The organism is Novipirellula caenicola (assembly GCF_039545035.1).
Lineage (GTDB): Bacteria > Planctomycetota > Planctomycetia > Pirellulales > Pirellulaceae > Novipirellula > Novipirellula caenicola.
On the sequence record NZ_BAABRO010000018.1, the window covers coordinates 57,672 to 139,194 of the forward strand.

Below are 81,523 nucleotides of genomic sequence, written 5' to 3' on the forward strand. Positions count from 1 at the left end.
GCCGAAGCGCTTCGCTCGATGAACTACCAATCGGTCGGCTTTGGCCCCGAGGATGTCCGACTTGGCGTCGGCGAGTTGCTTTCGGTTGCCAATCCCCCCAGCGATGCGGTCGATGACATCTTGTACGTCTCGGCAAACGTGGTGCTATTGGATGAGCCCTCGTTTACCGCTCAGCACAAGGTGTTTGAACGAGGCGGGATGAAGGTAGGAGTCACCACGATCCTGGATCCCGCATCGCTTGAAAGCGAACTTTCGGCAGACATCACTGTGAATCCGCCGGTACCGGCGTTGCAAGCCGCGTTAGCTGCGATCAATCAGCAATCACCCGACTTTCGCGTGTTGACGTTCTATGGTGAGGAAGCGGCAGCCGAACAATTGGTGCGCGACGTTCAAGGGTTTGATCTTGTTGTGGTCTCGGGCGGCTATGGCGAACCGACCTATCAAGCTCAAACGATCGAAGGCACGAAAACACGCATGTTGGTCACGGGCAACAAAGGCATGTACGTCGGGCTAGTGGGTTTGTACCGCAACGCACCGATGAAGTATTGCCGCGTTCCGCTAACGGACGAGTTCGAGGACGCCCCCGAAATGCGGAAGCTGATGGCAGAGTACCAAAACCAACTTCGCGACCTTGGGCTCGAAGGCCTGGGGCTGAAACCGATCCCCCATTCGACTCGCCGCACCTTTGTCGGAAGCGAAAAGTGTGGTGAATGTCATACCACCGCTTACGGGATCTGGGAAAACACGCCGCACGCCGAGGCGACCGAGTCGCTTGTCCATCCGGGTGAACGCAGCGACGTGGCGCGTCATTTCGACCCTGAATGTCTGAGTTGTCACGTCACGGGTTGGAATCCTCAGAACTACTATCCCTATGTGTCGGGCTACCTATCGCTGCAAGAATCGTCGCATTTGACCGGCAATGGTTGTGAGAACTGCCACGGCCCGGGTGCCGAACACGCTGCTGCCGAGGCCGAAGGCGCGTCGGTCAGCACCGAGCAGCGTGATTTGCTGCGAGATGCGATGAAATTGCCGCTCGCCAAGGCCAAAGAGAAGTGCATGGAGTGCCATGACTTGGATAACAGCCCTGATTTTCATATCGACGACGCGTTCGAGGACGAGTACTGGCCGCAAGTCGAACACGAAGGCAAAGACTAACACGGTCTGGACGTGCTGGAATCGCTCTATCCAATGATGCTTTTCGCCTGCCGTCTCGACGAATCAGCCTTCAGAGGTGAAAATGGCCTTTGACTGCATATTTTTCCTCTCATGTCTTAATTTAGGGTCGTAATGGCGAAGAAGGCCGCGAGTACCACTTTCGAGTACGTTGAACCGATCGGAGACCGTGTTTTAGTTCGCAAAGACGAGCCTAAGCGAGAAACTCGCGGTGGGATCGCATTGCCCGATGCTGCCGAAATCCCCACGATCACCGGCCGCATCGTCACGATCAGCGCCGTGGTGGAAAACGACGAAGAATTGCCGCTCCGCCAATACGACAAAATCCTGTTCCACCCCAAGAACATGATCCCGGTGGACCTCGAACACGACAATCAATTGTTTGTGATTCCAGTCGAAGACGTGGTCGCCGTGTTTCGCAAAGAGAAGCCGGAATCGCTTTAGTCCTGCGTCGCAGCAAGGCATTTGTGCTCGGGCGTAGCGGAAGTGACGGCAGCCGCCAACTTGACGGAGGCTATTTCGATGGCAAACCCGCTCGCGCCCCGAATTCGGTTGTTCCTTGGGGACATCACGACGCTGGATTGTGATGCCATCGTGACCGCGGCGAATGCTGCGCTTCGTGGTGGTGGCGGTGTGGATGGTGCGGTGCATCGTGCTGCGGGTCCCGACCTGGTTCGCGCATCGATGGCACAAGCCCCTTGTCCCGCTGGTGAAGCTCGCGTCACCCCAGGATTCCGTCTATCCGCACGCTTCGTGATTCATGCGGTCGGTCCCATTTTTCGAGACATGACCGAAGACAAAAAAACACTTGCCCAAACGTATGAGTCGTCGTTGTCGCTCGCCGCGCAACACAACGTCACTTCGATTGCCTTTCCCTGTATCTCGACCGGTGTCTATGGATTTCCAGCCGACGCGGCGTGCGAGATCGCGATCGACACCGTGCTCGATTGGCTGCGGTCCAACGACAAACCAGATGTCGTGACATTTTGCTGTTTCAGCCAGCAAGACCACACGCGGTACAAGAAGCGACTAGGCGAGCTGGGGCTCGCTGAATCCGAGTCCTGAAAAAAGGTAGACGCCCCGTCGGCATGAATAATGCGGAATTGACGAGCAACCATTCGCCGTTCGGCCAACGCGGTGACGCTGTCTTAAAACCCGACTGCGTACGTTTCGATGTTGCGTGTTTATCACACCCTGACGCGTCAGTGACGGAATCTTCATCTTGACTCGGTCGTTCGCTGACACGTTTGAAGGTGCGAGTTTGTATTTAGGGGCAAAGCCCTGGACGTTTACCTAGCCCAGCCCAACGGGCTGGGACCAAGAATACCAATGAATTGTAGGGCCAACGGTCCGGCCGTTTACCGGGACTTAATGAGGGCGGCTAGCAAATGGCCGGGCCTTTGGCCCTTAGGTTTCTTTGCATCGAAAACCTGGCCCGTTGGGCCAGGCTAGGCAAATCGCTGGGCCTTTGGCCCGAAGAACGTCTAAACGCGCAACTCCAAAACTGACGCGTCGCGTTGTGATTTGACGGACAAGACACCTGCCTACCCGTACAAATGTCGATGGTTCCGACCGCTGCTACTAGAGTGATTTGACGGCGTCGATCACCTTAGCGTCGTGACCGTCGACCTTGACGCGTTTCCAAACCTTCGCGACTTTGCCTTCGGAGTCAATCAGATAGGTCGATCGCTGGATCCCCATCGATTTTTTTCCGTACATGTTCTTTTCGCGCCACGCACCGTACTTTTCAGCGATCGCGTGGTTGGCATCGACCAGCAACGGAAACGGCAACGAATACTTTTCGCGAAATTGCGTGTGGCTCTCCGCGTCATCCGGGCTGATACCAAACAGCGCGACCCCCAATTTCTGCAGTTCGCTGTATTGATCGCGGAAATCACACGCCTCTTTCGTACAACCCGGCGTGTCATCGCGGGGGTAGAAGTAAAGCACCACCGGTTTGCCCTTCAAATCGGCCAATTTCACCTTGTTGCCAGCGTCGTCTTTGAGGGTAAACGCTGGCGCCTTGGTGCCGGGTTCAATCCAATCTGCCATCTTCACTTTGCTCCATGTTGCAAGTCGTCCACTTCATTCACCGCACACCATAATCGGTTTTGCCCGTCGTTTACAGAGTCCCGTTTATCGAGCTCTACGCTGCGCCGACGCCTTCGAAGGCGTTCGCTGAACTTGATGCCTCCGAGCGCCCAATGCCACCTGCCCTCGGCCCTATCCGAGTGGTCTTTACAGTGGAGCGCCGCGAGGCCCGCCCGCGCAAAATCGAACGTTTTACTCGCTGCAACCGGGCGACGCCTGTAATCGGCTCGGCCACCAAATGCAGATGCAGTCCCGCTGCCAACAACATGATAAAATCGACATAGAGACTCGCCAGACGTGATCTCCCTCGTTCGTCCCATCGACTTGAAACGGTTTGATCATTTCTAACTCATCCATCAATCCCTACGAACCACCTCACAGCGATCCGGCGGTTGAGAATCCGTTGGCTTTCGATGATCGCTGGCAAACCTTCGAGCGACTCGAGTTTCAGACCGAATTGACTCGTCGGGACATTCGCGATGGCATCGCTCGGACCAATATCCGCACCGATCTGGTCAGCATGCGGACGCTCGCTTCGATTGTCATCTTCTTTTGCTTTTACATCGGCTTTCTCAGCGTGGTGGCGTCTCCGAATTCAACCGTCGCGTTGCTGTTGTCGATCCCAATCGTCACCACGGCTGCCTTATTGGGACTCCGCTATCGAGCGCTGAACCGCGCAGTGAAATTGAATGCGCATCGATGTGGTGAAATCCACGGTTACATCGATCGCGACCAAATGATGATCGTTCATCCCGACCAAACGCGATGGCTGAAAATGGAACATTTGATCAGCGTGGGATACAACCGAAATGTCATCACGTTTTGTTTCGATGCGACGCAGATGCAATTCGACGTCCTGCCGCTACGGGCGTTTGCCGATCGAAACCGCGCGGTGATGCTAGCCACACAGTTAAGCGAACTGCGTCCACCCTGCCCCATCCAATTCATCGACCCGCGACGTCGTGCCTTGGCCGAGGACGATCCGGTTTGCAGCCCGGCTGAGAACGCGGTTTACTTTTCTGGTGGGATCTATGCGGATGACATCCAAAACACCGTACTGGGGCGACGATGGCGATGGGGGCTGCTTCGATTTTCGATCTTGTTTGGCTCGTTCGCCCTCAGCCTGATCTTCGGATGGTTCTACTTCGTTGGATTCACCTGGTTCGGAATCCTGGTCGGCATGGTGTTGCTGATCGTGCTCAGCAAGCCGGCTCGTTCGGTGATCAAGGCCCGCCGAACGACGCTCGATCGCACCGAACCGCTGTTGATGTCATCGGGGTGGTTCGATACCACGGGACAATTCACCATGACGACGACCGGCCAGTGCAAAGCGAACTGGACGTTGTTCGAGGCGGCCGAAATCACCGACCAAATGATTCAACTGAAAGTCAGAGGTAGCGACATGTACCACTTGGTCGCTAAACGCCAATTCAGCGACGAAGCGTCATGGAAAACCGCTTGTGATCTTGTCAATCAATACGGCCCCCATTCGGGGTCAAGGATGGGCTAGGTGGGCGGTCGGCGCAGCAACGTTCGTCCGTGCAACGAACTTGGGATGACTCGGCATCTTGGGACGACTCGCAATCAGGCCCTTCTAAATTACGGGTCTAGATAGACTTCGATTACCGCCAAGCCGTGCTCCGCGGGCGAATGTCAGGGCTGACGCGCGGCCACGGAACCCAGTACCATACAAGGGTCACCATTCGGGTCCGCGTTGGAAGTGTCATCGAAATGAACCAAATTGCATTGAGATCGCTGATTTTGCTCGTTTTGTCGTGGTCGTGGGCCCTTTCCTCGCCTGGCCAAACCGAACCTGCCACCGATCCAATCGCAAACGAGACAGCCTCACCCCCCGACACCGCGACCTCGGCGTCACCCGAATCAAAACCGCTTTCCTATTGGGTCGAGCAGCTCAGTAGTGATCAATTTCATCGCCGGAAACTCGCTACCCAAAAACTGATCGATGCAGGCGCTCGTTCGGTAACGCTGTTGGTCGAAGCGATGAAGGAAGGCGATCTGGAAACCGTCGATCGAGCCATGCACGCGCTTAGTGCGATCGCACTGAAGCAACCTCCGAACGAAGAGGACGGGGCGTTGGGCGAACTGCGAACGCTAAGCATTCATGCCGCCGGTAGCCAAGCGGCCTTGGCCAAAGCCGCGGTCGAAGAGATCCACGAAGTCCGAGCCACCCAGGCGCAAGAAGCACTTGGCCGTGCCGGTGTCATCATTGGCGTCGATCAATTCCTGGTCCGCGCCATTAGCACTCCGCAGATGGTCGTCCAGATCGACGAAAATTGGTCCGGCGATATCGACTCGCTGAAATGGCTGCGATGGGTCCGCGAGATCGAATTCGCACGTGTCAAAGGACCCGCAGTGCGACGCGATGTGCTCGAACAACTTGTCACGATGCCCGACCTAAACACGATCGCGGTGGTCGAAGGCCAAGTCGATGCGAAAACGCTGCGTCCGCTGCAAGAAATGAAACATGTCAGCTCGATGGAGTTTCGCTACGTCCCGCTAACGGAAGACCTCGGTGACGAAATTGCCAAGATCCCCATGCGAATCTCGTTGAACCTGATGGGCACCGGGATCAGCAAAGAAAAGGTCGAAGAGATGCGACAGCAACTTCCCGGTTTGACCATCGATCATCGCCAAGGTGGCTTTCTCGGGGTCAGCTGTATCAACGGATTTGATGTCTGCCGTATCAACGAAGTCATCCCCGGTTCCGCGGCCGAGACATCGGGACTGCAACGTGGTGACGAGATTGTTCAAATCGATAAAACAGAAATTGGAAAATTCGAGGACCTGCAAAACGCCATCAACCAAAAGGTTCCCGGCGACGAAGTGGAAGTGAAATTTCGTCGCGGCGATGCTCTCGAATCGGTCAAGCTAAAACTTGGAAAGTTGAATCAGCGGTGACATCCAAATCAAAATCAAAGCCAAAGCCAACCTCCAAGCCGAAGTCACCACGTCCCACCCCCGAACCGCCACCCCATGATCCGATCTGGCAACAATCGGCGTGGCGGAGCCGCATCCGTCAGCGATTGCTCGATTGGTTTGCGTCGAATCACCGGGTGCTTCCCTGGCGGTTGGATCCGAAGCCGTATCACGTGTGGGTCAGCGAAATCATGTTGCAACAAACTCAAGTTGCAACCGTCATCCCCTATTACGAGCGTTTCCTAAAACAGTTTCCTACGGTCGCAGCGCTTGCTGCCGCGGACGAATCGACACTGCTTTCTCATTGGGAAGGCCTCGGGTATTACCGCCGCGCTCGATCGATGCACGCGGCGGCCAAGCAGATTTGCGAACAACACAACGCCGTCTTTCCCAACACGTTTGACGACGTGATCAATTTGCCAGGCATCGGCCGCTATACCGCAGGCGCGATCTTATCGATTTCCCAAGGCCAAGCCTATCCGGTGCTCGAGGGTAACACACAGCGGGTCTACAGCCGCTGGGTTGCAATGCAGGGAGCGCTGTCTGAGAAACCGACGCTCGACCTGCTTTGGCAAATTGCCACCTCGATGCTGCCCAAACAAAACGGAGCCACAGATACCGCAGTAGCCGCTCGCGGTCCCGGCATCTTTAACCAAGCGGCAATGGAACTTGGCGCCCTGGTATGCACCCCGCGGGCTCCCAAATGTGATCAGTGCCCGGTGCGATCAGGATGTCGCGCACGAAAGCTGGGCATTCAAGAAACGATTCCCGGCAAAGTCAAAAAAATCGAGTACGAAGACCGTACCGAGTTCGCGTTTGTGATCGCCAACCGAGATCACTCGCAATTCCTCGTCCGTCCCATTCCGGCGGGCGAGCGGTGGGCGGGACTTTGGGATTTCCCTCGTTTGACCACCGGTGAAACAGAAAACGAATCCATCGCCGCAACGCAGCTGCACGACACGCTTTCAACCCCGATCTCGGTCGGTGATCCGTTGATGACGATGAAACATGCCGTGACCAAGTACCGCATTCAGTTGAACGTCTATCGTGCAACCGTTGGCACCGGAGCGTCGCGAGCATGGAAGCCACCTGCGCCGTGGAAGTTTGCATCGCTTTCCGAGCTGGACGAACTGCCGATGAGCATGACAGGCCGAAAGATCGTCAAAGAACTGAGCAAAAGTCGCTGACCGCACCGCGGTCATAGCGTTCCCGCGAGTGCTCGCCATTTAGCCTGGCACTAACCGAAGGATATTTGTAGCGGTGCGGCGCAAGCCGCCCGGTCAAAATCAAACGTTTCATTCGCCGCAACCGGACGCATTGCGCCGCGATCGCTGCCCAAAGTAGATGGCATCGGGCCGCACGTCTCTCACCCAATCTGCTTCATATAATCGGGGACGATCCCGATGAAGCATTGACAATGATTGCACACCGAAATCTCGGTACTGACGTTTTGGTTGCACCGTGGACAAGGTCGCTGAGGCGGTGGTTGTTTTGCCACCGTCGGCTCCGTTATCGGTGCCAAGTCGCCGAGAATCCGCATCACGCCCGTATCCGAAAGTGCATCTTTCGCTTGGGGGACCACCACCTCGGCACGACACTTTGGGCATGCCAATGCGCGGCCTCGTAGATGCATCCCCGCTTTTAAGCGATGTCCCGCCTGGCATTGAACGTGCACGAATTCCATTTCCGCGGCCCCTGTGTTGAAGTGTGATTTGGAGAACGTCACCGCAGCAAAACCTGCGGCGACCGTGATAGCTAGTACGATGTCCGCCGTAACATCGCTTCACCCGTAAAACCCCAAATCGCCGCAGAGGTTCCGAACAATTTTCATCAAACCACAATCAGCATCGTGGGGATCACGGAACAGAACGCTCTGACGGGATACCGCCGCCTGCCCCCCCTCGATCGGATCTGAACCGCACGGACCATTCGATCATTGTTGGCGCCGCTGATCACGATGCAGAACCTGCCGAGCCCCCGTGACTAAGATGCAAAGAATGCCGCCGCGTTCCGGTGCACGCCTATGCAACTCGCCACATAACGGTATCGCTACGACGCATGGAGTGGCGGCAAGTGACAACATTGGCGTTTCGCAGCGACGCTCGCCACAGCGTGAATTCCCGTCATCACTCATCTTCCGCATCACGCCTCAGACGCATGCTCTTGCGTTTCACGATTTGCTCCCGCAGCAAACATTGATCAAACATGCCGAACGCGTGCCATCACTTTTGAGACCGCGACCGTACCACTCAGTCGCCTTCCTGCTTCAATTTGCGATAGATTGTTTTTCGATCCAGTCCAAGGATCCGAGCGGCTTGCGTCTGGTTGCCGCCGACGGCGTCCATCACGTGATTGATATAGCGACGTTGGACCTCTTCCATCGACACCAATTCGGCCGGATCAAAACCGCCAAAGATCAAAGTACCGCCTTTGAAACTGCGAATCTTCTCGGGCAAATCCTCGACGGTAATCTTGTCGTATCGTGTTAATGCAATCGCTCGTTCGATCACGTTACGCAGCTCACGAACATTTCCCGGCCATGAATAGCTCAGCAATTTTTCGGCGACGCCGTCGGCCAACCCAACGACCGGCTTGTTTTCGCTCTTGGCAAATCGTTCGCGAAAATGCTCGGCCAATCGCAACACGTCGGCACCGCGTGCACGCAGCGGCGGCAGCTCGATTCCGATCACATTGATTCGGTAATACAAATCTTCGCGAAACCGCCCTTCGGCAACTGCGGTTTCCAAATCGCGGTTTGTCGCCGTCAACACCCGCACGTCAAAGTTCATTTCTTTGTCGCTACCGACAGGCCGCACTTTCCGTTCCTCGAGCGCTCGCAGCAACTTCACCTGCATCGACATCGGCATCTCGCCCATTTCGTCCAGCAGCAATGTTCCGCCGTCGGCTTCCAAAAACAATCCGCGTCGTTCGCCACGAGCATCGGTGAATGCACCTTTGACATGTCCGAACAATTCGCTTTCGAGCAGCGTTTCGCTCAGCGCCGCACAGTTGACCGCCACAAACGGTTTGTTCGCGCGTCGGCTATTGGCATGGATCGATCGGGCCACCAATTCCTTACCAGTCCCGCTTTCGCCGGTAATCAATACGGCAGCATCCGAATTCGCGACCTGATGCAAATGTTCGTACAACGATTGCATCGCGGGACTTTGTCCAAGCACTTCGCCAAACGCCGTTGCTTGGTTTTGCGATGACTCGAGCAGGCGGACTTGTTCCGATAACCGTCGATGCTCGATCGCGCGTTTGATCGACAGCGACAACAAATCCATCTCGATCGGTTTGGTGATAAAGTCGTACGCGCCGCTTCGCATCGCCGCAATCGCGGTTTCGAGCGTCCCAAACGCCGTCATCACGATCACCGGAATGTCCGGTCGAAGCTGAGTCAATTGTTCGCACAACTGCAACCCCGTGGTGCCAGGCATGCGAACGTCCGTCAACACGACGTCATAATCACGCTGGTGAATCGCTTGGATCGCTTCGCCCGCCGAAGTGAACCAGTCGCTTTGCATCCCCCGAATCCTCAGATCGGTATGGATCAATTCGCACATATTTCGCTCGTCATCGACGATCAAAACGCGAGACGAATCACTGGGGTCTGTCATCATTCCCTACTTAGTTCGAGTAACCAAACGTCATGTTCACCAATTCACGTGGTGTTTTTTACCAAAGATCGTTCATTCGGGATTTTTAACGGCGTGTCGAATTAGTCGTACGATGGACTTCCTAGTCCGTCGAATCCACCATTGACGGACTAGGAAGTCCATCCTACGCCCCTTGCCGCAGGAAGCTTCACTAAATCAACAAGCCGTCAAGAATTTCGGCTCTGAACGTGTGTGGACGAAAGTCTCGACGACTTCCGCTACCGCTACTGATGACGCGGAAAGCGGACACGAAACGTGGTGCCTTGGCCTGGTTGGCTGTCCACCGTGATGTCTCCACCGTGTTCACGCACAATACCATAGGCAATCGACAACCCAAGCCCCGTTCCTTCGCCAACGTCTTTGGTCGTAAAAAAAGGTTCAAAGACCTTATTTAAATTTTCGGATCCAATGCCCACCCCGGTGTCTCGCACATCGACCCACACCCGATCGGCTTCATCGTCGCTGCCGAGCGACACGGTCACGGTGCCGCCATCAGGCATCGCCGCGATCGCGTTGCTGATCAAATTGGTCAACACTTGTTGAACCTGGGACGCATCTCCATCGATTTCCATTGGCCGATCGGTTGATTCGAGCACCAGTTCGGCAGACGATTTGCGAGCAAGCGGACGCATCAGATCACACGTTCGCGAAACGATTTCGCCTAGCTCGATCTTGCCATGAGGTGACGGAGTTTGACGAGCAAAATCGAGCAACTGCCGAATGATCGCGGTCATTCGTTCCGATTCGCCCTTGATCGTCTGCGCACTCGAGATCACCTCCTCTGGCGATAACTTACCGCTGGCGATCAATCCCGCACGTCCCGACACTACATTAAGCGGCGTACCAAGCTCATGCGCCACTCCGGCCGCCAGCGTCCCGATTGTCCCCAGCCGATCTGTATGCCGGATCGTATCACGCTGTGCACTCAGCCGATGACTCATCTGGCTGATCGCGACCGCCAACCGTCCCAGTTCATCATGGCACGTCAATGCTGGCGGTTGATCAAGTTTGCCTTCGCCGATTCGGTTGACCTGTTCGATCAATTTGTCCAGCGGTTTACCGACCAACTGAACGCCGCCCCAATAGATCACCAGTGCGGATAACCCCGCGACTCCCAACAGCGATAGCAGCGAGGCGTACAGTGAATCCCGAATCAGCGAATCCGAAGCGGACACCGGATGCGCGACTTCGACCACCCCCGATTTTTCACCATCCACGTTCAGTGGAACGTAGGAATACGCAGTCCGCGTCCCCGTGGCATCGGTCACCGAAACGCTGGACATCGAACGGGCCACGGTCTTCTGCTCACCCGTCCTCTGATCACCCGACGGAACCTCTTGACCGTCGATCCAACGCATCCGTGGTCCACCGCGTTGTTCCATCGTCACTTCGACCGCTTGCCGAAACGTCACTCGTGAAGGGGTGCCGGCCACCGAATCGATTGCCGATTGATAGACATCAACCAACTGGTGCGCGTGAGCTTCACGCTGCTCTTGCTCCCATGCATGTTGACGCTGAATCGTTTGCCAAGCGAACAACGAAACGACGGCAAATACTCCGACTAGAAAAATCAGAATCAGCTTTGCTGCTAGTTTCATAAGAGTCTTCCGAAAAACAAAAGCGACCAACGTCGATTGTAGGTCAGACGTTGGTCGCCGTCAGTAGCACAGGCTTCCGCCCTGTATGTGGGATCGGCTGTTTGCCTGTCATCAGGCCGCAGTTACCACTGAAACAGTGTCGTTGATCGCTCCGCGATCAGAACGAAGCATCGTGGATCGTTCGACGATGCACGGTGTCCCGATCGATGCTTAGTTCTGCACCACGACAAAGCGTGAACCCTGCTCGCTTCGAACCAACAACAGCACCGATCCATCGGAATCTTCGGCAATCCGCCGCTCGAATTCGCCAGGATTCGACACGTCCTGTCGATTCACTTGCACAATCACCATTCCTGGTTCCAATCCCGATTCCGCCGCAGCGCTGCCTTCCTGCACACGCGTGATGACGACTCCCGATTGCGATTCCATTCCCAATTGCTTCGCGACGTCGGCCGACAACTCGCTTATCTCCAATCCCAGCGACTGCATTTTCACGCCGTCACTCTTTTCAGCTGACTTCGTGCTCGCCCCGAATTGATTCGGCGCCACCTCGGCTTCGTACGATAATTCGATCGACTTGCCATCACGCACGACATCCACCGTCAACGTTTTTCCGATCGGCGATCGTTCCACTGCCAATTGCAATTGCTGAGGCGTGGTGACATGGATACCACCAAAATTGACAATCACGTCACCTGTCTTTAGTCCCGACTTCGCCGCTGGCGTTTTCGGGAACACGTTCGTCACGACCACACCGCTTTTGGGAGCCACACCGAGCTGGGTGCTCAATTCGTAGTTGACCGGTTGGATGCTAACCCCGAGGTACGACCGTTTGACCAGCCCATGATCCACCAATTGATCACTGACCCAGTGTGCCAAATTCGATGGCACCGCAAAGCCCACCCCGTTATTACCGCCTCCGCGGGATGAGATCGCGGTATTGATTCCAATCACTTCGCCACGCAGATTCACCAGCGGTCCGCCGCTGTTACCAGGGTTGATCGCGGCGTCCGTTTGGATGAAGTTTTCGCGATCGGTGATCCCAATGCCACGATTCTTGGCACTGACGATCCCTGCGGTGACGGTGCTCTCCAGTCCAAAGGGCTGACCAAGTGCGACCACCCAATCGCCGACTTCCATCGCATCGCTGTCACCAATCTTCGCCGCCACTAGACTCGAGTCGCCGTCGAATTTGACCACCGCAATATCGGTTTGCGGGTCGGTCAAAACCTCCGTCGCAACAAACTCACGACCATCTTGAGTTTTGATGATCACCGTCCCGCCGCCTTCGACGACATGGTTGTTCGTCAACACGATCCCAGCCGAATCAATGATCACTCCCGAACCGATCCCCGCTTGCGAACGAGGCGATTGCCGCGGCGTCATCGGGCCAGGGGTTTGTCCTCCGCGTTGGCCGAACTCTTGATTTCGAAACATGTCTTCAAACGGAGTTCCCTTGAAGGGATTCTCTTGGCCGAGCGATTGACCGCTTTCGGGAATTGGCGGTTTGGCCGATTGCCAAGACATATCGGGGCGATTTTCAATTGCCACCACCGATGGCAAAACATGGGTGGCAACGTCTCGGAATGCGTCCGACAACGCGTTGGCGACGCCGATGGATTCACTGCGTAACACCGGAGCTGCAGCAGAGGCCGTTGCGGTTTCGGTTTCGACATGCGTCGCTGGTGCAGCGGCAATCAACGCCCCCGTTGCGGCGACGGTCAGCGGAGCGGCCAATAACGCGGCACGCAATTTAGAACGTTTTGAAACACGATGGTTCATAATGTAATCCTTTAGCGGAGGATGAGATCAATCTTGAGTGGTGTCACGAGCCCCGGGATCATTGCGGATAGAATCAGGCAGCTCGAAACGGCCGAGGTTCGTAAACAAACGACAACTCTCAGGCGATCTCCATCAAAAGCACGTGCCATGCCATCGGCGAAATCAGAGGCAAATAATCGAATCGAGTGCGTAAAACACGCGGTTTTCAGCGGACGCTTCGAGTATCGTCGTGAGGGATTCAAGGGACACAAGTCCGCAGCGGGGCAGAATGCCCCAAGCAATTTTCTAAGTAGCGAAACTCGCCAAGCGTTTGGGCCCCGCGAAGGCTCCTCGAAACTCTCCGCGAGTTTCGCTACGTCGCGACGATCCGGCCTTGTGACTTTACCGATCGCAACTTCATCAATCGCGACTCATTCCACCGCGACTTCTTCACCGCTCGAGAACCGGGCGGTGATCAGATACATCACCGGCGCTAGCACTAACACCAACACCGTACTGAGTGTCAATCCAAACGCCAAACTGGTCGCCATCGGCGAAACCACTTGCGCTTCCTTGGACCGTTCCAACAAGATCGGCAGCATGCCGGCGACCGTCGTCACGGAGGTCAACAACACCGCACGGAAACGACGTCGCCCTCCATCGACGATCGCCTCGCGAATCGGTAACCCCTCTTCGACTCGACGATTGATAAAGTCGACCAACACGATCGAATCATTCACGACCACGCCCGCTAACGCGACGATGCCAAAAATGCTGAACAAGGTCAATTCGATCCCCATCACGATATGCCCCAAGATGGCTCCGATAAAGCCGAACGGGATGATCGACAGGATCAAAATGGCTTGCCAACACGACCCGAACTGGATCGTCAGCAATAGGAACATCGCGCCGACCACCACGAAGAATCCGATCATTAAACTGTTGACCGTCTCGGTGGTCTGCTCTTGTTGCCCAGCCCACTCCAATCGAACCCCGGGAAATTCGGCTTCGAATTCAGGCACAAAGTTAGCTCGCAGATCCGCGACCACGTTAAACGCGTTGCCTTGCGTTTCATCCACGTCGGCCACGACGCCGATCGATCGCATCTGATTGACGCGGCGGATTTCTGAATACCCTCGAGCGACTTCGACATCCGCAACTTCGCTAAGCGGTCGCTCGATCCCATCTCCATTGCGAATGCGGATGCCATTAAAACTGACTAACGTATTGCGGTCTTCGCGTGGATAACGAACACGAAGCGGCACCTCGTGGCGTCCTCGTTGCAGCCGCATCACCTCTTCGCCATAATACGAGGCACGCACCGTCCCGGCAACGTCCGCCAACGAGATTCCCATCGCCTTGGCGTCGTCACGGACCTTCATTCGGTACTCCCATTTGCCTTGCCGTGTGTCCGTGGCGATGTCCGACACATAGGGATACTCCGCAAGCTTTGCTTTGCAGCGAGCGATCGCGGCGTCCATTTGGTCCATATTCTCGGCCGTTGCCATCAATCGCATTTCGATCGGCAGCGAGGCGGGACCACGCGGCGTGGCGCCATAAGCCACCGCCTCTGCACCAGGAAAACGCCCCGACTCTTCACGCCACATACGAACAATGTCGGCGCTCGACACGGTCCGCTCGCCAATATCGTTCAGTTGCACAAAGATGCCTCCGACGTGGCTTGCCGGAGCCGCACCGACCTCGTCGCCCGAAGATCCGACGGTCCGCTGCACCGCTTGAACAAAACCGCTGGGATCGGTCGTCAGCCCTTCGTCAATCGAACGTTGGTTGATTCGCCAAATGGCTTGCTCTAACCGTTTGGTCGCCGCATCGGTGACCGTCACCGGAGTACCATCCGGATAAGTGATCTGAACGGTGATGAACCCAAAGTCGATTTTAGGCAGCAGTAGAAACGGGACCATCCCCGATCGAACCACCCCGAACGACAAGATCAACAATCCCGCCGCAGCCGACATCACGACCGCTGGATTTCGCAGCGATACATTCAATAGCGGAGTGTAAACTCGCTCGATGAACCAGTTTAGAAAACGTGTCAGCCCTTGATTGCTGCGGTGCAATAACCATGCAATCGGCCGAAATGGAAACAGGATCCACGTCAACACATCAAGAAACCGGCTGCGTCGATGCGCCAAATGTGCCGGCAGGATCGTCAAGCTTTCGACCATCGAAATGAACAACATTGCTCCGACGCACAGCGGTAACACCACGGTCAACCGCTTGATGTTGCCTTCAAGGTACATGATCGGCACGAATGCAATCACGGTGGTCAAAATCGCCGTGATCACCGAAGGCATCACCTCGGCCGCCCCGTCGATCGCGGCGTCGCGATAACTTTTACCTTGTTCGCGATGAGCGTAAATATTCTCGCCCACCACGATCGCATCATCGACCACAATTCCCAACGCGATCAAAAACGCAAACATCGATGTCATGTTGAGCGTCTGCCCGCTTTGCAGCATGTAAATGCACGCACCCAACAACGATACCGGGATGCCAAGCGCGACCCACCACGCCAATCGCATCTCGAGAAATAGCGCCAACACCAAGAACACCAACAACAGTCCCATCCATCCGTTGGACGCCAACAAATTCAATCGGTTCTTGACACTAACGCTGCGATCTCGCATGTGCAGCATGCTGTACCCGTCCGGCAAACGAGCCTTCTCATTTTCCACATACTCACGCACCTCTTCCGAGACGGCGATCAAATCGTCGGCGCTGGTCGATTCGACCGACACCACGACCGCCGGCCGCCCGTTGACCTCGTTGATCGTCGCATCCACCGCAAATTCGTCACGCACGATTCCCAAATCGCCAACCGTCAACACCACCCCGCTGTTCTGGCTGACCAACGGAATCGACGCGATCTCCTCACCAATCTCACTCTTGTCACTGCCGCGTAGCAAGATTTCCTGAGACCGCCCCTTGAGCGTTCCGCCTGGCAATTCAACGTTGTTGGCACGCACGATTCCGGCGACTTCACTGAGCGACAAATTGTATTCGCGGAGCGTATGCTCAGGAATCTCGATGTCAATTTGATAGTCGGGAGCGCCCACCAAATCAGCGACCGACACATTCTGTAGCGCCAACAAATCGTTGCGAACACGCTCAGCAACGCGTCGTAATTCCAAGGCCGCTTCGGCAACCGCTTCGTCGTTGTTGCCATTGCCCGCGCCCGAGTTTTTGGGTCCCAACACCGCCACCCGAATCGCGGTGGTGAAATTGGTGTTCAAACGAACGTCCGGTTTTTCCGCCAACTCAGGAAAGCTGGGGATTTGATCGATCAACGTGGTGACTTCGGTCAACACTCGCTGCGCATCGGCTTGCTTGGAGTCGCTGTCCAATTCGAGCGTGACGCTGCCGATCCCCTCGCGAGCCGACGAGGTCATTTCGTCAATGCCGTCAACGGTGCGAATCGCCTCTTCGATCTTTTCTAAAATGCCCTGTTCGATTTCATCCGGACTGGCACCAGGATAGACCACCGAAATATTGACGACGTAAAGTTCAAAGTCGGGCCAAAACTCACGACGCAGCTGTGACAAACTCCATGCGCCCAGCAGCAGGGTGCCGAGCATAATGACATTCATGGCCTGCCAATTTTTGACCGACCAAGCGATAAGCGATTTCATCCTGCCGCCTTTTCTGAATCGAGCCCCGAAACGTCATCGGCAATTCGCGTGGGAGTACTTCCCGCCTGTCGCGCCGTCGGTCCCGATCCCATCACCGGCATGCCGTCTTTGGGATCGCTGACCGGGGAAACAATCACGGCGACCTGATCCGATTTCATCGTCGCTGTCGGCACCGCCGAATCGATATCGGCATCGACGATCACCCCATTGTTCATCCGGCTCACCACTTCAACGGGCACTACACGTAATTTTCCGTCAACGTCTAACCAAATCCGGTTTCCTGGACGAATCGCAATCTCATTGACCCGGTACAGCGTTCGACTTGGATGGACATTCATCGTGACCGAGACAAACATGCCACGCATCAAGCGTCTCGGGCCGTCCATCACAAGATTGGGGGCAAGCGGCGAGTCGTCCATGATGGGATCCCGACTTGCATCCGCGTCGACAGCCACGACGTCTGCGGGCGAATCGACACGCAGCAAACACGGGTAGGTGCGTGTGTCCAAGTCGATGCCCGCACCATCAATCCGCGTCAAAACCGCTTGCCACTGGTAGACGCGTTTTCCCAAGCGGTACTGGATGGTCGCGCTGACCGGAGGAACGCGGTCGCCATGATCCCCCGATTCAAATTGGTTCGCCATCGCGGCCGAATTCCAGACCCAATACATTTGATCCACCGTCAAATTCGATCGGACTTCGATCGCGGTCGTATCTTCGATCGTCACAAACGAGGTGCCTGCGGCAATAAACGACTGCTCTTCGACCCCGCTTTGCACCACCCGACCGCGGATCGGAGAACGGACCGTGGTGCGAGACAGGTCAAGCTTAGCCCGCTCGATCGCCACCTCGGTCAACGCTTGCTTTCTCAAGATCAAAGTGCGTTGGGCAACCAGCTCTCGCTCGCGATTTTGCAGTTCGACCAAAGCCGATTTCGCAGTCAACTCGGCTCGCTTGGCAATTTCGACTTCGCTGACCGACGCCGCTTGGCGAGCGACTAGTGCATCCGTACGCGCCCGTTCGCCGCTAGCGAGTTGCACTTGCTCTTCGGCCAAGCTAAGCAAATGGGCCGTGTTTTCGATGCTGACGTCCGCGGCAGCCAATTCCGCATCCTCCTGCGTCTTTTGGGCTGCCAACCGGCGAACTTCCATTTCGTATTCGGTGGGGTCCAACTGGATTAGTGTTTCCCCTTCGGACACCTCGCGACCAGGACGCAGATTCACCGATTGCTTGATCACGCGGCCGGCCACCTCGGTGGCAAGGCGAATTTCCCGCAAGGGCACCACCACGCCATTAGAGTTGATCGAAAGCGGACCTTGATGCCGCTGCAGTGTCTCGGTCGTCACCGCAGTCGCCGCCGGTTTGTTAGGCTTCGATCGCGCGGGGCGTTTACGTTCCCCGAGTAAGGTGTAGCCAAACAAACAGCCAGCTAAGATCGCGATCGAAACCACGATGTTCAAAACGAGGTGCTTGAGGGACCGCGGAGGCCCGGAAGTAGGGGTATTCATGAAGCGAGTCTAAATCGAGTCCGATGCGTGGTGTCGCGTTAGCATGTGCCGCTATAGTTTGCATCAAAAAATACGATTCCGCAGCAACCAGTTGGAATCAAGTTCGAGTTAACCCCTAGGGTCGCCACAAGTTCCGGCAAAAGCTTGTACCGTCGGATACGTTTCCAGCCCGTCCTCATCCGCGTAGCAAAGGCCGCCAGCCTGTGATTGCCACGCAAGCCCCCCAAACTCTCTCTCACCCTTTCGCATCACCGCGGCCAAACGCGAGTTCCCTCATGTAGTGCGAAGTTCGTCACCCCAAAGTGCCAAAAATTTCATGGCTTCCCTCAAAAAGTCTATCGACTTTCGGCGTTCCCGCTCGACTGCACCTCGAACGCCTCAAGGCCTGGCAAGGAGCGGCAAAGACAAAGTCAACCTCGGTAATCGACAGGCCCTGATCGGACGAATGGAACGCCTCTTCGGGTGGTTCAAAATTCAGCAGGTTGACCAAGCCACAACGACACACGCTCAAGTTGTTACACAACAAGTGATCGTCCCCCTGGGGGGAACGCTTAGCGGAGCGGCGCGAGCCGCCCGGTCAAAATCGAACATTTTTTCACCCCACAACCGGACGACTTGCGGCACGCCCCACCCCAAAGTAGATCCGACTGGGATGTCGCATTAGTCGAACACCATTCGCGACACCGCGCGCCCTCTTTGGGAACAGCACCAGCGAGGGGGGACGCGATTCCAGGCAAAATCGGATCTTGATTTTCGCGGTTGCCGATTTCTGGGTCACAAATCAAAGTTCGCTAGCAAAAATGGTGGAAAAATTTTGGCGTGACCCTCGACAGCGGCGATGGCTCAGTGCGGCCTGGAAAACAGAAAACTTTTCACGGCCAAGGCACGAACCCGATCTAGTTTTTCAGCGTCTTTTACGGGGTCATTGACGAACGGCGGGCCGCTAGAATTGCAGACGGCTAGCGGGTCGGAGCGTCAAAAAGTAGAGTTATTTTCGCGGGACATTAAAGCTCCACGGCAGAAACACCGATAGGATGCGTATCACCGACTGCAACATCCCGATTGTTCCAGTCAGAGGATCTTGACTAACCCGCAAACATCTCCTAACTTTGCGGCAAATCAACCAAGGCGACGTGGCCAAGTGGCTAAGGCGAAGGATTGCAAATCCTTTATTCGTGGGTTCGAATCCCACCGTCGCCTCTTTTGCTGAAATGCAACTTTTCTTTATAACCGAAACACGCTTTTGCGTGACCTTCCGATTGCGGTTGTGCGGTGAAATCTCGTGGTCGTATTAGAGTCAGTTGACTCGAATACGATGCACCTTAGGAGATCACCCTCTCATGCCGCGTCGTGAACAGTCTTTGCCGCCTTATCGGCATCACAAGGCCTCGGACCGTGCTTTGGTCTGCTTGAATGGCCAAGTCAACTATCTGGGCAAATACAATTCGCCCGAGTCACGCGAATTGTACGATCGCAAGATCGCTGAATGGTTGGCTGCCGGCCGGCGATTGGTTTCCGATGACCCGATCACCATCAATGAGTTGGCGGCTGATTTTATCACCCACGCCGAATCGTATTACGTTAAAGATGGCGAGCAGACAACGGAGGTGAATTCGTTTCGCCAAGTCGTTCGCACGCTGTGTCGGCTGTATGGTGACGATCCAGTCACCGAATTTGGACCGCTCGCACTAAAGGCATGTCGGCAGCAATGGATCGACAACGGATTGACGCGGCAATCGGTCAACAAGCAACAAGGGCGACTGGTTCGCATATTCAAGTGGGGCGTCGCTGAGGAGATGGTGCCCGAGTCGGTGTGGAACGCCTTGCGAGCCGTCGAAGGACTGAGGAAGGGACGCACCGATGCCCCCGAAATGATGGAGGTGCCGCCGGTCAATCTCGAAGACGTCCAAGCGGTGCTGCCCTTTCTGTCGCCCGTCGTCGCGGCAATGATCCGTTTGCAGTTGTTGACGGGAATGCGACCGGGCGAAGTGTGTAAGTTGCGGCCGTGCGACGTCGATCGCTCGGGCAAAGTTTGGGAATACCGCGTCGGTAGCCACAAGACCGAACACCACGGTCGCAAACGAGTCGCGTACATCGGCCCCGATGCCCAAGTCGTACTGACGCCGTTCCTATTGCGGCCGTCTGATGCCCCGTGCTTCTCGGCGGCTGAATCTCGCGAATGGTACCGAGAACAGGCGCACGCATCACGCACGACGCCCCAATCATGTGGTAACCGGCGGGGTCGCAAATACGGACGCACAAAGCCAGCGAAGCAACGTCGGTTGCCACGCCCCTTTTTCACCAGCAGCAGCTACGGAAAAGCGATCGCCGATGCTTGCAAGAAAGCATGGCCCGTGCCCGAGGAAATCTCGCATGACAACGCTGCGGCCAAGGCATGGCACGATTCGCATCGTTGGGCGCCGAACCAACTGCGTCACACCCGCGGCACCGAGATCCGGTCAAAGTTTGGGCTCGAAGCGGCCCAGGTTATCCTCGGCCACGCGAAAGCCGACGTGACGCAAATCTATGCGGAAGTGGACCGACAAAAAGCGATCGATGTCACGCTTCAAATTGGCTAGCCAGATCACCCCAACAACCGCATATCGTCGGCGATCACACGAATCTTGTCATACAAGTCCGGTTGTTCACGCAGCCATTTTTGCATCATCCGGACCATCAACCGCCGGTCGAACACATTCGGTTCGTATTGCCGACCGATCAAACGTCGCGGCGGATCCGCGTTATGGTCCTCGATCACGATTCGCAAACAGCCCGGCGATCGGAATTGAGCCGTCGATCCGAGATAGAACTGGCGAAACTCATCGATCCGTTCGTCCCATGCCGTCATCAACCAACGCGATCGAGCCACATAGGGACGGCGAAGAAATTCGGCGGGCGTCAGCGGATCGGCGACCAAGTCACGCATTCGATGGACAACGAGATGCCGCCGTTTGTAATGCGAACGCTCGATCAAACGGACGTGAGTGTGGGTGGGATATTCAAGTTCAATTCGCTGCGATGGTTCAAACACGGTGTCGCTCCGGTGGATAGGGTTGCGGAGCGGGTAGTGTTTGCTAGCAGCGTGACACGTCTGGTCACTCGTCAGAGAAAAGAATGTGAACTGACGTAATTTCGGTTCGCAGCTTGGCGGAGTCAGTCACCTTTGCATCCGGTGCCAACACTGCTTGAAACGATCGCACTTGCCCAGGTTCCAAGTCTCCGACAAAGATCGGCGTCACCCCAACCAACGAATCGCCTTCGAACCAATTGCAATGGAACGTGCCGAGAGTCAACTTTCGGTCTCTTTCGTTCCGAACTTTTCCGGTGATTTTGGGATACCTTTTATCAAATGCCAGTTTCACGATGTCGAAAAACGCAACCCCCTCGACAACTTGTCGAATCGAGACATCCTCGGCGGCAGCGTCACGGCGAAACCATTTCTGCGATCCGGCCCACTGCCGAAACAAGTCCTCGATCGTTTGAGTTTGGTCATCGACGGTCCTCGCCAATTTGTCAATCTCGTCGCGAGCGTATCGAACCACATCATTGAGCCGCTTCGGTGTCGCAACGCTTTCGACCAATTTGCCCGAAGCCTCAACCGATTGACTAGCAAGGTAAACCAAACCACCCACGAGCTCCGTTTGGTCACGCTCGGATAGTGTCCGCCACATCGCCGAATCACAATGATCGCGATCAAATAGCGGAATAAAATCGTCGGCCAGGGGTGCGACCGCCGGTTCATCAATTTTCTCATCATCGACCGCTGGCATTGATTCTTTTCCGCGGGCCATCGATTTCGCCAATGCAAGCGAATCGTCGTCCAACGCGGAAAGAGGAACGACACGTGGGATCAGAACCGTGATCGATTTTCCATCACCGTCGATTCCGCCGAACCCCCCTTCGATCACCCGGCCATCTTGTGATCGCCAAGTGTGGATCGTCGGTGATTCGGCATGAGTCCGAGATGCGAAAACCACAAGCAAGACCAGCCCAGCAACTCTCATCGCATCTATCCCGATTTCTTTCGTCGGGCTCCGGGGGTGGATTTCTTCTTGCTTGCTTGACGTGTTTTTTCTTGTCTCGAGACTCGCTCGATTTCCGCTTGATCGGATTCCATCGCCGCGATTTCTTCGGCGGAGTACTTGTTGGCCGCGGGCTCGACCCCGGGCACTTGATTGCGGATTGCCTCGGCATGCACTTCGGCCGCGATGTCGGCGAACGGATCCGCGTCCTCTTTCGGCCGGCCCCCTTTGGTTAACGGCAGCACCCAACCATCCGCGATGCACCTTTCTTCAAAGGCCTCGCGTTCCGCTTCCGGCATCGATTTGAGCCGACGTGAATAGCGGCGGTAATGCTTGTCACAAAGCCCCCGCGTCTTTACATCGGCCCCACACACTCGACAGCCGGTCGTTTTGGGTTTCGCTTCCGTCATCCCAAAGTTTGTACCTAGTTTTTTCCGAAGTTGCAAGTCTTTGCCAACTAAAGACTTAGGTGCAAACAAGGTGCGTTCGCTGGTCTATCGAACGACAAACTAGGGACAAACTAGGTTGACGCGTCGCTTCAACCACGCATAATTCCAAACGTCACCCAAGGACGGCCACCCTTTTCACCGGTTCGTCATTGGAGTTTCGAACATGCAATTAAGTCTTGCGAAGCATTACCTAATGCGGGCATTAGCCATGGACAGAGAGAACGAACAAACGATCAAAAGCCGCGTGCTCAAAGGCCGCTGCATCCTCGATGGATGCGAAAACCCGCTCGGAAGCCGAGGTCTATGTGACCATCATCGGCAAAAGTGGTACCGCACCTTGAAGGAGGAATCGACCGAAGACCGACGACTCGAATTCGAAGAACGCTCGGTCAAGCTCGGGTTGATTCTTCGCAGCGGCGAACAAGACGAGTGGATCCGCGAACAATCCAATCCGTTCCGCGCTGCAAAGGCCTCGTCATGACCACCACCCAAAACGCAGCCGAGCAAATGATCACATCGCGTGACATTCCCGCCGCGGTTGAGCAAATCACCGGATTGCGGCCGCATTACAACACCATTCGTCGCTGGCGAACCATTGGGATTTGCGGTGTCAAGTTGCAAACCCGACGTATCGGCGGACGCGTTGTCACCAGCCGCGATTGGCTCGAGCAGTTTTTTGATGACGTCACGTTCGCACGCCAATCCAATTCGATTACCGACGCCCCGCGTGATGGCGAATACTCGCCCGCCGCCAAACGGCGCAACGAACGAGCCAAAGCCAAGTTGAAAGCCAAAGGGCTTCTGTAAACCGCCCCATCACCCTGATCCCCCACGAAACATGGAGTCGTCGCGATGTGCAACGGCACACAACCTCAATCGTCCATTGCCAACGTGTTCAGCGCGATCCACATGATTGCGACCGGGCACACCTTTGCGGAAATCAGACCACGGCTGAGCATCGCCCACGGCGATCGCACGTGGCATCCCGCTTGCCTTGGTGCAATCACCGCGATGCGAATGACGGACAAATCAACCGTCGTCGCCGAATTGGAAAACTTGGCCAATTGGATCGAGGAACACAACGTTGGGTAAACCAATCACATTGGCCGACATGATGATGTCCATCGGCGATTACAAGTCACGTCCACGGAGAGTCATCGTCGCCGATGAGCCCGATTACGCCCGCCGCGTGATCGGGATCGAAAACGGCAAGTTGTTGTTAAAGCACTGCGACGGCAAATGCCGCGTGGTTTCGATCGATCAAGTGCTGAAAGTGATTTAGAACAGTTTTTGCGGGGGAGAAAAGTCGTCATGACAGCGGTCAATCCAATCTGGGGCGAATGCGAGCGAGCCGAAGAAACGCTTTGGCAACTGCGGTCGATCTATCGGCTGATTCGGAAGTTCAACATCGACTGCGTTTCTCAAATCGAGGTCGGCAACGAACCCTCGGTTCAATTCGCCGACAAGGATCAATTCCTTGCCTTGTTTGGTCACCTCGATCACACGCGGTACACGTCGTGGGGATCGGAATACTTTTCGGTCGTCATCGATGACGTGACATTCGTCACGGTCCAATCGCTCTACGAAACCGAATTAACCAACCGTGACAAACCGGAGGTGCATTGTGCAACGTCCTGATCAACAATTCCGCGACCAACCGACGCTATTTGGCCCCACGGTCGACGTGATCGACTATGGCAAACGCAATCGCGACGAAACGTACCGCGACGATTCCAGCCGTCGGCCCAGCCAACGCGGCCTGGTGCTCGCCCGCATTGCCAATCATGGCGGCGACGGCGTCACACGCGAACAATTGGCCGAGGAAATGAGTTTGCCCTTGGCATCGGTGTGCGGCCGCGTTCGCGAACTCAAAGATTGCGGCGAAGTCGTTGACACTCCCAACCGACGAGTCACTCGCAGCGGCAAATACGCCGCGGTTGTCGTATGTCGCGAATTCATTCATTCCGCAAACAAGTCATCTGCCAATTGCTCGGCCAGCCGATCGACGGGCCGCCCGAGTGACCGCCCCACCGGACGCCGACCAAGCATCGACACGATGACCGACGTCATGCCGGACCAAGTCACATGCCCGCAGACGCCGTGCGACCAACACGGCGAAATCATCCAAGCCGGCCGGCGATACATCATCACCCGTGGCAAGCGAACCGCCCGCGTGCAAGTCATCGAAGACATCGACACCGGCGAATTGCTTTACGTGTGCGGCCACGATCGGCCGTGCCCGGTCAGCGAAACCGATCCGCGTGCCACATGGGACTGGATCGACGGCGACGCGGAGGATGCGAATGGTTGATGCAAACCGAATCAACATCGAACGGTTGCACGAGATCCACGCCAAAGTGCATCAGTTACGCGAGATCCACGAAGCACTCGGCGAAGAGTGCGTCGAATTGTTGGGCGTCGGCGACGACAGCCAAAAGATCGACCTTGCGCGAAGCATCGTCGATCACCTGGAGAATCCGGAAGTCGTCATTTTGCAGCTACGAGGAATGCCATGACCACCGTCATCACCACCGCATTTGTTTTTTGTGTTTTCACCTTTTTGGCGTCCCGACGTGGAGACGTCGTTTCACGAGTCAAGGATCGATGGAGAACAAGCAATGTTAGTTTTAAGCAGGAAAGCGGGCGAGACCATTTGCATCGGCGATGCGATCGAAGTAACCGTGATGGAAATCCGGGGCGAGCGAGTTCGCATCGGGATCAAAGCACCACAACCGATCCCGGTACACCGGTCCGAGGTGATGGACCGGATCGTCAAAGCGGCAATCCATGGCGGTACCGAATGATCCCGTCGCCACACGAGCGGATGGCGATGCGATCGATGTCGTTGTTCGGTGTTGTCATCGAGATCGGTAATCGTCGTTGGTTCGGTCTGTATCCCGCGATCGATGGCCGGCAAGCGATCAACACGGCGATCTTGGCCGCGTCGACGTTCGAGAACATCGACGCACGCCCGGATCGATGTTGGCCAGTGAAGAATTTCGGCTGCTGTTTGTATCCGACCACCTGGGTGGATGCGGCCAAGTTTGGCGAGAACATGCAATTCGGCCACGGGGCAACCCATCTCGATCCGTCCAAATGGGCGGCGGATTTTTTGGAAATCGTAGAGTGAGTTTGTTTTTTCAAAGGAACGGGAAACCAGTAATGTCAATGTTAAACGAAGATACCGACGTCAAATTAAACATCGGCGGCGAGCTCCGGCAAATCCATCCGGGAACCGAAACGATCATCGACGTGATCAACGAAGTCGGTGACGACGGCATCCCCATCAAACGGATTGTCCACGGCAACCGCCGGTTGCAACCCGAACCGCCAACCGAACGCGAAGTCGCCCGAGCCAAAGCACGCGATCACGAATTCCACTCGATCGACGCGTTCTGCGGCTACTTGTCTCGCGAGTGCGAGGTGTTGTCGTCGTTGGTTTTGGCCGACGTCGATTCCGAACGGATGCGAGCGACGCTTGACGAATCGGCCGAATCGGATCGCGAGTTTGTCCAGTTCGCCGCCACCACGCATCCGCTGTTTCGCCCGTGGTTGGATCTAGTCGACACATCGACGCCCGTGTTGGATTTCGCACTCTTTGCGATGCGTTACCGATCGGCGATCGTCCAGCCCGACGGCCGCGAGTTGGCGTTGACGTTCAGCCAAATCAAATCGAGCAAGACGATCACCAAAAAGTCGGGCGTCGGCGCAAAAACACTTAACGGCGTGATGGTTGAAACCGTCATCGGCAGCGAACGTCACGAAGTCGCCGTCGAATTGCCCGAGCGAATGACGATTTGCGTCCCGTTATTTTTGGACACCGACCCGGTCGACGTTGATTTGGATTTGTTGGTCACCGACACCCCCAACGGCATCGTCGTATTCGTCGCCGCCCCGTCGCTGCAGGAAGCAAAGTTTCGAGCGTTCGGCCAATTTGTTGAAACCGTCCGCAAACAGACCGAATTGCTGGTCGGATTCGGTCGCGTCCGAGAACGCGATTGGAATCTGATTCGCTAACACCTACACCCCATGATGAAGTGGGCCAACGGTGATCCCAAGGGACGGCCCTTGCTGGCGACGAGACCGAATAAGCGCCAACTGCAGATCGATGCGGAACGTCGCGTATCGAAACAAAGACGTGTGTTTGCGGGGCACGCCTTGATTTCCCTTTTCGTGCGTGCATGAAAAGGACATCGAAGAGCGGAGACGTGACGGCCCGGAGAGACGGGCAATGATCGGGGGCGGTAGCTCAGTGGTAGAGCAGGCGATTCACCGGAGGATCGACAGCCAGGTCGCGGGTTCAAATCCTGCCCGCCTCGTTGAAGTGTTTTGATCTATCGTTCACACGCACAGGAAAGGGAATTTGCATGGCTTCCAAACAATTCGTACCGCTATCGACAAAGCTGATCGACGAAGGCGAATTTGTCGACGAGCTCGACGAAGCGATCACCGAAACGATGAAAGGCCTCGTCGCGTTTCGCCGGCGGCACGGCGACCGATCGCACAAAGCCAAAGCGACGATCACCGCCAAGATCGAAATGGTCGTCACCGACGTCGAAAACGGCGCCTACCAAATCAATTGGAAACTCGACCAATCGCTACCCAAGCGACCGGCGCAAAGTTCGTTCGCCGTCGAAGGCGGAACCGAAGACAATTCCGACGCATTGTTCGTCCGGACCAGCGGCAGCGATAACAGTCATCCCGACCAAATGAAGTTCGCCACCCGCGACGGCCGCACGATCGATCCGGAGACCGGCGAAGCCCATTAAGAAGTGGAATCATGGAAGATCACCATCGTCCATTAATCGCAATGGCCGAAGAATCGACGCGTGAAATCCACGCACGCATTTGCGCGGTCGAATCGGCCGTACGTGCGATCGGATTCCGTGCCGATTCCGGCCACGATCTGATTTGTCGTTTGATCGCACGAGTCGCCGGGCGTGAAACGCTCGTTCGTACCGTCGCCGAGATCGCCGCCGATTCCGCCGTCGGGATCTCGTACAGCTACGCGCTGCGTTGCATCGCCGAACTGCAAGCATACGACGTGATCCGCACACGTGAAGTTCAAACCAACCCGACACGGCGACGTGGCCGACCGGCCAAGACGTTGCAAGTGTGGTTGAATTGGGAATTGATCCACGAGACCAACGCGATCGAAAGCCGTCATGTTGCGATGCAAAAAACCGCACCGATCCCATCCGAAATGGTCGCAGATGAATTAGTGACGAAGTCGTGTCGAGACAATGACGGATCGATGACCAATTCACGACCAAGCGGTGACGAACCGATGACCAAGTCGTGTCGAAACGCGAAACACACTGTATCAGAAAACCCTATCCCCTCATCGCCGTCACCCGGTGCAAACCAGCCCACTAAACAACCATCGGCGACGGCGACGGAATCGGAGATCACATTTGAATCGATCGTCGATACAATTCGCGATGCTGGCGTCGAGCGAGTCCGCAATCTGATCGACGAAGCCAAACAAGTCGGCATGACGCCCGCCGAGCTGGCCGACGCCGCCTACATCGTACGCCACACCAACGCCCTCGGCGGCGGTGCCCTATTCGATCACGTTCGCTCCGGCGGATGGCCGATCAGCGGAGTCAAGCCAGCCGACGTGATCCGAGCCGAGCGAAAGCAACACGCCGACGGAATCCGCCAAGAGGTCGCCGCCAACGCCCCACGTGGCACCCCACTGCACGCGATCGCCGGCGTCACCGCCAAGCGATTGATCGCCGCCGGATTGCCCGACCACGTCCGCGACAACGAGCGAGCCGTTTACAACGCGATCCATCGGTCCCCATCATCCAACGCCCACGGAAAACAACCATGAACCGCATCAAGTCATCCCAACAAGCATCCAGCCGCAACCACGCAATTTCGCGTGTTCGGCAACAAGTCAGCAAGGCCATGCGAGATCCCGATAGCTGGGTCATCCGGATCACCTACTGCGACGCCGACGGCGTCGTCACCGAGCGACGCGTGAGCCCCACGCGATGGAAGAACGATTACTTGTTCCGAGCGTTATGCACTGGCCGCGGCGAACACCGCCAATTTGACCTCCGCCGGATCGAGTCGATCGAGCTCGACAACGCCGCCGACGTGTTGATGCCCGAGGGCGTCGTCAAAAAATAGGGAACCACGATGCCCCAACGAATAAATCCCTACGCCGCCCCGATCCGCACAGCACCAACACCCACCAAACGCACCTACGGCCGCTGGTTAATCGCATGCTTGATCGGCTGGTTTGTAACCCTGCTTGTGACGGCAAGCATCATCGATGAACTGGCGCAGATGAACGATCGCCAACAACGGATTATTTGGGATCTGTGTGATGAGTTGGATAGGAACAATTCCAATTGAAGCAACTTCATCTCTACGAAACACCGTCCGGCAATTCGAACAAGAGTAGTTTGGTCCCCAAAATTTGGTTCACCGGTTGGCTAACTCGATCACTCGACCCACCAAAACGTATGTGCCAACGACACACCACAAAAGATTTTCCGAATGGTGCAGAACTCCCATCGCCCACGACACTGGCGTGCCCGACGGCCTAACTCTCGCACCATGGATTACCCGTATGTAATAGTCTTCCCTGTCAGGATCTAGACGCACAAGTGCGTGGCGTATGCTGGACTCCATAATCCGATTTCTTCGTGTCGCGTCCAATGATACAATTAATAAGACAAACCCCATCAAAAAGCATGAGCAAATTGAGTAAACGCTCACGTTTGGAGTAATCGCTAAAGCGAGTAAAAGCGTAAACCATAACACCCGCGTCGAGGTAGTCAAAACGATGCGTTCAGTTTGAAGATTTCGATACTGCGCTAGCAATAACGTTATTACAGGTGAATGCTCCGACTTGTCACGGATCGTTATGGATTTGTCTACTTTGCTCATCGCGAAACTTGTTTTGCGACTTTTCGAATCAATGAATCCAACAGTTCGGAACCATCTCTACTTTGTACCGCAATTGTCGGCATTACTGGAATAGCTTTTGCTGACTGTTTACCTATCACATCGCCAAGCCCGTTTACCAAACATTTCTTTACGTGGCGTTGTCTAGCGTCGAAGTCAGTCGTCCGCCGAACAGCATCTCGTTTGTTGAGAGCGACGAACAGCCCGCGATTTTTTTTAAGAAGCCGACTGTCTTCACGATAAATGTGGTCCAATCGTTCGCAAAAGGGGCTGAGCCATCGGGACACAGTGTCGATTGGCTTACTACTGTCTAGCACGATTAGCACGCAATGAGGGCGACGTTCACGCACGAGATTCGCGTGTTCTACTGGGCCAGTCTGTCCAGGGACGTCAATAGTACGCCTGACACGGAGCTTCAGTGCTTCGTCTCGCCCAATCGAGATTTGAAATGTTTTTGAATTCTGTATTTCCAGCGTTTTTTCATGTTGCTGATAAGTTTCCAGCATACCAAATTGAAGGTAGTCTGAAATGCTTGTCTTGCCTACATCTCCGGGGCCGACGATCAGCATTTCGACACCGCGAGCATATGCTGAAAGCCATTTGAGTCCACTGGGGACAGTACGTCGAATTACTTCGACGCCAACACTTACTCCGATAGCGTTTGCTTCCATAGTCCTTCGTTTTTTATGCAATATGAAAAGTGAAGTCTGCAAACGGTCGGAGCGAAAACAATATCGAACGCGCTTCTGGTGGACGACTCTTGTCGAACGAGAGACAAAACGTGGTGCGTACAAAGAGGTGTCAAATACCTAATTCTTTAAATAAAATTTTACGCTCACCCGGATGGCGGAACCACGCAAACGCGTTCCCGCATATTTCTAGGTCACGAACAAGATGCGAGCTTCCCAAAATGGATTTAGATACCTTTTCGCGGATCCGGTTCCACAATGCGAACGATGTTTGTGCGTGTCGATCGCAGTAGGTTGATAAATAGCTGCCGTCACAATTCCTGTACCATCGTCAACCCCAGTACGACGTCCAAACACCTGTAGGTTTCGCGCGGGCGGTCTCGTCAATCCAGCTGAATAGATCAGATAATGCAACTTTGGCATCATCATCTGAAATTTTCCCATCACGGTACTCCCTCAGCAACCATTCAATTGCCTCAGGCACGACCGTAGGCGGGTAGATGAAATCATCTGACATGATGTTTAGCATAGGGTTTTCCACCCCTTCTGCATGCCCGGTCCATACGACTTCTCCGCACGGATCGAACTCACATTTCGCATGTTTTGTATTGAGGCTTACCTCAAAAGAGCTTTTCGTGAGACGCACGCTGTACGCATCTTCATGGCCCCAGCGTGGTGAAAATATTTGAAAGGAAGAACTAATCACTCGTGCACCAGTTGTAACACTCTGAAGGGTTTCAAAGATTATCTAGTTCAGCGGCGTCGTCCTATATTCAAGAACCACCTAAAATCGCTAACTCAAGATAATTTGGAAATCTTACCCGACGGGGGGCTCGTGTCAAGTTGTTTGTTACACGGGCGAGTTGCGTTGGTACGAGGGTCGACAATTTTGTCTATAGAATGGCCGCGGTGATGAAAATCATTCCACGGGGTGCGGGGCCAAGACAGCACAATACTCCGTTAGCGATCGCATAAAGAAAAGGTGTCAGCATAAAGAAAAGGTGTCAGTAAAGAAAAGGTGTCAGGACTCTTTTCTCAATGCAATGCGATGACGTAGTGGGAGTTCGGCATGCTAGAAACGGACGGAGATATTAGCGGCGGAACCAGAACGAAATCGATGACTTACCGCGATCACGACGTCAGCGTCAAGCTGAGTCACTAGTTCACCGAAAATCAGACTATGTTGACATCGCTTCTAATTCGTTTCCGTCTTCAATGCGCAGTCCGAATGGATCAGCATCGCGATGGTGCTTCTCAGATACAGCGACTTGGCCGATTGAAAGCTGCACACGGTCGTCGTATCGACGAACTCTTTTGTTGCTGAATATATCTCGCTTGCGATTCTCGGATGACGAGAGGCAGCACGGGATGCATCGGCGATCGCACGAATAAAGCCGCTTAACTCGACCGACTGTGATAGCCGATTCCCCAGCACAGCGTCACAAGTGGGAGTCGGCTGTTCGCAATACTCCGACGTACGCTGGCGAATGAATTCCATATACTCGTCACTACAATGACGAGCCGATCGAGCTTCATCTTCGCGAGCCGAAGCACATTCTCTGCACCACGAGCTCGCAATCAAAGATTGATGAAAATCGCTCATAGCGATTATCGCAACTGGAGAGTTGACGATGTCTCCACCGCATGAAGGATCGCTTTTGATGGCGAACGAGAAGCCAACAACGGTACGTAAAAATTGCCCTCGCATTGATCCTACCAGCAAGACTACTGAAACCGGTAGTGATCGAACGTTCAGGCGACTTCAGGGCGTTTATCTCTATCGGATCTACAAATCTCGGCAATCAGCGTAGCAAACCGCCAACAGAGGTTTGGCATGTCACCGGTCGAAATTGCGGCTTTCGAGAACGCTTTCGTAGCAGCAAGGATTTGCCTCGCAACATGTGGGTGCCGCCTTGCCGAAATAGCAGCACTTGAGATCGCCCCAACGAATCGGCTGAGCTGCAATAGTTCGGCCGCCCGCACTTCAAAATCCTCGTTCGTCCGCGGCGGGGACTGGTTGCAAAAATCAGCAACGCTTCGGCGGATAATATCTCCATACTCTTCACCGCACCGGCTTGAAGCCTTTGTTGCCACATCTTGCATCAGTTCACATTTTTCGCTCCATAGTTTGGAAAGTTTGTGATTGTGGATCTCGATGTCAGACATCGTCGTACTAGGCGTCCCAAGTTGCGTGAGGATGAATCCGTGTTAGATCCTACGATGACTCATCGCAATCGCAACTCCTTGCAACGAGTTCAATACATGCGAATGTTACATAATATTCGCCAACGCGCCACAAGAAAAAGCCAAATTAGACACATCTATGTGCACATTTCAAACAACTCGGGGGGGCAGACGCAAATTCGCTTAAATTGCATGACAGCTTGCTCCCATCGCTCCACAATTCATCATCTATCCCACAGTAGCAATCGCTAGCATTATTTGCCGCCCTGTGATCGGCGCCGCTCGACGCATTCTGACAACATTTGTTATCTGCGGCAGCAGATTACCGTGGATTGCAGCATTCGACATGTTGTAAACTAATCTGGTACCAACGCTTGAAACTGGAAATACTGCAGATGCACCGCGACCCACTGAATCTCTCTCACCGGATCAATGCTGGTCATTTAGCCACCGCCAAAAAGCTGATTCGAAAAGCACAGAAACTAGAAGATCATGCCGTGCGCGAACAATTGACCCAGGAAGCCATTGACACAATCGATGGCGAATTGATCGATATAAAGGTGGATCGATTAATCCTTCGACCGTTGGTTGGTTGCGAAAAAGACAAAGATTTGCACTTGGGACTCGAGAAAACGGTTGCTGGAATTCTGGGAGTTACTCATCAACACATGAAAATTTCGACACATGACGACACACTCTCTGTCTACGCTGTCTTTTTCGGAAGCTATGTGTTTAGGCGAAGCATCATCATCTGGCTCGCGCAGAGGGCAATGAAAAACAAATGGAGCCTGGTTGAGCACTGCGACGCGATCTGACCACAGCAAGCGTCCACGATGCCGCGAAAGACGCAATGCGCCCCTTCTGGTGGTTGTTATGAGGGATGGATCTAAACGTCTCGCGATTGGGCAGGCATTTGATTAGGACTGTCAATTGTTTCGCAAATTACAGAGGCAACACGCAGACTTGCATGATGCTCGGCCGGCGGTGGGGAATGCGGTGCTTCGCTTCTGCAAACGCTTTCTACGACTTCACCTCACCTCGATGACAATGCTTCGTCGAAAACGGTCAGGGATGTCGACCGCAATGGTTCCCAAGATTGCGTGTGTCTTTTCGGTGTAATCGTCAACACCGTTTCATCGTTTTGCACGGAACCGCTGCGGACCGTGAAGTTGACTCGGCATGCATCGCCGTGCCAAGTATGATTGAGAGCCCCACCGCTGATGATCCCTCCCTCAATGCTGATAACTGGAAAGCTAGAATGCAGCCGCACTACGACGATGCATCGAAGCGAATTAGCCGAGCCACAATCAGGGAATCTCAAATCTTGATTCAAGATGCAGCAAATGTGGTTGAGGAACCGCTACGCGAATCTTTGAGATTGAAAAAATTTGAGATACCCGAGGGCAAAATCGTCGATGGAAACGTAGTTCGACTATTACTTCGGCCTTTGGTCGGTTGTGAGGACGCGGTCGATCTTCAGTTAGGCCTAGTGGACACGGTGGCGGCAATTTTGCAGCTCAGTGATAGCCGGGCAAAAATGGTCAAGCGACATGACTCATGGGCCGTTTACGCCGTTTTGATCGGCAGCGACATGCTATGTCAAAGCATGATTACTTGGCTGGCACACAAGGCGGTTCGCAATAAATGGAGCCTGATTGAAGATGTTCTGCGGCCGTGACCTCAATTATCGGCACTCCATTTGCCAGCCGGGCAAATGTCAATGATGTTCAAGCACAAACAATTGCGATCACGAAATGGAAGTTGAGTTTTACGAGATTAACGCCGGCGAAGAGTTTGAACACGATTCCCGAAGGTTTCGCAAACTGGACGATCGACGGGCAATGTTGGTCGATCGTCAAACAGACGCACGACGCGTGATTCACTTTTATCCCGAGGATAGGGTAATTAAAGCCAAAAGGTGATCGCAAATGACATGGGCGATTGCACCTTCTCTACATTCCCCTTCTCGCTGAAGATTCGACATTGTTTGGACCCGATTGTTTTGTACCGACGAATCGAACAACATTCGCAATTGGATGCACGGTTAAATCTGTAAAAATCGCCTGATAGCGTGCCGACAGTACCGATTGTAGCAATTTACTCTTCGGAACTCGGAACATATCTCGAGAATTCGGTTCTGATTACAACCTCGGTGTTTTTCCCCAACCTAGGCTTTGGGGCTGCGTCATCCACGGACGCATCCGGTTGTCACCGTGGAGGTGAGATTCGATGGAACGCAGTCAAACGCAAATGGTTCTGGGGCGAAGAAACGTGTTGCAAAACGACTCAAATTCGGGGCGGCCGATCGGACATTACGGCTTCCCGATCCATCCAACCGCGGACGATCGGGAATTGGCGAAACGGTTGGTCCGCAATGTCAGATCCGAGGACACGGAAAGTCTAAGTTGTGACTTGAGCCAGCAAGTGAGTCTCGCGCGAAAGCGTCCATTCCATACCTTAGACATTCATCGCTTAGTGCTTCGACCGCTGGTAGGGCACGATTGTGATCCAGACATCAGGTCACGACTTGAAGAGATTGTCGCCACCATTGTCGCAGCATCAAATGGCCACACCAACATTACACAACACAGCGGATCGTACAGCGTGTTTGCCATCTTCTTCGGCACCCATGCCTTCGAACGATGTTTAATATCATGGCTAGCGCATCATGCATCAAAGAACCATTGGAGCCTAATGGAGGACAGCGACGACTCGGAGGTCGCCCCGATTACTCCGCAAGTTGAATTACCAAAGGACAACTTGATCGAAAATATCAGAAACTCTATCGACGAAGAAAAGAAAGACGAATTTGGAAGCCTCCGAATTGGCGAACAATTCGTTTACGGCGACACTCGGTATCGCAAAATCGATGCACGCAGAGCGACGCGGATCAGCACCAGATCAGGATTTGCCGAGACGGCCCTGATTTTTTATCCCGAGGACAAGATATGTCCACTTGCTTGATCGCGGGTGTCACGGACAACCTAGGGCTGGCGGCGAGCGAGAAATCGCTTGTGATGGGGATGCCGCGTGATGCTTAGCGGCATCCCCCGCCAGCCCTTGATGATTCAAGCAAAGTCAATCAATCGAGCGTCGTCGGATTCCCAAAAAATCGCCTAACATCTCCGTCACGCTACGGAAAAAGAGTCCTGACACCTTTTTACCCCCTGACACCTTTTTACCCCGGAAAAAGAGTCCTGACACCTTTTTACCCTCTTAACGGCATCCCCCGCCAGCCCTTGATGATTCAAGCAAAGTCAATCAACGAGCGTCGTCGGTTTCCAAAAAAAAACGCCTTACATCTCCGTCACGCTACGAAAAAAGAGTCCTGACACCTTTTATGCTCGACACCTTTTATGCTCCTCGATTCACCGTACTCACCCAATTAGGACGTCTTACGGGGAACGCTAGGATTCACGGGGTCGGGCCGTGATTAGTTTGATCTGCCAAAACGCGTGACGCCCGACTCCCGTGCAATCCATTGGTTATCCGCCGTTCTGCTTTCTGCGAGCAATGATCTGGCGAATTGTAGGGCGAATCATGAAAATCGCGAACGAAAGTAGCGATGGAATGACGAGTCCCCCAGCAATGAATAGTCTGGTGGTGGTTATTTGCAGAGTTGTCAAAGGGAAGGATCGACCGGATAGCAATCGATCCCAATAGGGCGTGTTACCGATGCCCGCGTAAACGCTCAGGAGCGAATAGACCGGACCGGCCATGATGCAGGCGAAGGATGCGACGCCAAGGCCGAGCAAGATTCTTATCGCGTGCAGTTGGACGCCACCATCTTCCAGGGTTAGCGACTTAGGGGGGTTGTAAGGATTCTCCATGATAGCGAGTGTGCCCAGTCGGATAACGGTTGCCGTAACCGGGAACGGACAGTTGACTCTCCATTTGCAAAACCTTGCAAGCCGTTCTCCGGGCGAGTAGACCGAGGTCTCTTCGGTTTAGGTTAAGCTTTGTGTTCCCTGTTGGCCACCGGTTTCCCTGGTGGTGTCACAAGATTTTAACCCTGCCTCATTGACCCTCGGCCCCTCTCAGATCCGGACGTGCGGGGCTACCGCATCCGGCTCCCAGATTTCACTTCTCACCGCCACACACCCCCTGCCGGTTCATCGCGATCAGGTCCGTTAAACGCTTCGGATTCGCCAAAGGATGAAGCTCCGTGAAGCGATTGAAATCATCCCAGTTCACATAGCTGTTTTGACTGCGGCGACTTAGGTGACGCTTTGCCATCCGACGAACCTTGCTGCGGTACGCCATCAGCATCGGCCAATTGTCATTGATCCCGTAATACTGATAGTGTCCGCGAAGTTTCGCGTTCAGGACTTGCCACATTTCGCCGACCGCAGTGGAGAGCTGATGATGAAACCAGAGTCGCATCTCTTTCAACTTCACGCGTAATTTCTTCCCGGACGTTTTCCTCTTCAGTTTGAACTTGCCCGCTCGTGAGCGACCGCAGTAGTGAGTGAATCCGAGGAAGTCGAAGGTCGCTGGGGCCCCTTCACCTCGCCGCTGGCTATCGCGACGCGCGAAACGTCCAAAACGAATCAACTTTGTTTTCTCCTCGGCGATTGATAACGAGAACCGGTCAAGTCGCTTGGGCAAAACCGCTTGGTATCTCCGCGCGTCCGATTCCAACTCGAAGCAGCAGATAAAATCGTCGGCAAAGCGTATCAAGTACGCTTCACCGCGAAGTCTCGGCCGCACCTCTTGTTCAAACCACTCGTCTAACACGTAATGCAAATACACGTTAGCCAACAACGGTGAGAGACTTGCTCCTTGTGGAACTCCGTCTTCGGTTGCCTGCAATTTGCCATTGACCATCACACCCGCTTTCAGGAAACGGCAGATCAGCCGAAGCATCTTGCGGTCGCTGATGCGTTTCCGCAAAAGCTCGACAAGACGTTCGTGAGACACGTTATCAAAGAAGCCTTTGATGTCGGCGTCGCTGACCCAGTTCACTTTCCGCGTCGCAATGATCCCGCCAAGATTCGCTAGTGTCCCGTGACACGATTTCCCAGGGCGATAACCATACGAAAAGTCATAGAAGTCGACTTCGTAGATTTGCTCCAAGATCATCACGATCGCGCTTTGGACAAGTTTATCCTCCACGCAAGAGATACCAAGCGCTCGCGTCTTCCCATTCCCTTTGGGGATGTTCTTACGCAAGCTTGGCATCGGACGATAGCTGCCCCGGTGCAGTCGACTGAGCAGTTCCCGAAGATTCCCTTCGAGATTCTCTTCGTAGTCTTCCACCGTGACGCCATCGACTCCTGGCGTTTTGCCTCGTTTCAATCGGCGAAAGGCGTACCATAGCAGCTCATAGTTGAGCAGCGAGAAGAGGTTATTAAACACCTCTTCTGGGTGCGTCTCCGCTCTGTGGGTGATGCGATCCAAGCGGTCCAGCACCGAAGTCTCACCACTGAGTGTGGGCGGTGGGGCGTCTTGGTCGCGAAAAATCCTGACCGCCTTCCCTACACCGGTATTACCCGGCTTCTCGCTACCCAATTGGACTTTGGGCGACTGCGGTACTATGCGGCCATCCGAATCCCTGAGAGTCATTTGCCTTCGTCGCTTATTCCACTTCTCGGGCATACTCGGTTCGTTGTGATTGGAAGTCATAATCGAATCAAGAACTTCAGGGCCTCACTGGTTGCCTGGCTGACGTGTTGTATAGCGCGAATGGGGCGCCGACTCCGGGTCTCCGTTTGCAACTCGCCATTGACGTTACAAACGGTGTTGCCTTGGGGCGTGAACAAACCTTGGGCAGAATCCAACAGTTACCAAATTTCGGAGCTAATCCCGTTCACGGTCGCAGGGCCACCTGCGATCCATTCATCCTCACTACCTCTCTGTGTACGCTTCAAGCTACGATTTCGAAGTCAAGCTTCTTATACGCAGCCTGCAACACTCAATACTGGGCGTGTGGCTAGCACTTACCCAGGCGGGATTCGCACCCGCTCGTCAATCAGACCTTGCCAGTCCGCACGTTCACGGCTTGGTTATCCCTTCGCGTCGGATGCTTTGAGGGACCGAAGGCGTTCCAGTAGTGATGAGTATTGATACAACCCTTTGATAATCTCCTTCGTGAACTCAAACGCGACTGCAAGTTCCTGTTCGGAAATTTCTGCGAATGTCCGTGCTTCGATGTGTGCGGCATCATTCCCGAGCAACCGAAGTTCGTCCATTGCATCAATAAGCTCGCGGGGCAGAACAATTTTGGATTCAAGATCTTTGATTCGAGCCTTCAGATTATTGCCAGTTGCTCCACGATCATCACAAATCTTCTCAAGTGTACGTCGCAACATTATCGCGGCAGCAATGAAAGCGTGGGCGGAGTGACAGTCTATCGCCTCCTCTAACGACTCCTTTACGGAAGCGGGAACGTTTTCGGAATCAAATGTTAGGCGAACCGGTGGATAGGTGGCGACAGCATTGCGTTTGTCGAATACGACAAAAACGTGACCGCGGCAGGATGAGCTTGGGCACCGACGTTGACCGCAAGAATACTCGTTGTTGATTTTAAGATCTTTGCCAAGTTCGTCGAACGTACCAGTGTTGCCACACTGGGGGCAGACCAAGGTCGGCTTCCCGGCAGAGGTTTCTTGCGAGAGGGTAGCTTTGATCTTCAAGATGTTCTGTCTTCAATGGGATAACGTTTGGGATCAGCGGGCGGCGGAAATCGACATTGATCTCACCAAGAAACTCGCCTCCGCCGCTCCGTTGAATCCCATGGTTCGTCGCAGCGCAGACTTGAAAATTACTCACCAGGAGTACTAATGTCGCGAGTACCATAGTAGACGAAGGGGCGCTCCTTAGCAGTGACTTTGTTCGTCCTTCTCGCACCAGTTGCTCTCGCGCCGATAGCTTCGACGCGAATTTCACGTTTACCGTAGTAATTGAACTTTTCAGCGCCACCGCGTCGATCGCTTAACGCCACAGTTGGTTTTGCCCCCCCACTTTCGATACGAATTTCGCGTTTTCCGTGGTAGACAACTGCAGGGTCTTCGTTGGCCGAAACATTGGCTGGCAGCTGGCGGGATTCGTTACCTGCCGACTCAGGCAGGCAATCGTCCGCCGTCACGTAAGAGCAAAATACAGTGAGCACAACGAGAGCTGCGATTCGATGGGGCATGTCAAATCTCGCGTTTGAGGTGTCGACGAACGGCGGCGATGTGCGGGCGGCGAAGGGTGATTGAACCAGTTTGCAAAAACGATGCCGCCGCTCCGTCACCATCGCATGGTTCGTCGGTACCTGCAGCGGATTCAGCGTAACCACCCCATCAGCCCGAGCACTTCGTGAGTCACAGCGTCGGGGGCGATCCCAAATCCAGCGAGCAGATTGACCGATTTCGTTTTGCTCGCCACCACACCAAGCAATAGGTGCTCCGTTCCGATGTGCCTGTGATGCATTCGGTCGGCACCTGCGAGTGCTTCAGTGAATACGACAGGAACGTCGTCATCGATCCCGAGTGGTGAGCTGCAATGGACGCGGTTCCGACCAGCTAAGCGTCTTCGCAATTCGAATTCGGGCAATTCAAGATGCGAAAGCACGTTGGCGGCTACACTAAAGCCGTCGACGAGATAAAGTCCAAGCAGAATATGGCACGAATCCACGCACGAGTCGCCAAATTCATCGGCAGCACCGACCGCATGTTGGACGGCGGTTTGGGCATGGTCAGTCGTACGGTCAGATCGCCCGAGAGCGAGAATATCACGGACACGCTGGTCCATCGTCTATCTTTTGATTCATGAGTAGGGATTGGGAGTGAGCCTAGTCCGACGAACTTATGTTTCTACGGGAGGACAGGGTGAGAATAAGTCGTTTTGGGGTGTTCTCACCGCTTGTTCGACTTGTTCTCACGCAGCACCCCCTCTTCGGAGCGGGCTGTCCGTCGCGTTATTCTCCCCCACCGCCGGGCCAGCGTCAAGCTTATTCTCACCTACGGCATGACTCTGACGAGGGGGAATTCCCACGGCTTGAAACCCAGGCATGCTAGCATCAACCTTGTTCGTCAGAGAATCATCAAAATGATTGCTGGCTCAGGGCGCTCCAACGACCAATTCGAAATCGTTTTTGGTGAAGGGGGCGGCGTGATGGCGGACGGTGTGCACGCCGCCGGCCCATGATAATTCGATTGATGTCAATCGATAAAAGGTGGTTTCCAAGTCTTCGCCAACCAAGTCGTCCGGGCCGAAGGTGATTGTCGGCGGAGTGTCGTCAAAAATTGGGATCCGCTTTTGCCACTGGGTCAAAATGGGCGACGTGACTCGGTTGCCAATCTCTGCGAGCGCTGGATGACCGCTGACCAACCACATCACGGGACCGGAGGGACGCTTTTTGCAAGGCCCCCATTTTGTTCCCGACGAAGCTGTGGTGACATACGAAAAGTCACCCGCATCGATCGCGGTTTGCGGGCCGTACTGATCGTTCGTTTGACCGCTGCCCGCCCACAAATTAGCAAACTGAGTTGATGTTTCGACCGCAGAATTGCGTAGATCAACAACCGTATACAAGTTAGCGCTGACAATAAACTCGTTGGTTGATTCGTCGATCCCGGCAATCCACACCGACGCATGAACTTGCGGCGTCCGGAACGCCACCGATTGCGTTATCGGTGACGGAGTGTTTTCAATACCATGCACCGCGTCTTGAACGAGCAAGATCTCACGAGCCATTCGGGCGTTGATGTAGATTTCGCCGTAGATCGCTTCGCTGTAATTACACCCGTTATAGATCAACGTTCGGTCGCGAGTTGCATGATAATTTGGCGGGTCGAGAAAAGGATCGTTGGGCCGTGGATCGACGAAACCGGTGAACGAACCGCCGGGAGTGGTGACGGACAAAACCGACATTCGCAATTGGCGTCGATTGGACCGCCGAACGCAAGCCGCGAGCGGTGGGCAATCGAGAAACCGTGACTCGGCAAGGTTGGTTTGATTGTTGGCGATGATCGAACCGGCAATGCTTGGGTAGTTTGCCAAATCGCCATCGGGCAACGTGAACGATGCCGACAATTTGCCGCTCGGCGTGGTGGGCGTGAACTCGAGCCAGTTTTCTTGCTCCCACCATCGCCGGACGATGTCGCCACTCGGCTCGGCAAGCACGTCGTAAACCTTCAACATCGGCGCCGCATTCACCAACAACGTGTTGCCATCAAACGCGACTTTCACTTTCATCGCAAAACCAGATTTGACCGGAATCAAACGTTCTCGTGTTTCGCCGTCACACTCGACTGTGATGATCCAGCGATGTTCGTATGGCAGCTCCCATTCGTTGTAAACGACTTTTAATCCCGAGGGAAAATAGTCGAGTGTGATTTTCAACCAAATCGAATCATCGCTTCTTTTGACCACCAATTCGCGAGTCGATTCACCGTCGTACGTGTGAAAGCTGCAATCGAGTCGCCAATCGGTTGGCGGCAATAATCGCACGTCGTTGGCAGCGGTGGTCGCCCACAATTCACACGTCTCGTCACAACCGCAATCGCCACCGCCACCGGGGCTATTCTGGAATGACATTGGGCTCGTAATCCTCGATCGTTGGGTTGCATCCAAGCGTGATCGTTCGCCACACGCCATCGTTGCCGAATTGCACTGCGATCGCGTAACAACCGACGGTGTATTCCCCCGGCGGTACCGCGGTGGCTTCGATCGTTCCAAATGTCTCGACCAGCTCGACGCCGTCGCGGTCGGTGGTGCGGAAAACTTGGATCGTGATGGTCGTCGCAGAAAATGCGTGATCCGCCGCCGATGGTGCGATCGTGACCGACTCGGTCAACAATCCCTCGGCAAACCGGATCGACGGTTGCGATCGCGTCACCATGTTCGCTTGCAGCTGGGCGACGGCCGCCCGCAGCTGCGTCACCTCGTCACGCAATTGTTGCAATTCACTCATCGGTTCGCCCCCGCTTCGATCAACCGCATCACGTCGAAACGATGCGACGCGGCCGTGATGGTTTGTGTGGACCGGGCGTCAGATGTCCGCGTCGCGATCGGAGAGTCGATACGGATCTCGATCACCGGGGCAGCAACATCAACGCCGGCGACATCGACGTATCGCACATTGGCACCGATCGGCAACAATCCGATTCGTCGTTCGGATTCGATCGTGACGCGATGTCGAGGCGAATGGGCGTGGGCGGCAAGCAATGACGCAAGTGCTTGTAGCCTCGGCAATGGGTTTCGCAAAATGCCACCGTTGGAAGTTTTGCGATCGCCAAACTCGTCGATCTCGACCACTGTTCCCGGCGGAATGTAGATCATCTGCAACGGCGCGTGTTCAAAAACATAAAGCCGACGCCGTGGCACATCGATCGCCCCAAGATTACCGGATGCGATCGAGTAGTAGGGACGGCGATCGCCGAGCATCGCAACGGTCGTCTCGATCGTTTTGTAATCGTATCCGCTCAACCCTTTGCCATCGGCCTCGTTGCCGTTGGACGCGGCTATGACGAACCTTGGGGCACCGCCGACGTTTAATCGCAAACCGGGACCATTTTCGTTGATCGCATTGACTTCGAGCGTGAACGGACGCATCGAGGCGAAGGGGCCCGTGGGCAAATGCGCGTCGACGTCGCCGATCAGCTCGAGCGGATCGCGTTTGTCAGATACATTCTCCGACGGCATTGCCATCGACACGAGGATCGGCCGCAGTTGCCAGCCGACCGATTCGTCAACCGCATTGAGGTCGCCGGAGTAGTCGACGCCAGCAAATAATGGCAACTCGGTAAGGATACGGTGCGTTCCCGGGTAGGCCACGTGAGGTGTGTCGTCGTTGCCGCCGGTTTCACGATCGGGATAGATTGATTTGCCATCAAGGCACGTGCCATCGGATTCCGGATCGAGGACAAGATCGCGATAGACCGATTGCAAGTGGACTTGATCTCGGACTCGTTTGTTAGCTTCGGACCGTTCGGCGTTGGTCCATTCGCTCCAATCAGGATCGAGAAACGCCCCGTAATCGTAATCGTTTTTGTTTTCAAGCGTCCATGTGTCCGACCATTGTTTCGATCCGTGTTTCAGCGTGCACACCGAGATTTCACGCGGACCGGCGACGACGACTTCGTCGACCACGTCGGACGAATCGATTTGGTGGTCGATGTGGGTCAATGGATCGGCCAACGCGTAAACGTTGACACCGCCGGAATCATGCGGCAACGCTCCGATGCCGGGGATCGTGGTCGGGGTAATCAATCGAGTTTGCGAGACGAGATGAACGCCGTTGACGACCGGCAATCCGGAGGTGCCGACGTCGGGGATCGTTGCGGTCGCGCCGATCGCGAGCGAAGCCATGCGACCGGGGGTGACGAGTTGACGAAGCACATCGCCGACGGTCCGGCCGTCGCATGTAACGGTGGGCGAGTCCCAATTGGGCAGGTATTCTAAACCGCTGATTCGCCACGGAATTTCCGACAATGGGGCCGAATCGGGATTGGGCATGATCCGCGACGATGTCGGCGCGTGGAATCCGATCAAGTGTTGGACGATGTCGGCGGTCGACCACGTGTGTCGTTCTTCGTCGGGACGCGTGAATCCGTATGCTTGCCAAGTGCGAGTGTCTTCGATCGGTTTTCGAGTCGCGGACCGGTTGCCGCGGCCGTCTTGGTTGAACGTGGCGGCGATGTCGCCGAAACGCTTCCATTTTTCTTCGTCATCTGGATCGCTGGCGACTGTGCCTTCGATCGTGGCAAAGTCCCACAACCGTTCCATCCCAAAACAGGGAACGATCTGCGTACCGCTGGCAATCGCGCTGCTTCGCGGGTCGGCCGAGCCGTAGGATAGCGGTTGGTTTTGCGGCGATTCGGCGTACCCGAGCCACACCATCGGCGTTACGGAATCGTCCGATTCGTGGGCGATCAATACCCAATAACCACGCGCGGTGATTGGTGCGAACCGTCGCGCGGTGTTGTCACCCGGCAAACATCGCCAACCGTATTGGTAGTGCAGCGTTGCGGTAGAGATTTGCGGGAATGCCGACCAAACCGTTTGCGTAGCGTGCAAATCGGGCCGCGGTGTCCAGTCGTCGGACCAACGCGGTTTTGTCCAAACTCGCGACGAGTGCGTCGTCGATTGGCGAGGAAAAAGATCGGCGTTGTTTAGGTTGATCGTAATCGACATTAGGACATTGGCACCGCAACGAGAATCCATTCGCTGACGATCTTCGATGCGGGCGAATGTTCATAATTGACACCGTTCCTCGATCCGGCGGCCATCGGAATGATTTCGGCGGAAACGATACGGACATCGAGAACAAAGAAACGCAGCCGATAGGGCGTGAATTCGTAATTGATGCCGTCGGCGATGATGTAGGCGTGCAAACCGATCTTGTCGCGTTGGCGCCGTTGATTGATCTCGAAATAGTCAACCGCATCAAACCGCGTGGCCAAAAGTCCGAAGGGCATCCCCGACGGCGGGTGCATTTGGATGCCGACGTTGGGAACACCGGGTTGCACGTAGGGCACGCCCGACCATTTGGGCACCTCGACCGTGCCTTCGTAATGATCAAATAGAATTCCACCGATGTTGAGCATTTGATTATTGGGTTTCCATTGCCGCGCGTTGATCCGCATTGATCGCTGATTGGCGAATGACGTTGGACGAATTACCCGGTTTTGGTTTCGTGTTCGCTTCGGTTCCCTTCATCGCATCAAGTTGTTCACGTGCGATCTTGTTTTGTTCGTCGACTTTCTTTGCTACGTTACGAAACTCATTGGCAAGATTCTCCATGTAGCGTCCCAGTTCGGCGTTCCCTTCCCTGCGAACACGGTCCCCGAGGTCGGTCGCGTAGTCGGCGGCCGAGGTGATTGAACCGGGAACAAGTGAGTTGGCGTTATTCGTAATCAACTCGATGATGGCGTCGATCTGGTTATCCAACCGGTTGATGACGGGTTGTTCTTCTGTCGTGATTCCGTCCTGTGCAAATTCACGTCGACGTCCGAGCAATGTGTTGATCGCGTCGACTGATTCTTCGGCGAATGTTGACCCCGATAGTCGACCGCGGCGGATCCACGCTTCGTCGACTTGGGACGATACAAATCCAAGAAACCCCGGAGAACGTGTTTCCTGTAGGGTGGTGGCGACTTGGTCACGCAATGCTGCGAGAGACGCCCCCTCAATGTCTTGACTCAATTGAGCGGACTGCCCCCCCTCGCTTCGGCTGACGAAGTTGGATACGGACAATTGCGGTGTTCCCGACGCGATTTGCGAGGCTTCGCGTTCGAAGAAGTCCGCATCCGCTCGGATCGTTTGGTAGCTGCTTCGCAGCTGCCGTGCGGCGTCGCTTTCGGCGTCAAAGATGTCATTCAGAACAACTTGGAATTGCTTTTCACCAAATCCTTCGCCAACGAACTGCCGCTGTAATGCTTCGTTTTGCTGCAGTGTTTGAATTCGGCCAAAAAACGTGTCAAACGCCGCGGTGCCTTCGCCCTTCTGCTGGACTTCGGTTGCGACGGTAACGAATTCGGCCAGTCGCTCACGGTCGCGAATGTTCGCCTCGGTCGCGGACCCCTTGGCGATCTTTCGATCGAGCAATTCAATTTTGCTTCGTGCGTCAACGAGTTCATCGTCCAGACCGGTAAAGAACGAATCCATCCGTGTTGAGAAATCGGTTTGGAACGTCGCCGAGCTCGTCCCCCGGTCGTCATTGCCGAATTGGGTAATGACTGCGAATAACGCGGCCGCTTGTCGCGACGCTTCCTCGGCGTCTTGTTCGCGAACGGTCGACACAGACGAACCAATCGCTTTTGGTAACGATTCGACCAATGCGCCGGGATCAACGATTGCGGCTTGCGTTCCGGTGGTTTCGAGCAACGCGATCGATTGGCGGATGTCGGTCAATCCGGTTTGCCTTTGCAATGCCACCGCTCCAGCCGCCGTTTCATCGAGCTGATCGGGCGTGTTTCGCTCGAGCCGTGCCGATTGCGTGACCGCGTCGACCGCTTGCTCGGACGTTGCCCCACGCGAGACGGCGGCACCGAGTGCCGTGGTGATTTCGGTAAGACCCGAAAAGCCGGCTTTGTTGGCGATTTCACCAATGGATCGCTGCAGCAATTCGTCGCGCTCGACGATCGACAATCCGGCAAGGTTTTTGGCGGCCTCTTGCTGGGCTTTCGCAAGTTCGCGTTGCTTGTCGAGCGAATTGTCAAGCAATGTTTGTTGATCGACTAGGTACTGATTGATCGACGCGAGCACATTTTGAAAAGTGCTGTACGCGGTACCGATCGCGAGAAACTTTTGGACAGTACCTTCGAACGTCTTGTCAAGTGTCGATGCTTCGGGCTGTACCTTATCCTTAATGGCACGAGCCGCCTTTTCCGCTGCGGGATCGATCTTTCCAAGCGACGCAATCACATCGTCGATCGACCGCTCAGCCAATTCGCCAGCGTTGACCAAATGGCTTTTCAGCTCCGCCGCGACCTCGCGACCAACCGGCCCCATCGACCGCAATGTTTCGAGCGTTTCAGCAAACTTGCCCTCGCTGAATCGTGCCGCGTCGGCTAATTCGCTCTTGATCCGGTCGGCCGACGCCTCGACCGTCGGGTCGATTCGCTTCAATCGCTCGAGCACTTCGTTCATGTCGTCCGCAGCCGCAGCATCGGCTGCGACCAAGTCGGCTTCGATTCCCTTGGCGATTTCCGACGCTTCGCCGCCTAGCGATTTCAGCTCGGCAAGCGTGTTGTTGAATTCGGTTTGCTTGTCGGCTTCGGCAATCCGAGTGCGAATTTCGTCGGCCACGCCCTTTGCCGCCGGGCCAAGTTTCTCGAGATTGGCAAGATAGGATTCCAATGCCGCAGTGTCGCCGCCGGCGGTGGCCAATGACCGAGTGATCTGGTTTGATAGTTCCGCCGATTCGGGACCAAGTTCGGCAAGCGCAGCGTGAATCCGATCGAATGCGACTTCGGGCTCGACGTCGCCAAGCTCGGCACGCACGCGGGCGGCCACCTCGGCTGCAGCAGGATCGAGTTCGCGGAGACGTTCGACGTAGACATCCAATGCCGCCGTGTCGTTTCCGGCGGTGGCCAATGATCGCGTTATCTGGTTGGACAATTCCGCTGATTCCGGACCAAGTTCGGCAAGCGCAGCGTGAATCCGATCGAATGCGACATCGGGTTCCACGTTGCCAAGTTCGGCGCGCACGCGGGTGGCCACCTCGGCTGCGACCGGATCGAGTTCGCGGAGACGTTCGACGTAAATGTCGATGTTCGGTGCGGCCAATTCGATCGCTGCAAGATCGTCACGCATCTCGCGAATTACTTTCGATGCCGATCCGCCTAGCTGCTCGATCGATCGAATCGAATCATCGAATTTTAACGTGACTTGCGACGTTTCAAATTCGGCTCGCATCGCCTCGGCAGCATCGGCGGCCGCAGGGTCGATCCGGCGCAAGTTTGCAATGATCGACTCGATCGACTTTTGCCCCGCTTGCCCCGTCGATCGAAAATGTGCTTGCAGTTGATCTCCGAGTTTCTTGCCTTCTGGTCCCGCTCGTTTCAGATCGGCCAGCATCCCTTTGAGTGCTTTGTCGTCGGCATCCTTGACGCGTTTCAGCGCGGCTTCGATTTCGTCACCGGCGGCGTTGCCTGCGTCTGCGGTGCGGGCAAGTTGGCGTTCGTGGTCGCGTTCTTTTTCGATCACACGCTGAAGCGACGCCAACAGTTTGGCTTCGTCTCCGCTCAGCTCGACGACGGTAGTTGCCACAAGATCAATTCCGCGAGGGTGGGATGGTAGGGATGGTTTAGCCCGCGGTTCGCGGCGTTACACCAGATTTTGTATGCGAGCCGCCGGAGAGTCGGCGGCGTAGACGGTTTCCCAAGTTGGCCCTCATCGTTTCCGTGTCGATCGCGATATTTAGGATCTTGGTCGACAAATCGACAGTTAACAAATTCGCGGCCGTGGCTTCGGGCTTTTCGATCCGATAATTCAACCCCAGGACCTTGATCGCGAAATCGTGCAAATCGACTTCCTCGAGCGATGCACTGACTTGTCCGCGACTCAATTGTGCCAAGATGCGATCACCGATCGCGATGGCGTCGTTCCACACGTCGCGGTATTGCGGAACGACTTCGCCGGGCACCATCCGGCCGGTGTCGGAATCCTGAGTCAACATGCGATCCAAATTGCATGAATACAACATCGGGCCGTCGATCTGGTTGACGTCAAAGCAACGCAATTGCGGGATCATGTACGACCGACCATCGAACAATGTCAACCGTTGACCGGCGATCTGTGTTGGCCGCGAAAGCGATTCGGGGGTGACGGGGGATTCCGGATCGATGCCGACGTAGGCGTCGGTGCCAAACCGCTTTGTCCATTTTTGGTTCGGATCAAACCGCAACGTCCGAACCGAACCGGATTGGCAACAAAGCATGCCTTGCAAATCGTCGGGCCCGCGGAACGTCTCGCGTTTGGTCGGTCGATCGATCAAACCGGAAAGCCCGAATTGATCGAGGATCGCGGCGTTGACATCCTTGACGCCGGGAAGGAAATAGATCAGTGACATGGCTCACGCGTTAATTCGGGTAGAATGTGTGAGCCGTCCAAATTGTCTTTCCGTCGCGTGTTGTCCCGCGTTCGATCCACGCGACGACTATATCGGCGCGTCGGCGTATTTCGGTTCCACCACGACTTGCAATTCAATGTCGGTGCTTCGTTTCCCGTCGATCAACAAATGGGCGTCAAAGTGGTAACGGTCGACCGGCACGGACGTTTGTGCCGAACTAAATTCCAATCGCACCGTACAGCTGCCGACGGCCTTGTTGTGCAACGAGATCGAACCGACCAATACCGGAGAATCAGGCTCGGTCCCACCGCCGGCCGCCCCGACAACGACCGAGGCGGCGGTGTAATCGACGGCGGAATTGGTGATCGACCATTCGAACGCACGTCCCATCGTGGCGGTGTAGTCGTCCCGTTGTTTGATTCGGATGGTGTCGGAAATGTTCGTCGATCCGTTGCCAGTAAAGTTGTTCGCCGATGGCAACATGCGGGTCGCCACTGCGTCGGCCAGTTCCTCGTAATCAAATACGACGTCCGTTTCGGCGGTAACTTTTCCGGTGGCCGCTTCGATGGCAAGATCCGCAAAATTCGACGGCAGCGCGGCGGTAAACGACGAACTGGTCAACAATGTGCCAAGCTGCGAATCCAAGTTGGCACTGGTCATCCCGATCGCGCTTCGCACGCCTGATTCCGTCATCCCGCCCGAGACCACTTTTACGTCGACCATGCCGGGGCTGGAAAATACAAATTGATCGGTGACCGCTTTGATCGTGGCAATCTCGGTGTCGATGTATCCAGCAATCGTGCCGAGCGTACTGGGCAATGTCGTTCCAGTGTCTTCGATGATAGCCGCCAACTGCGTGTCTAAGTTAGCACTAGCCAATCCAATCGCACTTCGCACGCCGGCCGCATCCAGTCCACTGCCGCCCGCACCGGACACCGCATTGGCGTCGACTTCGCCGGGGTTGGTGAAAACGAATTGATCCGTGACCGATTTGATTGCATCGATCAATCCATCCAACATGGCAAGCGTCGTCTCGGTCGCGGGATCGACGGGCAAGTTGTCGGTTTTGGCTTTGATCGCGGCGACCTCGGTGTCGATGTAACCGGCGATCATCGCCATAGTACTCGGCAACGTCGTTCCGGTGTCTTCGACGATTCCCGCAAGCTGTGTGTCCAAATTAGCGCTCGCCAAACCGATCGCACTTCGCACTCCGGCCGCATCCAATCCACCGCCCCCCGCACCGGACACCGCGTTGGCGTCGACTTCGCCGGGATTGGTGAAGACGAATTGATCGGTCACCCCTTTGATTGCGTCGATCAAGCTATCCAACACGGCAAGCGTTGTCTCGGTCGCGGGATCGGCGGGCAAGTTGTCGGTCTTGGATTTGATCGCGGCGACTTCGGTGTCGATGTATCCGGCGATCGTGGCCAAAGTACTCGGCAACGTCGTTCCAGTGTCTTCGACGATTGACGCAAGCTGCGTGTCCAAATTCGCACTGGCCAAACCGATGGCACTTCGCACGCCGGCTGCATCCAATCCACCTCCCCCCGCACCCGATACCGCGTTGGCGTCGACTTCGCCGGGGTTGGTAAACACGAATTGATCGGTGACCGCTTTGATCGCGTCGATCAAGCCATCTAATACGGCAAGCGTGGTCTCGGTCGCGGGATCGGCGGGCAAGTTGTCGGTTTGGGCTTTGATGGCGGCGACTTCGGTGTCGATGTAACCGGCGATGGTGGCCAACGTATTTGGTAGCGTCGTGCCAGTGTCTTCGACGATGGCCGCAAGCTGTGTGTCCAAATTCGCACTGGCCAAACCGATGGCGTTTCGCACTCCGGCCGCATCCAATCCACCGCCAACGGTCGATAATTCGTGGATCGTTGCATCAACGCTTGCGGTTCCGTCAGCCAACACGATCACCAATCGCACGGCATCGGCACCGGCGGCCACCGCCGTGGTCGATACGTCGATCGAATACAGATTGCCAAGTGCATCGACTGCATCGTGGATCAAAGTTCCATCCAAAAATGCGTCACCGTCATCGCCATCGACAAGCGAACCGACCGCCACGGCGGTCGCCCATCGCCCCGACACCAATCGGCTGTATTTCGCCGACGTGATTCCCGAAACATCGAGATTCGTCACCGGATCATCCGTCGCGGACCAGACTCGGAAATAGAGACGTGGGTAGGTAGGATTTGGTTTCATTTCAATGCACGATGTCTAGAGAAAAAGCAAGCCACGTCGCACACCGGTCATGTAATCGGGGCCTTTGGGAGTTCCGCCGGGTTGATAGGCGCGAACGGACGCAAGTGCCGACATTTCACCCGCAGTCAATTCCCGATTGAAGATGCGGCAGTCATCCCATTTGCCCTTGGCATAGCCATAGCCTTCGTAGCCGAGCAACACGTTGGCCGACGATGCCGACGGTACCGCGATCGTTTTTGTTCCCGCGAGTGTTCCACTGATGTAAAACTTTAGGGTCGTCCCTGATCGCGTTGCACCACAATGCACCCACTGGTTTTGCGGGCAATTTGTATCGCTGTTGACCTGGGACGATCCATTCCAGTACTGCAATTTTTGGCTGTGCGTCGACGGGCTTAACCACAATTGAAACTGAGCATTTCCACCAACTCGCTGGTTCAAAAGAATCGCATCGTTGGTGGAATGTTTATAAACCCAGATCGCGAACGAATGCGATGAAACCGGTACCGCGTTTAATGTGGTCGCGACATAATCGTTCGTTCCATCGAGATCGATCGCTCGAATACCGTCGTATGCGGTGTCCGCGATCCATGCGGTTGCGGGGGTGGCGTTTGTAAGTGTGCCATCGTTCCCGTTGCCACTCAGATCCGTCACGGTTGTGGTGCCATTGCCGTCATCATCAAGGGATGGGCAAAGCCAAATGATTTCGCCACCAAGTCCCGTTGGCATTGAGGGTTCCTTTAATGATCAACCGTCGCGGAGGTCTTGTTCGTTTGCGATTTTGTTGGTGTCGCAGCGGCGTTTACGATGCCGGGGACGGAACCGAGTCGCTTGCCTTTGATTGCGGCAACGCACTTCGTTTTGGTTGCGTCGTCGATATTCGCAACCTTGGCCGACGCTTCGTGATGCGAACATCCGGTCGCTCGGCGATAAACGTTTGCGATCGCTGCGTCGTCGATTACGGCGGCGGGTGCGGGGGTATTTGACTTTGTTCGTCTTTTGGCCATGGGCTAAGTAATCAATAAAGGGGCATTGGTACCGTCCCAAGTGCACACCACTTGGATCACGGATTGAGCACGCGCGGGACCTTGGCCCGATCGGTTTTGATACGTCGCCAAACCGTGCGCGGTGATTTCGATGTCGTCGGCGGCCGAGAATCCGATACCGTCGGTCTCGCGTTGTCTCAGCACGATCGAGGTGTCGGCGTGCGCGGCGCCCTTGCCCTTCAACGGGATTCCGGATCCGGCAAGCAACCCCGATTCCAACGTGGTGATGTTGATCACCGACGTGATGCCTTGATCCTTGGTGATGTGTTTGTCGAAAATGTCGCTCTTGCATCCGAGCGTATCGACGTTGATGCCAAAATCGATCGAGACATCGGTGATGCATCCGAGATCAATGCCGCCGATCGTGGCACTTTTTAGGGTGTGACGCACGTTGTCTTGGATGATCGCCGGCAACGTTGCTTCGGTGGCCACCGTCAACGGATCGGTCGCCCCGTCGTCACTATGTGAAACCGCCTCGAGATCGAGCACCGCGTCTTGGCGATGGCTGCATTGCAATCGTCGAGGAACCAAGACACCACGATTCATCGAATACGATGTGCCAGCCGTCGAGATTACACCGTCGACAAGATCGGCCCAATAGGCGACGAATTTGGAAAGGTCGCTAAATGCCGCCGATCCGGTGGTCCCGGTAACGGCCAAAACCGATGCGATCGCTCGCGATTGGAAAAGCACACGTGGTTTGACACCAGTCACCGCAGCGAACTGGGGAAATTGCGATCCAATGCCAACGTCCGATTGCACCTCGGGATTCGTCGCTGAATCGAGCGTGGTGATACCCGCAAGAACGGTGTCGCCGAGTTTGCAAGTGTAGGCGGATTGCAGTCCCATGGCGGGGATCTCCCAAAAATCGATGATCGATGGTGGCGGAATGGCGAAAGTGCCAATTGAAAGCCGACGGGCGCGGTGTCCCGCGTTTGGTCGATCATGCGAACCGCTAGGATTGATCCCACTCGCGATCGAGATGCGTGTCGTAAACGCGAGCGAGCTCTTGAATCTCGGACGCGAGCAATCGACGGAATTCGTCGTGCATGCGGATTCGGCTGCGGGGATGACGGAACGAGAATTTTGACGCACCTCGGTACGCGACTCGGCCGCGTTTGCTAGTCGATGTTACCGATGCCGATCGCATTGCCCGGTACGTGGCACCGGTCCAAATCAACGGATTGGCAACGCCTCGACCACCGCCGAATTTGCTTCGCAGCTTTCGGCCGTAATACGATTTGCGAAACGCTTTGGAATTGGGGTCGAGGTTTTCACCCTTTCGAGCGTGGTACCCGGCCGCCTTGGCATGCTCGGGCGTGAATCGCTTTTCTCGCAAGTGTTCGTGGAAATAGACCGCCGTTGCATGCCACGCTTTTTTGGACGCGTCGTTGTACGCCTTTTTCAATCCTCGACCAATCGGTCCACGATCGCGGATCCCGATGGCCAAATAGCCACGTTTGGCAGCGACGCGGCGGGCGACCATTAACGATGCCCCCACGTCAACGTAAGATCAAACACGACGGCGTCGCCGAGCGAGACGACTTCTTTCTTCGATGTGCGGATGTACGCGTCCACGTCGATCGACACCAATGGTAAATAACCGGGGGTGTTGGCCAATTCCCACAATCCCGGCGAATTGGAGTCGTAGCTACGAATCAAACGGCCGATCAAATCCATCACCCAACGTCCAACGGCGGTCGGATTGTTGGCATGTTCGGCGGGCACGTTCAATTCGATTTGGATCACCATTCGACCGCTGGCGATCGGTGTGCACGCATCGGCGGTCGCAACCGCCAGGCGAAAGCCGCCATGGACTTCGTGCCACAGAATCGCCAGCGGTCTCAGGTTTTCGATCTGAGTGCGGCTGTAGTCGGGGCCGGGCGATGCCGGCGGCAATGCGTCGTAATAGATGTGCGATGCATCCGCGATTTCTTGCCACACCGCAGTGGCCGCCAACATGTCGCGAGCACGATCGAGGGCATTTAAAAGTGGCACGAAGCGATCCGTAGGTGACGCGAAACCAATGATCCGATGGGTGCGATCATCGGCAATCGTTTCCTCACGTCCCGCGTTGGGATCACCGCCGATAATTGTCGCGGGCGACTTCATTTTTTAACGTCCGCACCAACATGACTTCGGTGCCCGGGGTTTCGGTGGCGACGACTTCATCGATTTGCCATCGGATCGAATCAATCGTGACAATCGCGTCGTCACGTACCGATGCGAGCTCGGTGAACCGACACCGCCGCGTCGCAACCGTGTCCGTACCGTTTGGTGTGGAACGCGTCACGATACGAGCGTGATGAAGCACGGCGGGGGTGGATGCGGCCGAGCCACCCGGGTCGGTGATCTCGACCGATGTCGCGAAAACGGATTGATGAGCCGCAGCGATATGACCCCGAAAGAGATTCGCAAAGTAGCTCATAAATTCAATCCTTGCAAAACCGCACCGATTCCGGTGCGGTCAACAACGGCTTAAACGAAAGCGACTTTTTACAACGTAATCGCGACGTGCAATTTCGTCGTGCCCGATCCAGCCACTTCCGTCGATGTTCCGATCAACGTGTTGCCGGTCGACGTCGTTGTCACTTCCTTGTTGGTCGCATCCCAATACGCGTTGGCCGCTTTGGCAAATGTGTCGGTCGATTTCTTCACGACGTCGACGGTCATCGGCGATTTGATCGGCAACGGGTCGATACGGTCGCCGATCGCACAGCTTTGAAGTCCGTCGAACAATGCCCACGAACCATCGGGACGCTGCAGAAAGTCGCCGGGATCGTAGGCGGCTTCGGCGGCGAAGGGATAGCGACCGTCAATGTGTCGGATGTCCATTTGTGGATTCTTCGTGATTCAGAGGGTAAACGTAGAAAGGGGGCGAAGGGTAGATCGTGGTATTACGCCGCGATCGCGTCGATCTCGGCGAGCGCCTCGAGCAACGCTTCGTTGGTCTTTTCGCCAATGCCGTCGATCGATTCAAAACTGCCCTCGTGTTCGGCGAGGAACAATCGGGCTTTGGCGATTCCAGTCACGCCGTTTTCGGCAAGCAATTCAATCGTTCGCTTGCTCGCCTTCGCTGCTCTTAAAACGGCGGCAAAATCATCGCTCGGCGTTTGGCTGTCATTGTGCGAATCGTCGTCGTTGGTTTCCTCGATCGAATCCGACTTCACCACCGCTTGGCCTTGTCGCAACATCACAAACAACGTGGCGAGCGAATGCTCGGTCGTGATCCTCGCCAACGACCGTTGGTTCGCATCGAGAATATCGATCTCACGAACACCGTCGACTTTTCGCGATTCCAACTTCAAACCGGATCGAGTCCCGAGGCCGGCTAGCTGTCGCTCGGTCAAATCGGTTTCGACGGTCGCGAGCGTTTCACCGCCAGCGACATCACGGTCCAAGCGGATGGGGGCGGCGGCGATGATGATCAATTCAGACATGGGCCAATCGTCTATTGGAAAAGATGGGTACGCAGGCGGGGCGGCGGAGCCACATGAACGTGAACCCCGCCGCCCCTTTCTCACAGGTTGAATTGTGTTTACACCTCGGCGACGTCGACTCGCACGATACCGGTCCGGGTGGCGGCTGCAACACCGACGTCGACAAGAACGTCCCACGCGGTGCCGAATTCGCCCACCGGCAACCGGCCAGAACGTGTGACGGGACCACGATTGGTGCCGCGTCGCCACGCCATCACGATCGAGCGTTTGGGTTCACCATTGACGAAATAAGTGTTCGGCTTGCCAGCGATTTCTTTGTCTTCGTCCGCCGGATTCGCACATCCAAGGTCGATCACATTGTCTTCGACGCGTCGATAACTGTTTTTCATCACGTTGTCGGTGCCATCGGATGACGTCGTCGACGTGATCACCTTTTTGGCTTTCATCGACAACGTCGTGCCGTGGAACAACGTGCTTTCGCTGACGACGATCCGCTTGTTGCCGATCTTCTTGTTCTTAAGCAACGTGCTGGCGGCATTGAGCCCATCTTCGGTCATCGCGCCATCGGTGATGTAGTTTGTGCCGTCGACGAACAATGGGTTACCATCGGAAAGGTTCGGATTGCCGAGCAACAACGACCACGCTAAATCACCGGGGATTTGACGCGCGGATACACCAATCTCGCGAGGCAACGTGTCGACCACGTCGAACGAGTCGTTGATGATCACCTGATCGCTGACGACCAACATCCCCGCGTACCGCTCGGCCGCCACTTGCGCAACCGTCGGATCGTCGATGTTCAATAGCGCCGCTTTGCCGCCGTTCATCCCTTGCTTTTTCAAGCGTCCAACGCCGTTGGCATACGCCTCTTGGTTGGGCCGGAAATCGGGGACATCCTTTTGCCGACAAAACTCTTGGTACGTCGATGGGGTCTCGGCAAAACCGGCGACCATCATCATGTGCACCACCGATCCGAACAACGCGTTGAAATTGCCGTTGCTGAATGCACGTTCGAGGATGTCGTCATCATTCCACGACGCACGGTCGCCGCTCAATTCGATCAACGCTTCACAGAACCGCACGAACGAACCGCCCGCCAGTTGTTGAGTGCGTGCCGCATCAAACGCCGCTTCGACTTGGTTTCGTGCTTCGCCTTGTCGAGCCGCACCACGAAGCCACCCCAACTCAAAACCTCGTTTTCCGAACACACCTTCGGCCGCCGGCGAACGCAACGCAACGTGGTCGGGTTCGATGCCGCATCGGGCCAACAACCCGGCTTGCAGTGATTGCAGCGTGATACCGCCGCGAACGTGACCGCCGGGGGCACCGCTGGGGACTGGCGTAACCGGATCGGAACCAGTATTGCGAAGTGCCTTCAAAAACTCGGCCGACGCATCGGAAACCGAGGTTCCATTGTTGAGACACCGTTGCACGACGTCTTGGGGCACGAGCGGGTGTTCGGCGGCCAAACCGCGGATCGCGGCTTGGCGTTCACGCTCTTGGCGGATGCCATCTTCGACCGACGGGCCATTGTTCGGGCTATTGTTCGGCCCATTGTTGGTTGGGACGTTTGGCGTGTTTTGGTTCGAACGCGATGGAATCGGGAAATCGGATTCGACGAATCCTTCGATCGAGTGTTTAGCGACAAGATCGTGCAACGCTTTGAAGTGCGATTTGTCGAGATTGGACTTGGCCCAAGCAAACGCGGCCGCATTGTCCGCAAACGTGGTTTCGCTGGAAAGTCCATGAGAGCGGAGAAAGCGAAGCAATTCGTTCACTGTGTCAGATCCGTTGCGGGGTGTCGTGGATTGCCGTTCGGTCGGTTCGATGATTGAGCTTTGCGAATCATTTGCGACTGTCCCGCGTTGTCTGCCGCTGTCGCTCCGCATTTGGGCGCGTTTGTCCGCCGGAATCACCACCACCGACACCTCACGCAACCGCCAACGACGAACGACTCGCAAGTCGTAATCCTTGGGGGCTTTGAATGTTCGCCCATCGATCACTTGCGATTCGCCCGCGGTGATCGTGATGTAATCGTTGACCGTGTAGTCGTATCCGACCGACACGCGACGCAAATGGCCTTGCTTGACTCGACGCCAAATCGCTTCGGCTTTGTCGTCCAGATCATCACCAAACGTAACCACCCCGACCAATTCGTCGTTCTTGGCAGCGTGCTGCGTGACGCTTCCGAGGATCGCTTCGACGTCGTATTGTCGGTGATCACGAAGCAGCGGCGTTTGGTCCTCGAATTCACATCCGGCGACCACCAACGTTTCGAGCACGATTTTGCCCGACCGCCAATCGTAAACGCGTACCGGATCTTCGGTCGTCAATACACAATTGACGCTGCGGTTTTCTTCGTCGAGCGACTTCGGCACGATCACGGCCGCACGGGTGATCACGTCGTCGTGATTCCCGTCATCGCGACGACGATGGATGATGTCATGCAGGTCAATTAAATCAGATTGGGGCATCGGAGCCTCATGGGGGTTACGATTCATCGGTTTTTGGCGTCTCGCTCGACTCGCTCTTCTGTGCGGTGCCGACCGATTCCGCGACGCTCGGCAACCCGGCCGCGGCCAATCGATTGGCGTCGCGTTGACGAATCCGAATCACATCGTTGGCGCGGCGGCCATGACGCTCGGCACACGCCGCGGAATAACTAAGCGTGCCATTGCCGAGGTAGCGATTTTCCGCTCGACTCGACTTGTCCTCGTCGACTTGCGGCATCGCCGGCCAAATTTGTTCGACACCGAAGCGACATGGCGGCGGGGGTAAGACGCCAACCAAGATGGCTTCGCTCAACACCCGCACCACAAGCACTTTCAACTTGGGGTTGTAAAGGGTCGTTCGAACGTGCTTGGCTGATTCATGCAACAAACCACGATCAAACCGAGCCGACGAATAGTTGTGCTCGCGTGCGTCCAAACGGGTGACCATCGACGGGACACCTTTGCCGCGACCAAGATCCCCCATCCGCTCGTGACGATGATCTTTGTATTGAGCGGTCGGTTGGTGCGGCTGCAGCTGGGCCGCTTCCCAGCCCGGGGCGACATGCGTCATCCGGCGACGACGAAACGGCACCGATGCTTTCGATTCCACATAGGGTGCGTCGGGATGTTTGGTTTGCAACACGATCGCCATGTCGGCCGCCGCCCGGGCCGCGTCCATGACTTGGTCGTCGTAGTCACGCAAATCGGCCGCCGTCGGCAACCCCGATTGGGCCCAAGGCACCCCGCGTGCTTGTCCCACCTCGAGTTGTTCATACCCGTGCATGAATCCATCGGCCGTGTACCATTTGCCGCCGTTGAAACCGTACCAATCGTTGGCAACCCAATACTCTTTCGGGCGACGAAGCGCGTCGCGTTTGATGCCGAGTGTGATGGCGGGGTTGCCCGCTTCCGTCATCGGCGTTTGGATCCGCTGGGGCTCGACCGCATGCAACCGCAACTTGATTGGTGTGTCGACGTCGGACGGATAAACGAATTGATCGAACCATTCGCCGTTTGTCCAACAACCGCGGTTCCAAAAATTCTTCATCCGAGCGGCAAGCGAAAGTTGGCCGGCGGCGTCGGAGTACTCGCACCAATCTTCCCACACCTTTTCCGCCAATTCGCACCATGTGTCGCCGATCTCATCTTCGGCTTGCAAATCGAGCAGCGGACCGTTGTCGCCTGCGACCGCGATGGAATGCTGAAGAATCAAACCCTCGATCGCGGTATTGTTCCACGCTTCGTGGTTCGACCTAGTCCGCATCGTTGGCAAACGGTCAGCCAAATCATCGTTGATGGGGGTGTCACGCGCGGCGGACCAATGAGCCGAGTTCAATCGGTTGGTGTCGGCCGATTCGAATTCACCGCGAGCGGCATAGTCGGCACTGTACCAAACTTGTCCTGATCGCTCGGGATCGTCCACGATCGACGAATCAAAGCGCGATGCCGTCCACGATTTGCGAAAGTGCGTTGGCGATTCGGTTTCCCCGGTAACGGTCGACGCGGCCGCCAATCCGAGCATGGTGCGTAGTCGCTGCAGCACGTCCTAGCCTCGTTGATATTCGATGTCGACTTGGCGAAACACCGCCCCGTGTGATTGGTCGCTTGATGATCCGGAGACTTGTGCTCGCTTGGCTAATTCTTTGACGATGGGCTCGATCGACTCCGGTTTCCATCGCAACCGTTCGTCCCGCAATTCGCTGTCGGGAAGCGAAGCGATCAGCATCCATGCGGTGCGAGCACGACGCTCGGCGACCGCGAAATTCCCCGCCTCTTGGGCCGAGATCGCATCGCCCATTGCGGCGTTGATCTGGTCGATTGGATTGGTTGCATTTTCGTCACTCATGCCGATACACTGACGCTATGCGGCAAGGCGTCCCGCGTTGCAACGCGGGACGAACGGAGTGATGGCCAAGACTGGTCGAACCAAGACGATTCGATGTGGTGCCGCGTAAAGAGGGAACCCACACTTGAGCGAAACGGCTTTGATGGTCGCGATTGTCGACCTAGCGTTGGAAGCGGAATTGCGGCATCGCACCGAACAAGGCGAATTCATTCGGCCGTTGGCCGTCGCCCCGCTGGTCTCTTATTCATGGCTGTTGTCGTATTGCCGCCAGCGAAAGATCCGCTCGCGCAATTGCCATCACACCGCCGAGTCACGCGAGCGAGCATTGATCGCGGTTCAAGATGATGGGTTGCCGATCCGTTTGGCCGCAAAGTCGGCTGGGATGAGCAAATCGGCGGTGCACCGCATCGTGATGAAGCGTCGAAAATCGATGGTCGATTCAGTAGACGAAATCGGTTTTGAAACGGTGCCACCGTACCGGTGCCCCGAACATGGCAAAACGACTCTCCGCCCCTGCCCGGCATGTGCGGCGATGCGTTAAGCATCATCGTACCAATCGTTGCCGCGGTCCTCGTCGTACCACTCTTTGCAGTCCTCGGAATTGGCCCGCGACATCGTGTTCTTGATCCGCCACGCCAAACGGCTGTCCGCTCGGATCGCCATCGCCAAACAATCGAGCAAGTGGTTGGCGCCTTTTCTCATGAACACTTGCTTTTCGACACCGAGCGAATTGACGACCGTCGTCAACGGTTCGTTGGTCAAGTGTCTGGCCAAGCGGTCGTGAATCTTGGCCACGCCGCTATAAAGCGTGATCGATCCCGGTTCGGTCTCGGGCAACGTCAACATTTGCATTACTTCATACTTCGTGCTGTCGCTGTCCCAGTACAGTTTCAAATGTGATTGCCCACGCTCCTTTTCCATGAACCACAATCGATCGTCGCCAATTTGCCGCACCTTGGTCGATTTGCCGTTGGGCAGCGTGAACGTACCTTTCTGCACCGCCGTCGCTCCGCGGCCGTACGCCGCCACCTCGGCGCCGTTGTAGTTTCCACCGGAATGGCTGTACACAAATTCCAACACTGGCGTCGGCCGATAGCCCGCATCATACCAACGTTCCCCGGGAACAATGACGCGACCGTCGGGAAAGATCACGCCGGACGATAGGTGTTTGTGCAAATCGTTTAGTGCGACTTTGACCGCGTCGTCCAACTTCATCGCGTGCGATGGGACATCGAAACAATCGTAATCGCAAATGTGCCTCGATCCGTTTGCACGGGTCGCCAATTGCAAATACCATCCGGTCCGCATCCCCATGTCGGTTCCGACGGTGACTCGCACGGTGTCTTCGGGAACCGTTCCACGCGGCAACGACAACCGCCGGTTGCTGATCGTGACTTTGTCGAGTTCGATGTCGGTGTCCAACTTCGGCGGATCCCATGGGATGCACCACACGAATTGACACAACTCGCGTTCGGCCGATTGTTGCTCGGGCGAATTCTCGGCCAATTGGGCCGCTCGCCATTCATCGACGGCGATGTCGCCGGCACCCAAGAACATGTTGTGCCAGGCGGTACAGCGGAACCACAACCGCCGCGACGTCGGTGGTTTTCCATGAATTCGTCCCGTCTTGTCGATGGTTTGGCCGTGGTGAAGCAGCACCGCGTATGTTAGCGCTTCGGCGCGTTGTTTTTCGGTGATCTTTTCACCGCATTCGGGACACGCGAAATAGGCGTTGGCTTTCGCTTCCGCTTCGCTCTTGGCGTCTTGCCACCCGTGCAGATCTTCGCGTTCGCACGAGATGTGTTCGGCGCAATGGGGGCATGGCGAAACGATCCGTGATCGCGTCGACAACGGCATCAACGTCCACGGCAATTGCTCGCTGTTTCCGACCGTCCCTTCGACATAGGAACGTCGTTCGTTCTCGGGATAGGATCGTTGCCGCGCTCGCAGCTGGCGGAGTGCGTCGGCTTCGTCGGATGCCTCTTTCAGCTCCGAAAACGCTTTCGCTTCGGTAACGCCAAACGTCCGGGCGGTGAAACCGGCTTTCGCGGCATCTTGTCCGCCAGCACTCATGAATTTGCAAATGCAACCGTGGGCCATCGTGACCGAGTCGCGAACGCGGCCGCCGCTGGATCCAGATCCATGTTTTGGACGCATTCCCCGCAACCGCGGCGATGCTTGCAAAACCGGATCGATGTCGGCTTCCCATTTGTTCGCCGCCATGTCGCCGTAGGGAACGCCGAGAACGTAGTTCTCTTGGATCTCGCAAAGATGATACAACAGCGGCGCGACGAATCCGGAAAGCGTCTTGCCGAATTGACTCGGGGCGGTAAAGACGAATTCGTTGAATAGACCGCTATCGATTGCTTCGAACCACAGCCGCAAAACGGGCTGACGCGCGAATGTGAACCGCTGGCCTTTGCTGCGACCGTCGGGCAACACAAAGTCGCTTAATACGAAATCAACAATCGATCGTGGCGGATCACACTTGGAATTGCGAAACGCTCGGGCCAATTCCTCGCGAATCGCCGACGACGTTTCGGTCACCATTTCAATCGCCCCGTCTCGATTTCCTCCGCGATTGCGTTGCATGTGTCGTTCCACAAATCGCGAGCCTCGGGACTGATCCGTGCGAACGCTCGGCCGTATTCACGCATCGCGGCCGAGATCGCAACCAACGCTTGCCGCAAATCGTGGCGGGGGATCGCATCGCCCCGGTCTTTCGCCAACGAGATCTGCAAACGCTCGACTTCGGTACCGAGTTTGGCGATCTGTTGACGCAGCTTTTCCGCTTCGAGTTCATCACGATCACCGCTGTCGAGAGATCCACGGATGCGGTTGGCGTTGGCGGCGATAAGATCATGGAGCGCAGTGATCGCGATTCGTAGATCGATGGTCGATTCGCCAATTGGCAATCCATACAGTCGGGCAGCATCGTCGACCAATTTGTGTTGGCGGCCCGACAATCGGCAATAGTCGCCTTTTGGTACGGCACTGCACCAATTGGAAATCGCTTCATCGGCTTGGTTTTTGTCGTACCACGCAATGTCGCGTTGCTGTTGACGAGTAAGCGTTTCGCCGTTGATTTGGGCGAGCTTGGCCCGCAATGCTTTGGCCTCGCGAGACTCAACAGGCTTTCGCTTTGTGGTCGCCTTGCGTTTGGCCACGCGTGTGTCCTGTCGGTGGTGTTAATCTTGGTGTCGGTTTCCAAATCGGCCGGGATGGCGAGGCGGGATGGCCGGGTCGATGCGATGTTCGAGCGTTGCGAGCTTCCACCGCAATTGGTCGAGCTCGCTGCAAAGTGCCGAGAGGCTTTTTTCGTTGTATTGGTTGGCCGATTCGACGTTGTCGATCCGCCGGCTGTCGTTGGTCATCACCGAGCTGATCGCCGAACAAACGGAAACTGCAGCCGCGATTGCCGCGACTGCAGTCTGTAATGCCATCCATCCGGTTTGACGGTTAATGCTCAATTATCCCTCGAGTTCGTAACCTTCGGCGCGGGCAAGTTCCATCAACACTTCACGCACTTGTTTGTCGCGATAAACCGTTTCGACTTTCTCGTCGACGGCGCGTTTGGTGGACTTCGGAACAATCGATCCCTTGCGAACCTTTTGAGCGATAGCGAACCCGACGATCCCAAGAACTAGCAGGAATCCGCCGAAGAGCATGAGGCCAACGAGGCCGGCGATCAATTCAATCATGTGTGTTTAATCTCCACGAAACAATAGGAAGATGCCGGCGATCAATCCGACCACGAATAGGCCGCCGAGGGCGAGAAAAAGGATCACGCCGCCGACGACGAATCCGGTGTTGTAAACTGCGTTCGATGGCAGGTTGACTTCCGGGCGAACCACGACGGTGTCGGGAATCACGCTCGGAAACCTCGATCCATCCGGTCGCCAACCAAGCCGCGGGGCGTGTGCCTCTCGGTCGGTCATCGCGATGCCAATCAATTGCCGAGCCAAGGTGTTGGGTTCGGGAATGGCCGCGCCGCTCGCCTTGTAGATCACGCCACCATCGTGGCGAACCAAGGCAACGACGGGCAAAGCATGCGGCGGCAAACTTTGGGCATAGCGGGATCGGTAAAGGGGATCGGTCGCTTTGAATTGGAACCGCTTACACTTTTGAGCGATCGTCGCCAAATGGGGCTGCGTTTGGAACGCTCGCAACAATGCGACATCGGCCGCCGTCGGTGGATCGTTGATCACCGTGACCACGTGATACTTTTGGGAATCGTCCGGCGGTGTTTGTGCGTGTGTGGTGGACGGTTGCCCAAGCCACATTGCCGCCAATACGACAAAGCATAACGATCGCCGAAATCGAATGATCGATCGGTTCTGTTGATCGATGCAAAATGCGAACACACACCCCGCCGTTGCCGTGATCCAATAGATCGCGAAGTAGAACGCGATTGTCAAAGCGAGTACCTGCAACACCGTGGTGCCGACCATGATTGCCCAATGACGCGTCTTGGCTTTCTTAGCGTCGTTCATTCGCTGCCTCGCGGATTCGGGCGGTGACCACCGGGGAAATATAATTGCCAAACTGACGCCGAGCATATTGCATCGTGATCGATTCGCGTGACGCCGGCGACATGCTCGCCCAACATCGTTCGCAAACGCATGTCAACGGTGTGCCATCGTCGGCCCACACTTCGTGCCAATCGCGTCCGACGGTAGGTTGTCCGCATCGCATACAAACAAATGCCCCTTGTCGCTCGTTCGGATCGCGTCGGAAGTTGCCGCTGAAACGATCGTCAGTGTCCGGACGAGGCATGGCAAGGCTAGGCCGTGTCACCTGCGAGTAGCTGGGGCGACTTACCATCGGCCCCACCCACAACAACCTTTCGCCCGGATTCAGCGGAATGTTGCTCCAACTGTGCGATGTTGTTTGAATGCTCGGGTAAACCCGCGTCGGCGTTGGGACGTGACGTGATTGAGTCACAACACGAGGTCGCGATTGCTGTTGGCAATCAATACAATCGCCTTTGACTTCCTCGGCCGCTTGCGTATTGACCAACCTCACGGCGTCGTCATCGCTCCGCACCTCGACCCCCAGTGAGTCCGCCGCCTCATCACCGTATTGCGGATAGGGACAATTACCGTCAGGACAATTCGGGCAACGATCAGGATAGTTGTCTGGGTAACCAGGCGCCGGATATTGCGGGCTAGCCTGCGGAACGTCAAACGGGTCGACATAGGGCGGTGCTGGCTGCGGACCTTGGACGGCGGTGCAGCCAGTCAGCACGCAACACAGTAAAATTAGAATCAGACTTCGCATCATTAACTCCGGGTCGTGGCCGAAAAAAGAGAAGGCGGTACGGGTGGATCTTGCAGTGCCAAGCCAAACCCGCCGTATCCCGCCCATTTGCGCAGAAACGAATCAATCGGCACCTTGATGTAACGCGTCGGTCGGTTGTTGTCGCACAGCCATGCGTACATCGTGGAATCATCCGGCCGCGTCGGATCCCGATGGAATCCCACGAAGTTGACGCAGTGCGATTGGTAGTACCAGATCAATGCGCTACGTCGCGTCTTGGTCACCCATTTCAAGAATTCAGGGTCGGCATTCCGCGTGTAGTAGTAACGCAAACCGACGGCATCATGCGATCGACGAATCGACGTATCCGTCTCGCCACCAGCATGGTTCTTTCGCCACCACGCAGCGAGCTCCGGCTTAGCCGACCACGTCAAGTTATAAACCGTCGACGCATTGACGCAGCTGCCCGAGCCCCGGGCATCGGTCCAGTTGTACGGACGCAGTGACGTGGGCAGGTTCGCCACGGGCGTTTCGACCACCCGCTTGATCGGAAGCGTCGTCACACGTTGCGGCAACTCATTGCAACCACAGCAAACAACCAACGCGATAAGGGCCAACATTTTTCGCATGTGCACAGATTCCTTGTCGAGGTCTGTCCACTGTGGCCGCTGCCCCCCACGCGTCCCGCGTTACCCGCGTGCGTGCTTACTTACTTACCCCCAAAAAAATGCCGTGCACAAAAAATCGCGGCAATAACCGGACTACGTCCCGCGGGCCGGCCCCGCCGGGAAGGACCCGTTGCAACCGATGTCGCCCAGAGGAGTCATTGACTCGAATACGCTCGAAAGCTTGTCTATACCGCCTAATTGTGGTATGATTTTGACCGTGTCGAAACTTCACAAAACCACGTAAAACACGGGCTTTTCACGCACTACAGCAACTCAAAGATTAGTTTGCAAATCCTTTATTCGTGGGTTCGAATCCCACCGTCGCCTCTTTTGCTGAAATGCAATTTTCTTTCAAGTGCCGGCCCCATTCTCAGCCGGCCCCTGTCTGTGAGCAGTAATCTGCTCCATCGCAACGCGACAGCAGGTAATCCCCCCAGATTTTAATTCCGGGGAGCAATAGGCAACTTGCCGCGTATAGCCGTGACGCGACGACAGGCAAAGATCCTGGAACTGAATCCGGAGAATACCAGCAACGCAGCAGCACCAAACTCGCGATGCGATGGCAGCTTCGCTCTGTGCAACCATAGGTTGGGCAGGAAGATGGGGAGGGGCAGGAAAATTTGAGACCGGTATACCTGATAGCCTGCACTGCGGCCATCAGAGTTAAACTCGCCAAGCAGTCCTACCAGTCGCAACGCGACGACAGGCTGTAGCCACGGACGCGAGTCCGTGGAAACTCGCGCCACCAACGTGCAGAGTCGCAACGCGACGGCAGGTGTCGCTGCCACCAACTCGATGCCACGCGCCAGAGAGACGGCAAAAGGTTAAAAGATGGTGGGTTAGAAAATGGGAACGACGCGAGCGTTCGAATCGACTCGCGAACCGTCATGGCACTCACATTTTTCTGTCGCACCAATCTTTCTGTCGACTCCATACCACGATCGGCGCCGAACGAGGTCTGTAGAACGCCCCGTCGCATCTTGCTCATCCGCAACCTCGGAGACCGGCGTTCGCCAACGTCGGCAAATCGCTCATACCGCAAGTGAAGACAGAAAGATTGGTGCGACAGAAAGATTTCGAAGTTGGATGCTGGACATTCTATCCCGAAATCGCACCAAACTCGCAGCGCGATGGCAGCTTCGCTCTGTGCAACCAGAGGTTGGGCAGGAAGATGGGGAGGGGCAGGAAAATTGCGAGACTCGTAAACTTGATAGCCTGCACTGCGGCCATCAGAGACAAACTTGCCATGCAGTCCGACCAGTCGCAACGCGACGACAGGCAGTAGCCACGGACGCGAGTCCGTGGACATTCGCGTACCTCGCATTGCAGAGTCGCAACGCGACGGCAGGTGCTGCCTTCGACACCCCGGCTCCGCCCCGCTGAGAGACTGCAAAAGGTTAAAAGATGGAGAGTTAGAAAATGGGGACGACGCGAGCGTTCAAATCGACTCGCGAACCGTCATGGCACTCACATTTTTCTGTCGCACCAATCTTTCTGTCGACTCCATACCACGATCTGCGCCGAACGAGGTCTGTAGAACGCCCCGTCGCATCTTGCTCATCCGCAACCTCGGAGACGGGCTTTCACCAGCGTGGCAAGTAGCTCATACCGCAGGTGAAGACAGGAAAATTGGTGCGACAGAAAGATTTCAAGGACGGGGTACCGGACAGCCTATTCCGAAATCGCACCGAACTCGCCGCGTCATGGCGGATTCGCTCCATGCAACCAGAGGTTGGGCAGAAAGATGGGGAGGGGCAGGAAAATTTGAGACCGGGAAACCTGATAGCCTGCACTGCGGCCATCAGAGTTAACCGCTCCATCCAGTCCGACCAGTCGCAACGCGACGACAGGCAGTAGCCACGGACGCGAGTCCGTGGACATTAGCGTACCTCGCATTGCAAAGTCGCAACGCGACGGCAGGTGCTGCCTTCGACACCCCGGTTCCGCCCCGCTGAGAGACTGCAAAAGGTTAAAAGATGGAGAGTTAGAAAATGGGGACGACGCGAGCGTTCAAATCGACTCGCGAACCGTCATGGCACTCACATTTTTCTGTCGCACCAATCTTTCTGTCGACTCCATACCACGATCTGCGCCGAACGAGATCTGTAGAACGCCCCGTCGCATCTTGCTCATCCGCAACCTCGGAGACGGGCTTTCACCAGCGCGGCAAGTAGCTCATACCGCAGGTGAAGACAGGAAAATTGGTGCGACAGAAAGATTTCAAGGACGGGGTACCGGACAGCCTATTCCGAAATCGCACCGATCTCACGGTGCAATGGCGGATTCGCTCTTTGTAACCAGAGATTGGGCAGGAAGATGGGAAGGGGCAGGAAAATATTGAGACCGGTAAAGCAGATAGCATGCACTGCGGCCGTCAAAGTTAAACTCCCCATCCAGTCCGACCAGTCGCAACGCGACGACAGGCTGTAGCCACGGACGCGAGTCCGTGGAAACTCGCGCCACCAACGTGCAGAGTCGCAACGCGACGGCAGGTGTCGCTGCCACCAACTCGATGCCACGCGCCAGAGAGACGGCAAAAGGTTAAAAGATGGTGGGTTAGAAAATGGGGACGACGCGAGCGTTCAAATCGACTCGCGAACCGTCATGGCACTCACATTTTTCTGTCGCACCAATCTTTCTGTCGACTCCATACCACGATCTGCGCCGAACGAGGTCTGTAGAACGCCTCGTCGCATCTTGCTCATCCGCAACCTCGGAGACGGGCTTTCACCAGCGTGGCAAGTAGCTCATACCGCAGGTGAAGACAGGAAAATTGGTGCGACAGAAAGATTTCAAGGACGGGGTACCGGACAGCCTATTCCGAAATCGCACCGATCTCACGGTGCAATGGCGGATTCGCTCTTTGTAACCAGAGGTTGGGCAGGAAGATGGGGAGGGGCAGGAAAATTTGAAACCGGGGATGCTGATAGCCTTGCTACGGTCACCAGAGTTAACTGCTTCATGCAGTCCTACCAGTCACAACGCGACGGCAGATGTAGCTGTCGGCAACCCGCTGCCACGCAACTGGGACACAGTGAAAGGTTAGAAGATGGTGGGTTAGAAAATGGGGAAGCACTGGCCGATCAAACCGTATCGCGAAACGCCATAGCAGCCTCATTTTTCTGTCGCACCAATATTTCTGTCGACTTCTATACCACGATGGTCACCGATCGGGACCTGTGGCATGTACCGTCGCATCGCGTTCATCCGCATCCTCCGAGAGCGGGTTTCGCCAGCGTGTCCAAATCACGCACACCGCAAGTGACGACAGAAAAATTGGTGCGACAGAAAGATTTCTAGGACAATATGCTGGACAGCCCATCTCGCAATCGCGCCGAACGCGCCACATGATGGCAGGTTCGCTCCATGCAACCAGAGGTTGGGCAGGAAGATCGGGAGGGGCAGGAAAATTTGAAACCGAGAATGCTGATAATCTTTGCTACGGTCACCAGAGTTAACCGCTTCATCCAGTCCGACCAGTCGCAACGCGACGACAGGCTGTAGCCACGGGACGTGAGTCCGTGGAAACTCGCGCACCTCGCTACACAGAGTCGCAACGCGACGGCAAGAACTCCCGCGATGGTTTGCTCTGCCCCCGGCAGAAACGGTTGCGTCTTATCGCGGTGGGTAGCGAAGTTGGTGGCTTCCAAAACCATAAACAGCTGCAGTCCACGAATCCGCCAAGAGGTTGCCGCCAATGCCCCACGTGGCACTCCACTGCACGCGATTGCCGGCGTCACCGCCAAGCGATTGATTGCCGCCGGATTGCCCGAGCACGTCCGCGACAACGAGCGAGCCGTTTACGACGCGATCCATCGGTCCCCATCATCCAACGCCCACGGAAAACAACCATGAACCGCATCAAGTCATCCCAACAAGCATCCAGCCACACCCACGCAATCTCGCGTGTTCGGCAACAAATCAGCAGGGCCATGCGAGATCCCGATCGCTGGGTCATTCGGATCACCTACCGAGATGTTAACGGCGTCGCCACCATACGCCGCGTCAGCCCAACGCGATGGCAAAACGACTACCTGTTTCGCGCGTTGTGCACTGGCCGCGGCGACCATCGCCAATTCGACGTCCGCCGGATCGAGTCGGTTGAACTCGACAACGCCGCCGACGTTTTGATGCCCGAGGGTGTCGTCAAAAGATAGGGAACCACGATGCCTCGCCAAATCAATCCCTACATCGCCCCGCACTGACGCCAACCACGCAAACCTATGACCGCTGGTTGGTCGCGAGTTTGATCGGCTGGTTTCTCACTGTGCTTGTGGCGTCAAGCATCATCGATGAACTAGCGGAGATGAACGAGGTTCAACAACAGATCATTTGGGATTTGTTCGATGAGTTGGATGCGACAAAAGCATTTTGAACCTGTCACATTATATAGTTGCATATCGACTCCCAAGCACGACACACAACTCGCGTGTTAGTTTTTGCATCTAACCGTAGTTGCAATCACCCCCCGATTGGCTAGTCTCCAGTGTATTCCAGTAGATCACACACCAGAGGAAAGGGATACATTTTGAAAATACCAGGCAGCGAGCGAGAACTACGCGTATTAGTGAACTGCAAGACCTACCCCGCAGTGAGCACGAAGTATGTTGAGACCGTGTGCACCGGGGGCGTCGACGAGAACGGCAAATTCGCGCGATTGTATCCAATTCCGTTTCGCTTTTTACCTGAAAAGGAAAAATACGAAAGATGGGATATTATAAAGCTAAGGGCGTACAAGGACACCAAGGACAAGCGTCCTGAAAGCTGGCATTTAGCACCGGGGACGTCGATAGACGTAGAAAAAAAAATCACTTCAGAACGTCGGAGGTGGGAGTGGATGCAACCCACTATTTTCGAGAGCCGGGATGCGATGTCAGACTTGGGGCTCACGAACGGATGTGTCGAGATCCAACCAATAGAGCTCTACTACAAACCAGATAATCGCAAATGGAGCGAATCGCAAATGCAAGCGATTGCCCAGGGTGACTTATTTGCATCCGAAAAAGAGCGGGTTGGACTCGGGGACCGCGTTCCATGGCAGTTCCGGTTGAAATTTCGTGAACGATCAACCGGTTTAGAAGGAGACCGAAAGGTGCTCGCGTGGAGCTATTACGCAGCGTATCAGCGTAATAAGATGAGCGAAGGAGAAGTGGGGGCTCTAGAGAAAATTTCAGAACGAATTCGGAAAAGTATTTTCAATCCGGATCGCACCGTTTACGCGATTTTTGGTACACACAGCAGAATTGGAAAATGGATGATCTCCGGGTTGTACCACGTTCCTAAGACCATCACACAACTTCGTGGATTTCAGTGGGAGTAAACTATGCGTACGATTTTAACCATCGGGTACGAAGGTTTGGAGATTCGAGAGTTTGTCGAGCGGCTTACCGCCGCAGATGTGGACATGCTCGTTGACGTCCGCGAATTGCCAGCTAGCCGAAAACGCGGTTTCTCAAAATCCGCACTAACGCAAAATCTCGAAAACGCTGGGATCGAGTATACGCATTTTAGATCGCTCGGATCACCGAAAGCATTGCGTCACGCCGTCCGCAAAAACCGAGATTACGCCACTTTTTTCTCGGGTGTGAGAAAGCATTTAAAAAGCGAAGACGCACGCGAAGCATTGAGTGAGATCCGCAACATGTCTAAACGCTATCGTCTCTGCCTTTTATGTTTTTGCGGAGATTGGCGAAAGTGCCACCGTAGCGAAGTCATACACGCCCTTACGACGTCTGCTACCCTGTCGATTGAACACCTACCGAACCAATGGCCCCAAACTTCCGCAGCGTAGTGTCTATAGTGCGTTAAGAAACTTATTTGAAGCTTTTGCTACTGTGCACCGTTTTCACGCTCAACTCCTGAGCTCGTACACCTTCCTTCGCTGCTTTATGCATAGCACGATGCTTTCGTTTGAATACGACATGAACAGCTACAATTAATCCCGCGCCAATGAGTGCCATCGCTGGAAGCGCGACCCATGATACGCTGTCGTGCAATGGGGTGACCATCCCGTAGCCGCCACCTACAGCCGCAACAAAGACACAAAGCAACAGGGATGTCCAGGATATTGCGACATCGCTAAATAGCCACCATTTTAACGGCGAGATTGGCGACGAATTTATGAATTGCTCATACTCAGCATATCCCTCAACATCATAACGGACCACGAAGAATCCCTTTATCGCGATACGAAGATCGTAATCACGGATAAGCAGATCGCAATACACGGCGATGAGCGGAACGACACACAGCGCAAGATGGGCATGTGGAACCGTACTTTGGGTGAAGCCGAGCCCGAAAGCACTAACTGTTCCTGTTAAAATCAGCTTCCACTTCAGCAAATCACGTTTCGCGGCTTGATACTGCATGCTTTCGTCACGAAGTTTATCAGCAGCTCCCATTCGATCGCTCCTTTAGATAAAAAAGGTGTCTGCACCCGAAAAGGTGTCTGACACCTTTTCCAATCCGCAGTAGGTTGATAAATAGCTGCCGTCACAACTCCCGTACCGTCGTCAACCCCAGTACGACGCCCAAACACCTGTAGGTTTCGCGCGGGCGGTCTCGTCAATCCAGCTGAATAGATCAGATAATGCAACTTTGGCATCATCATCTGAAATATGACCATCACGGTACTCCCTCAGTAACCATTCAATTGCCTCAGGCACGACCATAGGCGGGTAGATGAAATCATCAGACATGATGTTTAGCATAGGGTTTCCTACCCCTTCTGCATGCCCGGTCCATACGACTTCTCCGCTCGGATCGAACTCACATTTAGCGTGCTTTGTATTGAGGCTTACCTCAAAAGAGCTTTTCGTGAGGCGCACGCTGTACGCATCTTCATGGCCCCAGCGTGGTGAAAATACCTGAAAGGAAGAACTAATCACTCGTGCACCAGTTGTAACACTCTAAAGGGTTTCAAAGATTATCTAATTCAGCGGCTTCGTCCTATATTCAAGAACCACCTAAAATCGCTAACTCAAGATAATTGGGAAATCTTACCCAGCGGGGGGCTCGTGTCAAGTTGTTTGTTACACAGGCGAGTTGCGTTGGCACGAGAGTCGACAATTTTGTCTATAGAATGGCCGCGGTGGTGCAATTCTTTCCACGGGGTGCGAGGCCAAGACCGCACCAAGCTCCGTTAGCGAATGCTTGCGCGGCACGTGCCGTCCGCGCAAATTACGTCGATGATCTTTTGCAACTCCGATGCTGCATGTGTGGGCTCATGGTCGAGCGGCGTGTCTTGCATAAATGCTTCGGTGGCCACCAAGATTCGCGAACGCTGCTTTCGGTACCGCGATGCCGTCAGACTCGCATCGACAATACAACCGAGAACACCACCCAGATTGACCGATTGGTTGTATCGCTCGGCCGCCTCCGACACCAAACTTGGCGGTCGCTGCTTTGTAAACTCAGCCGCACGCATCAAAATCAACAATCCAAATTCCGAGCTACACTGCTGGGCTAATTCCACTGCGAGTGCGTTGATCGATCGGCACTGCGTCTTCCAAACACTTTCAATCATCGCCCCCGAAAAGTCGGGACCGAGGTCGTGCTCCATCCCAAACGCTTGCAGCGTGGCCAATTGAATCTTTCCCGAATACACCATCTTTAAAACGTCTCATTCACCAATCGAAAACGCACACCAATCGCCTCCATATCGCAGCCGCCTCCATTCGCATCCCGCTTGCCACTTGCCCCCACGCTTGATAACGGAGCCCAATATCCGCACGCCGGAGACAACTCTTCACATATTGCAACACGCGGCCACACGCGTCACGACTCGCACCCTGTCGGTCCCACCTTGTATCAGGTCGTTACATTTTCAATCGGCGTCTCGCCATCAAATTGCGGCCGAATGACGCAAGGTAAACGACGCCAAAGTAACCTGCCCCGCGTTTCTCGCGCTCGAGAGGTAACGGACCGCACGAATCGACCAGCGTCCTGAGACCATTTTGTATTCGGTGCGATTGATCCCACTGTTGAACGGCACCCGATGTTCTTCGGCATACAACATGGCCAACGCATCCGAATCATCGACGATCAATGCGGCCGTCTCTTCACCGCTACGGATCGCCTTCACCACGCGATCATCGTCATCAACGACAGATCGAGGTACCAGTACCGTCACCTTTGTCCATGCCCGACACCATGTTGCTTGGATCACAACATCTTCATCGATCGCACGACGATACTCGACGTATTCGACCCCCAGTGACTCCCACTCTTTTGATTGGCCAAATCCGGCCTGCAACAACCGTACTTGTACGCTCTCCGGTTCACCCGGATGCGCAACCACCGGCGATGATGAACACCCCGTGACCATCGAAAGGAATAGGAAAGAGACGGTCAAAACGTCGTGAGTCGTCGGCATGGTGGGATCGGGCGAGCAAACTTGTAGGAAAACAGGGACAGGAACAATGACTCACACAGATCAAATCAACGATAAAACAAAACCATTTCGCCGGATGAACGACTAATCGCCTCTCGTAATGTCGCGGCCTCAACCAACGCCTTCACTTAGAAAAAGCGTCACTGCCAAGGATCCGTTGTCGTGCGATCGTGACGACAACAAGGCTCGTTTCCACCCCACAATTCGACATCACCTGCTGTTGCAATTTCCCACTAGGAACAACCACGAGGCCACCCTTGCCGTTGGGCAACAATAATCAGATCGCGATTCACCCTCGCGATCTCGCCATTGCTCCACGATCCTAGCTTCGACGATGCCATGGTCCGTTCTCACGTCGCAAACTGGAATGGTTGGTCGCGAATTCGACCAGCCGCAAAAAGCAAACTACAATGACAACTTGTCCGTGTAGTCAAAACTGCGACAAATTTTCACACGGGGTTCCCGGCGAGCCGCAAATCGCCGAGAAAGTGTGATAGAATTGATTCGCAATCACCGAACTTACGGATTGTAGCAAATAGGCTACGGCAAACCGAACACTGCAGCCAAATCTCATCTTTATTCCACCTTCATGGTGTGCGAATATTCGGTTCACGACATGAGACCATGTCATCATTCGGATCTCGTCAACAAATAAAAGTTCCAGGCAATGGTTTTGCCCACCATCGAACAAAAAGTGATTTTTGGGACAAAGGAAATCAATGTTTAGCTACGTGAATTGGGCACAACATCTTGGACAGAACGACATTTTGGTGCGTCCCACGTCCGAGGACTATGAATCATCAAAACAAATGGTCGCGGATGCGAAGTCCGATGACGCGGACGAGCTACGACGTGCTCTCATCACCCAAGCGACTCAGTCCGGCCAATGTGATTCCCGTGACGCCAAACTGTATCGTTTGCTCCTGCGACCAATGATTGGTCACGACAACGACCCCGACATCGCCCAGAGACTCGAAGCGGTCGTCGCTACGATCGTCACAGCCACAAACCGTCATACAAAACTCTTAAAACACGGCGGTTCATTTTCCGCATTTGCCATCATCTTCGGTCCCCTGGTCTTTCAGCGTAGTATGATCTCTTGGCTCGCACATCACGCATCCAAAAACCATTGGAGCCTGATCGAAGACGACGCGGGAATAGAATCACGCGTATTCACCGCGTCGACAAGTGATTCGACCGAAAGGATTTGTGAAAGCGATGGCGTGGAAAAGAAGAACGATTTTGGAAGCGTCCGTGTGGGAGAGGAATTTATCTACGCAGACAAACGCTATCGCAAATTAGATAATCGCCGAGCCGAGGTAATCGTTCCTCTGCAGACCGACAACGACAACGCATTTAATTTTTATCCCGAGGACGAAGTCCAACGCGATCATTGATCCGGCGCCATCACCACGATCGTCGGCCGGAGACAATCGAGGAATCGCGACTGTGGAATGCACCTCCGCCCTAATGTTTCGCGATGGATGACTCGACGCCCCACGATGACCAAAATAAAGGTACCTGCACTCGTTTGCGTGCACTTAACGTTTTTGAAATGGAAATAGACTTTTACAACGTAAACGCTGGCGAAGAATTTGAACACGAATCAAAAAGGTATCGCAAACTGGACGACCGACGAGCAATGTTGATCGATAAAACGTCGGGCGAACGTCGAACGATTCACTTCTTACCAGAAGACAAGGTTAAAGAACTAAAACGTGCCCGCTGATGCCGCGAAATGACGGCTGCACCTTCCTCGAGTTCCTCTTCTAGCTGAACATTCGACATTGTTTGGCCCCAATTGTTTTGCCCCGAGGAATCGGAAGACAGACGGAATCAGACGCTCGGCTAATGATCTGACAATCGCCTGCTTGAGTGCCGACAGTACCGATTGTAGCAATTTGTTTTTCGGAACTCGGAACATATCGCAAGAAATCGATTTGGATAACGACCTTGGTTTTTCTCCCCAACCTAGGCTTTTTAGCTGCGTCATCCACAGACGCATCCGGTTGCCACCACAGAGGTGAGATCCGATTGGACGCAGTCAAACGCAAATGGTTCTGGGGCGAAGAAACGTGTTGCAAAACGACTCAAATTTGGGGCGGCCGATCGGTCATTATGGTTTCCCGATCCATCCAACCGCGGACGATCGGGAAATGGCAAAACGATTGGTCCGCAATGTAAGATCCGAAGACACAGAGAAACTACGCTGTGTCTTGAGCCAGCAAGCTTGCCAGGCTCGAAAGCGTCCTTTCCATGATTTGGACCTTCATCGGTTGGTGCTTCGACCGAAAATCGGACACGAATGTGATCCAGACCTTCAACCGCAGCTTGAAGAGGTCGTCGCCACCATTGTCGCAGCATCAAATGGTCATACCAAGATTACACAACACAGCGGATCGTATAGCGTGTTTGCCATCTTCTTCGGCACCCACGCCTACGAACGATGTCTGATTTCATGGCTAGCGCATCATGCATCAAAGAACCGCTGGAGCCTAATGGAGGACAGCGACGACTCGGAGGTCGCCCGGTCCACCACGCAAGTTGCATTACCAAAGGACAACTTGATCGAGAAAATAAGAAACTCTATCAGCGCTGAAAAGAAAGACGAGTTCGGAAGCCTCCGAATTGGCGAACAATTCGTTTACGGCGACACTCGGTATCGCAAAATCGATGCACGCAGAGCGACGCGGATCAGCACCAGATCAGGATTTGCCGAGACAGCTCTGCTTTTTTACCCCGAGGACAAGATATGTCCACTTGCTTGATCGCGGGTGTCACGGACAACCTAGGGCTGGCGGCAAGTGAGAATTCGCTTGTGATCGGGGATGCCGCGTGATGCTTAACGGCATCCCCCGCCAACCCTTGATGACGCAATCAAAGTCAATCAATCGAGCGTCGTCGGTTTCAAAAAAAACGCCTTACATCTCCGTCACGCTACGGAGAAAGAGTCCTTACACCTTTTTACCCTGACACCTTTTTACCCCGCGAATAATCGGCTCGCTTGCCGCCAGTTAAAAATTCCGCTTGACAAGCAAGCGTAAAGCGATGGCATGGTTATCCAGGGTTATAATGCGTCAGGTTGACAAGCTGCGGTACAGAGCGGATTGTTCGCCCCTCAACTTCTAGCTCGCACCACAAGACGGCATGCTCAGAGCGGCCATCACCCTTTCGACTTTCAAAGGGCGAGTAATCTGGTCCCGGACGAGCTCCCCAGTTCCATACCCAACGTCGTTTAGCGAATTCTTCAAGTGGTGTTTCCGCGTAGATATTTCCAGGGGAGATCAAAGTCTCCTTGGCGCTCACTCGCAAAACTTCGTATTTCTTCCCCGGAGCGACCGTGACCGTCTCTTCACCAAGTACCACAGTCGCTTTGTCGCCTCCAAACATTCCCGTTTCCTGTCTCGAACCGAGGTGGAGAGGCCAATGAGTTCCGTTCGATCCGGAAGCACACAAACGAATGCGATCTGGCGAATAGGTCTTGGGGACGTCCGCAGCTGCTGATGTGCCATTCACAATCGTGATCACAATATCGAAGTTCTCCAACCGTTTCCAATCGCCATCAGGAGCCTGAATATCGGATTGGAGGATTAGCTGGACGCGAACATCCAATTGGGCGAATGCAGTACTGCCTGTCGAACAGGCAGCCACACAAAGAAAGAGGAGAAGTCGCAAGAGCATGGGTATCTTACCTGGATAACGGACGCTGTCAGCGGGTACGGCGGTTTGGCATTCCATTTGTAAGAACCCTATGCCTTGCTCCGTTGAATGGCATGGTTCGTCGGCACGTTTCCCGACACGAGATCTCGAATTCGCAATTTGTCGTCGTCGCATTCGAGTGTTGCATCAGCAATCCAGTTTACCGTGTTTGAACCTCGAAACAGCAGCACACCATCATCGAAGATTACTGCTTTCGAGAATGCCGTCCACTTAAGGCTGGTTTCTTCGATTTCGGATTTGGCTTGGAATCCGACCTGCGATAGGTGAACCACTTGTTGAGCGCCGTATTCCGGTGACTTCCGAAACCGACTTCGTGCTAGCAGGTCGTCGATTTTGTGTGGGAAGAACATGAAAATCGTGAGAGCAACCATGAACGCAGATGCGAAATATTGCGGGACGAACAAGCCGAAAATTGCAACGATCAGGAATAAGAAGGCGGCGAAGTATCGAAACCAACGCCATATGCGGCGACCTTTGTGCTGGGATCGGTAACGCGCAAGAGAGTCGCTGAGATGGTCGGACGTGAACGTGAATCGAGACGTAATCGTTCCGATGGAATCCGAAGACGACCCGTTAGTTTCGGACGCCGCGACGGTTGGATCGTAGGGGTTCAAGTGTTCCATGTCCGACGAACGGTTCCGATCACCGAGGACCGGGAGTTGGTTTTCCCTTGTCAATAGACGACGCCCGGTCCTTCGGGCGAGTAGAACGGAGTCTCTCGGATGTTAGGATACGCTTTGTGTTCACGGTTTGCCACCGATTTCTCCTTGTGGTGTCACACTATTTGATCCTTGTCCAATTGATCACCGAACCCTCTCAGAACCGGACTGGCGCATCCGGCTCCCAGCCGACACCTCTCACCTGGCAACACTTTGCACTCTTCAATCGCGACCAAGTCCGCGCCACCAGGACTTTCCCCGTGGAAATCCATTTGATTCACAGCGAACACCGCTCGCAAACGTTTGCCCGCGAATCACGCTAAGGATCGCGAATGAGTGCAGCATGACATAACTGCCAAGGGGCAATCGCGCCGCAATTAACAACTCGTGCCAACCGCGGAACCAGCGGCAATCGACGCACTGTTGAACCATGTACACAAATCGACGCCCCCCGAAGCCCAATAAAATCGACCTCCCCTGATGCCCATAAGCAGGCAAAAAAATGGGTGACAAAAAGATGAAGATCGAAATACAGGGCAGGCACTACTGCGTCTAGAACATTTTTCTGACGCACCAATTTTTCTGTCGGCCATCTGCTTTTTTTCCAGGAGTACCAGAGCACCGATTCAGTCTGTGCCACGCTCACTCCTCACTCCTCACTCCTCACTCCTCACTCCGTGTCTCCGTGTCTCCGTGTCTCCGTGTCTCCCTCCCGCCCGCTCGTCTTAAAGCCATTTCCAGTCCGCAACGTTCACCGATTGGTTCTGCACTACTTTGTGATAACGGAGAGTTCCGTGATTGAGTTCGACAAAACGACGCCATTGGCATCAATGACGATGTCAAAAGGAAGCTGTTTGACGCCAAAGGTTCGAGCCATTGTTCCGCCCCAGCCTGATTTGTCGCAGACGTTATGAAACGGCATGCCGTATTTTTCCACAGACGCCTCGAATCTCTTTTCGTCTTCGTCGAGACTGACGAAGACGACAACTGCTTCATCCGGGGAGAGCTTAGACAATCTCTCAATATGTTCTGGCATTTGCGCAAGGCACGGCGCGCAACTCGAAGACCAAAAGTGCAGCACGATGATCTTCCCTTTGAGTGTCTTAAAGTTCAAATCAACCCCAGACTGTGTTGTGGCAGCGAAGCTTGGACACTCGTCGCCGACCTTAAGTTTTTGCGTCGTCCCCATTAAGGTTATGAGGTGTTGCAGGATCGAGTTCGAATCGTCCTTGGCCGGATTAATTCCGGCACCAAGTGCCCAGCTCTTCAAGAGTCGCTGGTCCAGCGCGTTCAAGTGCTTGTCATGAAGCATGGTGTAAATGGCTTCTGACGCGTCAGAATCACCACTTCCAGCCAAACCGCAGTTCGCAACAAATCGAAGAAACACGTCTGGATGATCTCTGAGCCTGGCAAGGACTGTTTGGCAACCGTCTTTATTAACAATGTGGGGCAGGATCTCGACTATGGAGATACTCGCCTCCCCTTTGAGTTTCTCTGCGAGTTCATCCTCTTTCTTTGTATCCGACAGAAACTTCCTGAGCGTTTCGGCCTGGGCGGGAGTCAGTTCAATTTGCTTCTTTGCGAGCAGCTCCATGAACTCCGCTCCAGGCAACGGCTGAGCGTCGGCAGCGGTATCCGCAGCTTCAAGAGGCATCCCGAAACAAACAGCCAGGAATATCGCAGTCCATAGACGCATGATCTTTCCTTTACTTTGGTGCAGAACGTTGGAATTCACGGGGGTGGCGGGAGTTGATCTTCCACTGCGATAAGCACCGCCACCGCCACTCCCGTGCAATTCTCTGGTTACCCCATCCGTGCAGCACGGCGGTCTCCACTAATGAGTATACCAAGTGCGATTGCGAATCCAATCAACGCAGCGCCTATCGTCATGTGGAATCCTTGTCCGCGCATTCCTGTCCCAAATGCGGATATTATCGGAAGTGTCGCAAAAGAGATGGCGGCGTACTTGTACCGGCGCACGTGTGCGGTCGGATCAATCGGTAAAGAGGACGATGCGAACCGATAAGCAAAACCGCCGAGCAGAGCGCCGGGAAAAACGCCGAAAAAACCAATCAGTTGGTCGAGCATCAGAAGCGGCAATCCCGCGAGCGCACCGAGCAAAGCGGAAGCGGCAATCACGATCGCAGGTCCACGCTTTGGCGCAAAGAACCGTGCTGCCATCGGTCGCGCGTCTGCGTCGGAAACGGAAGGCGGTGGTTCGTACGGATTTTGCTGTGCGTCAATGGCAGTGATGTGAATAGGGTAACGTTGGGGATCAGCGGGCGGCGGGACAAGACATTGATCTCAGCTGAAACCGCAACACCGCCGCTCCGGGCGAGTAGAACGGTGTCTCTCGGATGTTAGGATACGCTTTGTGTTCACGGTTTGCCACAGATTTCTCCTTGTGGTGTCACAATATTTGATCCTTGTCCAATTGATCACCGAACCCTCTCAGAACCGGACTGGCGCCGTTAACGCATCCGGCTCCCAGCCGACACCTCTCACCTGGCATCACTTTGCACCCCCCATCGCAATCAAGTCCGTAATCTGTCCCGGATTCGGCAACGGGTGTCGCTCGAGGTAGAGTCCGTAAGCTTCCCAACTGAGATTTCGTCCCTTCTGACTGCGACGACGCATCCAACGAAGACCT

Annotated in this window: 81 protein-coding genes and 2 tRNA genes (1 of these 83 running past the window's edge); 33 read left to right on the forward strand and 50 right to left on the reverse strand. The window is 55.1% G+C overall.

Annotated elements, in window-relative coordinates:
* The 3 genes from ABEA92_RS25350 to ABEA92_RS25360 all read left to right on the forward strand — a co-directional run.
* Window positions 1-1,155, forward strand: the 3' portion of a protein-coding gene (locus ABEA92_RS25350; protein ID WP_345687544.1) for a multiheme c-type cytochrome. The gene continues 621 nt to the left of window position 1, outside the view; 1,155 of the gene's 1,776 nt are visible here — the last part of the coding sequence; the start codon falls outside the window, past its left edge; it ends in the stop codon at window positions 1,153-1,155.
* Between the two features lie 132 nt (window positions 1,156-1,287).
* On the forward strand, window positions 1,288-1,617 hold the full coding sequence (locus ABEA92_RS25355; protein WP_345687546.1) for a co-chaperone GroES: 330 nt from the start codon (window positions 1,288-1,290) through the stop codon (window positions 1,615-1,617).
* A 78-nt stretch (window positions 1,618-1,695) separates the two neighbouring features.
* Window positions 1,696-2,238, forward strand: coding sequence for an O-acetyl-ADP-ribose deacetylase (locus tag ABEA92_RS25360; protein WP_345687548.1), 543 nt, complete (start codon window positions 1,696-1,698; stop codon window positions 2,236-2,238).
* Window positions 2,239-2,754: 516 nt separating this feature from the next.
* Here ABEA92_RS25360 and bcp read toward each other — a convergent pair.
* Window positions 2,755-3,225, reverse strand: coding sequence for a thioredoxin-dependent thiol peroxidase (bcp, locus tag ABEA92_RS25365; RefSeq protein WP_345687550.1), 471 nt, complete (start codon window positions 3,223-3,225; stop codon window positions 2,755-2,757).
* 373 nt (window positions 3,226-3,598) lie between these two features.
* Here bcp and ABEA92_RS25370 point away from each other — a divergent pair, with 373 nt between their 5' ends.
* From ABEA92_RS25370 to mutY, 3 genes are all read left to right on the forward strand, one after another.
* Entirely contained in the window at window positions 3,599-4,774 is a 1,176-nt protein-coding gene (locus ABEA92_RS25370) for a hypothetical protein (protein ID WP_345687552.1), read from the forward strand.
* Window positions 4,775-4,995: 221 nt separating this feature from the next.
* On the forward strand, window positions 4,996-6,183 hold the full coding sequence (locus ABEA92_RS25375) for a PDZ domain-containing protein (protein WP_345687555.1): 1,188 nt from the start codon (window positions 4,996-4,998) through the stop codon (window positions 6,181-6,183).
* Window positions 6,180-7,388 carry an A/G-specific adenine glycosylase gene (gene mutY, locus ABEA92_RS25380; protein WP_345687557.1) on the forward strand — a complete coding sequence of 403 codons (1,209 nt, stop codon included), beginning with the start codon at window positions 6,180-6,182 and terminating at the stop codon, window positions 7,386-7,388. The genes ABEA92_RS25375 and mutY overlap by 4 nt, the downstream gene beginning before the upstream one ends.
* A 1,062-nt stretch (window positions 7,389-8,450) precedes the next feature.
* Here mutY and ABEA92_RS25385 read toward each other — a convergent pair.
* The 5 genes from ABEA92_RS25385 to ABEA92_RS25405 form a co-directional block, all read right to left on the reverse strand.
* Entirely contained in the window at window positions 8,451-9,824 is a 1,374-nt protein-coding gene (locus tag ABEA92_RS25385; protein ID WP_345687559.1) for a sigma-54-dependent transcriptional regulator, read from the reverse strand.
* 260 nt (window positions 9,825-10,084) lie between these two features.
* Entirely contained in the window at window positions 10,085-11,458 is a 1,374-nt protein-coding gene (locus ABEA92_RS25390; protein ID WP_345687561.1) for an ATP-binding protein, read from the reverse strand.
* A 210-nt stretch (window positions 11,459-11,668) separates the two neighbouring features.
* Entirely contained in the window at window positions 11,669-13,240 is a 1,572-nt protein-coding gene (locus tag ABEA92_RS25395; RefSeq protein WP_345687563.1) for a Do family serine endopeptidase, read from the reverse strand.
* A 410-nt stretch (window positions 13,241-13,650) separates the two neighbouring features.
* Window positions 13,651-16,869, reverse strand: coding sequence for an efflux RND transporter permease subunit (locus tag ABEA92_RS25400; RefSeq protein ID WP_345687565.1), 3,219 nt, complete (start codon window positions 16,867-16,869; stop codon window positions 13,651-13,653).
* Window positions 16,866-18,377, reverse strand: a complete 1,512-nt coding sequence (locus ABEA92_RS25405) for an efflux RND transporter periplasmic adaptor subunit (RefSeq protein ID WP_345687567.1) — start codon at window positions 18,375-18,377, stop codon at window positions 16,866-16,868. The genes ABEA92_RS25400 and ABEA92_RS25405 overlap by 4 nt, the downstream gene beginning before the upstream one ends.
* 1,127 nt (window positions 18,378-19,504) lie before the next feature.
* Here ABEA92_RS25405 and ABEA92_RS25410 point away from each other — a divergent pair.
* Window positions 19,505-19,577, forward strand: a tRNA-Cys gene (locus tag ABEA92_RS25410).
* A 140-nt stretch (window positions 19,578-19,717) separates the two neighbouring features.
* A complete protein-coding gene (locus ABEA92_RS25415; RefSeq protein ID WP_345687569.1) occupies window positions 19,718-20,956 on the forward strand; it encodes a tyrosine-type recombinase/integrase in 1,239 nt (412 codons plus the stop codon).
* A 5-nt stretch (window positions 20,957-20,961) separates the two neighbouring features.
* On the opposite strand, the gene ABEA92_RS25420 is transcribed toward ABEA92_RS25415, so the two are convergent.
* The 3 genes from ABEA92_RS25420 to ABEA92_RS25430 form a co-directional block, all read right to left on the reverse strand.
* Window positions 20,962-21,408: a hypothetical protein gene (locus ABEA92_RS25420; protein WP_345687571.1), complete on the reverse strand. Its 447-nt coding sequence runs from the start codon at window positions 21,406-21,408 to the stop codon at window positions 20,962-20,964.
* Window positions 21,409-21,472: 64 nt separating this feature from the next.
* Complete coding sequence (locus tag ABEA92_RS25425; RefSeq protein ID WP_345687573.1) at window positions 21,473-22,381, reverse strand: FxLYD domain-containing protein; 909 nt, start codon at window positions 22,379-22,381, stop codon at window positions 21,473-21,475.
* A gap of 5 nt (window positions 22,382-22,386) precedes the next feature.
* Complete coding sequence (locus tag ABEA92_RS25430) at window positions 22,387-22,809, reverse strand: hypothetical protein (protein ID WP_345687575.1); 423 nt, start codon at window positions 22,807-22,809, stop codon at window positions 22,387-22,389.
* Window positions 22,810-23,011: 202 nt separating this feature from the next.
* Here ABEA92_RS25430 and ABEA92_RS25435 point away from each other — a divergent pair, with 202 nt between their 5' ends.
* The 15 genes from ABEA92_RS25435 to ABEA92_RS25505 all read left to right on the forward strand — a co-directional run bounded on the left by ABEA92_RS25435 (window position 23,012) and on the right by ABEA92_RS25505 (window position 29,214).
* Window positions 23,012-23,329, forward strand: coding sequence for a hypothetical protein (locus ABEA92_RS25435; RefSeq protein WP_345687577.1), 318 nt, complete (start codon window positions 23,012-23,014; stop codon window positions 23,327-23,329).
* Window positions 23,326-23,655, forward strand: coding sequence for a DUF1580 domain-containing protein (locus tag ABEA92_RS25440; protein ID WP_345687579.1), 330 nt, complete (start codon window positions 23,326-23,328; stop codon window positions 23,653-23,655). The genes ABEA92_RS25435 and ABEA92_RS25440 overlap by 4 nt, the downstream gene beginning before the upstream one ends.
* Window positions 23,656-23,700: 45 nt before the next feature.
* Window positions 23,701-23,940 carry a hypothetical protein gene (locus tag ABEA92_RS25445; protein ID WP_345687581.1) on the forward strand — a complete coding sequence of 80 codons (240 nt, stop codon included), beginning with the start codon at window positions 23,701-23,703 and terminating at the stop codon, window positions 23,938-23,940.
* Complete coding sequence (locus tag ABEA92_RS25450) at window positions 23,933-24,130, forward strand: hypothetical protein (protein WP_345687583.1); 198 nt, start codon at window positions 23,933-23,935, stop codon at window positions 24,128-24,130. The genes ABEA92_RS25445 and ABEA92_RS25450 overlap by 8 nt, the downstream gene beginning before the upstream one ends.
* Before the next feature lie 29 nt (window positions 24,131-24,159).
* Window positions 24,160-24,486 carry a hypothetical protein gene (locus ABEA92_RS25455; protein WP_345687585.1) on the forward strand — a complete coding sequence of 109 codons (327 nt, stop codon included), beginning with the start codon at window positions 24,160-24,162 and terminating at the stop codon, window positions 24,484-24,486.
* Entirely contained in the window at window positions 24,473-25,159 is a 687-nt protein-coding gene (locus ABEA92_RS25460) for a hypothetical protein (RefSeq protein ID WP_345687587.1), read from the forward strand. Before ABEA92_RS25455 ends, ABEA92_RS25460 begins: the two co-directional genes overlap by 14 nt.
* Window positions 25,152-25,364 carry a hypothetical protein gene (locus tag ABEA92_RS25465; protein ID WP_345687589.1) on the forward strand — a complete coding sequence of 71 codons (213 nt, stop codon included), beginning with the start codon at window positions 25,152-25,154 and terminating at the stop codon, window positions 25,362-25,364. The genes ABEA92_RS25460 and ABEA92_RS25465 overlap by 8 nt, the downstream gene beginning before the upstream one ends.
* A 102-nt stretch (window positions 25,365-25,466) precedes the next feature.
* On the forward strand, window positions 25,467-25,652 hold the full coding sequence (csrA, locus tag ABEA92_RS25470; RefSeq protein ID WP_345687591.1) for a carbon storage regulator CsrA: 186 nt from the start codon (window positions 25,467-25,469) through the stop codon (window positions 25,650-25,652).
* Window positions 25,649-25,978 (forward strand): hypothetical protein, encoded by a 330-nt coding sequence (locus ABEA92_RS25475; RefSeq protein WP_345687593.1) that lies wholly within the window; start codon window positions 25,649-25,651, stop codon window positions 25,976-25,978. The genes csrA and ABEA92_RS25475 overlap by 4 nt, the downstream gene beginning before the upstream one ends.
* A gap of 32 nt (window positions 25,979-26,010) precedes the next feature.
* A complete protein-coding gene (locus ABEA92_RS25480) occupies window positions 26,011-26,865 on the forward strand; it encodes a hypothetical protein (RefSeq protein ID WP_345687595.1) in 855 nt (284 codons plus the stop codon).
* Window positions 26,866-27,086: 221 nt separating this feature from the next.
* A tRNA-OTHER gene (locus tag ABEA92_RS25485) sits at window positions 27,087-27,167 on the forward strand.
* Between the two features lie 48 nt (window positions 27,168-27,215).
* Complete coding sequence (locus tag ABEA92_RS25490) at window positions 27,216-27,617, forward strand: hypothetical protein (protein ID WP_345687597.1); 402 nt, start codon at window positions 27,216-27,218, stop codon at window positions 27,615-27,617.
* Window positions 27,618-27,628: 11 nt separating this feature from the next.
* Window positions 27,629-28,684 carry a hypothetical protein gene (locus ABEA92_RS25495; protein ID WP_345687599.1) on the forward strand — a complete coding sequence of 352 codons (1,056 nt, stop codon included), beginning with the start codon at window positions 27,629-27,631 and terminating at the stop codon, window positions 28,682-28,684.
* Entirely contained in the window at window positions 28,681-28,986 is a 306-nt protein-coding gene (locus ABEA92_RS25500; protein ID WP_345687601.1) for a WYL domain-containing protein, read from the forward strand. The genes ABEA92_RS25495 and ABEA92_RS25500 overlap by 4 nt, the downstream gene beginning before the upstream one ends.
* Before the next feature lie 9 nt (window positions 28,987-28,995).
* On the forward strand, window positions 28,996-29,214 hold the full coding sequence (locus tag ABEA92_RS25505) for a hypothetical protein (protein ID WP_345687603.1): 219 nt from the start codon (window positions 28,996-28,998) through the stop codon (window positions 29,212-29,214).
* A gap of 533 nt (window positions 29,215-29,747) precedes the next feature.
* Here the strand turns inward: ABEA92_RS25505 and ABEA92_RS25510 are convergent.
* From ABEA92_RS25510 to ABEA92_RS25525, 4 genes are all read right to left on the reverse strand, one after another.
* On the reverse strand, window positions 29,748-30,440 hold the full coding sequence (locus ABEA92_RS25510; protein WP_345687605.1) for a GTPase domain-containing protein: 693 nt from the start codon (window positions 30,438-30,440) through the stop codon (window positions 29,748-29,750).
* A 349-nt stretch (window positions 30,441-30,789) separates the two neighbouring features.
* Window positions 30,790-31,164, reverse strand: a complete 375-nt coding sequence (locus tag ABEA92_RS25515; RefSeq protein ID WP_345687607.1) for a hypothetical protein — start codon at window positions 31,162-31,164, stop codon at window positions 30,790-30,792.
* Window positions 31,165-31,653: 489 nt separating this feature from the next.
* Entirely contained in the window at window positions 31,654-32,166 is a 513-nt protein-coding gene (locus ABEA92_RS25520) for a hypothetical protein (RefSeq protein WP_345687609.1), read from the reverse strand.
* 44 nt (window positions 32,167-32,210) lie between these two features.
* A complete protein-coding gene (locus tag ABEA92_RS25525; protein ID WP_345687611.1) occupies window positions 32,211-32,624 on the reverse strand; it encodes a hypothetical protein in 414 nt (137 codons plus the stop codon).
* A 392-nt stretch (window positions 32,625-33,016) separates the two neighbouring features.
* Here ABEA92_RS25525 and ABEA92_RS25530 point away from each other — a divergent pair, with 392 nt between their 5' ends.
* From ABEA92_RS25530 to ABEA92_RS25540, 3 genes are all read left to right on the forward strand, one after another.
* The gene (locus tag ABEA92_RS25530; RefSeq protein WP_345687613.1) at window positions 33,017-33,457 is read left to right on the forward strand and encodes a hypothetical protein; all 441 of its coding nucleotides are present in this window, start codon (window positions 33,017-33,019) and stop codon (window positions 33,455-33,457) included.
* A 374-nt stretch (window positions 33,458-33,831) separates the two neighbouring features.
* The gene (locus tag ABEA92_RS25535) at window positions 33,832-34,320 is read left to right on the forward strand and encodes a hypothetical protein (protein ID WP_345687615.1); all 489 of its coding nucleotides are present in this window, start codon (window positions 33,832-33,834) and stop codon (window positions 34,318-34,320) included.
* 551 nt (window positions 34,321-34,871) lie between these two features.
* Window positions 34,872-35,606: a hypothetical protein gene (locus ABEA92_RS25540; protein WP_345687617.1), complete on the forward strand. Its 735-nt coding sequence runs from the start codon at window positions 34,872-34,874 to the stop codon at window positions 35,604-35,606.
* 1,116 nt (window positions 35,607-36,722) lie between these two features.
* On the opposite strand, the gene ltrA is transcribed toward ABEA92_RS25540, so the two are convergent.
* The 22 genes from ltrA to ABEA92_RS25650 form a co-directional block, all read right to left on the reverse strand.
* Window positions 36,723-38,207 (reverse strand): group II intron reverse transcriptase/maturase, encoded by a 1,485-nt coding sequence (gene ltrA / locus ABEA92_RS25545; protein ID WP_345687619.1) that lies wholly within the window; start codon window positions 38,205-38,207, stop codon window positions 36,723-36,725.
* 440 nt (window positions 38,208-38,647) lie between these two features.
* Complete coding sequence (locus ABEA92_RS25550) at window positions 38,648-39,277, reverse strand: DUF4145 domain-containing protein (RefSeq protein WP_345687621.1); 630 nt, start codon at window positions 39,275-39,277, stop codon at window positions 38,648-38,650.
* A gap of 128 nt (window positions 39,278-39,405) precedes the next feature.
* Window positions 39,406-39,780 (reverse strand): hypothetical protein, encoded by a 375-nt coding sequence (locus tag ABEA92_RS25555; RefSeq protein WP_345687623.1) that lies wholly within the window; start codon window positions 39,778-39,780, stop codon window positions 39,406-39,408.
* A gap of 131 nt (window positions 39,781-39,911) precedes the next feature.
* Window positions 39,912-40,379: a Clp protease N-terminal domain-containing protein gene (locus tag ABEA92_RS25560; protein ID WP_345687625.1), complete on the reverse strand. Its 468-nt coding sequence runs from the start codon at window positions 40,377-40,379 to the stop codon at window positions 39,912-39,914.
* Window positions 40,380-40,688: 309 nt separating this feature from the next.
* Entirely contained in the window at window positions 40,689-42,167 is a 1,479-nt protein-coding gene (locus tag ABEA92_RS25565) for a hypothetical protein (RefSeq protein ID WP_345687627.1), read from the reverse strand.
* Window positions 42,151-42,543 carry a hypothetical protein gene (locus ABEA92_RS25570; protein WP_345687629.1) on the reverse strand — a complete coding sequence of 131 codons (393 nt, stop codon included), beginning with the start codon at window positions 42,541-42,543 and terminating at the stop codon, window positions 42,151-42,153. The genes ABEA92_RS25565 and ABEA92_RS25570 overlap by 17 nt, the downstream gene beginning before the upstream one ends.
* Window positions 42,540-44,795 carry a hypothetical protein gene (locus tag ABEA92_RS25575; protein WP_345687631.1) on the reverse strand — a complete coding sequence of 752 codons (2,256 nt, stop codon included), beginning with the start codon at window positions 44,793-44,795 and terminating at the stop codon, window positions 42,540-42,542. The genes ABEA92_RS25570 and ABEA92_RS25575 overlap by 4 nt, the downstream gene beginning before the upstream one ends.
* Window positions 44,765-45,178, reverse strand: a complete 414-nt coding sequence (locus ABEA92_RS25580) for a hypothetical protein (RefSeq protein WP_345687633.1) — start codon at window positions 45,176-45,178, stop codon at window positions 44,765-44,767. The genes ABEA92_RS25575 and ABEA92_RS25580 overlap by 31 nt, the downstream gene beginning before the upstream one ends.
* Window positions 45,179-45,182: 4 nt before the next feature.
* Window positions 45,183-48,344, reverse strand: a complete 3,162-nt coding sequence (locus tag ABEA92_RS25585; RefSeq protein WP_345687635.1) for a coiled-coil domain-containing protein — start codon at window positions 48,342-48,344, stop codon at window positions 45,183-45,185.
* Window positions 48,345-48,381: 37 nt separating this feature from the next.
* Window positions 48,382-49,146, reverse strand: coding sequence for a hypothetical protein (locus tag ABEA92_RS25590; RefSeq protein WP_345687637.1), 765 nt, complete (start codon window positions 49,144-49,146; stop codon window positions 48,382-48,384).
* 87 nt (window positions 49,147-49,233) lie between these two features.
* On the reverse strand, window positions 49,234-51,354 hold the full coding sequence (locus ABEA92_RS25595) for a hypothetical protein (RefSeq protein ID WP_345687639.1): 2,121 nt from the start codon (window positions 51,352-51,354) through the stop codon (window positions 49,234-49,236).
* 15 nt (window positions 51,355-51,369) lie between these two features.
* A complete protein-coding gene (locus ABEA92_RS25600) occupies window positions 51,370-52,080 on the reverse strand; it encodes a LamG domain-containing protein (RefSeq protein ID WP_345687641.1) in 711 nt (236 codons plus the stop codon).
* Between the two features lie 11 nt (window positions 52,081-52,091).
* Entirely contained in the window at window positions 52,092-52,358 is a 267-nt protein-coding gene (locus ABEA92_RS25605; RefSeq protein ID WP_345687643.1) for a hypothetical protein, read from the reverse strand.
* A 3-nt stretch (window positions 52,359-52,361) separates the two neighbouring features.
* Window positions 52,362-53,246, reverse strand: coding sequence for a hypothetical protein (locus ABEA92_RS25610; RefSeq protein WP_345687645.1), 885 nt, complete (start codon window positions 53,244-53,246; stop codon window positions 52,362-52,364).
* A 106-nt stretch (window positions 53,247-53,352) separates the two neighbouring features.
* Window positions 53,353-53,898, reverse strand: a complete 546-nt coding sequence (locus ABEA92_RS25615) for a hypothetical protein (protein WP_345687647.1) — start codon at window positions 53,896-53,898, stop codon at window positions 53,353-53,355.
* Window positions 53,883-54,509: a hypothetical protein gene (locus ABEA92_RS25620; RefSeq protein WP_345687649.1), complete on the reverse strand. Its 627-nt coding sequence runs from the start codon at window positions 54,507-54,509 to the stop codon at window positions 53,883-53,885. Before ABEA92_RS25620 ends, ABEA92_RS25615 begins: the two co-directional genes overlap by 16 nt.
* Entirely contained in the window at window positions 54,478-54,825 is a 348-nt protein-coding gene (locus ABEA92_RS25625; protein ID WP_345687651.1) for a hypothetical protein, read from the reverse strand. Before ABEA92_RS25625 ends, ABEA92_RS25620 begins: the two co-directional genes overlap by 32 nt.
* Before the next feature lie 68 nt (window positions 54,826-54,893).
* Window positions 54,894-55,232, reverse strand: a complete 339-nt coding sequence (locus ABEA92_RS25630) for a DUF2190 family protein (protein WP_345687653.1) — start codon at window positions 55,230-55,232, stop codon at window positions 54,894-54,896.
* Between the two features lie 62 nt (window positions 55,233-55,294).
* Window positions 55,295-55,837: a hypothetical protein gene (locus ABEA92_RS25635; protein WP_345687655.1), complete on the reverse strand. Its 543-nt coding sequence runs from the start codon at window positions 55,835-55,837 to the stop codon at window positions 55,295-55,297.
* 98 nt (window positions 55,838-55,935) lie between these two features.
* A complete protein-coding gene (locus tag ABEA92_RS25640; protein ID WP_345687657.1) occupies window positions 55,936-58,311 on the reverse strand; it encodes a phage major capsid protein in 2,376 nt (791 codons plus the stop codon).
* A 16-nt stretch (window positions 58,312-58,327) separates the two neighbouring features.
* Window positions 58,328-59,872, reverse strand: a complete 1,545-nt coding sequence (locus ABEA92_RS25645; RefSeq protein WP_345687659.1) for a phage portal protein — start codon at window positions 59,870-59,872, stop codon at window positions 58,328-58,330.
* A 3-nt stretch (window positions 59,873-59,875) separates the two neighbouring features.
* A complete protein-coding gene (locus ABEA92_RS25650) occupies window positions 59,876-60,175 on the reverse strand; it encodes a hypothetical protein (protein ID WP_345687661.1) in 300 nt (99 codons plus the stop codon).
* A 124-nt stretch (window positions 60,176-60,299) separates the two neighbouring features.
* Between ABEA92_RS25650 and ABEA92_RS25655 the strand changes: the two genes are divergently transcribed.
* Entirely contained in the window at window positions 60,300-60,716 is a 417-nt protein-coding gene (locus tag ABEA92_RS25655; protein WP_345687663.1) for a hypothetical protein, read from the forward strand.
* Here the strand turns inward: ABEA92_RS25655 and ABEA92_RS25660 are convergent.
* From ABEA92_RS25660 to ABEA92_RS25695, 8 genes are all read right to left on the reverse strand, one after another.
* On the reverse strand, window positions 60,713-62,767 hold the full coding sequence (locus ABEA92_RS25660; protein ID WP_345687665.1) for a terminase gpA endonuclease subunit: 2,055 nt from the start codon (window positions 62,765-62,767) through the stop codon (window positions 60,713-60,715). The two genes, ABEA92_RS25655 and ABEA92_RS25660, sit on opposite strands and share 4 nt — an antisense overlap.
* Window positions 62,719-63,342: a hypothetical protein gene (locus ABEA92_RS25665; protein ID WP_345687667.1), complete on the reverse strand. Its 624-nt coding sequence runs from the start codon at window positions 63,340-63,342 to the stop codon at window positions 62,719-62,721. Before ABEA92_RS25665 ends, ABEA92_RS25660 begins: the two co-directional genes overlap by 49 nt.
* A gap of 21 nt (window positions 63,343-63,363) precedes the next feature.
* Window positions 63,364-63,618: a hypothetical protein gene (locus tag ABEA92_RS25670; RefSeq protein WP_345687669.1), complete on the reverse strand. Its 255-nt coding sequence runs from the start codon at window positions 63,616-63,618 to the stop codon at window positions 63,364-63,366.
* 27 nt (window positions 63,619-63,645) lie between these two features.
* Entirely contained in the window at window positions 63,646-63,876 is a 231-nt protein-coding gene (locus ABEA92_RS25675) for a hypothetical protein (protein WP_345687671.1), read from the reverse strand.
* A gap of 6 nt (window positions 63,877-63,882) precedes the next feature.
* Window positions 63,883-64,668, reverse strand: a complete 786-nt coding sequence (locus ABEA92_RS25680) for a hypothetical protein (protein ID WP_345687673.1) — start codon at window positions 64,666-64,668, stop codon at window positions 63,883-63,885.
* The gene (locus ABEA92_RS25685; RefSeq protein WP_345687675.1) at window positions 64,655-65,422 is read right to left on the reverse strand and encodes a hypothetical protein; all 768 of its coding nucleotides are present in this window, start codon (window positions 65,420-65,422) and stop codon (window positions 64,655-64,657) included. The genes ABEA92_RS25680 and ABEA92_RS25685 overlap by 14 nt, the downstream gene beginning before the upstream one ends.
* 35 nt (window positions 65,423-65,457) lie before the next feature.
* Window positions 65,458-66,063, reverse strand: a complete 606-nt coding sequence (locus tag ABEA92_RS25690; RefSeq protein WP_345687677.1) for a hypothetical protein — start codon at window positions 66,061-66,063, stop codon at window positions 65,458-65,460.
* Between the two features lie 3,654 nt (window positions 66,064-69,717).
* Complete coding sequence (locus ABEA92_RS25695) at window positions 69,718-69,918, reverse strand: hypothetical protein (protein ID WP_345687679.1); 201 nt, start codon at window positions 69,916-69,918, stop codon at window positions 69,718-69,720.
* Window positions 69,919-69,953: 35 nt separating this feature from the next.
* Here ABEA92_RS25695 and ABEA92_RS25700 point away from each other — a divergent pair, with 35 nt between their 5' ends.
* From ABEA92_RS25700 to ABEA92_RS31435, 3 genes are all read left to right on the forward strand, one after another.
* On the forward strand, window positions 69,954-70,259 hold the full coding sequence (locus ABEA92_RS25700) for a WYL domain-containing protein (protein ID WP_345687681.1): 306 nt from the start codon (window positions 69,954-69,956) through the stop codon (window positions 70,257-70,259).
* Between the two features lie 434 nt (window positions 70,260-70,693).
* Window positions 70,694-71,422, forward strand: a complete 729-nt coding sequence (locus tag ABEA92_RS25705) for a hypothetical protein (protein ID WP_345687683.1) — start codon at window positions 70,694-70,696, stop codon at window positions 71,420-71,422.
* Window positions 71,423-71,425: 3 nt separating this feature from the next.
* The gene (locus ABEA92_RS31435) at window positions 71,426-71,893 is read left to right on the forward strand and encodes a DUF488 domain-containing protein (protein ID WP_425572495.1); all 468 of its coding nucleotides are present in this window, start codon (window positions 71,426-71,428) and stop codon (window positions 71,891-71,893) included.
* Window positions 71,894-71,915: 22 nt separating this feature from the next.
* On the opposite strand, the gene ABEA92_RS25710 is transcribed toward ABEA92_RS31435, so the two are convergent.
* From ABEA92_RS25710 to ABEA92_RS25725, 4 genes are all read right to left on the reverse strand, one after another.
* The gene (locus ABEA92_RS25710; protein WP_345687685.1) at window positions 71,916-72,503 is read right to left on the reverse strand and encodes a hypothetical protein; all 588 of its coding nucleotides are present in this window, start codon (window positions 72,501-72,503) and stop codon (window positions 71,916-71,918) included.
* Between the two features lie 111 nt (window positions 72,504-72,614).
* Window positions 72,615-72,989, reverse strand: a complete 375-nt coding sequence (locus tag ABEA92_RS25715; protein ID WP_345687688.1) for a hypothetical protein — start codon at window positions 72,987-72,989, stop codon at window positions 72,615-72,617.
* 254 nt (window positions 72,990-73,243) lie between these two features.
* The gene (locus ABEA92_RS25720; RefSeq protein ID WP_345687690.1) at window positions 73,244-73,711 is read right to left on the reverse strand and encodes a hypothetical protein; all 468 of its coding nucleotides are present in this window, start codon (window positions 73,709-73,711) and stop codon (window positions 73,244-73,246) included.
* A 234-nt stretch (window positions 73,712-73,945) separates the two neighbouring features.
* Window positions 73,946-74,476, reverse strand: coding sequence for a hypothetical protein (locus ABEA92_RS25725; RefSeq protein WP_345687692.1), 531 nt, complete (start codon window positions 74,474-74,476; stop codon window positions 73,946-73,948).
* Between the two features lie 737 nt (window positions 74,477-75,213).
* Here ABEA92_RS25725 and ABEA92_RS25730 point away from each other — a divergent pair.
* The 3 genes from ABEA92_RS25730 (at window position 75,214) to ABEA92_RS25740 (ending at window position 77,262) form a co-directional block, all read left to right on the forward strand.
* Window positions 75,214-75,891, forward strand: coding sequence for a hypothetical protein (locus ABEA92_RS25730; protein WP_345687694.1), 678 nt, complete (start codon window positions 75,214-75,216; stop codon window positions 75,889-75,891).
* Window positions 75,892-75,974: 83 nt separating this feature from the next.
* On the forward strand, window positions 75,975-76,223 hold the full coding sequence (locus ABEA92_RS25735) for a hypothetical protein (RefSeq protein WP_345687696.1): 249 nt from the start codon (window positions 75,975-75,977) through the stop codon (window positions 76,221-76,223).
* A gap of 427 nt (window positions 76,224-76,650) precedes the next feature.
* A complete protein-coding gene (locus ABEA92_RS25740; RefSeq protein WP_345687698.1) occupies window positions 76,651-77,262 on the forward strand; it encodes a hypothetical protein in 612 nt (203 codons plus the stop codon).
* A 289-nt stretch (window positions 77,263-77,551) separates the two neighbouring features.
* Here ABEA92_RS25740 and ABEA92_RS25745 read toward each other — a convergent pair whose 3' ends face one another.
* The 3 genes from ABEA92_RS25745 to ABEA92_RS25755 form a co-directional block, all read right to left on the reverse strand.
* A complete protein-coding gene (locus ABEA92_RS25745; RefSeq protein ID WP_345687700.1) occupies window positions 77,552-78,175 on the reverse strand; it encodes a hypothetical protein in 624 nt (207 codons plus the stop codon).
* A 1,467-nt stretch (window positions 78,176-79,642) separates the two neighbouring features.
* Entirely contained in the window at window positions 79,643-80,608 is a 966-nt protein-coding gene (locus ABEA92_RS25750; protein ID WP_345687702.1) for a TlpA family protein disulfide reductase, read from the reverse strand.
* Window positions 80,609-80,676: 68 nt separating this feature from the next.
* Entirely contained in the window at window positions 80,677-81,012 is a 336-nt protein-coding gene (locus ABEA92_RS25755) for a hypothetical protein (RefSeq protein WP_345687704.1), read from the reverse strand.
* Window positions 81,013-81,523 lie beyond the last annotated feature (511 nt).

Coding starts and splice junctions, on each gene's coding strand:
- ABEA92_RS25660 (WP_345687665.1), bottom strand. CDS start 62,767: ATGCAACGCAATCGCGGAGGAAATCGAGACGGGGCGATTGAAATGGTG.
- ABEA92_RS25505 (WP_345687603.1), top strand. CDS start 28,996: ATGCCCCAACGAATAAATCCCTACGCCGCCCCGATCCGCACAGCACCA.
- ABEA92_RS25700 (WP_345687681.1), top strand. CDS start 69,954: ATGAACCGCATCAAGTCATCCCAACAAGCATCCAGCCACACCCACGCA.
- ABEA92_RS25620 (WP_345687649.1), bottom strand. CDS start 54,509: ATGAAGTCGCCCGCGACAATTATCGGCGGTGATCCCAACGCGGGACGT.
- ABEA92_RS25695 (WP_345687679.1), bottom strand. CDS start 69,918: ATGGATCGCGTCGTAAACGGCTCGCTCGTTGTCGCGGACGTGCTCGGG.
- ABEA92_RS25395 (WP_345687563.1), bottom strand. CDS start 13,240: ATGAACCATCGTGTTTCAAAACGTTCTAAATTGCGTGCCGCGTTATTG.
- ABEA92_RS25595 (WP_345687639.1), bottom strand. CDS start 51,354: ATGAAACCAAATCCTACCTACCCACGTCTCTATTTCCGAGTCTGGTCC.
- ABEA92_RS25435 (WP_345687577.1), top strand. CDS start 23,012: ATGCAATTAAGTCTTGCGAAGCATTACCTAATGCGGGCATTAGCCATG.
- ABEA92_RS25730 (WP_345687694.1), top strand. CDS start 75,214: ATGTTTAGCTACGTGAATTGGGCACAACATCTTGGACAGAACGACATT.
- ABEA92_RS25495 (WP_345687599.1), top strand. CDS start 27,629: ATGGAAGATCACCATCGTCCATTAATCGCAATGGCCGAAGAATCGACG.
- ABEA92_RS25670 (WP_345687669.1), bottom strand. CDS start 63,618: ATGGCATTACAGACTGCAGTCGCGGCAATCGCGGCTGCAGTTTCCGTT.
- ABEA92_RS25565 (WP_345687627.1), bottom strand. CDS start 42,167: ATGTCATTCCAGAATAGCCCCGGTGGCGGTGGCGATTGCGGTTGTGAC.
- ABEA92_RS31435 (WP_425572495.1), top strand. CDS start 71,426: ATGCGTACGATTTTAACCATCGGGTACGAAGGTTTGGAGATTCGAGAG.
- ABEA92_RS25600 (WP_345687641.1), bottom strand. CDS start 52,080: ATGCCAACGGGACTTGGTGGCGAAATCATTTGGCTTTGCCCATCCCTT.
- ABEA92_RS25425 (WP_345687573.1), bottom strand. CDS start 22,381: ATGAGAGTTGCTGGGCTGGTCTTGCTTGTGGTTTTCGCATCTCGGACT.
- ABEA92_RS25430 (WP_345687575.1), bottom strand. CDS start 22,809: ATGACGGAAGCGAAACCCAAAACGACCGGCTGTCGAGTGTGTGGGGCC.
- ABEA92_RS25720 (WP_345687690.1), bottom strand. CDS start 73,711: ATGGTGTATTCGGGAAAGATTCAATTGGCCACGCTGCAAGCGTTTGGG.
- ABEA92_RS25525 (WP_345687611.1), bottom strand. CDS start 32,624: ATGTCTGACATCGAGATCCACAATCACAAACTTTCCAAACTATGGAGC.
- ABEA92_RS25675 (WP_345687671.1), bottom strand. CDS start 63,876: ATGATTGAATTGATCGCCGGCCTCGTTGGCCTCATGCTCTTCGGCGGA.
- bcp (WP_345687550.1), bottom strand. CDS start 3,225: ATGGCAGATTGGATTGAACCCGGCACCAAGGCGCCAGCGTTTACCCTC.
- ABEA92_RS25475 (WP_345687593.1), top strand. CDS start 25,649: ATGATCCCGTCGCCACACGAGCGGATGGCGATGCGATCGATGTCGTTG.
- ABEA92_RS25465 (WP_345687589.1), top strand. CDS start 25,152: ATGGTTGATGCAAACCGAATCAACATCGAACGGTTGCACGAGATCCAC.
- ABEA92_RS25575 (WP_345687631.1), bottom strand. CDS start 44,795: ATGGATTCTCGTTGCGGTGCCAATGTCCTAATGTCGATTACGATCAAC.
- ABEA92_RS25455 (WP_345687585.1), top strand. CDS start 24,160: ATGACAGCGGTCAATCCAATCTGGGGCGAATGCGAGCGAGCCGAAGAA.
- ABEA92_RS25415 (WP_345687569.1), top strand. CDS start 19,718: ATGCCGCGTCGTGAACAGTCTTTGCCGCCTTATCGGCATCACAAGGCC.
- ABEA92_RS25630 (WP_345687653.1), bottom strand. CDS start 55,232: ATGGACATCCGACACATTGACGGTCGCTATCCCTTCGCCGCCGAAGCC.
- ABEA92_RS25400 (WP_345687565.1), bottom strand. CDS start 16,869: ATGAAATCGCTTATCGCTTGGTCGGTCAAAAATTGGCAGGCCATGAAT.
- ABEA92_RS25510 (WP_345687605.1), bottom strand. CDS start 30,440: ATGGAAGCAAACGCTATCGGAGTAAGTGTTGGCGTCGAAGTAATTCGA.
- ABEA92_RS25360 (WP_345687548.1), top strand. CDS start 1,696: ATGGCAAACCCGCTCGCGCCCCGAATTCGGTTGTTCCTTGGGGACATC.
- csrA (WP_345687591.1), top strand. CDS start 25,467: ATGTTAGTTTTAAGCAGGAAAGCGGGCGAGACCATTTGCATCGGCGAT.
- ABEA92_RS25560 (WP_345687625.1), bottom strand. CDS start 40,379: ATGGACCAGCGTGTCCGTGATATTCTCGCTCTCGGGCGATCTGACCGT.
- ABEA92_RS25390 (WP_345687561.1), bottom strand. CDS start 11,458: ATGAAACTAGCAGCAAAGCTGATTCTGATTTTTCTAGTCGGAGTATTT.
- ABEA92_RS25480 (WP_345687595.1), top strand. CDS start 26,011: ATGTCAATGTTAAACGAAGATACCGACGTCAAATTAAACATCGGCGGC.
- ABEA92_RS25635 (WP_345687655.1), bottom strand. CDS start 55,837: ATGTCTGAATTGATCATCATCGCCGCCGCCCCCATCCGCTTGGACCGT.
- ABEA92_RS25605 (WP_345687643.1), bottom strand. CDS start 52,358: ATGGCCAAAAGACGAACAAAGTCAAATACCCCCGCACCCGCCGCCGTA.
- ABEA92_RS25680 (WP_345687673.1), bottom strand. CDS start 64,668: ATGAACGACGCTAAGAAAGCCAAGACGCGTCATTGGGCAATCATGGTC.
- ABEA92_RS25540 (WP_345687617.1), top strand. CDS start 34,872: ATGGAACGCAGTCAAACGCAAATGGTTCTGGGGCGAAGAAACGTGTTG.
- ABEA92_RS25555 (WP_345687623.1), bottom strand. CDS start 39,780: ATGCCCCATCGAATCGCAGCTCTCGTTGTGCTCACTGTATTTTGCTCT.
- ABEA92_RS25725 (WP_345687692.1), bottom strand. CDS start 74,476: ATGCCGACGACTCACGACGTTTTGACCGTCTCTTTCCTATTCCTTTCG.
- ABEA92_RS25590 (WP_345687637.1), bottom strand. CDS start 49,146: ATGTCACTGATCTATTTCCTTCCCGGCGTCAAGGATGTCAACGCCGCG.
- ABEA92_RS25440 (WP_345687579.1), top strand. CDS start 23,326: ATGACCACCACCCAAAACGCAGCCGAGCAAATGATCACATCGCGTGAC.
- ABEA92_RS25745 (WP_345687700.1), bottom strand. CDS start 78,175: ATGCTCTTGCGACTTCTCCTCTTTCTTTGTGTGGCTGCCTGTTCGACA.
- ABEA92_RS25570 (WP_345687629.1), bottom strand. CDS start 42,543: ATGAGTGAATTGCAACAATTGCGTGACGAGGTGACGCAGCTGCGGGCG.
- ABEA92_RS25355 (WP_345687546.1), top strand. CDS start 1,288: ATGGCGAAGAAGGCCGCGAGTACCACTTTCGAGTACGTTGAACCGATC.
- ABEA92_RS25405 (WP_345687567.1), bottom strand. CDS start 18,377: ATGAATACCCCTACTTCCGGGCCTCCGCGGTCCCTCAAGCACCTCGTT.
- ABEA92_RS25490 (WP_345687597.1), top strand. CDS start 27,216: ATGGCTTCCAAACAATTCGTACCGCTATCGACAAAGCTGATCGACGAA.
- ABEA92_RS25385 (WP_345687559.1), bottom strand. CDS start 9,824: ATGATGACAGACCCCAGTGATTCGTCTCGCGTTTTGATCGTCGATGAC.
- ABEA92_RS25610 (WP_345687645.1), bottom strand. CDS start 53,246: ATGGGACTGCAATCCGCCTACACTTGCAAACTCGGCGACACCGTTCTT.
- ABEA92_RS25445 (WP_345687581.1), top strand. CDS start 23,701: ATGTGCAACGGCACACAACCTCAATCGTCCATTGCCAACGTGTTCAGC.
- ABEA92_RS25640 (WP_345687657.1), bottom strand. CDS start 58,311: ATGCCCCAATCTGATTTAATTGACCTGCATGACATCATCCATCGTCGT.
- ABEA92_RS25375 (WP_345687555.1), top strand. CDS start 4,996: ATGAACCAAATTGCATTGAGATCGCTGATTTTGCTCGTTTTGTCGTGG.
- ABEA92_RS25625 (WP_345687651.1), bottom strand. CDS start 54,825: ATGAGCTACTTTGCGAATCTCTTTCGGGGTCATATCGCTGCGGCTCAT.
- ABEA92_RS25650 (WP_345687661.1), bottom strand. CDS start 60,175: ATGAGTGACGAAAATGCAACCAATCCAATCGACCAGATCAACGCCGCA.
- ltrA (WP_345687619.1), bottom strand. CDS start 38,207: ATGACTCTCAGGGATTCGGATGGCCGCATAGTACCGCAGTCGCCCAAA.
- ABEA92_RS25735 (WP_345687696.1), top strand. CDS start 75,975: ATGGATGACTCGACGCCCCACGATGACCAAAATAAAGGTACCTGCACT.
- ABEA92_RS25690 (WP_345687677.1), bottom strand. CDS start 66,063: ATGCGAAAAATGTTGGCCCTTATCGCGTTGGTTGTTTGCTGTGGTTGC.
- ABEA92_RS25580 (WP_345687633.1), bottom strand. CDS start 45,178: ATGCTCAACATCGGTGGAATTCTATTTGATCATTACGAAGGCACGGTC.
- ABEA92_RS25710 (WP_345687685.1), bottom strand. CDS start 72,503: ATGGGAGCTGCTGATAAACTTCGTGACGAAAGCATGCAGTATCAAGCC.
- ABEA92_RS25520 (WP_345687609.1), bottom strand. CDS start 32,166: ATGCGAGGGCAATTTTTACGTACCGTTGTTGGCTTCTCGTTCGCCATC.
- ABEA92_RS25740 (WP_345687698.1), top strand. CDS start 76,651: ATGGCAAAACGATTGGTCCGCAATGTAAGATCCGAAGACACAGAGAAA.
- ABEA92_RS25500 (WP_345687601.1), top strand. CDS start 28,681: ATGAACCGCATCAAGTCATCCCAACAAGCATCCAGCCGCAACCACGCA.